The following is a 113215-nucleotide window of genomic DNA, read 5'->3' on the forward strand; positions in this document are numbered from 1 at the left end:
CGGCCAGCCCGTCCAGCAGGCTGGCGGTCTGCTCCTCGTGGACCTGCAGGTCCAGGGCGGGGTAGCGGTCGTGGACCAGGCGCAGCACGGTGGGCAGCAGATAGGGCGCGACGGTGGGGATGACGCCGAGTCGGAGCGCACCGGTGAAGGGCGCGCGGACCGCCTCGGCCTCCTCCATCAGGGCGCCGACCTCCGCCAGCACCGCCCGGGTGCGCACGGCCAGCCGCTCGCCCGCGGGTGAGAGCAGCACCCGACGCGTCGTACGCTCCACCAGGGTGACGCCGAGGCTGTCCTCCAGGGCGGACACGGCTCCGGACAGCGCGGGTTGGCTCATCCCGATGGCGGCGGCCGCGTCCCGGAAGTGCAGGTGCTCGGCGACGGCGGCGAAGGCCCGCAGCTGGGACAGACTGGGCAGGGGCCTGCGCTTGCCGGCGTTACCGACAGTCACTGATAACTACCTCCGATCAACCCGACCGAGTGTAGCTATTTCCCTAATCAATCGAGTCTGTGCCAACATCACGACAGACCAACCCACGGGAAACACGGGCCGAGCCCGTGTTTTCGCGCAGCAAGGAGAGCGTGTGCTCACTGTCGGTGACAAGTTCCCCGAGTTCGAACTGACCGCCTGTGTCTCGCTGGAGAAGGGCAAGGAGTTCGAGAAGATCAACCACAAGACCTACGAGGGCAAGTGGAAGGTGATCTTCGCCTGGCCCAAGGACTTCACCTTCGTGTGCCCGACCGAGATCGCCGCGTTCGGCAAGATGAACGACGAGTTCGCCGACCGCGACGCGCAGATCATCGGCTTCTCCGGTGACTCCGAGTTCGTCCACCACGCCTGGCGCAAGGACCACCCGGACCTGCGGGAGCTGCCGTTCCCGATGATGGCCGACTCCAAGCACGAGCTGATGCGCGCTCTGGGCATCGAGGACGAGGAGGGCTTCGCCAAGCGCGCGGTCTTCATCGTCGACCAGAACAACGAGATCCAGTTCTCCATGGTGACGGCGGGCTCGGTCGGCCGTAACCCGAAGGAGGTCCTGCGGGTTCTGGACGCCCTGCAGACGGACGAGCTGTGCCCGTGCAACTGGAACAAGGGCGACGCCACCCTGGACCCGGTCGCGCTGCTGGCTGGTGAGTGAGGCATGTCCCTCGACTCCCTGAAGTCCGCTCTGCCGGACTACGCCAAGGACCTCAAGCTCAACCTGGGCTCCGTCATCGGCAACAGCGACCTGCCCGCGCAGCAGCTGTGGGGCACGGTGCTGGCGACCGCGATCGCCTCCCGTTCCCCGATCGTGCTGCGTGAGCTGGAGCCGGAGGCGAAGGCGAACCTGTCGCCGGAGGCCTACACCGCGGCCAAGGCCGCGGCCTCCATCATGGCGATGAACAACGTCTTCTACCGCACCCGGCACCTGCTGTCGGACGACGAGTACGGCACGCTGCGCGCCGGTCTGCGGATGAACGTCATCGGCAACCCGGGCGTGGACAAGACCGACTTCGAGCTGTGGTCCTTCGCCGTCTCGGCGATCAACGGCTGCGGCATGTGCCTGGACTCGCACGAGCAGGTGCTGCGCAAGGCCGGTGTCGAGCGCGAGACCATCCAGGAGGCGTTCAAGATCGCCGCGGTGGTGCAGGCCGTCGCGACGACCCTGGACGCGGAGGCCGCGCTGGCCGAGTGATCCGGCCACCGCGCGCCGTAAGGCCGATCCGAGCCCCGTTCACCCCTGCGGTGGGCGGGGCTCGGTGCGTTCGCCGCCGTTCTCCGTCGTGTGAGGTCCGTCGGTGCGGTCCGCCTGCTGCGGTGCGGGCGGCGCGACGTCGGACGAGGCGGTCGCGCCGCGCGGGCGCGGGGAGTGACGCAGCGCCTGTTCCCGGGAGTAGGCCCGCAGATAGCCGGCCACCGTGTTGGTCACGGCGACCAGCGGCACCGCGACCACCGCGCCGCCGATGCCGGCGACCATGCCGCCCGCGGCGACGGACAGCACCACCGCCAGCGGGTGCACCCGTACCGCGCGGCCCAGGATGAACGGCTGCAGCACATGGCCCTCGATCTGCTGCACCGCCAGCACCACCACGAGCGTCATCACGGCCGTGAACACGCCCTGGGTGACCAGCGCCACCACCACCGCCAGCGCGCCGGAGACCACGGCACCCACCAGCGGGATGAAGGCGAACAGGAAGATGAACACGGCCAGCGGCACCGCCATCGGCACGTCGAGGAAGTAGATGCCGAGGCCGATGAAGATGGCGTCGATGAGCGCCACGACCACCGTGCCGCGCACATAGGCCGTCAGGGTGCGCCAGGCGCGCGGGCCGGCGCCGGCGACGCCCGGCCGGGCCGCGGCCGGCACCAGCTTGAGGGTCCACTCCCAGATCCGCCGCCCGTCGTAGAGCAGGAACAGCGTCGAGAAGATCGTCAGCAGGATCCCCGTCAGGGCCTCCACGACCACCGTGACGCCTTCCAGGCCGGCCGAGGTGATCTGGTCGGTGTTGGCGCCGATGGCGTCCCTGAGGCTCTTGGCGATCTGGTTGATCTGCTTGTCGGTGACGTGGAAGGGGCTGTTCAACAGCCATTTGCGCAGCTCGTCGATGCCGTCCTGGATCTGGTCGGAGAGGGTGTCGATGTTCTCCATGACCTGCCAGGTCACGAACCACCCGATCAGGCCCATGACGACGAAGCCCGAGATGGCGGTGAGCGCGGTGGCCGGCCCGCGCGGCACCCCGTGGCGGCGCAGCAGGGCGACCGTCGGCTGCAGCAGCGCGGTGATGAGCAGCGCCGTGACGAAGGCCAGCACGAGGAGCTGGACGGCGCTGATGATGCGCATCAGCACCCACAGGGTTCCGGCGAGCACCAGCACCCGCCAGCCGGCCTCCGCGGCCACGCGGACGCCCCAGGGGACGGCCTGGGCCGGATCGGGCCGGGCCGGGGGCGTCACGGGCACGTCGTCCGGCACCGTGCCGGGCACGGCGTGTTCCGCGTGTTCCTTCTCCACCTCGGCGCGGCGCTCGTCCAGGCGCTCACCCATCTCGGTGAGTCTGGTACCGACGCGGCCGAGCCACCCTGGCACTCGCGACATGATCCGTCCCTTTCCCCCGTCTCTCCCCACCACTCCCCCCAGGAGTCGTCCGTATCAGACGGTACAGGGCGATAGCCCCTCACCTGGAAGACGGTAAGGGGCTGCACGGGGTTGACGGGACCCGAGGAGTCCCGGCCGGCCGCCAGGGCGACCGGGGCACTCCGACGGGCTCCGGACGGATGGTTACCGGTGGACGGCGGATCAGTACCAGTGGTTGGCGGCCCAGAAGTCCCAGGCCGCACACGGGCTGCCGTACCGGCTGTTCATGTAGTTCAGGCCCCACTTGATCTGGGTGGCCGGGTTGGTCTGCCAGTCGGCACCGGCGGAGGCGTACTTGCCGGCCGGCAGCGCCTGGAACAGGCCGTACGCGCCGGAGGAGGCGTTGACGGCACGGTAGTTCCAGCCCGACTCGTGGCTCACGATGTTGCTGAAGCACTGGAACTGGCCGGCGGGCACCATCTGGCGGGCCATCGCCTGGATCTGAGCCACGGTGTACGAGCTCTGCACGGGGAAGCTGGAAGCGTCCCGGGCGCTGCGGCTGGCCGCCTTGGCCAGCTCCTCGCGCTCCTTGGCTTCCTTGGCGGCCTTCTCCGCCTCCGCCTTCTTGGCGAAGGCCGTCTCGGCGGCCGCCTTGCGCGCTGCCTCCTCGGCGTCCTTCTTGGCGCTGGCGTCCGCGGCGATGGCCTGCGCGTCGGCCTGCTGCGTCAGGGAGGCGGTCTGTACCTGGGCCTGCTCACCCGCGGGGATGTCCGCGAGCAGCGTCACGTCTGCCGTCGCTTCGGTGTCGTTGGGCTGCGCGGTGCTGCCCGAGGCAACGCCGACGACGCTTCCGACAGCGGTGACCGCGGTGGCCGAGGCCACCGCGAATCCCCGGACCGAGATCCGGCTCACACGGTTTCCTTCCAGCATCGCCCGCTTCGGTGACCCTCGCGGACGCAATCGTGCCCCTGACACTGGCCTCCCAACTGCGGGTCACGGAGGCACGGGCCCGGTGGGCAACTCCCGCGGTGGGAGCGCCGCGTGGTGCTCGGGCGGCATACGACGTCGCTATGGAGTTGGCATGGTGTCCATGTGGTCCTGTACCGCTGGCGGGACAGGAGTGTCGTATGCGGGGCCTGACAGGAGTGAGACTTTGCCGTAACCAACGCCGCAAGGCAATTCTGCGTTGCGTGTGAAAGCTCACATCCCGTTTGGACCACAGATTCCCGTGAAAGTGGCCCGCACGACAGCGCCGCCCGGCTAAGCTTTGGGGCTTTTGCCGGACGGCGCAACCGTCGTCAGCGGTCCCCCGTCTGAGGGACCGACACCACGTTTTCGCTCAGATGTGCCCTTCCTCCAGCATTTCGGTGACAAGGGCGGCGATCTGCGACCTCTCGGACCGGGTGAGGGTCACATGGGCGAACAGCGGATGGCCCTTCAGCTTCTCCACCACGGCGACCACCCCGTCGTAGCGTCCGACCCGCAGGTTGTCCCGCTGCGCCACGTCGTGGGTGAGCACCACCCGGGAGCCGGAGCCGATCCGGGACAGCACGGTCAGCAGCACGTTGCGCTCCAGCGACTGGGCCTCGTCCACGATGACGAACGCGTCGTGCAGCGAGCGGCCGCGGATGTGGGTCAGCGGCAGCACCTCGAGCATGCCGCGGGCGGTGACCTCCTCGATGACCTCGCGGGAGGTGACGGCCGCAAGCGTGTCGTAGACGGCCTGCGCCCACGGGTTCATCTTCTCCGCCTCGGTGCCGGGCAGATAGCCCAGCTCCTGGCCGCCGACCGCGTACAGCGGGCGGAAGACCATCACCTTCTGGTGCTGACGGCGCTCCAGGACCGCCTCCAGGCCCGCGCACAGCGCCAGCGCCGACTTGCCGGTGCCGGCCCGGCCGCCCATCGAGACGATGCCGACGTCCGGGTCGAGCAGCAGGTCCAGCGCGATGCGCTGCTCGGCGCTGCGGCCCTTGATGCCGAACGCCTCACGGTCGCCGCGCACCAGCCGGACATCACCCTCCGGGGTGACACGCCCGAGGGCCTTGCCGCGCTCGGACTGAATGGTGAGCCCGGTGTGCACCGGCAGCTCGGCCGCCTCGGGCACATGCAGGCGCCCCTGCTCGTACAACAGGTCCACCTGTTCACCCGACAGGGTGAGGTCCGCCATGCCGGTCCAGCCGGAGGCGTCGGTGATGGCGAGTTCCGCCCGGTACTCCTCGGCGAGGAGCCCCACGGACGACGCCTTGATCCTGAGCGGCAGGTCCTTGGACACCACCGTCACGTCGTACCCCTCGGCCTGCAGATTGCGGGCCACGGCGAGGATGCGGGAGTCGTTGTCCCCGAGGTGGTAACCGGTGGGCAGCACGCTGGGGTCGGAGTGGTTCAGCTCGACGCGGACCGTGCCGCCGAGGTCCCCGATGGGGATGGGCACGTCCAGCCGGCCGTGGCGGACCCGGTAGTCGTCGAGCAGGCGCAGCGCCTGGCGGGCGAAGTAGCCGAGTTCGGGATGGTGCCGCTTGGCCTCCAGTTCCGTGACCACGACGACGGGCAGCACGACCTCGTGCTCGTCGAAGCGGGTCAGGGCGTTCGGGTCCGCCAGCAGGACGCTGGTGTCGAGAACGTAGGTGCGCCGGTCGGGCTTGCGACGCTGTGTGCTGGTCACCACGGAAGGACGTACCCCCTCGGATGAGGTCGGGGAGCGACGAAGCGGGACCGGACCGGTCCCTGGCCCTCGCGACGGGCCGAGAACCGGCCCTGAAGCCTCTTCGTCCGTGCTGTGACCGCACGGTCCGGCTCGCGCAAAGGGCCTCCCGGGCGGACGGGCTCCGACCGTCCGCTGCGATCCGACACCCGTGGTTCGGATGTCGACCTGACGGATTTATGCCCTCGATCTCCCGCCCCCATGCCAGCGGCACCTGGCAGGCAAGCACGACACACCGACGGAGCCCGGGAGACACACGGGCGGAGCAGGGTGGGTGCGGCAGGGGTGCGCCCCGGGTGCACTGCCGTGCCCGGGCGCCGGCGCGGCCGCCTCCGCGTGGTGCCGCAGCAGCCGTGCGTGCGCCGGAGCGGCCCTCATCGGCCCCGGCGCACGGCGCTCGTGGTGACCTCGCCCGCCCCCGGCGCGCTCAGCTGCCGAAGCGACGGTGGCGCGCGGCGTAGTCGCGCAGGGCCCGCAGGAAGTCGACCTTGCGGAAGGCCGGCCAGTAGGCCTCGCAGAAGTAGTACTCCGAATGCGCGGTCTGCCAGAGCATGAACCCGGACAGCCGCTGCTCGCCGCTGGTGCGGATGACCAGGTCGGGGTCGGGCTGCGCCTTGGTGTACAGATGGCGGCCGATCATGTCGATGTCGACGGCCTCGGCCAGCTCCTCCATGGACATGCCCTTGTCGTGGGCGTCGTGCAGCATGGAGCGCACCGCGTCGGCGATCTCCTGACGGCCGCCGTAGCCGATGGCGACGTTGACCAGTATGCCGTCGACGTGCGCGGTGGCCTCCTCGGCCTCCTTCAGGGTGGACTGCATGCCCGCGGGCAGCAGGTCCATGGCGCCCACGTGGTGCAGCCGCCAGCGGCCGTCGGCGGCCAGGTCGCGCACGACGTCCTCGATGATGCCGAGGAGCGGGACCAGCTCCTCCTGCGGGCGGTCGAAGTTGTCCGTGGACAGCAGCCAGAGGGTGACGACCTCGACGTCGGTCTCGCTGCACCAGCCGAGGAACTCCCCGATCTTGTCGGCACCGGCCCGGTGCCCCTGCGCGGTGGTGGAACCCGCGGCCTTCGCCCAGCGCCGGTTGCCGTCCATGATGACGCCGATGTGCTTGGGCACCTGAGCGTGGTCCAGGTGGCCTTCCACCCGGCGTGCGTACAGCCTGACCAGCAGGCTGCGCAGCTTGTCGCGCAGGATCACGTGTAAGTCAGCCCCTCCGTCGGATGCGGACAGGCGCGCGGCTGGGGGCATCACCCTGTCCGTGCGGCGGCCTGGTCCGTGTGGCGGTCCCCGGGGGCGAAGCCTACCCCCGGCCCTTTCAGGGTCTCCCAAAGGGCCGTCGAACGCCCCTTGCAGTACGGCCGGATGGCCAACTGTGGCAAAGCTGTGGCACAAGCGGGGACCCTGCCCCGGCCGGACGGCCGGACGGCTGGGCGACTCGGCGACTGGGCGACTGAATGGTCGGCGGGGCGGTCGGACGGCCGCGGGGCGGTCGGACGGCCGGGGTGGCTGGAGGGCCGGGTGGCCGGAGGGCGGAGCGGTCGGGGGGACGGCCGGCGGCCGGCACCACCTGCCCGGCAGAGTCGGGAGCACCTGTCCCGCAGGGCCGGCAGCACCTCCCCGCAGCGGCCGGGGCGCCGCCTCGAAAGGGCCGAAAAGAAACGGGCCGGTCCGTGGGGGGGAGACGGACCGGCCCGAGGGGGGGGCTTCCACCATAACCCTTCGTAAGGGATGGTGCGTGCATCAGCGCCAAACAACTACGCAGCGAAGTCATCCGACAACGTGTGGAGACAAACGGACGCCGTTATTCCGAGGGCGAACGCGGCCGAAACACAGCGCTTTCACAGGTTGACCGGGTGACCCGCCGGGCGGTTCGGAGGACTGCGCCGTTCGGACGGTCCGGCGTGCCGCTCCGGCCGCCCTCCTCCGATACACCCCGGTCGCGAACACACACGTGCTCCGGTCGACCGGCACGCCGCTGCCGCGCGCACCACAGGGACCCGGCGTGAGCTGCGGGCACGGCGACGCGCAGTCCCCTCCCCTGCGCGACGCCACCCGCGCAGCTTTGCTAGCGCGAATTTTCTGTGGTCTGAACGTACAGCGTACGGCCGCCCGGCGGGGAGGGCCGTGCGGTAACGATGTGGCAACTGGCGCCGCCTCCCCGCCCTGCGCCGGCCGTACGAACCCGGACGGGACGACCACCTGCCCCACGCTACGAACGGCTGTTCCGCCCTGCTCCGTTCGTGCGGCCCCTGGCCGTGCCGCATGCGGTCCGTCACTCCGTCCGAGTGACATACGCGACTCGTCCGGCCTCCACCCCCGCACAGCCGCCACCCAGTGGACCCGCCCCTCCCCGCGTCTCAGGCCCTGCGCCTGGGGCCCAGCGTCTGGGGTCTGGGGTCTGGGGGCTGGGGCCCTGCGTCTCAGGGCGCGGCGGACGCCCCCAGCAGCAGTCCGGTGAACGCCCCGCCGAGCATGAACGGCCCCAGCGGCATCACCGCGCCCCGCCCGGCCCGGCGCAGCAGGATCAGCCCGAGCCCGTAGCAACCCCCGTACAGCAGTCCGGCGACGCCCCCGGCCACCACGGCAGGCCAGCCGTACCAGCCGAGTGCCGCGCCCAGACCGAGGGCCAGCTTGACGTCCCCGAAGCCGAGCCCGGTCGGATTGACGACGAAGAGGAGGAAGTAGACCCCGGCGAGGGCGAGCGCCCCGAGCAGTGCCCCCGGCCAGGACCCCGCGGCGGCGGGCAGCAGCGCCGCACCACCGAGCAGCAGCGCGGTCAACGCGGCGAGCGGCAGCGTCAGAACGTCCGGCAGCCGGTGCACCCGCTGGTCCACCAACGCGAGCAGCACCCCGACCGGTGCGGCCAGCAGCCACACGGCGACCTCCGGCCGGGGCCCGGTCACGGCGGCGAGCGCGGCGCACACGACGGCGGTCACGCCGGCGGCGACGGGCGTGCTCGGCCCGTACGCCGCGCATCGCACCCCGCCGGTGCGCGCGGCCGGGCACCGTGCGCGCCCCACCCAGCCGCCGAACGCCCCGGTGATCGGGTGCCCGCCGGGACACTCCGCTCGCCACGGCTGTCCGGCCTCCACCGAGAACCGGTGCGCGGCCCGGGGCACCAGCAGCCCGGCTCCCACGCCCCACACCACGGCGACGGCGATCAGAAGTACGCCCACGGCGGGACCCTAACCGTGTCCGTTCCTTCCCGGCATGGGCCTGTGGACCCATACCGGTCCCAGAGCCGCACGGCTACGGTCGACGGGCGACACATGCGAGGGGAACCACGAAAGCGCAACGGGAAGCGCGAGGAGAGCACGGCGGGGGTTGTAGTGGGTTCCGTAGTGAAACGCCGTCATTGGCGCGACGGCCACGGAAAACTGGTCGTGCACGCGGCAGGCGGCCAGGAGGCACCGTCCCCGGCGACCGCCCCGGTGACAGTGCCGGTGACGGTTCCGCTGGAGCTGGCGACCTCCTACCGCGCCCGCACCAGGGGTCTGCTGGGCCGCGACCGGATCGACGGTGCGATGCTGCTGTCCCCCGCGAACAGCGTGCACACCTTCGGTATGCGCATCCCCATCGACGTGGCCTACCTCGACCGTCACCTGCGTGTCCTGACGGTCCGCACCATGCCCCCGGGACGCCTCGGCCTGCCCCGCCTCCGCTCCCGCCATGTCCTGGAAGCGGAGGCCGGCGCGATGGAGGCGTGGGGACTGCGGGCGGGGGCGCGGGTGGAGGTGGTGACGGGGGTGTGACCGGGAGCCGGGCGGGACCACGATCCCTAGCACAAGCGGCCTGGCGGCAGGGCAAGCTTCCCCGCTGACGTCGCCAGAGGGCAGGTCTCCTTTGGGCACGTCAGGTCAGGTTGCGGTCGTTCGCGCAGCGAGCACGGACACCTATACGGGTCAGTGGTACAGGCGGTTCGACATCAGCGAAGGGACACTTCAGTGACCGTACGCATCCCCCGACACAACCTGTCGACAGGACCTGGCGCGGAACGGTCTGCGGAGCACCTGACCCACCACATGACGCGGGAGTCTGACCTGCTGCTCGTGGGCCCCTCCCCGCCCCGCGTCATCCTCCCCTGCGTCGTCCGGCCTGGTACGCCTGTGCTCCCGCCCTGGGCAGAACCGCCCATGTCCGCGTGCCTCCGCCCGGCTCCCGCGCGGCCCCGAACCCCCAGTCGCCGCCACAGGCCCGCACCACGCAGGCCGCCAGGCGCAGCATCGACCGGCGGCGCGCGTCGCAGGCGTCGGCGATGCGGGTATGGGTGTGACGAGGGTGCGCGTCGTAGAGGACCAGGCGGAGGGCTTCGTCGCGGAAACGAAGACGGAAGTAGATCTCCGGCGCGGTGGTGACCCGGCAGGCACAGGCCGCGAGGTCGCTCGCCACCTGGACCGCCGCAGCGGAGATGTCGTCGAGGCCATGGGCGGGCAGAACTGTGCGAAGTGTCGCCCGCACGATCGCCGGCGTCCGCAGGGCCGCGGGGAGGGTGAGGCTGTAGGCGAGGGTGTCGGGGGTGGGGGGTGACGCAATGGGCTCGACAGGTGTACAGGCCGAGGTGGCGGATGCGGGTACCGGCATGGCAACTCCCGAACGTGTAGGGATGGTTGTCACTCCGCGCGCACGGTGGCCTGTCGCCCGTACCTGGCCTGGCAAGGGAGATGCACTTCCGTAGTGGCGGAGAGGCGTGATCGACCTGTCACGGACAGTAGAGCACTGGAGTGGCAATGTGCCACCACATCATCGAGATTGCCACTAACGTGTGGACCCCGCGAGACCCGGCAGGCAGACTGCCGCTGCGACCACTGGAGGATGTGACACATGCCGCCAAGGGCTACGCCCACAGAACGCCAGAAGCGATTGGGCGCAGAGCTGCGCAAGATGCGCCTCGCAGCGCAGGTATCCACGGAGTACGCCGCCGGACTGCTTGGTCTCGACAGAACGAAGATCTCCAACATCGAGTCAGGCGTTCGCGCCATCACACCCGATCGAGTGCGCACTCTCGCCTGCAACTACGACTGCCGGGATCAGGCTTACGTCGACGCGTTGGCCGAGATGGCGGGAGACCGCAAGCGAGGCTGGTGGGAAACTTACCGAGGCCAACTGCCCGCAGGCCTTCTCGACATCGCCGAGCTGGAGTGGCATGCACGAAAAGTGCGCGCAGGACTGGCCATGCACGTGCCTGGCCTCCTCCAGACCGACGCCTACGCTCGCGTGCTGTTCTCCATGGCACTGCCGGCCTTGTCCCCCATGGAAGTCGAGTTGCGCGTGGCCCTGCGCATGCAGCGCCAACAGGTTCTCCACCGCGAGAACCCGATCACCTACGTCGGATACGTGCACGAAGCAGCGCTGCGCATCGAGTTCGGCGGCCCGAAGGTGATGCGGACACAGCTCGACCACCTCTGCGACATCTCCGAGCGGGAGAACATCGACGTACGCGTCATCCCGTTCAAAGCTGGGGCCTTCCCAGGTGCAGGACAAGCGGTCATGTACGCCGAAGCGTGTGTGCCGCAGCTCGACACCGTGGAACTCGACTCGGCACACGGCCCAGAGTTCCTGCACGGCCAGTCCCAGCTCGACAAATACCGATCACACTTGGACTGGATGGAGTCAGCGTCTCTGTCCCCCTGCGAGTCCCGCGCGTTCATGCACGACATCGCAGCCGACTTCTGAGGAGCACCCATGAGCGACATCACCTGGGAAGAGCCGTTCTGCGCCGAAGGCGCCAACTGCTTCCGTCTGGGCACCGACAGCGAAGGCAACGCCTACATCGCCGTCGCCGGCCAAGAAGACCGCCCGCTGGTGGACACCAAGGAAGCCCTCCGCGCACTGATCCGTGAGATCAAGGCGGGGAGGGCCGACCACCTGCTGTAGGACTCAGTTCCCCGTGCGCGGGAACGTCACCTCCACCCGGCGGTTCTTCCTGCGGCCCTCCTCGGTGGAGTTGTCCGCGATGGGGAAGTCCTCGGCGTACCCACGGACGTCGAACGTGATGTCCGGGTCGTTCAGCTTCTGCGCCAGCACGTTCTGGACGGCGTTGGCGCGCTGCTTGGACAGCACGACACCGTGTTCGTGGGTGCCGAGGTTGTCGGTGAAGCCGAAGACGCGGACCTGCGTCGCGTGCTGCTTCTTGATCTCCTGCGCGACGGCGTCGAGGCGTGCCTTGGCCTGATCACTGAGCTTCGCGCTGTCCTTGGGGAACAGCACCTCCGCCTGCAGGGCGAAGGTCACGTCCGCGTTGGTGTCCTCACGCCGTTCCTCTCCGCCCTTGTCCTCGACCACCGACTTGATGTCCAGCACCTTGGGCGCGGCGAGCGTGGCGCCCTCGGACAGTTTGAGGTCGGGGTCCTTCGGGTCGACCTGCACCGGTGCGGAGGCGGTCGGCTCTGTACCCGGGGGCACGCTGGGGCCGTCGTCCGCGCGGGCCACGGAAGCGCCGTAGAGCGGCCCTGCGGCCAGGAGTACGGCGACGGTCAGGGCGAGGGTCGGGCGCGGGCGGGTTCGTGTGGTGTGGGTGGTCATCAGCAGGCCGCCTCAGCCGGAGATCTTGACGGTGGCGCTGGAGAAGGTGGGCAGTTGGAGGGTGACCTCGGTGGTGCTCTCGGGTGGGGCCGGGAACTGCATGAAGACGGGCAGGGTCTGGCCCGCTTCAAGCGTCGTCAACCCGACCGTCGTCAAGGGGCGCCCGTCCGTGTCGCGTAGCACGTAATAACGCTTGCCGCCCTTGGAATCCACAAGCGTGGCACCACCAAGGGACTGCCCGTGTTTGATGATCTCGGTTTCATCTCCGCTCATCTGCGAGGGAACGACGGCGGACTTGGCTCCATCGTTTTTCAGATTGCCGTTCACAGTGACGAAGCCGCCTGAGTCACGCTGTGCCGAGACAACCTGAAGGAGCAGACCATCCGGCCCCCTGAGCTCGGCCAAGGGCGCTTGCGACTTGCCTTCCTGTGTACTCGGCTCAGATCCACCCCCAGCACTTGAAGCAGATCCCTGCGTCTCCGGCCTCTTGTTCTCTCCCCCGCCTCCGCAACCGGCCGCGCCCAAGGCAAGACCGGCCGCAAGGGCCAAAGCGACCGCTCCTCTGCGAGCCTTCGCGGTCCACATGATCATCGCTACGCTTCCTTCGTCACTCATCTTTCGCTATCAATCGACCAGGCGTACACCGAACAGATCTTTGGGCTCAGGCAGATCGGTGAGGTGCTTGGGATCGAGATCCCATATCTTCTTGCAGAAGAGGCGCGGCAGCCTGTCGTGATCCGACTCGGGCAGGCCCTGGAAAGTACATAGAGGTTCGATCACAGCAGTGGCACGGGCCTTTGACCGTTTCGTGCTCGTGATCGGCACCAAAGACTTGCCCATGCTCTTGTTCGTTTGCACCTCGACCGTGTAGCTCAGCAGGCCATCCGCATCACAAGCCAGCAGGTGAGCGTCGTTCCACTGAGCCAGCTGGGAAGCACGCCAACACGGTGACCGAAGTCCTGGGGCTTTGCCCTCGAAGATGTCCTTCCACTTGGTGGGGTCGAGTACGTCCTTCACCCACTCACCAGCAAGCTGATCCCGGGTCTCCTGAGCTGCTGCCAGTGCGGCCGCATCGGCAGCGGTCTGGGCACTGCTTCGGTTGACTGCGGCCTGGCCAACGGCGAAGTAAGCGACCGCAAGGAAGAGCAGGCCTGCCACCACTGTGATGTAAATGGGGAAGGCCTGCCCGCCGTCGCTGAGACGCCTCCGCCTCAATTGCCGACTTTGGCAATCAGCCCCGTGATCTTGTTGAGGATCGTCTGCCCAATACTCGTCCCCGTAATAGCCAGCACGATCGCCACCACCACGGCGATGATCCCCAGATACTCGACCGCTGTCTGGCCCCTGTCGCCGGCGCGGCGCTTCATCGCGTCGACGGTCGTGTTCTTCCAGCCGTGCAGGCGGGTCTTGGTCGCCACCGCGGTCTTGAGCAGCCGGTCGCTCATGGTGATCCCCTCCGGGTTGCGTGTCGGTGCCGCTTGCGGCACCGGGAAGGTATGCCCGGCACGCGCCCTCGGCCGAGGGTCCCTGGGCCCAATTCCGGGCCCAGAGCGGCAGCACGGTCCGCACGGTCCGGCTCACTCGTCTCCCCTCCCCTGCGACGCACCGTCCGGGGCCGTGCCCAGCCACTTGGCGGCGGCCTCGGCGCGGCTGGTGCTGTGGAGCTTGGCGAAGATGCGGTTGATGTGGTTCTTGACGGTCTTCTCGCTGATGAAGCAGGCGGCGGCGATCTGACGGTTGGTCATGCCGCTGGCGATGAGGTCCATGATCTCGGCCTCTCGCGCGCTGAGCCGGAACTTGTCCCGGTCGACGGCGGCCGGACGGGCCGGGCCCCACTCGGGCGTGGTGGACGTCGTCGTACGCGGGTGCGGGGGCGGAGGACGGAGGGGGCCGTCGCCACAGCCAGGCGTCGCCGTCCTCGGAGTCCGTGCTCGTGGAGCGCCCAGGCCGAGTGCACCGGCTGCCGTGAAGGTGAAGTGGGCGCCGCCCTGGTGCACGCCGCGCACGGCGGCGGCCAGCTGGTCGGCGGTGAACTCGCCGTGGACGAGGTACCCGCTGGCGCCCCGGCGCAGGCACTCCTGGACGATGCGGGACTCGCGGCTGTAGGTGAGCATCAGCACCGGGGCGTGACGGACCAGGTGGGGCAGGGCGGCCAGGCCGTCCAGGCCGGGCATGCGGACGTCGAGCAGGATCACGTCCGGGCGGTGCTGTGCGGCGGCCTGCAGGGCCTCGGTGCCGTCGGCGGCCTGGGCCACGACCTCGATGTCGGGGCGGACGTCGAGCAGGGCGGTCAGTCCGGCGCTGACCACCGGGTTGTCGTCGGCGACGACCACCCGCAGGGCAGCGGGCGGGGGCGGGGGCGGGCCCTGCATCGGTGGCCTCCTCTCGGGCCGCTCGTCTCGGTCGGGGAAACACCCCCGGTGTCGGGGGCGCTGCGCACGTGCCGTGCTGGCGGTGACGTCGCTCAGGGGGCTGTCAGGGGTCCGGTCCGCTCGCCGGGGGTGCGGGCAGGGACGCGAGGGGGAGTTCCAGGCGGACTTCCGTGCCGTTCGGGTGGGTGCCGCGGCCGATGCGGATGCGGGCGCCCACCGCGGCGGCGCGCTCGACCATGCCGACCAGGCCGAATCGTCCTGCCGCGCGGAGCCGTTCCAGCGTGGTGTCCGGAGGCAGACCCTTCCCGTCGTCGTGGACGCTGACGCACAGCAGGCCTTCGTGCACGTCGGCCCGTACGTCGATGCGGGTCGCGTCCGCGTGGCGGTGGGCGTTCTCCATCGCCTCGGTGGCCACGGCCAGCAGGTGGCGCGCGGTGGCGGCGGGCAGGGGCGGGACGGGGGCGCCGGCGGGGTGGCAGACGGCGGGCAGTCCGGTGCGGGCGGTGAAGGCGTGGGTCTCGGCGGTCAGGGACGCCACCAGGTCCGTGGTGGGCGAGGGGCCTCCGTGCGGCTCCTGGCGCAGGTCGGTGAGGAGTTCCCGGGCCTCGGTGGCGGCGCGGCGGGCGGAGCGGGCGACCAGGTCGGCCTGCTGCCGCAGCCGGGCGGTGTCCGGGTGCTCGGCGCCGGCCGTGGCGGCCAGGGCGTCGGCGGCCAGGGCGACGCCCTGCAGGGTCTTGGCCACCGAGTCGTGCATGTCGCGGGCCAGGCGGGCGCGTTCCTCGCTGACCGCCTCCACGGCGGCCAGGCGGGCGTGGGCGGTGGTGAGCGCGCGGGTGGCGGCGCCGAAACGCAGCAGGAGGGTGCGCTGGCTGGCGCCGGCCGCGCCCGCGATCAGGCACAGGCCGGGGACGAGGGCGGCCTGGGCGAGGTGGGCGTGCAGGTTCTGCTCGGCGGCCTGGACGAGCAGCAGGATCAGCGACTGGAGCGAGGCGAGGACGGCGGCGCCGCGCCAGCCGTAGAGGATGCCGGCGAGCAGGGGTGTGCAGACGCTGACGTAGGCGAGCGTGCTGTCCGGGCCGGCCGCGATCAGCGGAAGCGCACCGAGGACGGTGTCCGCGGCGAGGAGGGTGGGGTGGCGCAGCAGGAGGGGGCCGAAGCGTTCCCAGTCCCGGAAGAGGACGTAGGAACCCATGAACGTCACGACGACGGCGGCGCCGACCAGGCGGACGGCCAGTCCGGGGGCGGCGTGGACCAGGGCGGAGGGGGCCGCCAGGGCGATCATCGCGAGACGGAACGCGAAGACGTGACGGCACATCGCCTGCACGGCGCGCACCTGGAGTGCCAGGCTCTGTTCGGTGTCCGTGTCGACAGCTGTGTCCGTGCCGGTGCCGGTCGCGGCGGCGTGCGCGGGCGGTTCCCGGAGGATGTCGCCTGCCGTCGCCGTTCCTGGTCCGTGCGGCTGCCGGGCCGCGCGTTCCCAGCCGGGCGGCAGCGCGGGGGGTCTGGGTGCGGTGGCGGGCATGGCGGGGCGCCTCCTCACTCGCCCGCGATGGACCCGAAGTCCACGCCGGAGCCGAGGAGCAGACCGGCGCCGAGCAGGATCATCGTGGCCGGGACCATGAACGTGGTGATCATCAAGGTGGCCTTGGGGACGGCGCGGGCGGCCTTGCGGCGGGCGTTCTGGGCGTCGGTGCGGCGCATGTCCTTGGCCAGGGACACCAGGGTGTCGACGATCGGCGCGCCCAGTTCCTCGCCCTGCTGCAGGGCGGTGACGAACATGGCGACCTGCTCGGAGTCGTTGCGGCGGCGCAGCTCCGCGAAGGCCTGGCGGCGGCTCATGCCCAGGTCCATCTGGCGCAGGGTGATGCGGATCTCGTCCGCCCAGGGGCCCTCGTAGCGGGACGCCACCCGGTCCAGTGCCTGCCGGAAGCCGAGGCCCGCGCTGACGACGACGGCGAGCACGTCGAGGAAGTCCGGCAGGGTGCGTTCGATGACGTCCCTGCGGTGACGGACGGCGGCCCAGATGCCGACCTCCGTCCAGAACGCGCCGAAGGCCAGCAGCAGCACCGCCACCAGGTACTGGCCGCGCAGCAGGAACACCAGGAAGCCGACGGCGCCGAGGAAGCCGTAGACGGCGCGGCGGGCGGCGTAGCGGTCGATGGTCAGGCCGCCGGGGTTGCCGGCCAGGTCGATGCGGCGGCGGTACGTGGCGACCAGCTTCGGGCCCATCAGCCGCAGCACGAGGGGGGCGTAGCGCATGCCGAGGCGGTCGACGAGCGAGCCGACCGCGCCGGTGCGGGTGGAGCCGACCTCCAGGGCGAGGGCGAGGTCGGACGGCAGGCGGGCGTCCGAGCGGTACATGCGGACGCCGGCGAAGATGCCGCAGACGCTCAGGCCCGCCACGAGTGCCAGCAGTACGGCCATCGGCTTCTCCCCTCCCCTTTCGCGGACCGTGGCTCAGACGTCGATGCGGGACAGGCGGCGGATGAGGACGAAGCCGACCGCGTACAGCGCGAACGCGACGATCACCGCGATCTGGCCGGCCGGGGAGCCGGTCATGCGGTCCAGGGCGCCGGACCTGACGCCGTTCATCAGGAACAGCGCGCCGACGCCGAGCACGGGGACGGCGTAGGAGGTCATGGTCACCTGGGACAGCTGGGTGCGGACCTCGCGCCGGGTCTCCTTGCGTTCCTCCAGCGTCTCGGTGAGATTGCGCAGAGCGCTGACCACCTGTCCGCCGGCCCGGTTGGACAGCACCAGGGTGGTGACGAGGACGACGAGTTCGCGGGAGGGCAGGCGCTCGGCGAGTTCGCCGAGGGCGTCGTCCAGGGAGGCGCCGAGGGCGAGCTGGTCGGCGACCTTGGACAGCTCCTCGCCGGCGGGGGCCTCCAGTTCCTCGGCGGCCATGCCGATGGCGGTGCGCAGGGCGAGACCGGCGTGGGTGGCGTTGGCGAGGATGCGGGACAGTTCGGGCAGCTGGCTGATGAACTTCTCGATGCGGCGCTGCCGTTGCCAGGTGAGGAACTGCCAGGCGGCCCACACGCCGAGCAGGCCGGCGAGCGGACCGAAGAACGGTGCCAGCGCGGCGTGGCCGATCAGCCAGAGCGCGGCGACCACGGCGGTCACGACCGCGGTGAACTCTCCCGGGGTGATGTCCAGACCGGTCGTGGCGAGCCTGTGTTCCAGCCGGCGGCCGAGCCGGGTGCGGCGCAGACGGCGGTCCAGGGCGCGGAACCGGCGCCGGCGGGCGGCGGGTGCGGGCCCGGTGCGGGACAGGCGGTCCACCAGGGCGGCGCGCTGGGCGCGGCCGGCGGCGTAGACGTGGACGCCGGCGACGGCCAGGACGCAGGCCAGCAGGGTGACGCCGGTGGTGAGGGTGATGAGGGTGCTCAGTTCCATGGGGCGACTCCTCCCTGGTCCCCGGGGCTCGTCCAGGTCACCGGGCCTCCCGGGTGGCCAGCTGGTCTGCGGACCGGGCGACGCCGAAGGCCGGCGGGACGGGCTGGCTCGCCAGGTGGAGGCGTTCGGCGGTGCGGCGGGGCAGCGGATGGTGTGCGAAGACGCCGTGGACGCGGCCGTCGGCGGCGACGGGCTGGGCGACGAAACGGGCGACGGTCGCCAGCCGGTACGGCTCGCCGCCGTGGCTGTCCAGGATGGCGATCTCGGTGACGCGGCGGGCGCCGTCGGGGAACCGGGTCAGCTGGACGATGACGTCGACGGCGCTGTTGATCTGGTCGTGCAGCGCGACGAACGGCACCTCGACGTCGGACATGGCGGCGAGAGTCTGCAGCCGGGTCAGCGCGTCCTCGGCGCTGTTGGCGTGGACGGTGGCGAGCGAGCCGTCGTGGCCGGTCGACATCGCCTGCAGCATGTCCAGCGACTCGCCGCCGCGGACCTCACCGACGACGATCCGGTCCGGGCGCATCCGCAGCGAGTTGCGCACCAGGTCGCGGATGGTGATGCGGCCGCGGCCCTCCACGTTGGGCGGGCGGGACTCCAGGCGGACCACATGCCGCTGCTGCAACTGGAGTTCGGCGGAGTCCTCGATGGTGATGATGCGCTCGTTCTCGGGGATCAGCCCGGACAGGGCGTTGAGCAGGGTGGTCTTCCCGGTGCCGGTGGCGCCGGAGACGATGATGTTGAACTTCGCCTGCACCAGCGCGGCCAGCAGGAACACCATGTGCTCGTCCAGCGAGCCGAAGGAGATCAGCTCCTGCAGGGTGAAGGTGCGCGGGAACCGGCGGATGGTGAGGGTGGGGCCGGTCAGCGACAGCGGCGGGATGATCACATTGACGCGTTCGCCGGACGGCAGCCGGGCGTCGACCATCGGATGGGACTCGTCGACGCGGCGGTTGACCGTGGAGACGATCCGTTCGATGGTCTGCATCAGCTGGTCGGCGGAGGCGAACCGGATCGGCAGCTGTTCCAGCCGGCCGCCGCGCTCGACGAAGATCGCGTCGGGACCGTTGACCATGATCTCGGTGATGGAGGCGTCCTCCAGCAGCGGTTCGAGGATGCCGAGACCGAGGGCCTCGTCGACCACCCGGCGGATCAACTGCGCCCGCTCCACCGTCGACAGCACCGGGCCCTCACGGCTGATGATGTGCCCGAGGACGCGTTCCAGGCGGGTGCGGCGCTCGGCCGGAGTGAGCGCGCTCATCTCCGCGAGGTCGATCTCCTCCAGCAGCTTGGCCCGGTAGGAGGCCACCAGGTGGCCGTCCTCGCCGCGGCCGGTGCGCTCCTCGGGGGAGCTGATGCGTGCGCGCAGGCTCATCGGTGGCGTCCCCCTTTCAGTGGTCGAGTGGCATGGTGGCGGTCTTGTGGACCTGGCCGAGGTTCCAGCCGGGCACGATCGAGGGGATGGGGACGGCCGCGGTGACGGTGACCTCGCGGCCGCCGTACGCGGCCGGGCAGCTGGTGCCGCCCGCCAGCCCGCTGCTGACCGCCCGGGCGCAGGCCTGCCCGGAGTCCTGGCCGAGGGACGCCGCACGCGCCCCGGCCCGGGCCGCGGTCCCCGCCTGCTGGGCGGCGTAGGCGACCAGACCGATCTGGACCACGGCGACGGCGACCAGCATCAGCACCGGGATGAACCCCAGGTACTCGATGGCGACCTGGCCGCGGTCGCGGTGACGGCGACGGCCTGGCGTCCGCGTGCGGGTGCGGGTGTGGGCGGAGGCGTGGGGCATGCGCGTGCCCGTACGGCACGTGGCCGTGCGCGTGTGGGGCATGCGCGTGCGGGTGTGGGGCATGTCAGTTGGCCTTCCCCTCCTCCACGGCGCCCGCGTGGGCCTTCACCGGGACCGGGAAGCCGATCAGCCCGGGAAGAAGCACGGGAACCTTCAGCTCGACGCGGGCCGTGACGTAACCGGAACCCCGGCCGCCGCAGCTGATCGTGGCGCCGTCCTGCCATGCGCCCGGCAGGTCTTCGCGTCCGGCCTGCTCGCATGCCCCCTGGCCCCCCTCCGCGGTCGCTGCGGCCCGCACCGCCTCGTCGGCAGCATTCCCCGCGAGGGTGTAGGTGTATCCCAGCAGCACGCACTGCCACAGCAGCACCAGCGTGACGAGGATGACGGGCGCCATGCCCAGGAACTCGACGGCGACCTGACCGCGGTCACCGCGCGGGCCGGGGCCGGGATGCGGACCTCGCCGGCTGCCGGCGCCGGGCCGGCCCGTGATGCAGGAACGGCTGCCGGGGTGCGGGCGGCCGTCGGTCCTCGGCCCGCCCTCGGTGGGTAACCGGCGCCGTGCGGGGATCGCCCGCATCGCCCGCATCCTCATCCCCCCGTCCTGCCCCGCCGGCGGAAGCTCACCGCGCCCCGGTCACCGCGCAGCCGGCCCCCGCTCCCGCGGGCGGGTTCCCCCTCGGGCGTCTTGACCAGGCCCAGTTCGCCGGCCAGGGACCACAGGGCCTGTTTGACGGTGCTGCGGTTGTCCAGGTCGTGGATGCGGCCGGAGTCGACGGCGCCCTGGAGTTCCTTGTAGGCGGCCGGGATCGCGGTGGCCGCCAGCGCCGTACCGGTGATCCTCTGCACCAGGGACGGCTGGATCTCCGCACTGCGGGTGAGCCGGTTGACCACGACCGTGGTCTCCTGCGCCTTGCGGATCCGCAGCCGCTCCCACATCCGCACGGTCCGCTTGGCGGCACGGACCGCGACGACGTCCGGCGTGGTCAACAGCAGCGCCGTGTCCGCCGTCTCCACGGCGGCGGCACTGGCCGCGCCGAGCTGGGCGCCGCAGTCGAGGACGACCACGTCGTAACGGGAACGCAGGGCGCCGACGATGTGGCGGGCGGCCCGGTCGGTGACCTCCTCGCCCCGCTCGCCCTCCCCGGGCGCGAGCAGCAGTGCGACGCCGGTGTCGTGCCGGAAGACGGCGTCGGCCAGAACGCGCGGGGAGATGTCGGTGATGGCGGCCAGATCCGCCACCGAACGGCGGAACTGCACGTCCAGGAAGGAGGCGACGTCACCGGACTGCAGGTCCATGTCGACCAGGGCGGCCGCGTGCCCGGAGGCCTGCGCGGCGAGGGCGAGCTGCACGGCGGCGAGGGTGGCGCCCACACCACCCTTGGCGCCGCTGACCGTGACCACCCGGCCGCCGGCCCCGCCGGACGCGTCGCCGCCGTGCCCGAGGTGACGGCGGACGCCCGTGGACCACTGGGCCACCGCCTGCACCCGGCTGGCCAGTTCCTCGTAGCCGAGCGGCAGCGCGACCAGGCCGCGCGCGCCGGAGTCCATGGCGGCCGAGAACAGTCCGGGACCGGCGTCGGAGGTGACCAGGATGACGCCGACCGCCGGGAAGCGCAGCGCCACCTCCCGGATCAGCTCCAGGGCCGGTACCGGGCCGATCCGTTCGTGCACCACCACGACCTCGGGCAGCTCGTCGACGGACTCGGCGGCCAGGTGGGCGAGGGTGTCGACGAGCTGGGTGGAGTCGGTGACCGGCTGGACCGGTTCGGCGTCGGGGAGCCGGCTGAGCAAGGTGGTGAGGGACCGGGCCGCGTCCGCGTCGCCGACGGCCGGGAGGATCCTGGTGGGCATGCGTGCGGGCCTCTCACTTGTCCTTGGCGAGGGTGTAGGTCCGGTCCTGGGCCGGGACGTCGGTGTCGCTGCCGGGCGCCACCAGGGCGAGCCGGACCCGCTGGGCGAAGGACTCGGCGTAGGTGATGCGCTGGGCGTCGACGGTGGACAGCGCGAACGTGATGGGCACGGCCTCGGAGGGCTGACCGCGGTGGTCGGCGTCGGGATCCAGCGCGGTGATCCTGCCGACGTCGATCACCCGGGCGTTCGTAACGATGATCTTGGACTGGTCGGGGTCGCCCTCGCGCTCCCCGGCGAAGGTGGCGTACACGTTGACCGTGGAGCCGGGCGTGATCTTGCCGGCCACGCCCGTGGCCGCGTCGATCATGATGGCGACCTCCTGCTGTCCCGGCTGCAGGGCGGGCCGCGCCACGATCATGTCGCTCTGCAGGAGCGAACCCCGGCGCAGTGTGGTGACCGCGATCTTGCCCCGGATCCCGGAGAGGTCGGTGACGGCGGTCGGCGACAGCCACCGCTTGGGCATCGAGACCTTCTCGAACTGGCTCGCGTCGAGGGTCGTGTAGGGCGCCACGTCGGACTTGAGCCGGTAGGCGGTGACCTCGGGCCCGACCTCGGACTTGACGTCGCTGATGACGGCGAGCACGCCCGCGAAGGCGCCCAGGGCGCAGACGACGGACAGCAGCAGGAGTATCACGCCGCGGCGCTGACGGGAGTTCATGAACCGTACTACCTCGTTCGGGGAAGCGGTCGGGCGAAGTCTCGTTCGGGGAGCGGTCGGAAGCGGTCGGACACGGTCTGGCGGGCGAAGGCCGACCGGCAAACCGGCCCGGGGGCAGGAGGGGGGCCGGTTATCCGGTCGTCGGGGGACTCTCCAGGGCGGGCGCCGGGCCGCCGCGGACGGCGCGGTCACCGGTGGCGTCGTACCCGGGGCCGTAGCCATACCCTCCGTACCCGGAGCCGTTGCCGGCGTACCCGGGGCCGTTGCCGCCGTTTCCGGAGCCGTTGCCGGCGTACCCGGGGCCGTTGCCGCCGTATCCGGAGCCGTTGCCGGCGTACCCGGATCCGTTGCCGGCGTACCCGTCGTCGGCGGGGGCGGCGGAGGCGGCCGCGCGGGCCTGGGCAGCGGTCGCGGGGGCCGGGGCGTCGCCGACGGGGAGGGTGGCGGAGCAGAAGACGCAGCGGTCACCGATGACATCGATGCCACACCAGTGGCACACGCCCTGCCGTACCGAGGCCACCAGCTGGTAGAGCACCGACAGGTCGGGCAGATAGGCGCAGAACTCGACCAGCTTCCCGGTCCCCCACCAGCGGGCCGACTCGGCCGGCAGCGCGGACTCGTGCAGCCCGAGGACCCGCCAGGCCGGGGCGAGAGTGGCGCCCGCCCAGTCGGACTGGAGCCGTCCCCGCGCCACCACCATCCAGGTGCCGAAGTCCGGTCCGCGCAGCACCGCGTCGGGCCCGACCCGCACGAGCTGCGGCTCGGGGTGGGCGACGACGGCGAACTGGGTGCCCGGCACCCAGGACCGGGCGTGCGCCCGCAGCCCGACGGGGACGTGGTCCAGATGGGCGACGGAGGGCAGGACGGCACCGCAGTGGACGTAGTGGGTGAGCAGCCGGCCCGCCGAGGCGAGCACCCCGGGCCCCAGACCGCAGGACGCGAGCTGCCGCAACTGCCGGGCCAGCACGGCGACGCCGAGCGGCGGCAACCGGGGGCGGAACAGGGCGATGCGGTCGCTCTCCAACAGGGACCGGACGGTGTGCAGCCGGCGTACCACCGCGCCGGCCACGCCCGGAGAGGTCACGACGATCACATGCCCGTACTGGTCGAGCAGGCCCTGCATGCCGTCCAGCACCTGCTCCAGCGGCTGCCGGTCGACATCCTGCAGCACGGCGGCGGGGACGGTCCGCTCGTCCTGCGCGGGCAGCGCCATGTCGGCGCTGGTGACAGCGATGACAGTGGACACGCGCGCTCCCCCCGGTCGGACGCCGTCCCGGCGCGCCGACGGTCCTGCGGCGTACCGAGCCGACTTCACTGCGTGACTCCCTCAGCACTGTATCCACGCCTTTGTCCCCGGAGAACAGTGATTCGGCAGCCGGATGACATCTGATGATGCTCAAGTCACGGCAAATCAGGGCAGGCCGATCAAGCGCGACAGACCCGAAAGCGTGAGTGCCGGAGCGCGCGTTGACCACCCCGACCACGACACAGCACGGCACGGCGCGACACGACAGGGTGCGGCGCGGCACGACGCAAACCGGGCAACCATGCCCCAACCACCGCCGCATTCCGAGCACTTCACCGCCACCCCATTGACATCTCAATTGGTCTGGACCAACTTGGTGGGCAACGCGGTGGCCACCGTGCTCCAACACCCCCCACAACCCCACCTCTCCCTGCCCTTCAGCTCCCCTGCCCTCCCTGTCCCCTCACCCCTCCCCCGCTTACTTCCCTCCTCCCGACCACACCCAACCCCCCACGAACACATCCCCCACTCTTTCCCTCACGGAGGCACCAGTGACCTTGGCACCGAGTACGCTCCGGCGCCGTCGCGCATGGGCCGTGGCCGGCGTGGCCGCCCTCGCCCTCTCCTTCGCCGGCACCGGTCAGGCCTCGGCAGCGGGCACCCCCACGTCCGCCCAGCCGGCCGCGGTGACGGCGAGCAGCGCAGCGGACCTGCCCAAGCACGCGGTGACGGGCTACTGGCAGAACTTCAACAACGGCGCCACGGTGCAGAAACTCTCGGACGTGCCGGCCGACTACGACATCATCGCGGTGGCCTTCGCCGACGCCACGACCACGCCCGGCGCGGTTGCCTTCAACCTGGACTCCGCCGGCCTGGGCGGCTACACCGTCGACCAGTTCAAGGCCGACATCGCGGCCAAGCAGGCGGCCGGCAAGAAGGTCATCATCTCGGTCGGCGGCCAGAACGGCACGATCTCGGTGAACGACGACGCCTCGGCGCAGGCCTTCGCCGACTCGGTGTACGGCCTGATGCAGGAGTACGGCTTCGACGGCGTCGACATCGACCTCGAGAACGGCATCAACGCCACCTACATGACCAAGGCGCTGCGCTCCCTGTCGGACAAGGCCGGCCCCTCCCTGGTCATCACGATGGCTCCGCAGACCATCGACATGCAGACGCCCTCGGCCGGTTATTTCCAGACCGCGCTGAACATCAAGGACATCCTCACGGTCGTCAACACCCAGTACTACAACTCCGGCACGATGCTGGGCTGCGACGGCCAGGTCTACGCCCAGGGGTCGGTCGACTTCCTGACGGCCCTGGCCTGCATCCAGCTGGAGAACGGCCTCGCCCCGTCCCAGGTGGGCCTCGGCGTCCCCGCCTCTCCCAGTGCAGCGGGCAGCGGCTACGTCTCCCCGTCGGTCGTGAACGACGCCCTCGACTGCCTCACCCAGGGCACCAACTGCGGCAGCTTCAAGCCCTCGAAGACCTATCCCGACCTGCGCGGCGCGATGACCTGGTCCGCCAACTGGGACGCCTCCGCAGGCAACACCTGGGTGAACGAGGTCGGCCCCCACGTGCACGCCCTGCCGTGACAGGACGGTCGTGAGCACGTGACCCGAACCGTGGACCACTGACCACGGCAACGGCCCCGGAGCCGGGAGGAACGGCTCCGGGGCCGTTGTTGTGGGTGCGCTGCGGCTGCCTGCGGCCAGGGTGCACGCGTCCGGCACCTTCGCCCCGTCGTGATTGCGCGACACGATGGTGGCTCCGGTTCCAGTCGGCTCTCAGGTGAGCAGAGCCGACGCGCCGTGCCGCTGCGGGCTGTCAGGCCCTCGGGGCTTCCCACGTCCTCCATGCAGACCTCACCAGCGGCCTCACCGCACCCACCGCCGCAACGCTCCGTCGACCGACTGACGCCGGGCTCACAGGCATCCGTCCACCGTCCTTGCTCTGCACCCCGGACCTGGATCAGCAAGGGGCCGTCCTCCATCGGCACGCGGGGTACGCACTCATCGGGGGAACCGCCCTCTTCATGGCCGCAGCGATCAGCGAAGGGGTCGATGCGGCGCGTGCCCGCTTCCGGCGCTACGCGGACGCCCTCTCCGCCCGCCACACCCCTCTGTCGGCCATCGCCTCGGCCTACCCACCCACACATCACGCCTGGTCAGGTCGTGCCGCCGTCGATCCGGCCAGTTCAATGGCTCGGCAGCTGAAACGACTGCCCGCTACCTGAGCCCAGACCCGCTGGGCTTGGCGCCCGCGCCCAACCCGACCACCTACGTCCACAACCCTTATCTCTTCACCGACTCACTCGGCCTCGCACCCGACGGTGCCCCGAGTTGGTGTTGTCCCAAGACGCACAGAGAGCGATCGAGAAGTTCGAGAACATAAGACGCGACCCCGTGGGTATCGTGAACAGAGACCCGCGCCACAATCACACTCGATCGGCCATCGTTAGGAAATGAGGCGTTTCCTATGCTTTCCCAGGGTATCGACAAAACAAAGACGATCGAGGAATTGGAGGGGAACCGCTGGCCAGACCCCCCAAGTGACGCTACATACCTTGTTCAAAGTGTCCATGAACTACGACGACGACCGATCGAGGACTTGGGAGTGGACGGCCTCCGTCGCTTGATCACACAGAACGTCGGTCTCCGTTGGCTCCTGCCTGTCGCCCTGGACCATCTCCGCGAAACAGCCCCCATCGAGGCTGAATCAGGTTTTTACGACGACGACCTGCTGCACGCGGTACTGACACGCACCGAGGAGATATGGCGCAATTCGCCCCACCTCGCCCACCATCTTGATGAGACAATCAATCTCCTTACGGATATTTTGCCGGACATGCAGCGCCTGATAGCAGAGTGGCGAGCACCCTTGTCCGACATGCTGGGACTTCCCTGAGCACCTGGATGCCCCTACCACAAGTGCTTTCAACTCTCCTCATTGAAATACTCGAGGATGACCGACTTTTTCCGACAGTACGGTTCCCACTTGGTACGAAGCAGGCTTCTTCCGCTGAATGGCGGAGAAGGGCACGTGCAAGGCTGCCGACCGTCAGTGGCATGACACCCATGGTGATCACCTCGTGCCCGTCGCGCTCCAGCCGCCTGCTGCGAGGTACCGAAGGCGATGTCCTTTGCACCGCCCCGCCGCAAGAGGGACCGACCGCGTGATGCCCACACGCCTGGCATGCAGAGAGGTTGCATCCGTGGGGGTACAAAGAGCAGGCCCGGTGGCCCTCACCTGGGACCACCAAGGCCTACGCCCCATATCCCAGACCGAACGCCCGCTGCCCGCCGCCGACGCCTCACAAGAGGAGATCGACTCCCGATTCTTCGCCATCGTCACCGACCTGGTCGGCACACCCACCGAGTTGGTGGACGAACACGGCAACCTCGCATGGCGCGCCCGGTCCACCCTGTGGGGCACGACCGCCTGGACAGCGAACAGCAGCGCATACACACCGCTACGCTTCCCGGGCCAGTACTACGACCCGGAGACGGGGCTCCATTACAACTTCTTCCGGCATTATGATCCGGAAACTGCCCGCTACCTGAGCCCAGACCCGCTTGGACTGTCGCCCGCACCCAACCCCGTCACCTACGTCAGCAATCCGCATACTTGGACCGATCCATGGGGTCTTGCTCCAGGCTGCTTGAATAAAATGGGGGAAAAAGGAAAGGACTCTCACGGCAACGTCATGTCCGGATCCGCAGAGGGACAGAAACTTGCGGATCGTCTACGCCAAGAGCCGGCAGAAGCCTTGTTCGACGAGCATGGATGGGTTACACCACAGGCCATAGCAGAAGAAGCTAAGGAAATCATCAACGGGGTGCACATCAAGAATGGAGCTGTGTGCCGTATGATGACTGAGGACGGAAGCAGACTGGCAGATTGGAGCAGGCATGTAACACGTACCCACCAGTCACCCTCCGGCGAATTCCATGTTCACTTCTACTACAACAAAGTAACGGGCAAAATCTTGCCCTTCGACTACAAGATTACTTTCAAGGCAAACTGATATCATGCGCGTTCAATGTAGCCCGCAGGGTCTAGCAGCTTATTCGCACATCCCCGGAAACTCGTTCCTAAAAGAGGGTAAAGAATATGTAGTCCTTGAGGTATTCAGCCCTTACAACCGTCCCGCAGAATTCCGCCTCGAGCCAATCGAAGGCGAAGAGCCGGCCTTGTTCGACTGCAGATTCTTCACTGTGACCTCGTCAAGCATTCCACCCACATGGCGGTACTTCCTGCTAGAAGGCGGCTCCTTCTTCCTCTGCCCAGAACCGTGGAGAAGAATAGGGTTTTGGGAAGATTTCTATGACCACGTCCCCGAGGCCGTCAGGACTTACAACTCGGAGAAAAGGAGCATCTTGGCCTACTCGTGAAATGGCGTAGCCGCTTCAGCTGAGGGCTGTCCCGTAACTGCTGGTCAGGGTGAGATGATCATGTCGTGGCTCGTGTGATCACGGCGTCGGAGCCTTCCTGGACAGCCCCGTTCACCGGGCTGAGCCCGCGGCAGTCCGGCAAGCTGATCGCCGCGCTCGGCGCGAAGGTGCGGACCCGGTGCGCAAGGGCCGGCCCTGGAGCCTGCCGGTGGAGGACCGCGTGCTCCTGGTCGCCGCGTACTGGCGCACGAACCTCACCCTGCGGCACCTGGCCCCGCTGTTCGGGGTGTCCAAGTCGGCCGCGGACCGCATCATCGACGACGTCGCACCCTCACTCGCGCTGCAGCAGCGCAAGAGGTTCCGCAAGAACACCGTGCTGATCGTGGACGGCACCCTGATCCCCACCAACCGTTCGCACCGCAAGGTCCGCACCCGCGTCGAGCACGCCTGCGCCCGCATGAAGAGCTGGAAGATCCTCCGCGACTGCCGCCTCAAAGGCGACGGCGTCCACCATGCGACGCTCGGCGTCGCCCGCCTCCACAACCTCACCCTCGCAGCATGACCGGGAAACAACGCTGGCCAACCAGCCTGCCGTAGATCATTTACGGGACAGCCCTTAGCTCGGGGGACGGCGGGTTCGCCGCGACCCCGGCTCCGTTTGATCAGGTTGTTCGTGATGCGGGTATCTGCGTGGAGGGCTTACTCGGATCGGCACTCGGTGCGGCGGGGCGGGCAGCCCGCCAGCCACTGCACATAGAGGGCGGGCAGTGCGTGGACGCGCGCGCCTGTGGGTGGGTCCGGGCTCGGCATCGGAGCACGACGGCGGCGTGCCGTCACGGCACGGGCAGGAACTGCACGATCTTGCCGACCTCCCTGTGGTCGGATTGCCGATCCGGCTGCGCCGGGCGCCAGGAGCCAGGTGAGGGAGACCACCACCGGACAGGGAAGTTGATTATGGAGCCGTAGGTGATGACCAACATGAAACCTCTGGTGTCACAGGACAGCTTGTGGGAGAGAACCGTCCTGTCAGAGGCTTGACGTCTGCCCACTCAGTGGTATGCAGACCTCGCTGATCACCCTGCGCCATCGCGTGTCGGTCCGCTGCAAGGCAGCGAATCAGATGGTGGCCGGCAACATCTCCCCCGCACGAGGGGCAGGGAGCCTCCCGGGATGTCCTGGTGCCCGCAGAACCGGCTGGCCGCAGGCCTCGAACGGGGTGAGCACAGCCCTTGAGCCAGGAAGGCCGACGCACCCCGTTCGACCGTGCGCGTGTTCCGGCTCCCGTGCCTTCAGGGCGCCGGGCAGCATGTCAGTTCGTCGACGCGGCGGACTGCTTCGAGTCCTGCGACGGTTCGGAGCGGTCCTTGTCCGCGTCGTCGGCCGCGGCCTCGTTCGCGTGCGGGGCAGCCGGGGCCTCCGTCGACTTGCCGTCCCGGTCCTCACCGGTCTTTCGGTCGGCCTCGGCCTTCCCGCTCGCCTCGGCCTTCTTGTCCGCCTCAGCCGACTGCTCCCCCTCGGCCCCCTGCTCCGCCTCGCCCTCGCCGTCGTCGAAGTAGGCGTCCAGGACCGCGTCGAGCTGGGTGTCCCACTCCTTGACGCGGGCCTTGGAGGGGGCGTCGATCTCGATGGGGTACCAGCGGCGTTCGGGGGTGTGGACCGTGACCGTGTAGCGCTTGCCGAAGCGAGGGACGGTCGTCTCCACCGCGCCGATCTCGTCCCAGCGGAAGTCGCACTCCTGGTCGTCCAGAGACAGGCGGATGCCCTGGTGGTCGGCGACGATGCGGGCGCGGCGGTCGGCGGCCTCGAAGAGGGGGCCGTCGGGGGACTGGTCGTCCGACGGGTCCTCGGCCGTCGGCTTCTCGTCCGTCTCGTCCGCCGTCGCCTCACCCGCTGACGCGTCGTCCGCCGTCTGCCCGGCCGTCGTGGCGGCGTCGGTGGTGTCCGTGTCGGCTGCCTCGGGAGCCTTGGCCTGCGGCTGCTCGTCCTGCTCCTGCGGATCCGCGTCCTCGGGGGCCGTGGCTTGTGGTTCCTCCCGGCGCGGAGGCGTGATGCCGGGGATGAACGCCGGGTCGAATCCGGCGCCGGTCACCGGTTCGGTCTTCAGGGGCTGGCTGCTCGTACCTGTGCGCTGCTCCACAGCGGGAAGTATGGTCGACGATCCTGTGGCACACGCGGCCAGCCCCTGGTTCGTTATCAGAATCAGATCACCGCAGTGGAGCAGTGCGTCGGTCGTTGCATCGGATCAAGTGCACCGGATCGGCTGTCAGTGCACGAAGAAGCTCAGGACCAGCGCCACCAGGAAGCCCGCCAAGGACAGCACGCTCTCCAGCACGGTCCAGGTCTTCAGGGTGTCCCGTTCGCTGATGCCGAAGTACTTGGCCACCATCCAGAAGCCGCCGTCGTTGACGTGCGAGGCGAAGATGGAGCCGGCGGAGACGGCCATGATGACGAGGGCGACGAAGGCCTGGGAGTGGTGGCCCTCGGCGAGGAGCGGGGCGACGATGCCGGCGGTGGTCACGATCGCGACCGTCGCGGAGCCCTGGGCGACCCGGAGCACCAGGGAGATCAGGTAGGAGAGGACGATCACCGGCAGGCCCACGCCGTGGAAGGTGTCGGACAGGGCCTGGGCTACTCCGCTGGCCTTGAGCACGGCGCCGAAGATGCCGCCGGCGCCCACCACCAGGAGGATGTTGCCGACCGGTTTCAGGGACGAGGTCGAGACCGCCTCCAGGGACGTGCGGGACCAGCCGCGGCGGATGCCGAGCAGGTAGTACGCCAGGAGCAGGGCGAGGGTCAGCGCTACGAAGGGGTTGCCGAGGAACTCGAGGACCGAGCGGCCGGTGGACGGGTCGAGTGCGATGGAGGAGAAGGTGGCCGCCAGGATCAGCACCAGCGGGGTGCCGATGATGCCGAGGACGACGCCGAGCGAGACCGGCTTCTCCTGGGTCCGCACGCCCGCGGCGCGCTGTTCGGCGAGGACCGCGCGCCGGGACTCCTCCGCCGCCTCGACCATGTCCTGCGGCACCTCGACGAAGACCCGTGCGCCGATCCACGCGGAGTACGCCCAGGCGGCCAGGACCGCCGGGATGCCGCAGGCCAGGCCCATGAGGATGATCCAGCCGAGCTGGACGTGCAGCAGGCCCGCCGCGGCGACGGGGCCGGGGTGCGGGGGCAGGAAGGCGTGCGTCATGGACAGGCCGGCCAGCATCGGCAGGCAGTAGAGGACGACGGACCTGCCGGAGCGTTTGGCGGCGGCGTAGACGAGGGGCGCGAGCACGAAGATGCCCACGTCGAAGAAGACCGGGATGCCGAAGATGAGGCCGGTCAGGCCCATGGCGAGGGGGGCGCGGCGTTCACCGAAGAGGGTGAGCAGGCGGGTGGCCAGGACCTCGGCGCCGCCGCTGATCTCCAGGATGGAGCCGAGCATGGTGCCCAGGCCGATGATGATGGCGATGTGGCCGAGGGTGCCGCCCATGCCGGACTCGATGGTGGAGACGGCGTCGGAGCGCTGGACGGTGCCGAAGAGTTCGGTGACGGACAGTCCGGCGAGCAGGCCGACGGCTATGGAGACGGCGAGCAGCGCGACGAACGGCTGGAGGCGCGCCTTGATGATGAGGAACAGCAGCAGGGCGATGCCGAGGGCGGCGATCAGCAGCAGGCCGGGGGTGCCGTCGACGAGGAGGAGCAGGCCTCCGGTGTGCGGGGGCGCCGGTGCGGCCGCCGTGGTGAGGGCGTGGGACATACGGGGGTCCTCGGGCTGAGTGCATGCGGGGAAAGGGAGGTGGGGGGTGGGCCCCGGGCCGGGCGGGTGTCGGGTGTCCGGACAGGGGGCAGCGCGGCGCGGCGCCCGAGGGGTGGTGAGCGCCGCGCCGTACGGCGGTGCGGTGGTTACAGGTGAAGGGGTGAGGGCGCGTCAGCCGAGGACGGCGAGCGCGTCGATCTCGATGAGCAGGCCCGGGGGCAGACCGACGTAGACGGTGGTGCGCGCGGCGGGCGGCTGGGTGAGGTTCTGCTCCTCGAAGTAGGCGTTGTAGATCTCGTTCATCTCGGCGAAGTGGTCCACGTCGGTGAGGTAGACGCGGATCATCATCACGTCGTCCCAGGTGGCGCCGCCTTCTTCGAGGATGGCCTGGACGTTGGCGAGGGCCTGGAGGGTCTGCTCGCGCAGGGTCGGGCCGGCGGGCGTCGGGGGCTTGCCCTCCTCGTGGGGCAGGAAGCCGACCTGGCCGGCGACCTGGAGGATGGTGCCCTTCTTCACCCCGTGGGAGAACTTCGCCGGTGGGACGGTGTGGGTCTTCGGAGTGAGTGCGATCTTCTCGGTCATGCGGTGTCCTTCGTGGGGTCCGTCACGGGGGTTCTTCCGGAGTACTCGTCGCTGATGGCGTCCGCGGTGCGGCGCACCAGCGGGAGCAGGGTGAGGAGTTCGTCGGCGGTGACGACGACGTTCGGTGCGGAGACCGACATCGCGGCGACCACCCGGCCGTCGGCGCCGCGGATGGGGGCGGCGACGCAGTTGATGGATTCCTCGAAGCCGCCGAGGTCGGTGGCCCAGCCCTGTTCGCGCACGGTGGCCAGTTCCTTGAGGAAGGCGGCGGCGTCGGGGGTGGAGCGGGCCGTGTAGAGGGGGTAGTCGAGGCTTTCGGCGACGGCGCGGCGTTCGGGTTCGGGCAGGTCGGCCAGGAGGAGTTTGGCGACGGCGGCGACGGTGATGGCGACGGGTTTGCCGATCCGTGAGTACATGCGCACCGGGTAGCGGCTGTCGACCTTGTCGATGTAGAGGACCTCGCCTTCCTCGTACACCGCCAGGTGCACGGTGTGTCCGCAGGTTTCGTTGAGGCGGACGAGGTGGGGGTGGGCGATCTCGCGGACGTCGAGGTTCTCCATCGCCTCCTGGGCGAGGGCGAACAGGCGGGCGCCGAGGCGGTAGCGCTGGTCGGACTGGCGGTAGACCAGGCCGTGGTCGTGCAGGGTGCGCAGCAGGCGCAGGGCGGTGGACTTGTGCACGCCGAGCCGGTCGGCGACCTGTCCGAGGTCGGCGGGTCCCTCGGCGAGCAGCGGCAGGATGCTCAGGGCGCGGTCGACGGTCTGGCTCATGGTGTACGTCCCTCCTTCTCGGCCCCGTCCGCGGTGGCGGTGGTCCAGCCGGGGCCGAGTCGCAGTCTCTCCCACGCCTGCTCGTCGAGGGCGCACAGCCGGTCGGCCAGGTCGCGGGCGGGGGGCGGGGCGAGGTCGCCGGGGACGGTGAGCGCGGCGGCGGCCGTGAGGTGGCCGTGGCGCAGCCGGTCGCGCGGAGGCAGGCCGCGCAGGGCGGCGGAGAGGTAGCCGGCGGCGAAGGCGTCGCCGGCGCCGACGTGGGCGACGACGTCGACGGCCGGGGCGGGGACGTGGGTGGCGGCGTGCTCCTGGGGACGGCCGGCGCGCAGCTCGTAGACGGTGGCGCCGGCGGCGCCGTGTTTGACGACGACGGTGTGCGGTCCGGTCAGCTCCCGCAGCAGGGCCCGGTCGTCGTCCAGGCCCCAGGCGGCGCGGGCCTCGTCGTCGCCGACGAACACCAGGTCGGCGCGGCGGGCCAGTTCCAGCAGCACCTCGGGGTTCTTGCCGCGGCGCCACAGGGTGGGACGGAAGTTGACGTCGAAGGAGACGAGCGGCCGGCCGGGGCGGGGGGCGGTCAGGTCGCGCAGCAGGTCCCGGCAGCCGTCGGAGAGGGCGGCGGTGATGCCGGTCAGGTGCAGGACACGGCAGGCGTGCAGGGCCCGGTGGTCGACGGTGCCGGTGTCCATGGCGGAGGCGGCGGAGCCGGCGCGGTAGTAGGCGACCTCGTGGGCGTCGCCGGCGCGGTCGCCGGCGGAGCGGAAGTAGATGCCGGTGGGGCGGTCGGGGTCGCGGCCGACGAAGCGGACGTCGACGCCGTGGCCGGCGATGGTCTCCACGAGGTGGTCGCCGAAGCCGTCCGTGCCGACCCGGCTCACCCAGCGGGTGCTGTGTCCGGCGGCGGCCAGGGTGCACAGGACGTTGCTCTCGGCGCCGCCGATGGCCCGGTCGAAGGACGGCACGTCGGCGAGGCGGCCGGGGCGGGTGGGCAGGAACGTGACCATGGACTCGCCGAGCGCGGCGACGTCGACGGCCTGGACGCCGTCGGGGCCGGTGCCGGGTCCGGTGGTGGTCACGGTCACGTTGCTCGGGGCTCCTCGGTGGTGGGTGCGGGGTGGCCGCGAGGCCGTCGTACAGGGGCGAACGGGTCGTCGTACGGGGAGCCGTACGGGCCGTCGTCCGTGCCCGTCGGCCGGGCGGTGTCCCGGGGTGGCGTCCCGGGCGGTGTCGGGGGCGGTGTCCGTTGACCTCGCGTGGCCGAGATGTTAGACAGCGGGTGTCGAAGCGTGCAATGGCTGTTGCATGATGTGCAACGTGCCTGATCAGGGAGGTTCCATGCGCAGGGAGGCGCTGGCCCGTCTGGCCGAGGAACGGGTCGACCACCGGTTCAAGGGACTTCCCCCGGACGCCGACGGGCTGACGGTCGGTGAGCTGGCCGCCCAGCGGCGCGATCTGTTCACCGGCGGCTTCACCACGCCCGTGCTCACGCTGTCCGCCGAGCACCTGGAGCACAACCTGCGGCTGATGCAGACGTACACCGCCCGGCACCAGCTGGCGTTCGCGCCGCACGGCAAGACCTCCATGGCGCCGCAGCTCTTCCAGCGGCAGCTGGAGCACGGTGCCTGGGGCATCACGCTCGCCGTGCCGCACCAGGTGCGTGTCGCCCGGGCGTTCGGCGTGCAGCGGATCTTCCTGGCCAACGAGCTGGTGGACGCCGCCGCGCTGCGCTGGGTCGCCGCCGAACTGGCCGCCGACCCCTCCTTCCGCCTGGTCTGCTACGTCGACTCGGTGCGCGGGGTGGAGCTGATGGACGCCGCGCTGCGGGGAGGTGCCCAGCGGCCCGTGGACGTGGTCGTGGAGCTGGGCGCGGGCGAGGGCGCACGCACCGGGGCGCGCACTCAGGCGGAGTGCGCCCGGATCGCCGAGGCGGTGGCCGGGGTGCCGACGCTGCGGCTGGTCGGGGTCGCCGGGTACGAGGGCGAGGTGCCGCAGGCGGACGGCGAGCGGGTGCGGGCGTATCTGCGGCGGCTGGTGGCGCTCGCGGCGGAGCTGGACAAGGCCGGGCACTTCGCTCGGACCGACGAGATCGTGGTGAGCGCGGGCGGCAGCGCCTGGTTCGACGCGGTCGCCGAGGTGTTCGCCGCCGCTCCCGCCCTGTCGCGGCCGGTGCTGAAGCTGCTGCGCTCGGGCGCGTACGTCACGCACGACGACGGTCACTACCGGGAGTTGACCCCGTTCAACCGGGTGCCGGAGGAGGGCGCGCTGGAGCCGGCGTTCCGGCTGTGGGCGCAGGTCGTCTCCCGGCCGACCGCCGCGCAGGCCTTCGCCAACGCCGGGAAGCGGGACGCCGCCTACGACCTGCACCTGCCCTTCGCGCAGGTGGTGCACCGGGACGGTGCCGAGCACGTGGCCACCGGCATCACCGTGACCGGGCTGTCCGACCAGCACACCTGGCTGGCCACCACCGAGGAGGCCGATCTCGCGGTCGGGGACTGGATCGGGCTGGGGCTGTCCCATCCGTGCACGTCGTTCGACAAGTGGCAGCTGATCCCGGTGGTGCGCGCGGACGGCACCGTCGTCGACTACGTCCGCACCTTCTTCTGACGGCCCCTGTTCCGTGGTGTCCTGAAGGCCGCTCCTCGCGGCCTCGCCGTCTTCCCCCGACTCCGTTCTCAGCGCAGGAGGCCCTTGATGGATCCGGTCGACCCCGGCGATGTCGCCGACCTCGTCATCCGGGACGCGGACGTCGTGGACGGCACCGGCGGCCCGTCCTACCGCGCGGACGTGGCGGTGGCGGGCGGCAGGATCGTCTCGATCGTCAAGGAGGCCGCGGCGGCCGGCTGCCAGCGACCCCGGGCGTGGCGGGAGCTGGACGCGGAGGGGCTGGTGCTCTCCCCCGGCTTCATCGACATGCACGCGCACAGCGACCTGGCGCTGCTGCGCGACCCCGACCACAGCGCGAAGCTGGCGCAGGGCGTGACCCTGGAGGTGATCGGGCAGGACGGGCTGTCGTACGCGCCGGTCGACGACCGCACCCTGGAGGAGGTGCGCCGGGCGATCGCCGGGTGGAACGGGTACGGCGACGACATCGACGTCACCTGGCGTTCGGTGGGCGAGTACCTGGACCGGCTGGACCACGGCTTCGACGGCCGGGGCATCGCCGTCAACGCGGCGTATCTGATACCGCAGGGGACGGTGCGGGCGCTCGTCATGGGCTGGGAGGACCGTGAGCCCACCGGCGAGGAGCTTCGGCGGATGTGCCGGCTGGTCGCCGAGGGCATGGAGCAGGGCGCGGTCGGGATGTCCTCGGGGCTCACCTACACGCCCGGCATGTACGCCAAGGACGCCGAACTGACCGAGCTGTGCCGGGTGGTGGCGCGCCACGGCGGCTACTACTGCCCGCACCACCGCAGTTACGGCGCCGGGGCGCTCGAGGCGTACCGGGAGATGGTGGCGCTGGCGCGTGAGGCGGGCTGCCCGCTGCATCTGGCGCACGCCACCTTGAACTTCGCTCCGAACAAGGGCCGTGCGCCGCAGCTGCTGGCGCTGCTGGACGAGGCGCTGGCCGCGGGCGCCGACATCAGCCTCGACACCTACCCCTACACCCCCGGCTGCACCACCCTGGCGGCGTTGCTGCCCAGCTGGGCGAGCGAGGGCGGACCGGAGCGGATCCGGCAGCGGCTCACCGACGAGGCGACCGCCGAGCGGATCCGCCGCGATCTGGAGGTCACCGGCTCCGACGGGTGCCACGGGGTGCCCGTGGAGTGGGAGACCGTCGAGATCTCCGGGGTGACCGAGCCGGGGCTGGCCGAGTACGTCGGGCACACGGTGGCCGCGTCGGCGGCGCGGCGCGGCGAGAGCCCGTGGACCGTGGCGCGGCGGCTGCTGCTCGGCGACCGGCTCGGCACGACGATCCTGCAGCACGTCGGCCACGAGGAGAACGTGCGGGCGATCATGCGGCACCGGGTGCACACCGGCGGCTCGGACGGCATCCTTCAGGGCGACAAGCCGCATCCGCGGGCGTACGGCACCTTCCCGCAGTACCTGGGACGGTATGTGCGGGAGCTGGGGGTGCTGTCGCTGGAGGAGTGCGTGGCGCATCTGACCGGTCGCCCGGCGGCCCGGCTGCGGCTGCCGGACCGGGGGCTGGTCCGTGAGGGGTACCGGGCCGACCTGGTGCTCTTCGACCCGCGCACGGTGGCGCCCGGCGCCACCTTCGACGCGCCGCGCACCCTGCCGACCGGGATCCCTCACGTCCTGATCGACGGCCGGTTCGTCATCGAGGACGGCCGGCGCACCGACGTGCTGGCGGGCCGGACGGTGCGCCGCGCCGCGGTGTGACGGGCCGGACGGTGCGCCGCGATGTGAGCGCCGTCCGGCCCGCCGGCGGTCACGGCTTGGGCAGGGTGCAGCCGGCCGCGTCCAGGTCGAGCCGGTTGCCGGTGGTGAAGCAGGCGGGGATCTGGTAGGTCTGCTCGGCGTAGTTGATGCCCCGGCGGACCGTCACGTTGCCGTTCTCGTCGATCTCGCAGGGGTTGTTGACGGTGCAGCGTCCGCCGTTCTCGTTGCCGGTGTTGTTGACGGCGATCACCTTGCCGGTGGCCGTGTCGATCACCGGGGAGCCGGAGGTGCCGCCGATGGTGTCGCAGGCCGAGGTGTAGCGGATGGAGTCCTTCCAGGTCCAGTCGCCCTCCTTGAGCTGGTGGACGAACCCGTCGATGCGGCAGCTGTAGATCCGCTTCCAGTAGCCGGAGACGACCTGGATGTCGGTGCCGGCGACCGGGTGGGTGTCGTTCAGGGTCAGCGCGTCGATGCCGTACGCGTTCTTGATCTGCGCGTAGGTGGAGGTCAGCCGGTACAGGGAGACGTCGGTGTCCGTCATGGTCGCGTAGACCAGCTGGTCGGCGCGGAGCGTGGCGACCGTGCTGCCGGAGGCGTCGAGCAGGCCGACCGTGCGGCTGGAGGACTGGCCGGTGACGACCTCGCCGGGGGCGGGGAAGCCGCTCTGAAGGCAGTGGCCGTTGCTGAGGACGAGCGCGGGGTCGGAGTCGGCCGAGTCCGGCAGGCGGACGAGGGAGCCGGAGCAGTTGCTCAGCGCGACGGTGCCGGCGAAGCTGCCCGCCGCGGCCCGGGCCGCCCGTGTCTCCTTCGCCGTGCGGGCCAGGTCGTCGGTGATCGACGTCAGGGCGCCGACGAGCGAGGTCGTGGGGGTCCGCTCGGGCGTGGGGTGCGCCGCGGGCGCGGCGGCCGCCGGCGTCGCGCCGAGGCCCGCGATCGCCAGGGAGCACAGCGCGGCCAGGAGAGGCTTGTTCATGTGGGGGGTCCCCTCTGCAGACGTGAGCGGCCGGACCGCCGGCCGCATTGTCATGTGCATTGTTCTTGCGGGAGGGGACGAGAACAAGCAGCCACGGCCGGCCGCCGGGGGCGGTCCGCACTCCGGCGCATCGCGTCAACAGGGCGGCAGCATACGGAAGTCGAGGTGAGGCAGCCCCGGAGCAGGGCCATGATCGCCCGATCGGGGGCGTCTCGGGTGGCGGAAGACACGAGCCACGGCACGTCGCCACGCCGTAAGCTCGCACACATGCAGGTGATCCAGTCGACCAAGCTCGCCAACGTCTGTTACGAGATCCGGGGCCCGGTGCTCGAGGAGGCGATGCGGCTGGAGGCTGCCGGTCACCGCATCCTGAAGCTGAACACCGGCAATCCGGCCGCGTTCGGCTTCGAGTGCCCGCCGGAGATCCTGGAGGACATCCTCCGCAACGTCGGCACGGCCCACGGCTACGGCGACGCCAAGGGGCTGCTGGCGGCCCGGCGCGCGGTGGTGATGCACAACCAGACCATCGGCATCGAGACCGACGTCGAGCACGTCTTCATCGGCAACGGCGTCTCCGAGCTGATCGTGATGGCGATGCAGGGGCTGCTCGACGACGGCGACGAGGTGCTGGTCCCGGCGCCGGACTACCCCCTGTGGACGGCGGCCGTCTCCCTGTCCGGCGGCACGGCGGTGCACTACCGCTGCGACGAGCAGTCCGACTGGATGCCGGACCTCGCCGACGTGGAGCGCAAGGTCACCGACCGCACCAAGGCGATCGTCATCATCAACCCCAACAACCCCACCGGCGCGGTCTACGACCGTGCGGTGCTCAAGGGGCTGACCGACATCGCCCGGCGCCACAACCTGCTGGTCTGCTCCGACGAGATCTACGACAAGATCCTCTACGACGGCGCCACGCACACCCCGACCGCGGCGGTCGCCCCGGACCTGCTGACCCTGACCTTCAACGGCATGTCCAAGGCGTACCGGGTGGCGGGCTACCGGGTCGGCTGGATGTCGATCTCCGGTCCCCGGGCGCACGCCGACAGCTACATCGAGGGCCTGACCGTCCTGGCCAACATGCGGCTGTGCGCGAACATGCCCGGTCAGCACGGTGTGGTCGCCGCGCTCAGCGGACGGCAGTCCATCAACGACCTGGTGCTGCCCGGCGGGCGGCTGAAGGAGCAGCTGGACGTCGCCTACGACCTGCTCACCCAGATCCCGGGCGTGACCTGCGTGCGGCCCAAGGGGGCGCTGTACCTCTTCCCGCGCCTCGACCCGAAGGTGTTCAAGATCAAGGACGACCGGCAGATGGTTCTGGACCTGCTGCGCCGCGAGAAGATCATGGTGGTGCAGGGCACCGGCTTCAACTGGCCCGAGCCGGACCACTTCCGGATCGTCACCCTGCCCACGGTCGGCGATCTGCGCGACGCGGTGAGCCGGATCGGCACCTTCCTGGACGGCTACAGTCAGCCCTGACGCTCACCCAGGGTGCCCTTACCGACCCGTCGCGACACGACTCAACTTTAGACGCATTCCAAGCTAGGATGGCTTCTGTCAGAACACAGGAGGCCGTCCCATGTACGAACCGATCCGCTCCGGGTCTTCCCGCCGGTCCGTCCACACGATGGCCGGCACCCCCTCCGGTGTCCCGCACCGCCCCCGCGAGGAGGAGCTGGAGATACAGCTCGCCGGCCATCTCGCGGCCCTGCTGGCCGTCACCGACGAGCTGCGGACGACGGCACCCTCCACGGACCTGGACGCCGCCGCCGAACGCCTGTCCGAGCAGGTGGCCCGGCTGCGGGGCGGGCACGCCCCGGTGCGTGCCCCCGTCCCGGCCTCCCGCACCCCGGGCGACGCGGCCGCACTGCACCGGCGGGCGCACGCGCTGGCCGGACGGGCGCTCGTGGTCGCCGCCTCCCGGGCGGACACGGCCGCGGCCATCCTGGCGGCCGAGCGGATGGACGCGCACGCCGCCGCCCTCGACGAGGCCGGTGGCGGGAAGCGGCCGGAGCAGGAGACGACACCGGCGCAGCACGCGGAACTGAGCGGCGCGGCCCACTGAGGGCCGCGCCGCGCCGTGTGCGGGCGGCGGCACGCCGCACCGGCCGGAGACGGCGACGGCCCGCGAGCGCGGCGCCTCACCGCAGCCGGGCGGCCTCCCGCAGCGGCTGCCACCACCAGCGGTTGTCGCGGTACCAGTCGACGGTGGCGGCCAGACCGTCGGCGAAGGCCACCTCGGGCGCATAGCCCAGCTCCTCGCGGATCTTGCTGTCGTCCAGGGCGTAGCGCAGATCGTGGCCCTTGCGGTCGGCCACGTGCTCGACCCGGTCCCAGCCGGCGCCGAAGGCGTCCAGCAGCAGCGCGGTCAGCTCCCGGTTGCTCAGCTCGGTGCCGCCGCCGATGTGGTACACCTCGCCGGCCCGGCCGCCGTGCAGCACCAGGTCGATGGCCCGGCAGTGGTCGGAGACGTGCAGCCAGTCGCGGCGGTTGCGGCCGTCGCCGTACAGCGGCACCTTCTCCCCCTCCATCAGACGGGTCACGAACAGCGGGATGACCTTCTCGGGGAACTGGTACGGCCCGTAGTTGTTGGTGCACCGGGTGACCACGACGTCGAGGCCGTGGGTGCGGTGGCAGGCGAGGGCCAGCAGGTCGGATCCGGCCTTCGACGCGGAGTAGGGCGAGGTGGGGGCGAGCGGCGCCTGCTCGGTCCACGCGCCCTCGCCGATCGAGCCGTACACCTCGTCGGTGGAGACGTGCACGAAGCGGCCGACGCGGTGCCGCACGGCCGCGTCCAGCAGCACCTGGGTGCCGAGCACATTGGTGCGCACGAACGGATCGGCGCCGGTGATCGAGCGGTCCACGTGCGACTCGGCGGCGAAGTGCACCACCGCGTCCTGGCCCGCCATCACCTGGTCGACCACGTCGGGGTCGCAGATGTCGCCGCGGACGAAGGTGCAGCGGGGATGGCCGGCCACGGGGGCCAGGTTGGCCTCGACACCGGAATAGGTCAGCGCGTCCAGGACGGTGATCCACGGCGCCTGCTGTGCGTCCGGTCCCGCCACCAGCGCCCGGCGGACGTACTCCGAGCCGATGAAACCGGCGCCGCCGGTCACGAGTATGCGCATGTGCTCCGCGTTCTCCCCTCGCCGCTGCCGCCCGCGGGGCGGCAGGTCCAGGATGCCGTCGGGCCGGAGGGGACCGGTGGCGGGGGTGCGGAGGTGGTGCGGCGGGGCGGCGGTACGGACCGAGGGCAGCCACGTCAGCCGTCGGCCGGGGCGGCGCGACGGGGCCGGCGCGCGGTGGGCGGGCCGAACGCCACCGCGACGAGGCAGTGGGTCAGCCGAACACCACCACGAAGATCACGAACAGGACCAGGATGCCCAGGACGATCGCCCACACGGGCCAGTTGCCGCTGCCCTGCGGCTCGTCCGGGCCGCCGCCGCGCGGGCGGTCCTCGGGCAGATCCGGGTCCTCCGGACGGTCGTGCTTGTAGAAATCACCGTCAGCCATGCCCGCATCACCCTCCTTCCCCGAGCCGTCCGAGTACCCGGGGCGTGACGGGCCATACGGCGCCCGGCCCCGCAGCGGGCGCTGCGGGGCCGGGCGGCACGGCACGGGGCCGGATCCGCTCCCCAGGCGTGGACCCGGTCCCGGTGCGGTGCGTGCCGCGGCCGGCCTGAGCGACGACGCAGGTCAGGGCAGGTCGGGCGGCCGGCCGCGGAGTCCGGCGGAGCCGGGTGGGCGGCTCAGCCCAGGCGCTCGACGAGCGCCCGGTACTCGTCCCACAGCTCCTTGGGGGTGTGGTCGCCGAAGGTGTCGAGGTGGGCGGGGATCAGCGCGGCCTCCTCGCGCCAGACGTCCCGGTCCACGGTGAGCAGGTACTCCAGGTCCTCGTCCGACAGGTCCAGGCCGTCGGTGTCCAGGGCGCCCTCGGCCGGCAGGATGCCGATGGGGGTGCGCACGCCCTCGGCCGTGCCCTCCAGGCGCTCCACGATCCACTTCAGCACGCGGCTGTTCTCGCCGAAGCCGGGCCAGACGAACTCGCCCTGGTCGTTCTTCCGGAACCAGTTGACGTAGTAGATCCGCGGCAGCTTGGCCGGGTCCTTGTCCTTGGCGACCTCGATCCAGTGGGCCATGTAGTCGCCCATGTTGTAGCCGCAGAACGGCAGCATGGCGAACGGGTCGCGGCGCAGCTCGCCGACCTTGCCCTCGGCGGCGGCGGTCTTCTCGGAGGCGACGTTCGCACCGAGGAACACACCGTGGTTCCAGTCGAAGGACTCGGTCACCAGCGGCACCGCGGTGGCCCGGCGGCCGCCGAAGAGGATCGCGGAGATCGGCACGCCCTTGGGGTCCTCCCACTCCGGCGCGATGATCGGGCACTGGGAGGCGGGGACGGTGAAGCGGGCGTTGGGGTGCGCGGCGGGCTCGGGCGAGTCCGGGGTCCAGTCGCGGCCCTTCCAGTCGGTCAGGTGGGCCGGGGGCTCCTTGGTCATGCCCTCCCACCACACGTCGCCGTCGTCGGTGAGGGCGACGTTGGTGAAGACGGCGTTGCCCCACAGCGTCTTCATCGCGTTGGCGTTGGTGTGCTCGCCGGTACCGGGCGCGACGCCGAAGAACCCGGCCTCGGGGTTGATCGCGTACAGCCGGCCGTCCTCGCCGAACCGCATCCAGGCGATGTCGTCGCCGATGGTCTCCACCGTCCAGCCGGAGATGGTCGGCTCCAGCATGGCGAGGTTGGTCTTGCCGCAGGCGCTGGGGAAGGCGGCGGCGACGTACTTGGGCTCGCCGTGCGGCGGGGTGAGCTTGAGGATCAGCATGTGCTCGGCCAGCCAGCCCTCGTCGCGGGCCATGACGGAGGCGATGCGCAGGGCGTAGCACTTCTTGCCGAGCAGGGCGTTGCCGCCGTAGCCGGAGCCGTAGGACCAGATCTCGCGGGTCTCGGGGAAGTGCGAGATGTACTTGGTGCTGTTGCACGGCCAGGGCACGTCCTGCTGCCCGGGCTCAAGCGGGGCGCCGAGGCTGTGCACGGCCTTGACGAAGAAGCCGTCGTCGCCGAGCTCGTCGAGGACGGCCTGTCCCATGCGGGTCATGGTGCGCATCGACACGGCCACGTACGCGGAGTCGGTGATCTCCACGCCGATCGCGGACAGCGGGGAGCCCAGCGGCCCCATGCAGAAGGGGACGACGTACATGGTGCGGCCGCGCATGGCGCCGCGGAAGATGCCGCCCTTGCCGTCCTTGCCCTGGAAGATCTCCCGCATCTCGGCGGGTGCCACCCAGTTGTTGGTGGGACCGGCGTCCTCCTCCTTCTCGGAGCAGATGAACGTGCGGTCCTCGACGCGGGCCACGTCGGAGGGGTCGGAGGCCGCGTAGTAGGAGTTGGGGCGCTTGACCGGGTCGAGTTTCCGGAAGGTGCCCTTCTGGACGAGCTCTTCGCACAGTCGCTCGTACTCGGCTTCGGATCCGTCACACCAGACCACGTTGTCCGGCTGCGTGAGGTCCGCGATCTCGTTGACCCACGAGATCAGGCCCTGGTGGTTGGTCGGGACGACGGGGGGAGCCGCGATGTCGCGCGCCACGATTGCTCCTAAATGAGGGGTTTGCTTCTTTCTCGCCCCGTGGGGGCTGCGACCCGGATGCTTCGTAGCCGCTCATCCGGTGCCGACCGCACTCATTTGATCGTCCGACGAGAGCGCCCATCTGTCCAGGGGGCATCACATGTGAGCGGCGTGACGAACGCCATGTTTCTGTTCCGCCTCGGCGGCGCCGCCCTTGTCAGGCCCGCATCTGCGGCCTGAGGGCGGCCGCACGGGCTGACGAAGTTTTTACGTTCCACCCCGCGGCGGTGTGATCGCGTCCGTACACGCTGCGTACTGATCTCCGACTTACGGTGACGTCGCTAGCATGCAGCGCATGACTGCGTCCGCCTCCGACGCGCTCCTGGATCCGTCGGCCGGTGGCCGACGTCCGGCTGCGCCGTCCCTTCCGCACCCGGTCAAACCGAAACTGCGTGGCTGGCTGCACCTGGGGATGTTCCCGGCCGTGCTCGTCGCGGGCCTGGTGCTCACCGCCCTCGCCGGGTCCGCCCGTGCACGGATCGCCTGCGCGGTCTACGTCCTGACCGCCTGCCTGCTCTTCGGCGTCAGCGCGCTCTACCACCGCGGCAGCTGGGGCCCGCGCCTGGGCGGCGTCCTGCGCCGCCTCGACCACGCCAACATCTTCCTGATCATCGCGGGCACCTACACCCCGCTGACGCTGCTGCTCCTGCCCGGCGCCAAGGGCCAGTGGCTGCTGTGGGGCATCTGGGCCGCGGCCGCCGCCGGCATCGTCTTCCGCGTCGTCTGGGTCGGCGCCCCGCGCTGGCTGTACACCCCGTGCTACATCGCCATGGGCTGGGCGGCGGTGTTCTTCCTGCCGGACTTCCTGCGCACCGGCGGCCTGACCGTCCTCGTCCTGGTGATCGCCGGCGGCCTGCTCTACAGCGCGGGCGGCATCGTCTACGGCATCAAGCGCCCCAACCCGTCACCGCGCTGGTTCGGCTTCCACGAGGTCTTCCACTCCTTCACCCTGGCGGCGTTCGTCGTCCACTACGTGGGGATCTCGCTCGTGGCCTACCGGCACGCCTAGGCCCTCCGGCCCGCGCACGGACGGCTCCGGCCGGCGATGCGCCGGGGCCGTCCGCGCATGGCCGCCCGGCGCAGGACCGCCGACAATGAGCCCACGACGGCCGCACGTTCCTCCCTCTCCCCCGCCGACCGGCCCGCGCTCGGCCTGCGGGAACGCAAGAAGATCCAGACCCGGGAGGCGATCCGCTCCGCGGCGTGGACGCTCATCCGGGAGCAGGGCTACCACGCCACGACGATCGAGCAGATAGCCGACCGGGCCGAGGTGTCGCCGTCCACCGTGTGCCGTTACTTCCCCGTCAAGGAGGACATCGTCCTCCCCGACACCGGCAACCCCGCACCGGCTCACCGGCCGCACGACCGGCCCGCCGACGACACCTCCGCCGACCCCCTGCACCGCGTCCTGTGCACGGCGCTCGACCTGGGTGCCGACGACGACCCGGAGACGGCACGGATGCGGACCCGGCTGATGGCCCAGGTGCCCGCGGTCCGCACCCGGATGCTGGAGAGCATGACCGCCGCCGGCCGCACCCTCTGCGGCACGATCGCCGAACGCACCGGCCGCCGCCGGGACGACCTGGAGGTGCGGGTCTGGGCCATGTCCCTGGTCGGCGGCCTGATGGAGACCGCCCTGTACTGGGCCGAGCACGACCACGGCGACGACCTCGCCGACCTGGTCGACCGCGCCCTGACCACCCTGGAACAGGGGCTGCCGCGGGACATCTCCTGAGGCATCGGGACCGGACCGTGCCATGCTGGCCGGGTGAACGGTCCGGAGATCCACGTCGAGTTCGCCCCCGCCCTGCACGTGTTCGTCGACCACACGCGGCGGCGCGGCGCAAGCCCCGTCGTCACCGACGGCGCCTCCTCCCTCGGGCACGTCGTGGAGTCTCTCGGCGTGCCGCTGACCGAGGTCGGCGGCCTGGTCGTGGACGGGCGCGAGGTTCCCGCCTCGCACGTCCCGCGCGCCGAGGAGACCGTGCGGGTGCTCGCCGTCGAACGCCCCCAGCACGTCCCCGGCGCCCCGCTGCGCTTCCTGCTCGACGTGCACCTGGGTACCCTCGCCCGCCGGCTGCGGCTGCTCGGCGTGGACACGGCGTACGAGTCCACGGACATCGGCGACGCGGCCCTCGCGGCCCGCTCGGCCGCCGAGAAACGGGTGCTGCTCAGCCGCGACCGCGGTCTGCTGCGCCGCCGCGAACTGTGGGCGGGCGCCTTCGTCTACAGCACCCGCCCCGACGACCAGCTCCGCGACGTGCTGGACCGCTTCCGCCCCGAGCTGCGGCCCTGGACCCGCTGCAGCGCCTGCAACGGCCTGCTGCGCGAGGCCACCAAGGACGAGGTGGCCGACCAGCTGGAGCACGGCACCCGGCGCACCTACGACGTCTTCGCCCAGTGCCGCGCCTGCGGCCGCGCCTACTGGAAGGGCGCCCACCACGACCAGCTGCAGGCGATCGTGGACGAGGCGATGAGCATACGGGCGCAGCTGGGGTGAGCCGGGGCGCGGCTGCCCGGCCGCGTGCCGTGCGTGCCGTGCGCCGCCGCCGGGCGCCATGCGGGCCGTGGTGCGGCCGCGCGCCGTACGCACCGTGGGACCGCCACGTGCTGTCCGGTGGCGCGGGGCGCGGACCGTGGCTCCGCCGCGCGGGGCGGGTCCGGTCGGCTCAGCCGCTCAGTGCCGCGCGCAGCCGCTCCGGGTCGGTCGGCTCAGCCGCTCAGGGCCGCGCGCAGCCGCTCCGGGTCGGTCGGCTCAGCCGCTCAGGGCCGCGCGCAGCCGCTCCGGGTCGGTCGGCTCAGCCGCTCAGGGCCGTGCGCAGCCGTTCCGGGTCGGTCGTCGGGGCGTCGCAGGTGAAGTTGCGGCACACGTAGGCGGCCGGTGCGCCGTCCACCAGCGGGCGCCCGTCGAGCAGCGGGAACTCGTCGCTGCCCGCGGTGCCGTAGGCGACCACCGCCCCGGGCGCCCCGCCCAGCAGCGCGGCACGGTGCAGGGCACGGGCCGCCTCGTCCTGCGGGGACGGGCCGACGACCGCCACCTCACGCGGCCCGTCCAGCAGGGCCTCGGCCACGGCCAGTCCCCAGCCGATGAAGCGCGGCACACGCGGGCCCAGCGCCCGCACCACGCCCAGCGCCTTCTCCGCCGCGCTGCGGTGGGTGTGCGAACCGGTGTGCGCGGCGTAGGACAGCAGGGCGCCCGCCGCGGCCGTCCAGCCGGACGGGGTGGCGTTGTCGGTGGGGTCCTGCGGGCGGCGGATGAGCCGCTCCGCGTCGGCGGCCGTGTCGTACAGCGCGCCGGAGTCCGGGTTGGTGAACCGGGTGAGGACGTGGTCGAGGAGCAGCCCGGCGAAGTCCAGCCAGACCCCCTCGCCGGTGACCGAGGCGAGGGCGAGGAAGCCCTCGGCGACGTCGCCGTAGTCCTCCAGGACGCCCGCGTTGGTCCCGGCGCGGCCGTCCTTGCTGGTGCGCACCAGTGCGGCGTGCTCGTCCATGTGCAGCCGCACCAGCAGATCGGCGGCGCCGACCGCGGCCTCGACCAGGTCGGGGCGGTCGAAGTAGGCGCCGGTCTCGGCGAGCGCGGCGATCGCCAGACCGTTCCAGGCGGCGACCACCTTGTCGTCGCGGGCGGGCGCGGGCCGCTCGGCGCGCGCGGCCAGCAGCCGACGCCGTACGGACTCGATCCGCTCCGCGTCGAACACCCCGGTGGTCTGCGGCAATCGGAGCACGGAGGCGCCGCGTTCGAAGGTGCCCTCCTCGGTCACCCCGAAGTAGGCGGCGGCCAGTTCCGCGTCCTCGGGGCCGAGGACGTCGCGCAGCTGCTCGGGCGTCCACACGTAGTACGCGCCCTCGACGTGCCGCCCGGTGCCGTCGTCGCTGTCGGCGTCCAGCGCCGAGGCGAACCCGCCCTGCTCGGTGCGCAGTTCACGCACCATGAAGTCGGCCGTCTCCAGCGCGACCCGGCGTGCGAGGCCGGAGCCGGTGGCGCGCCACAGATGGGCGTAGACCCGGCACAGCAGGGCGTTGTCATAGAGCATGCGTTCGAAGTGCGGGACGTTCCAGTCGCGGTCCACGGAGTAACGGGCGAAGCCGCCGCCGAGCTGGTCGTAGAGGCCGCCGCGGGCCATCCGCTCGCAGGTGTCCTGCACCATCTGCAGGGCGCCCTCGCTTTTGGTGCGGGCGTGGTGGCGCAGCAGGAACTCCAGCACCATGGACGGCGGGAACTTCGGCGCGCCGCCGAATCCGCCCCGCTTCGGGTCGTACTCCCGGGTCAGCCCGAGCAGCGCCTGGCCCAGCTCCTCGGGACCGGGGGCCGCCGCGTCACCCACGGCGATCTCCCGCCGCGCCAGGTCCTGCACGATCTTCCCGGCGACCTCGGCGACCTCCTCGCGCCTGCTCTCCCAGGCCTGCCGGACGCCCTGCAGCACCTGGAGGAAGGAGGGCATGCCGTGGCGGGGCTCGGGCGGGAAGTAGGTGCCGAAGTAGAACGGTTCGGCGTCCGGGGTCAGGAACACGGTCATCGGCCACCCGCCCTGCCCGGTGGCCGCCTGCACGGCCTCCATGTAGACGGCGTCGACGTCCGGGCGTTCCTCGCGGTCGACCTTGATGCTGACGAAGTGCTCGTTGAGGTAGGCGGCGGTGGTCTCGTCCTCGAAGGACTCGTGCGCCATCACATGGCACCAGTGGCAGCTGGAGTATCCGACGCTGAGCAGCACGGGCCGGTCCGTCCTGCGGGCCTCGTCGAACGCCTGAGCCGACCAGGGCCACCAGTCCACCGGGTTGTCCGCGTGCTGGAGGAGGTACGGGGACGTCTCGTGCGCCAGTCGGTTCGGCATACCCCCATCCTGCCTCACCCGTCCGGAGCGGGCACGGACGGTGACGGGGCCGGGCGGACACGGCTCGACCCGGTCGGCTCGTCCCGGCTGGGCCCGGTCGGGCCCGGCTGTCGCCGGTGCCTCGCCGTGCCTGGCCGGTTCGCGTGGGCGCCTCGCCGTACCCGCTGCCGTCGGCGTGCGCACCGCCGGTGTGCACCGCCCGTCGCCCTCGTCCGCCGGCCTGTGCGCGGAGCGCGGATGAGCGCGGATGAGCCTGGAGGAAGGCCGACAGGGCCGGGCCGCTGGGCACGGACACCGGTCCCGTGAGGTGTCGGGCGGGTACGCCCAGGAGGCTGCGGCTGCCCACGGGCATGCGGGCGCAGGCCGATGCGGCCCGTGCCCCCGACTCCCGGATGCGTCCGGCGGCGCGGGACGCGGGCACGGGACGGGCGGCCGGAACAAGCCTGGAACGGCGACGGCCACCGCCGCCGGAGGAAGGGCGGCCGGCAGCCCCGGCGTCACCGGCCGGGGCCCGGTGCCGGATGCCTCGGTGGGGACGGCCGCCCCGCAGGGCGGACCGTCCTGCGCGAGCGGAGCCTCAGCCCTGGGACGGCTGCCGGGCGGCGTCCCCGCTCCGCTTCGCGGGATCCGCCTCGGACTCCGATGGCTCCTTGAAGTCGATGCGACCCATGTGCCGGTTCATGGACTTCATCAGGCCCCACACCGCCACGGCCAGCACCGCGAAGACGATGAAGCCGAGGATGCCGGGGGTGACCTTGTTCTCGTCGACGTCGGCCAGAGTCACCAGCTGGGTCATGGCCAGGCTCGCGCTTGCGCTCATGTCAGGCATTGTCCCTCAGCACTAGCGGATGCCCGCAAAGAGGTCGTCCTCCGGCAGCGAGGTGTCGACGAGGGACTTGGCCAGCTCGTACTCCTCGGTCGGCCAGACCTCCTTCTGGATCTCCATCGGCACTCGGAACCAGCCCCCGTCGGGGTCGATCTGCGTGGCGTGGGCGATCAGCGCCTTGTCGCGGATCTCGAAGAAGTCGGCGCAGGGGATGTGCGTGGTCAGGTTGCGCTCGTTGCGGCCGGACTTCTTCCAGCGCTCGAGCCACTCGCCGTAGGGCGACTCCAGACCGCGGTCGATCATCGCCTGGTGCAGCGCCTCGGTGCGGGGGCGGTTGAAGCCCTGGTTGTAGTACAGCTTCAGCGGCTGGTACACCGGCCCGTAGGTCTCCTCCGGGTACTTCTCGGGGTCCGCGGCACCGTCGAACGCCACCATCGTGATCTTGTGGGTCATGATGTGGTCGGGGTGCGGGTACCCGCCGTTCTCGTCGTAGGTGGTGATCACCTGCGGGCGGAAGGAGCGGATCCGGCGGACCAGCTCGCCGGCCGCCTTGTCGACGTCCTCCAGCGCGAAGCAGCCCTCCGGCAGGGGCGGCAGCGGGTCGCCCTCGGGCAGGCCGGAGTCGACGAAGCCGAGCCAGTCCTGCTTCACGCCGAGGATCCGGCGGGCCTCCTCCATCTCCTTGCGGCGCACCTCGTGGATGTTCTCCTCGATGTACGTGTCGCCCTGGAGCTTGGGGTTGAGGATGGAGCCGCGCTCTCCGCCCGTGCAGGTCACGACCAGCACGTCCACCCCCTCGGACACGTACTTCGCCATGGTGGCCGCGCCCTTGCTCGACTCGTCGTCGGGGTGCGCGTGCACGGCCATCAGTCGCAGCTGCTCAGTCAAGGCTCATCCTCATCGGTCAAGTCGGTGCCCGTCGGTCACGCGGGCATCAGCGGTGCCGTCCTGGTGCCTCGTCTCTCCGGGGCGGCGGTGGAGCGGCGGGCCGGGGCTTCTATAGTGACCGAATCGGAGGGCGAATCATTCCGGAGTACCCCTTCCGGGAGCCCCGCGCGGGACACGCGTCCCGCACCGGCCGAGAGGACGATCATGAGTACGGTGAGCACCCGGCTCCCCGAGGGCCGCTACGGCCGCTCCAAGGACGAGCGCGCCGACCACAAACTCAAGATCGGCGCCGTCGTCCTGGGTGCGGTCCTGCTGGCCCTGGTCGGCTACTTCGCCTGGGAGCACGTCGGCCAGAGCAAGATCAGCGCGCAGGTCGTCTCGTTCCAGACCTCCGACGACGCGGTGCGGATCCATCTGGAAGTCCACAAGGACGCCGACGCCCACGGCTACTGCACGCTGCGCTCGCAGGCGGCCGACGGGGCCGAGGTGGGCCGGGCGGACTTCCACTTCGACGAGCACGCCACGCGGATCGACCGGACCGTCACCCTGCGTACGACGTCCCGCGGGACCACCGGGGAGCTGCTCGGCTGCCACGCCGACTGACCGGCCGGCCGGCGCGCCACGCGACAGGACGGTCCCATCGGTCGAATATGGGGCCGCTGACCTGCGTGGACGCCGTTCCGACGGCCTTGTGTCCTCCCTCTTGCCGCAGTCAATTGTTAGGCTCGTGGTTTCGCCCATCCCTGAGGGAACATCCTTCATGGGTAGGGCGATGCTTGGAATTCCCAGAAGCGACGAGGAGCACCTGTGACCCAGACCAGCGAGAACGTCACCTGGCTGACCCAGGAGGCGTACAACAAGCTCAAGGAGGAGCTTGAGTACCTTACTGGTCCTGCGCGCACGGAGATCGCCGCCAAGATCGCGGCCGCGCGCGAGGAGGGCGACCTGCGCGAGAACGGCGGGTACCACGCGGCCAAGGAGGAGCAGGGCAAGCAAGAGCTCCGCGTGCGCCAGCTGACCCAGCTCCTCGAGAACGCGAAGGTCGGCGAGGCCCCGGCCTCCGCGGACGGCACGGTCTCCCCCGGCATGGTCGTCACGGTCGCCTTCGACGGCGACGAGGACGACACGCTGACCTTCCTGCTGGCCTCCCGCGAGTACGCCAGCGGCGACATCGAGACGTACTCGCCGCAGTCGCCACTGGGCTCGGGGGTGATCGGCCACAAGGTGGGCGAGGACGCGGAGTACGAGCTGCCGAACGGCAAGAAGGCCTCGGTGCGCATCCTCAAGGCGGAGCCGTACACGGGCTGAGGCACGCGGGCCGCGTCCCGTCTGCCGCAGCCGGCCCCGCCGGCTTTTCTTCTACGAGGCCTCCGGCCGCCGTCCACGGCACGCCGGGGGCCTCGTCGTCCTGTCCGGCCGGTCGCGGGGGCCGGTCGAGCACCGCGTGTTCCGCGTCCAGGCCGGTCGAGCACCGGGTGTCCCGCGTCCGGGTCAGTCGATGACCGTGTGTCCCGCGTCCGGGTCAGTTGACCGTGTGTCCCGCCGTCCGGGTCAGTCGAGCACCGTGTGTCCCGCCTCCCGGAGCGCCCGGACGACCTCGGCGCAGTGGTCCGGGCCCTTGGTCTCCAGGTGCAGTTCCACCTCCGCCTCGGTGAGGCCGAGGCGCGGGTCGGTGCGGGCGTGGCTGACGTCGAGGACGTTGGCGTCGGCCGCCGAGACCACGCCGAGCAGTGTGGCCAGCGCGCCCGGCCGGTCGGTCAGGCGCAGCCGTACGGCCAGGTAGCGGCCCTGGGCGGCCATGCCGTGCCGCAGCACCCGCTGCAGCAGCACGGGATCGACGTTGCCCCCGGACAGCACGGCCACCGCCGGTCCGCGGACGGTGCACCGCCCGCCCAGCAGCGCGGCGACCGGGGCGACACCGGCCGGTTCCACCACCAGCTTGGCCCGCTCCAGGCACAGCAGCAGCGCCGCGGACAGCTCGTCCTCGCCGACCGTGCACACCTCGTCCACCAGGTCCCGGACGATCCCGAACGGCACGTCGCCGGGCCGGCCGACCCGGATGCCGTCGGCCATGGTCGTCGGACGGTCGATCATCACCGGCCGCCCCGAGGCCAGCGACGGCGGATACGCCGCGGAGCCCTCCGCCTGCACGCCGACGATCCGCACGTCGGGCCGCAGCGACTTCACCGCGACCGCGATGCCGGCCGCCAGCCCGCCGCCGCCCACCCCGACGACGACGGTGCCCACCTCGGGGCACTGCTCCAGGATCTCCAGCCCGACGGTGCCCTGTCCGGCGATGATGTCCGGATGGTCGAAGGGGTGGATGAACACGGCGCCGGTCCGGTCCGCGTACTCCTGGGCGGCGGCCAGTGTTTCGTCGACCACCTGGCCGTGCAGCCGCACCTCGGCGCCGTAGTCCCGGGTCGCACCGATCTTCGGCAGCGGCGCGCCCTTCGGCATGAACACGGTGGCGTGCACCCCGAGCAGCGACGCCGCCAGCGCGACGCCCTGGGCGTGGTTGCCCGCGCTGGCCGCCACGACCCCGGCGGCCCGCTCCTCCGGCAGCAGCCCGGCGATGCGGACGTAGGCGCCGCGCAGCTTGAACGATCCTGTCCGCTGCAGGTTCTCGCACTTGAGGTGCACCGGGACGCCCGCCAGCCGGGACAGGTGCCTGCTGCCCTCCATCGGGGTGATGCGGGCCACGCCCGACAGCATCTTCTGGGCGCCGCGCACATCGTCCAGGGTGACGGGCGACGGGGGACCGGACGTGCCGTGGTTCATGTCTCCAGTCTCGCAGTTCCCTCATCTCACCGGCCGGGTACGACCGTCCGGGAGGACGGGATCGCGAAGCGCCGGTACCGTCGGCTGCCGGGCCGCGTACTCTGTCCCCCAACCCAGCAGCCGCGCAGAAGTGAGCCACCGGCCATGCCCACAACACCAGAAATGTCGATGGACATGACGACCGAAGGTGACCCCGGTCTTCTCGACACCCTGCAGCACGAGGTGGCGGTGTTCGCCCGCCGTGCGGAACAGACCCGGCTCGGCGGCGTCGGCCAGGTGCGCAACTCCATGGACCGCGCCGCCTACCTGCTGCTCAACCGGCTCGACCGGGAAGGCCCGATGGGCGTCAAGGCGCTCGCGGCCGGCATGGGCATCGACTCCTCCACGGTCACCCGGCAGGTGGCTCCACTGGTCGACTCCGGGCTGGTCACGCGCACCTCTCACCCCGAGGACGGGCGGGCCGTGGTGCTGCAACTGTCCCCGCGCGGGCTGTCCCGTCTGGAGGAGGTGCGGTCCTCCCGGCGCGCCCTGATGGCCGAGCTGACCCGGGACTGGTCGCAGGAGGAGCGCGAGACCTTCTGCTCCCTGCTGACCCGCTTCAACCGCGCCCTCTCCGTTCGTCAGAGTGCCCAGAGCGGCACGGTCCCGCAGCCGGGGACCGCGGGCGGCAACGGAGCGAAGAGCCAGGGCGCCCCGTCGGGTCCGGGCGCCGGCCCGGCGTCCTGACGCCCCGTGCCCCTGCCGGGCACGTGCCCGCGCCGTCATCGCACCATCGTGGGCCGCGCGGGGCAGGAGCCGCCTGCGCGGCTCTTGACCGGCGGGGCCCAGCTGACCTGATATGAGAGCCGGACCCGTGGCCGGCGGACCGACGTCCGCCGGCCTGCCAGGTCCGGATTTCTCATGATCGCCTGGGCGGGAGGCGTGGTGCGGGATCGGCGGGCGCCCCACGGCACGCACAGCGACCGGGGGTTCGAGGCGTTCGTCGCGGGCGCGGCCGGACGGCTGCTGCACACCGCGACCCTGCTGACGGCGGAGGATCCGCAGCACAATCCGCGCGCGTGCCACCTGCTGACCCTGGCGCTCGCGGACACGTACGCCGGCTGGGACCGGCTGCGCGGCGACGACCCCTACGACCGGACCCGCCAGTACCTGGCCGGCCGGTTCGCCCGCGAGGCCTGGCACCGGTACGGCCGGCTGAGCCGCACCCGCCGCCGTCCGCCCGGTGTGCTGGGCGCCCTCGCCCCGCACGAACGCCTCGTCCTGGTGCTGCGGCTCCACGAGGGCGTCGCCGAGGAGCAGACGGCGGCCCTGCTGGGGCTGCCGGCCGAACGCGTCCGTGTGCTGTGCGACCGCGCGGTTCCCGGCTCACCCACCCGGCCCGGCGCCCCGCCACGGCCGTGGACGGACCCGGGGCGGGCGCGGGCGGATCCGGGGCGGTCGCGGGCGGATCCGGGGCGGTCGCGTCGTGACCGGCGCGCGGCGGCCGGGAGCGGGCGGCGGGAGGCGAAGGCGGAGGCGGGCGGTGCGGGGGAGGCCGGCATGAACCGGGCGGAGCAGGAGGCGGCCGTGCGGCGGATCCTGGATCAGGACCCGCCGCAGGTACCGGCCGGGCTGTACGCCGACGCGGTGCGCCGCGGCACCCGCCTGCTGCGCCGCCGCACACTGGCCCGGCGCACCCTGTGGCTGCTGCTGCTCACCGCGGCCGTCGCCTTCGCCGTGTGGGCGCTGACCGTACGGCCCTGGGTGCAGCCGCCGTCGCAGACGACTCCGCCGGTGCCGGGGTGGTGAGGGGCGGGCGGCGGTGGTGACGCGCGCGGACGGGGAACGCCCTCAGCGCGGTCCGGGCCCGGTCGTCGACAGCCAGTGCTGCACGCCCTCGATCAGCGTCCGGCTGGCGTCGAGGGCGGCGTAGAGTCCCGTCGCGGCGTTGACGCCCGGGCTCTGGTGGAGCACGACCCCGAGGATCAACCGCTTGTTCCCGCCGCGGTCGACGCCGGTGGCCGCCCACATCAGGGCTCCTCCGGCAGGGGTGCTGGACCCGGTCTTGATGCCGATCACACCGGAGGTGCCCAGCAAGGTATTGGTGTTGGGCAGCGCGCCCGATCCGTCGGGCTTCTCGACGCTGCCTTGGGCGACGATGGACCGGAACACTTCGTTCCGCATGACCTGCCGCGCCAGCTGAAGCTGGTCGGCGGAGGTGCTGGTGGTCGTGGACTCGTAACCGCTGGCCCCGGTGTAGGTGGTGTGGTTCATGCCGAGGGCGCGGGCGGCCCGGTTCATCTTCTCCACGAAGGCCTTCTCGGAGCCGGCGTCCCAGCGGGCCAGCAGCCGGGCGATGTTGTTGCCGGAGGGGATCAGCATCAGTTCCAGCGCCTGCCGTTCGGTCAGCTGCTGTCCCCGGACGACCGGAACGGCCGACTCCGCACCCGACAGTGGCGTGTCGGCCGCCTTCTCGTCGACGCGGATGCCGGGGCCCGCCTCGCCCGCGCGCAGCGGATGGTCCTCCAGGATCACGTATGCGGTCATCACCTTGGCGACGCTGGCGATCGGCACCGGCGTCTGCGCGCCCTTCGTACCGAGGTCGCCGCGCTCGCCGATGCCCTCGACCAGCACGCTCGCCTGTCCTTGCGCGGGCCAGGGCAGTGACGGGACCGCGGGACCGACCGCCGATGGGCCGGACCGGTCGGACGGGTCGGTGGCCGGGCGGCCGCTGCCGGAGGGGAGCCCGCCGAAGACTCCGAGCGCGGCCACCAATGCCAGGGCCAGGCCGCCGGTGACGAGGAGAGCGGTGCGCACCGGACGCGGGCGGCCCGGGTGACGGGACGGGAGCGACGGGGGCCGGGGATGGTTCTGCGACGATGGACGCGGCGTCGGGTCCTGCTGGGCCGCAGCGGGCACACCCCGACGGTCCGCACCAAGTGCTCCAGGTGCTCCGGGTCGGTCCGCGCCGGGTACTCCAGATGCCCCGGGTACTCCGGGACGGTCCGCGCCCGGTGCTCCAGATACCCCGGGTACTCCGGGACGGTCCGCACCAGGTGCTCCGGAAACGCCGACAGGGCTCATGGGCGGGCCACCTTTCGTGACGTGACGACAGGCGCGGGGTTCGCGCACACCGGTCACCCTGGCCGGGGTGGATCTCCGCGAGACCACGGCCGCGGCTCGCGCGTCGCTCGGCTCGTCATCCGTCGTGTGTCAGCCGTGTATCTCCACGAGGGCGCCCGCCACCGCCGTCGTCACGACGGCAACCGGGACGACCGGCCGACCGGCCACCAGGGCGGAGCCCCCGCGGCGTGTGCTGCCCGTGCCCGTGCACAGGCCGTAGGCTGCGCCGCCGCGGCGTCCGCCACGTCACCCGACCTTCTCGTCCTTCTCGTCCTTAACGTCCTTATCGTCCTTCTCGTGCTTCTCGTCCTTCTCGGCCCTCGCTCGGCCCTCGCTCGGCCCTCGGCCTTGTCCTTCTCGGCCCTCGGCCTTGTCCTTCTCGGCCCTCGGCAGCGTGAGGGTGGCGACCGCCCCGCCGTCGGGTGCGTTGGCGAAGGAGAGCGACGCCCCGATCACCCGGGCCTGGCCGAGCGCGATGGTCAGCCCGAGACCGTGGCCCCGGCCGCGCTCCGACGCCCCGGTACGGAACCGTTGGGGCCCCTCGGCGAGCAGTTCGGGCGGAAAACCCTCGCCGTGGTCACGCACGGTCACGGTGGTTCCGGCCACGTGCACCTCGACGGGCGGCCGTCCGTGTCGGTGGGCGTTGACGACCAGGTTGACGACGATCCGGTCGAGCCGGCGCGGATCGGTGCGGGCGGGCAGCACATCGGTGCTGGTGAGGTGCACCCTCAGCCCGGCACGGGCCAACGACTCCTCGACCACCTCGGCCGGCGGAACGGTCATGAGGTCGGCCCGCTCGCTGCCCGCATCCAGCCGGGAGATCTCCAGCAGGTCCTCCACCAGGGTCCGCAGCACCCCCACCCGGTCGCGGACCAGATCGGTGGCCTCCGACTCGGGCAGCAGCCCGGCGGCGGTGACCAGCCCCATCAAGGGTGTCCGCAGCTCGTGGGCGACATCGGCGGTGAAGCGCTGCTCGGTCAGCAGGCGGCCGTGCAGGCTGTCGGCCATCGAGTCGACGGCCGCCGAGATCGCGGTGATCTCGTCGCCGCCGCGGCGGGCCTCGATCCTGGCAGTCAGGTCGCCCGACGCGATCCGGCCCGCCGTCCGCGCGACCCGGCGCAGCCGGCGGTTGGGCAGTTCCGCGACGAGCGCCGACACGGGCACCACGACGGCCAGCGCGATCAGCGAAGCCTTCCACATGTGCCGGTCCAGGGCGCGCCGGGTGAGCAGGTCGGACGTCATGTCCACCTGCACCGCCACCGGACGGCCGCGGTACGTCTGCGCCGCCCACATCGACGGATGGTCTCCGCGGTCGGGTGCCTCGTACCAGGTGACCGCCCCGCCGGCCGTGCCCTGCCGGTCGCGGAGCCGGTGCAGCAGTTCGCCGGGCATGGCCTCGGGCGACGTCTCCAGCCCGTCGGGCGGTACGCCGTTCCGCTCGTAGTCCCGGACGGCCTCGGACAGCTGCGACACGGCCTTGGCCCCGCCGTCGTTGAGCGACCGCGCCAGGGTGCTGCGGTGGACCAGCACCCCGATGGTCAGGGCCACGGCACAGCAGGCCACGGCGACGAGCAGAGCGATCTTCCAGCGCAGCGAACGCCAGTTGAGCAGGTCGCGTACGGCGTTCACGACGTTCTTGCCGTTCATCGCGTTCCTGGGTTTGTGCCGTTCATGGCGTTCCTGGCGCGCATGTCAGCGGCGCAGCTTGTAGCCGAACCCGCGGACGGTCTCGATCCGCTCGGCTCCGATCTTCTTCCGCAGCCGTTGCACGCACAGGTCGACCACGCGGGTGTCGCCGTCCCAGCCGTAGTCCCACACGTTGCGCAGCAGGGTGGGCCGGTCCAGCACGATGCCGGGGTGCGCGGCGAACTCCAGCAGCAGCCTCAGTTCGGTGGGCGCCAGCGCGACCGGCTCGCCCGCCCGGAAGACCTCGAGACCGGCGGTGTCAATGGTGAGGTCACCGAAGGTCAGCGTGGAGGAGGCACCGGAGGTTCGGGGGGTCGCGGAGGGGTCGGGCCGCCCCGTCCGGTCCTCCGGTGCGGCAGGGGGCGGGGCCGCGGCCGGGGAGGTGGTGGTGGGGGTGAAGGTCGCGCGCCGCAGCAGCGAGCGGATACGGGCCACCAGCACCGCGGTGTCGACGGGCTTGGTGACGTAGTCGTCGGCGCCCGCTTCCAGGCCGGAGACGATGTCCAGGGCGTCGCCGCGCGCGGACATCATCAGGATCGGGACCATGCTGGTCTCCCGCACCCGACGGCACAGTCCGATGCCGTCCAGGCCCGGGAGCATGACGTCCAGCAGCAGAAGGTCGTGGTGGCCGTCGCGGAACATCTCCAGTCCGGTCAGGCCGTCCCCGGCGGAGACGACGCGGTAGCCGTAGCGTTCCAGTGCCATCGTGACCGCTCGGCGGATCACCTCGTCGTCCTCGACGAGCAGGATGGTCACGGGCGCCGCAGCACCGCCCTCAGCCACTGGAACCGACTCTCTTCCGCTGGACGCAGGTGGGTCAGGCCCGGCCCGTGGAACGGATGTCCCACCCGGGCGCCTTGTGCACATTCCGCGTGCCCGCACACCGACGGGACGCATCGCCCACATCCTGCCACCGCTGTGCGGCCGCTTTGTATCCGGCGACGCTCGGTTCGTATCCGGCAGGGCTCAGCCGTGTATCGGTCTGTGCGTCGGCCGGTGCATCGGCATCCGGACCCGGCCCAGGTCACGCCCGATGGTGGGGGTGCCGCCGCTGCCCGCCGGGGCGCCCTGCGGGCGGGCGACACAGGGAGCCGCCGCGATGATCCGTACGGGAGGCGTCAGCCGTGCGGCGGCTCCTGGAGCAGAGTCCGCCACAGGTACCGGCCGGGCTGTATGCCGACGCGGTGCGCCGCCACCCACTGCTGCACCACCGCACCCGCTTCGTGAACTGTCCGGCCACCCGGCATTGTTCCTGAGGCGCGCGTCACCTTTGTCCGTACGGACCCGTCTTGCGGGTTCCCCGTCCCCCGTCTCTCAGGCTGAAGCCGTCGACCCGCCGACCGCACCACCGAGATCGGGGGCATATGTCCACCCCCGTACACATCGGCGAGAGACGACGGCGACCCTCCGCCGGGCCCGGCGGGAGCCGGCCGACGGGCCCGGTCGTCGCATGGGTCAGGACGGCGGCGTCCGTCGCTCCCCGAGAGCCTGCTTCAGGTGAGCCTCGTCTCCATGGCCCGCTCCACGTGGGCCCGGAAGGTGCGGGGCGGCCGGCCGGTGAGCCGGTGGACGGTGTCCGTGACGCGGTCCTCCGCCCCTGCGGCGATCCCTCGGTCCAGGCTCGCCAGGATCGCGGCGAACTCCCCCGGCGTCCCGGCGGCTGCCAGGCGGTCGCGCAGTTCCTCGTAGGACAGGCGGTGGTGGACGACCCGGCGGCCGGTGACCTCCGTGATCGTGGCGGCGATGTCGTCGTAGCTCAGCGCCTCGGGACCGGTGAGGATCAGGTCGGTGTCGGGTGACCGGCTGTCCGTCAGGGCGCGGACGGCTACGGCGGCGATGTCGTCGGCGTCGATGAAGGCGACCCGGCCGTCGCCGGTGGCGGACCGGATGACGCCCTCGTCGCGGATGCTGCGGGCGTGGACGTGGTCGCCGGTGAAGTTCTGCATGAACCATGACGGCCGCAGCACCGCCCACTGCCCGAACAGGCCGGGCAGTGCCTCGTGCACCGCTCCCACCGCCGGGCCGCCCGCGGGGACGGCCGAGGAGCTGAGCAGTACGGCACGCTGCACGCCCGCGGCGCGGGCCCGGTGCAGGAAGGGCAGCATGACCGCCGCCGGATCGGGGTCGCCGACGGGCGGGACGAGGTACACGCGGTCGACGCCGTCCAGGACGGCCGCATGGGTCGCGGGGTCGTACCAGTCGAAGGCGACCGGTTCCGCACCGGCGACCGGGGCGGCCCGGCGGCTCGCGGCTCGGACGCGGTGCCCCGCAGCCGTCAGGCCCGCGACCGTGCGGCTGCCCGTGGTGCCGGTGGCGCCGGTGACCAAAGTGGTGCGTTCGGCGGTCATCGGCGGCTCCCTGCGAAGTCGGCGCCGGGCACCTGGACGGCGAGGGGGTTCCAGTAGCCGCGGTAGAAGACGATGCGCCCGTCCCGCTCCGTCATGACGACGATGTAGGTCATGTCGAAGGGGGCGTCCGTCTGCACCAGCCGCCCCACGCCGCGCATCTCGGCCACGACGGTGTGCGGGTCGTCGGTGCGGTGGATGTGCAGGTCGGGGAAGTCGTGCAGGTCGATGTGGTCGGGATAGTGCCGCATGTAGGCGGCGACGGCCTCCTTGCCCTCCAGGCGGCGCGGCCAGCCGTCGGGGGCGAAGGGGAACTCGGCGACGCCGTCCTCGGCCCAGAGGTCCACCCGCGCGGGGATGTCCTTGGCGAGCAGCAGGCGCAGGCTGTGGCGGAAGAGGTCCGCCGGGGAGGCGGGCGGGGACGTCGGCAGCGAAGTCGACGGAGACGTCGGTGCGGGCACAGGCACCCTCCAGTTCATACAATCGGACCGGCGGTCCGCTTCCGACGACGATACGGACCGCCGGTCCGCTTGGCAAACGAAGGAGCAGCATGCCGGAACGCAGGTCCCGCAAGGACGCCGTCCGTAACCGGGAGGCTGTGCTCGCCGCCGCAGACGCCCTCTTCTCCCGGCGGGAGAGCCCGGAGGACGTCACCATGGCGGACGTGGCGGCGGCGGCCGGCGTCGGCAAGGGCACGCTGTTCCGTGCCTTCGGTGACCGGGCCGGTCTGCTGCGTGCGCTGTACGCGGCACGGCTGGCGTCGATGCGGGAGGCCGTCGAGTCGGGCCCGCCGCCTCTGGGACCCGCGACACCGCCGCGGGAGCGAGTGCCCGCCCTGCTCGATGCGGTGCTGTGCTTCAAACTCGACAACCGGCCCCTGGCACTCGCCCTGGAGGGAAGCGGGAACGGCAGCCCCTACCGAGCGGAGCACTACGCGTGGTGGCACGGACTGCTGCGGGGGGTGCTGGAACAGATCCCCGGCCTGGCCGAGCCCGGTTTCACCGCCCACGCCCTGCTCGCCGCGACACGGGCCGATCTCGTCGAGTATCTGGCGGGAGAGGAGGGTCTTCCGAGGGAGCACCTGCGAGCACAGGTGCGGGGGTTCGTCGTGCGGGCGCTGCCCTCCGCTTCGCACTGACCCGCGTCCGGGTCCGGCGGCGGGCCGAGCCGTCCGAGTCGTTCTCGACGTGTGTAAGTCGTGCGAGTCGTGCGAGTCGCACGGTGCCGGGTGACCGGCTGCCCGCGTGTCCCCCTGCGCGTCGCCCGCGTCTCCTGCCGACGCTGGGCGGCCGCCTTGTATCAGGTGATCTCGGCCTATCAGGTGGTGCCCGGCCGGATGACGGTCGGCCGGTGCACCGCCTCCGGGCGGCGCGGGCGACGCCCAGGCGGGGGAGGTGGTCGAGGTGGTGGCAATGCCACCGGGGCCGGCCGGGGCGCCCTGCGGGCGGGCGGTGCAGGGGCCCCGGCTGGTGCCGTGCCCGGCACGCCCGGCGCGCTGCAGAGCGCATCCGGCGCATCGGGCGCGCCCGGTGGCATTCCGGCGCGTCGGGCGCAGCCGTTGGCGTTCCGGCGCGCCGGGCGGCGTTCCGGGTCCGGCGTTCCGGCGTCAGACGCCAGGTGTCAGCCGGCCAGCGCCTGCCGCAGGTCCTCCAGCAGGTCGTCGACGTTCTCGATGCCGACGGACAGGCGCACCAGGTCGGCGGGCACCTCCAGCGGGGAGCCGGCCGCGGAGGCGTGGGTCATGCGGCCGGGGTGCTCGATCAGGGACTCCACACCGCCGAGGGACTCACCGAGGGTGAACACCTGGGCGCGGTTGCAGACCTCGACGGCCGCCTCCTCGCCGCCCTCCACCTGGAAGGACACCATGCCGCCGAACGCCCGCATCTGCTTGGCGGCCACCTCGTGCCCGGGGTGCTCGGGCAGGCCCGGGTAGAGGACGCGCGTGACGCGCGGGTGCCGGGAGAGCATGTCGGCGACCTTGGCGGCGTTCTCGCTGTGCCGCTCCATGCGCACCGCGAGTGTCTTGGTGCCGCGCAGCACCAGCCAGGAGTCGAAGGGGCCGGCGACGGCGCCCATGGCGTTCTGGTGGTAGGCCAGCTCCTCGCCCAGCGCGTCGTCGTTGGTGATCAGCGCGCCGCCGACCACGTCGGAGTGGCCGCCCATGTACTTCGTCAGGGAGTGCACCACCACGTCCGCGCCGAGCGCGAGGGGCTGCTGCAGGTACGGGGTGGCGAAGGTGTTGTCGACGACGAGCCTGGCGCCCGCGTCACGGGCGACCTGAGCGACGGCGGCGATGTCGGTGATGCCGAGCAGCGGGTTGGAGGGGGTCTCCACCCACACGGCCTTGGTGCGCGGGGTGAGGGCGGCCCGGACGGCGGCGGGGTCGCTGGTGTCGGCCACCGACCACTCCACGCCCCACCGGGAGACGACGCGGGAGAACAGCCGGAAGGTGCCGCCGTAGGCGTCGTTCGGGATCACCACGTGGTCGCCCGGCGCGAGCAGCGTACGCAACAGGCAGTCCTCGGCCGCCAGTCCGGACGCGAAGGCGAGGCCCCGGCGACCGCCCTCCAGGGCGGCGAGGTTCTCCTCCAGGGCGGTGCGGGTCGGGTTGGCGCTGCGGCTGTACTCGTAGCCGTTGCGCAGGCCGCCCACGCCGTCCTGCTTGTAGGTCGAGACCTGGTAGATCGGCGGGACGACGGCCCCGGTGAGGGGGTCGGCGGTGTTGCCCGCGTGGATCGCGAGGGTCTCGAAGTGCTGACTGATGTGCCTGTCGCTCATGGGGCCGAGGGTAATGCGCCGAGGAACGTGGTGCGGACGACGGCACGGGCGGCGGCCGCCGGGCACCGCCGGACGGGTCGGTCACGGCGCGGGCCGGGGCGGACCAGGGTGGTCCGAGCGCGCGATGCCTGTGGTTGACGACACGTCGCGCGGGGCGGTGTCCACCGATGCGGCGAGCCGGTGGTCCGCCGATGTGGCGAGCCGGTGGTTCGCCTATGCGGCCGACCGGCGGTCCACAGGCGCGGCGGCGGATTGTCCACAGGTGCGGTCGAGCGGTTTTCCACAGACTTGGCAGCACGTTGGCCAAGTCTTGGCGTGGTCTGGTTCGCTTGAGGCATGGAGATTGTGTGGGCCTTGGCGGCGCTGGCCCTGCTGGGCGTGGTGCTGCTGCCGATCCTCAGGCGCAGGCGGGGCGTCATCGAGCAGGTGCCTCCGGGACATCCGGACGCGGCGGACCCGGCCGCCTACGGGTTTGTGCCGGAGGAGGAGCTGGACGTGCGCATGCCCGGCCCCGACAAGGATCTGCTGGACGTGCTGGACCTGGTGCAGCGCACCCAGGACTACCGGGCGGCGGCCCAGCTCCTGGCGGGCACGGAGAAGGAGGGCGAGCTGCGCTGGCAGCGCGTGCAGGCGTTCGCGGGCGCGGCGGCGCTGGAGCTGCAGCAGCGGCCGGGCGGGGTCCACGAGACCCCGGGCGGCCAGTGGCTGCGGGTCTGGCGTGCCGAGGCGCCGAAGGATCCGGGGGCCGCGGCGGTGCAGGCGGAGTTCCTGGTGCAGCAGGCGTGGCGGACGTCGACCCCGGGGACGGACGAGTTCCGGATCATCATGGAGGAGGCCCGGGAGACGTGCGGCCAGGCGGCACTGCTGGCGCCGGGCGACCCGATTCCGTACATCATCGAGCTGGCGGTGGCACGCGGCCTGGGTTACTCGCGGCCGGAGTTCGAGCAGCTGTGGCTGAAGATCCTCGACCGGGCTCCGCACCACATGGGCGCGCACCTGGCGGCCCTGCACTACTGGTGCGAGAAGTGGCACGGCTCCCGTGAGCTGGCGATGGAGTTCGCGCAGGCGGCGGCCGCGCGCGCCCCGCGGGGGTCCTTGTTGGCGGCGTTGCCGTTGTTCGCGGTGTTCGAGCATCTGCCCGAGGTGAACCTCGTCCGCGGCTTCTACCACAGCGAGGTGGTCACCAAGGCGATCCACGGTGCCCTGCACGCGGTGCACTCGGCCCGTGCCGACGACCCGGTGCTGGCGCACGTCCGTCATCTGCTGGTCTTCTTCCTGGTCCGCGCCGAGCGCTGGGGGGAGGCCATGCAGCAGCTGGTCCACGTCGACGGCCATGTGGGTGCGCTGCCGTGGACGCTCTCCCCGGATCCGGCGGCGGAGTTCGCCGTCTACCGGGCGCTGGCGGTGGCGGGCTACGAGGCCAACGGCGGAAGCCCGGCGACGTTGCAGCGCTGAGGCGTTGCCGGGGGCTGCCCCCAGGCCCCCGGGGTGCCGCCTGAGGCATCCCGGTAGCTGCTCCCCGGGGTTCCGGGGCGCCCGGCCGGGCAAGCCGCCGTGCACGGCCGTGCCGAGCCGGCGCGTACTGCCGTGCCGGGCCGGCGCGCACTGCCGTGCCGGGCCGCCGTGCGCGTGATGCCGGTCCGCCGTGCGCGCGATGCCCGCGGGGCGCGGACCGGGCGAGGCGCGGTGTGCGGCACTGCGGGACGGCTGCTCAGACCGCGAGGCCGTGGCGGTAGGCGTAGATGACCGCCTGGACGCGGTCGCGCAGGTTCAGCTTGGTGAGGATGCGGGAGACGAAGGTCTTCACGGTCTCCTGGCTGATCACCAGGGCGGCGGCGATCTCGCTGTTCGACAGGCCGTCCGCGATCAGGCGCAGGACCTCCAGCTCGCGCGGGGTGAGCGGGATGTCGTCCGGGGCGGGCTCGACGGGGCGGATGCGGGTGGCGAACCTGCCGACGAGGCGCCGGGTCACCTCGGGGTCCAGCAGGGCCGCACCGCTGGCCACGGTCCGGATGCCGTGCAGCAGCTGGGACGGGGGCGCGTCCTTGAGCAGGAAACCGCTGGCCCCGGCGCGCAGCGCCTCGTAGACGTACTCGTCGAGGTTGAACGTCGTCACCACGAGCACCTTGACCGGGTGCTGCACCCCGGCGCCCGCCAGCCGGCGCGTGGCCTCGATGCCGTCGAGGACGGGCATGCGGACGTCCATCACGACGACGTCCGGCCGCAGCGTTCCGGCGAGCTCGACCGCGCTCCCGCCGTCGCCGCACTCGCCGACGACCTCCATGTCGGGCTGGGCGTCGATGATCGTCACCAGTCCGGTGCGGATCAGCATCTGGTCGTCGCACACCAGAACCCGGATCGGGGCGGTCACGACCGGATCCCCCCTCCCTGGCGTCCTCGGGCGTCGCGACGAGCTGCCCGGCGTGGCCGGCCGTCATGACGAACCGCCCGGCCTCCCCGTACGGCACGACAGGCTACCCGCCGCCGCAGCACCTCACGACGACCCCCCGGACTCACCGACCGTGCGCGGGAGGGAGAGTGACGATCTGCCGGACCGCTGCTCGTCGTGCGCCGGTATCCGCGCCCGCACCAGGAAACCGCCTCCCGCCTGCGGTCCGGCGTCGAACTCGCCGCCGAGGACGGCGACCCGCTCCCGCAGTCCGGCCAGTCCCCGCCCGCTGCCGCCCGGGGACCTGTCACGGCCGGAGCCGTCCGTGGCGACCTCCACCTCGATCTCCCGCGCGCCGTGCCGCACCCGCACCGACGTCCTGCTGCCGTGCGCGTACTTCAGGGCGTTGGTCAGGGCCTCCTGCACCACCCGGTACGCCACCAGATCCGCGCTGCCGGCCGTCTCGGGCGCCGTGCCCTCCTGGGTGAACTCCACCGGCTGCCCGGCCCGGCGGGTCTGCTCGACGAGCGCGGCAAGCCCGCCGACGGCCGGTTCCCGGCTTTCGCCGCCCCGATGGTCGGGGTTGAGCAGGTCGAGCAGATGGCGCAGGTCGGTGATGGCCCGCCGTCCGGTGTCGGAGACGGCCGTCAGCGTCTGTTCGAGCCGCTCGGGCGAGCCGGTCATGTAGCGGGCCGCCTCGGCCTGGACGACCATCGCGGTCACATGGTGGGTGACCACGTCGTGCAGTTCCCGGGCGATCCGGGTGCGTTCGGTGGTCCGGGTGTCCTCGGCGACACGGCGGCGCCGTTCGGCTTCGGCGATCCGGCCGGCGCGCAGCCAGCCTCCCGCGACCCAGGCGACGCCGACGGTCAGATAGAAGGTCACGTACTCGCTGAGCGGCTCCCCGGCACCCTTTGCGTCCAGGGCCAGAGCGAGGCCCACGAAGTAGGCGGTGGCCAGCAGCGGCACCGTCGTGCGGTAGCGCTGCAGGTGGCAGCCCGCGCTCAGCAGGGCGACCAGCAGTGCGGGGCCCGCGGCCGTGTGGTAGCCGAGCAGCTGGTCGGCGGCGAAGCCGGCCAGCACCAGGGCGAGGCAGCCGGCCGGCCGACGGCGGCGCAGCGCGAGCGGGAGGCATTCCAGCGCGATGACCGCGACGCCGCCGGCGTCGAGGGAGCGGTCCGGGACGTAGCCGAGCTGGGTGCCGTGCCGCTGGAAGGCCGGCAGCAGCGACAGCACGAGGAAGAGGAGGCCGAGAGGGAGGTCCTGCACCGTGACGTCGAGCCCGCGCCACCGCGCCGCGACGCGCCGGAGGCCGGCCGGCACCGGGATCCGCCGGGGACTGATCACCGGGCGAGTGTAGCGGGCTGGGTCTCCCGGACGGCGCGGCCGCGACGGGGCATCAGACGGCCGCGGCGGCGGGCCAGCAGCAGGAAGGCGATCGTCACCAGGACGCAGAACACGACGGAGTACATGCTGGCCTCGGGACCGAAGTCACCGCCGGTGAGCAGCTCCGGGCCGGAGGTGGAGGACTTCAGCAGACCGTTGTTGCTGCCGTTGCCGGAGACCTCGGTGCTGAAGATGCCGGCCTCGGCGAAGTTCCAGCCGAAGTGCAGTCCGATGGGCACCCACAGGGTGCGGGTGGCGATGTAGGCGGCGCCGAGCATGCCGCCGGCCTCGATGGCGATGGCCAGGCCGCCCCAGACGGTCGCGTGCTCGTTGGTCAGGTGCATCGCGCCGAACAGCAGGCCGGTCAGCACCAGCGAGATCCAGGTGCCCAGGCGGCGTTCGGCGAGCCGGAACAGCACACCGCGGAACATCAGTTCCTCCGTCACGGCGGCGGCCGCCATGAACCCGATCTGGCCCACCGCGCCGCTGACCGAGCCCCACCCCTGAACCGTGTAGTCACCGAGCCAGTAGAGGTTGACGATGACGGAGCCGAACGCGGCGACTCCGATCAGCAGGCCGCGGAGGGCGGCCGGCACCGCGCCCTGCCCCTGCAGTTCGGTGACCGGACGGTTCTCGGTGCGGGCGACGACCCAGCGGTAGGCGAGCACCGAGAGAGCGGCGACCACCAGGCCCAGCACGAGCGTGGCATAGGGATTGTCGTCCAGCAGGTTGACGGCTTGGCCGCCGGCCGCGGCGATGACCACCACGGCCAGGATCTGCCACACCAGTTTCATGACGGCTCCTCGCACTTCGTGTCGGCGGCGTCGCTGCGACGCCCTCACGGCGGACGCCGCGAGCCGACAGGAACGCTACGGAGAAGAGCGCTGAAGATCGTCACCACTGAGTGGACATCTGCGTGTAGCTCTCACGGGGGACGGCCGGTCCTCCCGGGGGACCACCGGTCCGCGGCAACCGGTCCTGTCGGAGGACAACCGGTCCGGACGACCGGTCGTCCCGAAGGCCCCGGCCGCCGCGGCAGGGGCCGGGAAAGACGCCGCAGGCCCCGGCGCGCGGTGCGCCGGGGCCTGCGGGCACAGGGCCTGGTCTCCCGGTCCCGGTCCTGGTCGGTCTCGGCCGGGGCCGGGGACGGGACGACCGGGATCGGACGGGATCAGATCGTCGAGGTGTCGATCACGAACCGGTAGCGGACGTCGCTGGCCAGCACGCGGTCGTAGGCCTCGTTGATCTGGTCGGCGCGGATCAGCTCGATCTCGGCGCCGATGGCGTGCTCGGCGCAGAAGTCCAGCATCTCCTGGGTCTCGGCGATACCGCCGATCATGGAGCCGGCGAGGCTCTTGCGGCCGCCGATGACCGAGAACAGGTTCAGCGAGACGGGCTCCTCGGGGACGCCCACGTTGACCAGCGCGCCGTCGACCTTCAGCAGCGACAGCAGCGCACCGAAGTCCATCGGCGCGGAGACGGTGGAGACGATCAGGTCGAAGGTGCCGGCCAGCTCCTCGAAGGTCTTCGGGTCGCTGGTGGCGTAGTAGTGGTCGGCGCCGAGCCGCAGACCGTCGTCCTTCTTGCGCAGGGACTGCGAGAGAACCGTCACCTCGGCGCCCATGGCGTGCGCCAGCTTCACGGCCATGTGGCCGAGGCCGCCGAGGCCGACGACCGCGACCTTCTTGCCGGGGCCGGCGTTCCAGTGCTTCAGCGGCGAGTACGTGGTGATACCGGCGCACAGCAGCGGCGCGGCCACGTCGAGCGGCAGGCTGTCCGGGATGCGGACGACGAAGGCCTCGTCGACGACGACCTTCTCGGAGTAACCGCCGTAGGTGGCCTGCCCGTCCCTGCCGATGCCGTTGTAGGTGGGGATGTTGCCCTCGACGCAGAACTGCTCCTCACCCCTGAGGCAGTACTCGCACTCGCGGCAGGAGTCCACCATGCAGCCGACGCCCACCCGGTCGCCGACCTTGAACTTGGTCACCTGCGAGCCGACCTCGGAGACGACGCCGGCGATCTCGTGGCCCGGGACCATGGGGAAGATCGACTCGCCCCACCCCTCGTTGACCTGGTGGATGTCGGAGTGGCAGATGCCCGCGTACTTGATGTCGATCAGCACATCGTGCGGCCCCACTGCACGACGCTCGATGGTGGTGCGTTCCAGCGGCGCCTTGGCGGCAGGGGCAGCGTAGGCGGCGACTGTGGTCATGCCGGGGATCTCCCAATCGATAGATGCAGGCCCGGTCACCTTCCGGCCGGGCACCTTCTTCAGCATGCCCGACCACCGGATGCGACCCGCACGCCCCGGCTACGCCCGCTGTGCCTACCACTGGCGAGGTCAGGCTGCGGCAAGCGGACCCCCGGACGGCGGGGCACCGGGCGCCGGATACTGGGAGACATGGACGTACAGCCACGGCACCAGCAGCGCACACCGTCCGAGTCCGCCGAGGCTGCCGGGGCCCGGGCCGCGGCCGGGCTGGACCGGCGCGCGGAGCTGAGCGAGTTCCTGCGCACCCGGCGGGCCCGCCTGCAGCCGGAGGATGTGGGACTGCCGCGTTACGGGCGGCAGCGCCGGGTGCCGGGGCTGCGCCGTGAGGAGCTGGCCCAGCTGGCCGGTGTGTCGGCGGCGTACTACACCCGCCTGGAACAGGGCAACGGACGCAATGTCTCCGCGGAGGTCCTCGACTCCATCGCCCGCACGCTGCGGCTGACCGACGCCGAGCACGCCCATCTGATCCATCTGGCCCGGCCCAAGCACAAGGCGAAGCAGACCGCCCGCACCCAGCAGGTGCGGGCCTCGCTGCGGCAGCTGCTGGACACGCTGGACGACGTCCCGGCGTACGTCGTCGGGCGGCGTGCCGAGGTGCTGGCCTGGAACCGGATGGCCGCCGCCGTCTTCGGCGACTGGGCGAAGCTGCCGGAGGCGGAGCGCAACTGGGCGCGGATGGTCTTCCTCTGGCCGGAGTACCGCGATCTGTTCATCGACTGGGAGCAGAAGGCGATCGACATCGTGTGCTCCCTGCGCATGGAAGCCGGCTGCTACCCGGAGGATCCCCGGCTGTCCGCGCTGGTCGGCGAGCTGTCGGTGAAAAGCGAGGACTTCCGCCGGCTGTGGGCCGCGCACGACGTCAAGGAGAAGAGCCACGGCGTCAAACGGCTGCACCACCCGCTGGTCGGGGAGATGTCGCTGATGTACGAGTCCTTCCGGCTGGCCGGTGACGCCGACCAGTCCATGGTCGTCTACCACGCCGAGCCCGGCTCGCCTTCGGCACAGGCCCTGCGGCTGCTCGCCAGCTGGGGCACGGACGCGACCATGGCGGGCTCGGTGTCCTCCTCCCGAGAGCCCTGAGAGCGCTGAGAGCCCTGAGAGCCCTGAGAGACAGGAACACGCCGGTGCCGTCCCCTTCCGGGGTGGCACCGGCGTGTGTGCCGTGGTGCGGAAACGGTGACGTGGCGCGGGGCCGCGGGCGCCGGGCCGACGGCCCCGGGAGAAGGTCCGCCGCCCCTGCCGGGCCCGGACGGGGGCGGCGGACCGGCTCAGATCGCGGAGCCGGCCTTCCACTCCGCCCAGCTCATGTTCCAGCCGTTGAGGCCGTTGTCCGGCTGGACGGTCTTGTCGCCGGTGTTCTCCACCACCACGACGTCACCGATCATCGAGTGGTTGTAGAACCACGCGGCCGGCGTGCTGGGGTCGCCCGCGCCCTTGACGTCGCGCAGGCCCACGCAGCCGTGGCTGGTGTTGACGTTGCCGAAGACGGACGGCGCGCCCCAGTAGTTGCCGTGGATGAAGGTGCCCGACGTGGTCAGGCGCATGGCGTGCGGCACGTCCTTGATGTCGTACTCGCCCTTGCCGTCGGAGTCGGTGAAGCCGACCGTCGCACCGTTCATCCGGGTCTGCTCGAACTTCTCCGAGATCACCATCTGACCCTCGTAGGTGGTGTGCTCGGGAGAGCCCGCGGAGATCGGGATGGTCTTGATGGTCTTGCCGTCCTGCGTGACCTTCATCTGCTTGGTCTTGGCGTCGACGTACGAGACCTGGTTGCGGCCGATGTGGAAGGTGATCGTCTTCTGCTGGACGCCGTAGATGCCGGGCGCGCCCTGGACGCCGTCGAGCGCCAGCTTCAGCGTGACGGTGGAGCCCTCCTTCCAGTAGTGCTCGGGCCGGAAGTCCAGACGGTTGGACCCGAACCAGTGGCCGACGACCTCCTGCCCGCTGGAGGAGGTGACGGTGATGCCCTTCTGGACGGCCGCCTTGTTGGTGATCGCCTTGTCGAAGTTGATCGACACCGGCATGCCCACCCCGACGGTGGTGTTGTTGTCCGGGGTGAAGGTGCCGATGAAGCTGTGCGCCGGGGCGACCGTGGTGAAGGACGCGTTCTCGTGCGCGGCACGGCCCTTCGCGTCCGTGGCCGTCGCCGAGACCTTGTAGGTGGTGGCCCGCTTCAGCTGGACGCTGGGCTTCCAGCTCGTCTTGTCGGGCGATATCTGCCCGGTGACGGCCTCGCCGTCGGCCGTGGTCATGGTCACGTTCGTCAGGGTGCCCTTGGTCACCGTGACCGCGGCGGAGTTGTTGATGGAGGCGTTGTCGGAGCCGTCCGCCGGCGTGATCTTTATCTGGGCGTCGGACGTCTCCTCGGCGGCGGCCTTGTCGGACTGTGCCTGAGAGCCGGCGTCACCGGCCTTCCCGTCCGTGTCCCCACCGGAACAGGCCGAGAGCACCAGTACACCGCCGAGCAGTGCGGACGCGGCCGCCAGGGCCCTGCGCCGCCTACTGTTCGTCATCACACGCATCTCCATAGTTGCCGAATCCCCGAGACCCGAGCGCCGCCGTGGCGAATCATCAAACGTAACGACCGCTTCGTCCAGTTCCCCAGGCCGTTCGCTGTGGGCCTTGCCACGTCCGGCGCACCGGACGGAGCGGGGCGGACCGGGCGGCGGGCTGCGCTCCGTTCGCCATCATCCCCGCCCGGCGTCCCGGGCCGCGCACCGGGCCGCCCTTTGCTCCGCCCGCCGCCGGGGCCGGCCCGGGCAGGCGCGTTCCGGACGGTGGAGCCACCGTGACTTTCCCGTGACCCGAGGCGTTCACTACCATCGCCCTGCACGGCCAATTCGCCAGCGCCACAAGGGGATCGATCTTCCGTGTCATCCGCTCGCCGTACGTTGCTGACCGCCACCACCGCGGGAATCCTGCTGGGCGCCCTGTGGTTCGTCCCCTCCGCCAACGCGGACACACCGGCCACGACGACGGCCGCGGCGCAGCCGGCGGCGGCACAGGCCGATCCGCAGCCGGCCGGCTCCGGCAGCGGGGTCGCGCAGATGACGACGGCGACCCGGACCGCCGCCTCCGACACCGGATCCCAGTCCGAGCCCGGTGAACTGGCCGACACCGGAAGCATCGACACCACCCCCTATGTCGTCGGCGGAACGCTTCTGCTCACGCTCGGCGCGGGCTTCGTCGTCTACTCGGTGCGCCGGGAGCGGCTGGAGTTCTGACGGGACGTCACCCGCCGACGCGTCCGCCGGTCCGCCCGCGGTGCTCCCGCTGCTCGTGGCCGGCCGCGCTCCGGCTGCTCGTGGCCGGCCGCGCTCCGGCTGCTCGTGGCCGGCCGTGCTCCGGTGGGCTCGGCTCCGGCGGTTCCTCCGCGCGCCCGTGCCGGTCTGCCGTCGGCGGGGTGCGTGCGTCAGGTGACCGGACGTCAGACGACGGGATCCCGCCCGCTCGACGGACGGGATCCGGTGGGTGCCGGTGGGTGCCGGGGCGCGCGGCGGGTGCGAGGCGCGCGGTTCTCCAGCACGACGGGCCGGTTTCTAGCGCAACGGGCCGGTTTCTAGCGCAACGGGCCGGTCACGGTCTCGGCGGCCGCGACGAGCCTGCCGTCCCGCACGAAGGCCTCGGCGGCGGCCAGGTCCGGGGCCAGGAAGCGGTCCGGGCCGGGGCCGCCGATGCCCGCCCGGCGGGCGGCGTCGATGACGGCACGGGTGGCCGGGGCGGGGGTCAGGCCCTCCCGCAGCTCGACGGCGCGCGCGGCCGCGTACAGCTCGACGGCGAGGACACGGGTCAGATCGTCGACGGCCGTGCGCAGCTTGCGCGCCGCCGCCCAGCCCATGGAGACATGGTCCTCCTGCATGGCGGAGGACGGGATGGAGTCCACCGAGGCGGGCACGGCCAGCCGCTTCATCTCGCTGACCAGGGCGGCCTGCGTGTACTGGGCGATCATCAGGCCCGAGTCCACACCGGCGTCGTCGGCGAGGAAGGGCGGCAGGCCGTGACTGCGGTTCTTGTCGAGCAGCCGGTCGGTGCGGCGCTCGGCGATGGAACCGAGGTCGGCGGCGGCGACGGCGAGGAAGTCCAGGACGTAGGCGACCGGTGCGCCGTGGAAATTGCCGTTGGACTCCACGCGCCCGTCGGGCAGCACCACCGGGTTGTCCACGGCGGAGGCCAGTTCCCGCTCGGCGACCAGCCGGGCGTGCGCGACGGTGTCCCGGCCGGCGCCGGCGACCTGCGGGGCGCAGCGCACCGAGTAGGCGTCCTGCACGCGGGGCGCCTCGTCCTGGTGGTGACCGGTGAGGCCGGAACCTTTCAGCATCGCGAGCATGTTGGCGGCGGAGTCCGCCTGGCCGGGGTGCGGGCGGATCGCGTGCAGCTCGGGGGCCAGGACCTTGTCGGTGCCGAGCAGCGCCTCCAGGGACAGGGCGGCGGTGATGTCGGCGGACTTGTAGAGCACCTCGAGGTCGGCCAGCGCCATGATCAGCATGCCGAGCATGCCGTCGGTGCCGTTGAGCAGCGCCAGGCCCTCCTTCTCGCGCAGCTCGACGGGCCGGATGCCGTGCTCGGCCAGCAGCTCGGCGGCGGGCCGCACGGTGCCGTCGGGGCCCTCGGCCTCGCCCTCGCCCATCAGCGTCAGGGCGCAGTGCGACAGCGGGGCGAGGTCGCCGGAGCAGCCCAGGGAGCCGTACTCGTGCACGACCGGGGTGATGCCCGCATTCAGCAGGTCGGCCATGGTCTGCGCGACCTCGGGGCGTACACCGGTGCGGCCGGTGCACACGGTCCGCAGGCGCAGGAACATCAGGGCCCGCACGACCTCCCGTTCCACCCGCGGCCCCATGCCGGCGGCGTGCGAGCGGACGATGTTGCGCTGCAGCCGGGTGCGCAGCTCCGGGCCGATGTGCCGGGTCGCCAGGGCACCGAAGCCGGTGCTGACGCCGTAGACGGGGTCGGGCTTGGCCGCCAGCGCGTCCACGATCTCCCGGGCCGCCGCGAGGGCGGCCACCGCCTCCTCGGAGAGCTCGACCCGCGCGTCGCCGCGCGCCACGGCGAGGACGTCGGACGCGGTGACACCGGACGTCCCCACCACCACAGTGTGCATATCCATATTCAGGAGCGTACGCAGTGAATTCCTGACTGTCACCAGTGAGCCGCGGGAGCGACCCTTACCTCTCCCTGCTCACCCACCTCTCCTTGCTCACCCGGGCTCCCGCGCGCGGCACGCGTCCGGGTCCGAGTACCGGTGCGCAGCACCGGTCCGGCCCGATGCGGGTACCGGCGCACAGCACGGTCCTGCCCGGTCCGGGTACGCGCCCGCGGCGCGGAGACGGGTCCGGGTACCCGCGTCACGCGTCCGGGCCCGGTCCGAGTACCCGCCCGCGGCGCGGAGACGGGTCCGGGTACCCGCGTCACGCGTCCGGGCCCGGTCCGGGTATCCGCGCACGCCACACGTCCAGGCCCGCGGACGGGTACCCCGCGCGCCACCGTCCGGGGACCGGTCCGGGATTCCGCCCGCCGGGCGTCTCGCCGCCCGCCGCGTGACTCGCCGCCCGTCACGGCCGGCGGCCGCGGAAGCGGCGGCGCTCCGCCGGGTCGGGCGGCCGGGACGGCTCGTCGGCCAGGCGCACCACCGGGTCGTCCGGCCCTTCCCGGCCGGCGACCACCGGACGGTCGGCGCGCAGTGCCTTCGCCCGGTACTGGGCGGCGTCGGCGAGCCGGAACAGCCGCCGCGCCGACCGGACCGGCCCGATCGCATGCTCGGTGGAGGCGATGCCGCAAGCCACGCCCTCCCCCAGCTCCAGTTCGGCGGCGCGCCGGCACACCTCCTCGGCCGCCTTGATCACCTTGTCGGCGGGCGGACCCGCCGCGAGCAGGCAGAACTCGTCTCCGCCGAGCCGTGCCACCAGCGCACCCGGCACCATCGCGCCGCACAGCGACAGCACCGAACCGAACCGCTCCAGCAGCCGGTCGCCGACCGCGTGGCCCAGGGTGTCGTTCACCCGCTTGAGCCCGTTGAGGTCGCACACCACGAGGCTGACGACGGAGCCGTCCGCACGGTGCCGCTCGATGGCCTCCTCCAGGCGCATGTCGACGGCACGCCGGTTGGCGAGCCCGGTGAGCGCGTCGGTGAACGCCAGCCTGCGGGCCTCCTCCAGCCGCTCGGTCTGCGCCAGCCCGGCGGCCACGACGGCGGCGAGCACCGTCGCGAAATCCGCGTCGGCCCGGCCGAAGACCGGCGCGCCGGTCCGGCGGGCGACATACAGCTCGCCCCAGGCACGGCCGTGCTGGACGATCGGCGCGATCACGCAGGAGCCGCGGCCGCGACGGCGCAGCGCCGCGACGCGCTGATGGCAGTAGCCGGGCCGCCCGGCAGTCGGCCCCTCGGCCGTCTCCACCCAGGCGTTCGGCTCTCCGCCCGCGACCCAGCGCTCGTGCAGGAACTCGGTGATCTCCGGGAACTGATGCACCGGGTAGGTCTCGTCCTCCGGGAACTCCTCCTCCCCGGGCGCCCGGTCCCCGACGTTCACCAGCACCCGCAGCCGTCCGCGTTCGCGTTCCCACACCGACAGGGCGGCGAAGCTGCCGTCCAGCGCCCGGCACGCCCCGAGCGCCGCCGCCCGCCACGACTCCCGCGGGGTGTGCGCCGCGGCCATCCCCTGCGCCAACGCCACGACGGCGGCCAGCCGCCTGTTCTCGCCCATTCCCCCAGGCTAGGCCGTGTCGTAGGGATCGGGCCGGATCAGGGAGAGGGGGTTTGGCGGCGGAGGCACCCCTCTCCTGTGCCGTCGCGGCAGCGCCTTGCCGCGCTCCGCCGCCGCAGTGCGGGACCGTGCGGCGGCGGGGGTGACCCGGCGGCACCGGGAGCCGGCTGCGGGCGGCGACGCGTACCGCAGCTGCCGCCCGGCTGCGGTAGCCGGTGACGTGTCACTCGCCCGGCCAGCGCGGTGCGCGCTTCTCGTTGAAGGCGGCCACGCCCTCCGCCCGGTCGCCGGAGAACGCGGTGGTGCGCCAGGCCGCGTCCTCGACCTCCAGGCCGGCCCGCAGGTCGAGGCCGTGACCGAGCCGCAGGGCGCGCTTGGCCGCCCGCAGGCCGACCGGCGAGTTCGCGGCGATCCGCCCGGCCAGCGCCAGCGCCTCCTCACGGTCCTTCCCCTCGTCCACCAGATGGTCCACCAGCCCCAGCTCGTGCGCCTCCGCCGCCTCCACCCGCCGGGCCGTGAAGATCAGCTCGGCCGCCCGCGCGGCCCCCACACGACGCGGCAGCAGCTGCGTGCCGCCACCACCGGGGATGACGCCCACGGAGACCTCCGGCAGCCCCACCACGGTCGTACGGTCGGCCACGATCAGGTCGCAGGACAGGGCCAGTTCGAAGCCCCCGCCGAGCGCGAAGCCGTGGACCGCGGCGATGGTCGGCATCGGCAGCTCCAGCACCCCGGTGTAGGCCGCGCGGGCGACCGGCCGCTGCTTCATCAGGTCGGCGTCGCTGAAGCTGTTGCGCTCCTTCAGGTCGGCCCCGACGCAGAACGCCCGTTCGTGCGAGGAGGTCACCACGACCACACGTGCGTCCCGGTCGGCCGCCAGCGCCTGGGTCGCGGCGCCGAGGGAACGGGCCATGGCGGTGGACACGGCGTTCATCGCCTTCGGCCGGTCGAGGACGAGCTCCGCGACGTACTCGTGCCGCCGCACCAGCACGAACTCCCCGAACCGCTCCTCGTTCATGGCACCCTCCGGGTTAACGCGAGTTAACAAGACGACCGATCCCGATCATCGCAGCCGCGACGGCCCCGGAAAAGGGCTGTGGACAACCGGCGGGCGGGGCACGCCGGGCGGCCGTGTCCACGACACGCCGTGCAAGCACTCCGGCGGACGGCGGCAGCATCAGGGCCTGCAGAGCCTTGCGGCGGACGGCGGCATCCGCGCCCGGTGCGGAACGCCCGGCCCGTCCAGGCCCGGCACCCCCATTCGGGTGACATCGCACTCGAGTCCCGCACGGCTTTCGCTCCGATGCGTACCGTGCGTGCGCCGCGGCGTACCGGACGCATCACGGCGTACCGGGGCGCGACCGCATCGGGAGGACGGCGATGACGACGGAGAGAACCACGGTCCGGCAGGCCGAGGACGGCATAGCCGGGCACGGCACGTCCGGGGACAACGGCACGGGCGGCACGGACGCCGGGCGGCCGGACCCCCGACCCGCGCGGACCGTGCTGCCCTCGGCTCGCCCGACCCCTCCGGCTCCCACGCCCACGGATCCGGCGGCCCGGCTCAGCAGCCCACGGCCGACACCGCCGTCCTCGGCTCCACACCCGGCCCCGCCAGGTTCTTCTCACCGCCGGCGGACTCGCCCTGGCCGCCGGGGCGCTGAGCGTCGTCCAGCTGCTGCCCGAGGACAGCGGGGGCGGCCCGGGCATCCCGCACGCCGGCCGGTACCCCGGCGCCCACCGCACGACCGGCCCGGCGGCCGATGATCCGGTCGGCGCGGGGAGCGCTCCGGCCGGTGTGTCCCCGCGGGGCACGGCCGGGGACACGGCGAGCACCCGGCCGGTCACGGGAACGGAAACAGGAACAACAGGAACAGGAACAGGAACAGGGACAGGGACAGGAACAGGAGCGGTGACGGGGACAGCGACGGGTTCCGGGCCGGCAGCATCGCCGTCCACGGCCGGCGGCGTGTCACCCTCCGCCCTGCCCGTCGCCCCGGCCGCCTCTTCGGACGACCACCGGTCCGCCGGCCGGGCCCCCGCACCACCGAACGCCTCGACACCCCGCCCTCGGGCTCCGGCCCCGCACACCTCGCAGGCGCCGCGGCCTGCGCACACCCCGGACAGTCCGAGCGCGCCGGGGCGCCCGCACCCCACCGGCACCCCACCGGCACAGACCAGCACCGTTCGTCCCGCCCAGCCGTCCGCTCCGGCACCGGCCCCGAGCACCCGGGCCCCCACCCCCACGGCACCGCCGTCCGCGGGGCCACGCATCTGCCTGCCGGTCATCGGACTGTGCGTCGTACTGGGCTGACGTGCGGTGAGGCGCCCCGACGCACGCCCGCCCCCGGTCTCACGACGCCGTGGCCCCGTCCCTCCGGCTGAGCAGCCACGGTGCGACCAAGCCGAGTCCGCGGACGGGGCGCTGCCAGGTCGGCTGCAGCGCGAACCGGTACACCGGCGGCGTCCTGCCCTCCTTCTCGGCGGCGGCCGCGGCCTCGGCGGCCTCCGCCTCGGACGCCGGGGCCAGCCCGGTGCGGATCAGCTCCTCGGCGAACGCGCTGTCGACCAGCACGGCGTCGCGCGGCGCTATGGACGTCAGCCGGGAGGCGAGGTTCACGGTGGTCCCGAAGACATCACCCATCCGGGTGGTGACGGTGCCGAACGCCATGCCCACCCGCAGTTCGGGCATCGTCTCGTCGTCCGCGAGGGTCTCGACGAGCCGCAGGGCGATCTCGGCGGCCGTCCCGGCGTCGTCGGCGACGTACAGCACCTCGTCGCCGAGGGTCTTGATCAGGCGTCCGCCGCGTGCGGCGACCAGGTCGGCGGCGGTCGTCTCGAAGGCCTCGACCAGCTCGCCGAGCTGTTCCTCCTCCATCCGGCGGGTCAGCCGGGTGAAACCGACCAGGTCGGCGAAGCCGACGGCCAGGCGCCGGTCGACCATCTCCTCGTCGTCGGCGGCCTGCACCACCCGGCCCGCCGAGGCGGCGAGCTGGCGCCGCCAGACGTAGACGAGGAATTCCTGCAGCTCGGGGAGCAGCAGCTCCACGATCGGGTACGTGACCTCGGTCCGGGTCATGCCCGGCTCGGGCGGCTCGGTCAGCCCCTCCAGGAAGGAGTCGATCTGCCATTCGGCCAGCCGGGCCGTGGTCTGGCCGGTCGACCGGGCCACCTGCACCGCCATGGCCTCGCTGAGCAGCCCCGCCTCGACCAGGCCGGCCAGTCGGCGCAGGGCCAGCACATCGGCCTCGGTCAGCGCCTTGGCCTGTCCTATGTCGGCGAAGCCCATGGCCCGCCAGAAGCGGGAGGCCAGTTCCATCGAGACCCCGGCGCTGCGGGCCGCCTGGAACGGCGTGTACCGCCGCTCCGCTCCCAGGATGAGCTGCTCCAGACGCAGGGCGAGGGGATCCTCGCCGGAGTCGGCGTCGTGGGAGTCCCCCGGCTCACGCGAGGGCGAGGATGGCGGAGGGTCCACCCGGCCGCCCGCGTCCGCGCCGGAGCCCGTGTCGTCGACGGTCACGCCTGCTGCCCTTCCGATCTGTCACGGTCAGGTATCGACCGGCTTCATCGGCCTCAACTCTACGGCAGGTGTGCGCCAGCTCACTCGACCCGGCGGAGCCGCCGGGTGCGGCGGGAGCACGCCCGGCCCCAGGGGGGCGGAACGGGGGCGCCTGCCCGGGGCATGTGCCACCGGTGACGCACCATATGCGCCACAAGGGGCGCACCCCGCGCCGCCGATGCGCCCGCCCACGCCACCGAGGGCGCTCTCTCACCACCGGCCGCAGAGGCCAGGAGAGCCCCCTCCCCGTCGTCCGTGGACGCCGAGGCCGCCCCTCACTCGTCCGCGGACGGCGAGGCCGCCCCTCACGCCGGCCGCAGATGCACGATGTCCCCGGCGCCCACCGGCTCGCGCTCGCCCGTGTCGGTGGCCAGGACGAGCCGGCCGTCGCCGTCCACGGCGACCGCCTCGCCGACGAGCGACCGGTCCCCCGGCAGCTCCGCCCTCACCCGGCGGCCCAGCGTCGCGCAGCCCGCCGCGTACGTCTCCTGCAGTCCGCACGCCGCCGGGTCGCCGCCGGTGGCCCGCCAGCGCCCGTACCAGTCCTCCAGGGCACGCAGCACCGCGCGCAGCAGCGGATCGCGGTCCGTGTTCACCGCGCCGGCCAGCACCAGCGAGCCGGCCTGCGGCACGGGCAGCTCGTCGGCACGGAGCGTGACGTTGATGCCGACGCCGACGACCACGCCGTCCCCGGCCCGCTCCGCCAGGATGCCGCCCGCCTTGCGCTCCTCGCCGCCGACGGTGACCAGCAGGTCGTTGGGCCACTTCAGCGCCGTGTCCACGCCGGCCGCCCGGGACAGGGCGGTCGCCACCGCCACGCCCGTGAGCAGCGGCAGCCAGCCCCACCGGGCGACGGGGACCTCCTGCGGCCGCAGCAGCACGGAGAAGATCAGGCCGCTGCGGGCGGGCGCGGTCCAGCTGCGGTCCAGGCGCCCGCGTCCGGCCGTCTGCTCCTCGGCGACGACAACGGCGCCCTCGGCGGCCGTCCCGGCCTCGGCCCGGGCCACCAGGTCCGCGTTGGTCGAGCCGGTGCGCTGCACCACGTCCAGCTCGGTCCACAGCCCTCCCTCCCGCACCAGCGCGCGGCGGAGCGCGGCGGCGTTCAGGGGCGGGCGGTCCAGGTCGGACCAGCGGCTGCGGCCGCCACCGGTGGTGTGCTCTGCTGTATTTCGGGACGTCATGCAAGCCACCCTAGGTGTGGCAAAGACCGCACCGCCGAACGGTGCGGCGACCACTACGCTGCGGTGCGTAACCGTCCCCCCTTCGAGCAGGCAGGGAGCCGCGATCGCGATGTCCGAGCCGCAGCAGCGCCCAGAGAACGACATCGACGTCCGTACGACCGCGGGCAAGCTCGCGGATCTGGAGCGGCGGATCCAGGAGGCGACCCATGCCGGTTCCGAGCGTGCGGTGGAGAAGCAGCACGCGAAGGGGAAGCTGACCGCGCGGGAGCGGATCGCGCTGCTGCTGGACGAGGGCTCGTTCGTGGAGCTGGACGAGTTCGCCCGGCACCGCTCCACTCATTTCGGGCTGGAGCACAACCGGCCCTACGGCGACGGCGTGGTCACCGGCTACGGCACCGTCGACGGCCGCCCGGTCGCGGTGTTCTCCCAGGACTTCACCGTCTTCGGCGGCGCCCTCGGCGAGGTGTACGGGCAGAAGATCGCCAAGGTGATGGACTTCGCGCTGAAGACCGGCTGCCCGGTCATCGGCATCAACGACTCCGGCGGCGCCCGCATCCAGGAAGGCGTCGCCTCGCTCGGCGCCTACGGCGAGATCTTCCGCCGCAACACCCACGCCTCCGGCGTCATCCCGCAGATCTCCCTGGTGGTCGGCCCGTGCGCGGGCGGCGCGGTGTACTCACCCGCGATCACCGACTTCACGATCATGGTCGACCAGACCAGTCACATGTTCATCACCGGCCCGGACGTGATCAAGACCGTCACCGGGGAGGACGTCGGGTTCGAGGAGCTGGGCGGGGCCCGCACCCACAACACCGCCTCCGGCGTGGCCCACCACATGGCCGCGGACGAGAAGGACGCCGTCGAGTACGTCAAGCAGCTGCTGTCCTACCTGCCGTCGAACAACCTGTCCGAGCCGCCCGCCTACCCCGAGCCGGCCGACCTGACGGTCACCGCGGAGGACCTGGAGCTGGACACGCTGGTCCCGGACAGCGCGAACCAGCCCTACGACATGCACACCGTCGTCGAGCACGTCCTGGACGACGGCGAGTTCTTCGAGACCCAGCCGCTGTTCGCGCCGAACATCCTCACCGGGTTCGGGCGGGTGGAGGGCCACCCGGTGGGGATCGTGGCCAACCAGCCGCTGCAGTTCGCCGGCTGCCTGGACATCGACGCCTCGGAGAAGGCGGCACGGTTCGTGCGGACCTGCGACGCGTTCAACCTGCCGGTGCTCACCTTCGTCGACGTCCCCGGGTTCCTGCCCGGGGTCGGGCAGGAACACGACGGCATCATCCGCCGCGGCGCGAAACTGATCTACGCCTACGCCGAGGCCACCGTGCCGCTGATCACGGTGATCACCCGCAAGGCGTTCGGCGGCGCCTACGACGTGATGGGCTCCAAGCACCTGGGCGCGGATGTGAACCTGGCCTGGCCGACCGCGCAGATCGCGGTCATGGGCGCCCAGGGCGCGGTGAACATCCTGCACCGGCGCACCCTGGCCGAGGCCGAGGCGAACGGCGAGGACGTCGAGGCGGTACGCGCCCGGCTCGTCCGCGAGTACGAGGACACCCTCCTCAACCCCTACATCGCCGCCGAACGCGGTTACATCGACGCCGTCATCGCCCCCTCCGAGACGCGTTCCCACATCGTCCGCGGCCTGCGTCACCTGCGCACCAAACGGGAAACCCTTCCCCCCAAGAAGCACGGCAACATCCCCCTGTGAGGAACGCTGTGATCAAGGTCGTCCGAGGCAACCCGACCCCCGAGGAGCTCGCCGCCGCCCTGGCGGTGGTCAGGGCGCGCGCCGCGGCGGCGGCCTCGCTGCCGTCCGGCGCGCCCGCGGCACGGGACTCCTGGGCCGACCCGGCCCGCATCGCCGCGCACCGGCTGCCGCAGCCCGGTCCGACGGCCTGGGCCCGCACCTACTGGCCCAGCTGAACCGCCCGCCGCACGCGGCCGCCCGGTCGGCGCCGGGACCGCGTGCGGCAACTTGAGTACGCGTACTCAGGCGCCGGTCCGGCCCGCGGCCGGACCATCGAAGGCATGCTGTGGTCCGACCCGGGAGACGAGCCGCCGAAGGAACTGCGCGAGACGCAGACGATGCTCCGGCGGCTGGGCCTTCTCATGGCCGCGGCCATGGTCCTGGCGATGGTCGTGATCGGCGTGCGGTGACCGGTCGGACTGCCGTCCGGCCACGGGAGCGGGGGCGAGTGCGCCGCCCGGCGCGGATACGCTGAGCGCATGACTGACCAGCCGCGACGCCGACTCGTTCTCGCCTCCCAGTCCCCCGCCCGGCTGGGCCTGCTCCGCCAGGCCGGCCTGGACCCCGAGGTGATCGTCAGCAGGGTCGACGAGGACGCCGTCACCGCCCCCACTCCCGCCGAGCTTGCACTCGCGCTCGCCGAGGCCAAGGCGTCCGTGGTGGCGGCCCGCCCGGAGGCGCAGGGCGCCCTGGTGATCGGCTGCGACTCGGTGCTCGACCTGGACGGCCGGGCCCTGGGCAAGCCCGCCGACGCCGAGGAGGCCGTCGCCCGCTGGAAGGCGATGCGCGGGCGGGCCGGCACCCTGCAGACCGGGCACTGCGTGTGGGACACGTCCACCGGCCGCTACACCTCGGCGACCGCCTCCACGGTGGTCCACTTCGGGGAGCCGACGGACGAGGAGATCGCCGCGTACGTGGCCTCCGGCGAACCGCTGAACGTCGCAGGCGCCTTCACCCTGGACGGCCGTTCCGCCCCGTTCATCGACCGCATCGACGGCGACCACGGCAACGTCATCGGCATCAGCCTGCCCCTGGTGCGCCGGCTGCTGGCGGAGCTGGGTGTCGCAATCACCGAGCTGTGGACGCCTGCCACCGACGACTGAGCGGCGCCCGCGGGCGCCCGGCGGCCCGGGGCAGAAGGCACCGGGTCAGGGGGCGCTGGGCTCGGCCGGCGGGGTGACCGGCGGCTGCGCGGCACGGTCGGGACCGGCCTCCTCGGCGTCGTAGGTCATCAGCAGCAGCACGACGAGGCCGAGCACGAGGACCATGAACAGGAACGCCGGCCAGCCCACCAGTCCCCAGGCGAAGGCGCCCAGCAGCCCGTGCACCACGGCCGCACTGATCAGCAGGATCCGTCCCAGGCCCGCCGGGCGGCGGTCCCGCACGGCGACCGCCGCGGCGGCCACCCCGCACAGGGCGAAGTAGAGCCCGAAGACCACCCCGCCGGCCTTCGACGAGGTCGCCATCAGGTCCGCGTCCAGGCCGGCCAGGGACATCCGCTGGCGGTGGACGACCTCGCCGAGGAACCAGTTGACCGCGGCGATGCCGAGCGCCTCGGCGAACAGGACCACCGTCACCAGCCACGCCACCGGTCTGCGCACCACCGGCCCCACCCACTTCCGACGCTGGCTCCGCCCGGAGCCGTGTTACCGCGAGTACAGTCCGACGGCGAGAACGCTACAGCGGCTACCCCCCTTCTCGTCAGGGGTCCGGATGTCGACGATCCGGCGGGCGGTCGCTCCGAACGTTCCGGGGATGGTGGACGCCTCGAACGTTCCAGGGGTCGTGGACGCAGGGAGAGGGTCCCGCGAACGGCGAAGAATCGTTGGGCCATTCGTAGGATCTCCACAAAGAAATGCGGCGGGCCGCAGCATCCCCTCACAGAGACCTTGACCACACCGAAAGGCTAGGGTTCTCCCGAGGAGCCCTGCGTGCCACCGGTGCGACTTGGGCATTTCGCGGGTCGAGCAAGCCTCGCATCACGCTCCGTGTGGGCAAGCTCACCATCGGGGACGGGTCGAAGTGCCGTGTCGGCTGTCCCTAAACTCGGCTTGTTTCAAGGAGGGAGCCTCAATCGTGCGCAAGGTGCTCATCGCCAATCGTGGCGAAATCGCTGTCCGCGTGGCCCGGGCGTGCCGGGACGCCGGGATCGCGAGTGTGGCCGTGTACGCCGATCCGGACCGGGACGCGCTGCACGTCCGTGCCGCGGATGAGGCCTACGCCCTGGGCGGTGACACCCCGGCCACGAGCTACCTCGACGTCGAGAAGGTGCTGAAGGCCGCGAAGGAGTCCGGCGCCGACGCGATCCACCCCGGCTACGGCTTCCTCTCCGAGAACGCCGACTTCGCGCAGGCCGTCCTGGACGCGGGCCTGATCTGGATCGGCCCGCCCCCGCAGGCCATCCGCGACCTGGGCGACAAGGTCGCCGCCCGCCGTATCGCCCAGCGCGCCGGCGCTCCCCTGGCCGCGGGCACCCCGGACCCGGTCTCCGGCGCGGACGAGGTCGTCGCCTTCGCCCGCGAGTACGGCCTGCCGATCGCGATCAAGGCCGCCTTCGGCGGCGGCGGCCGCGGCCTGAAGGTCGCCCGCACCCTGGAGGAGATCCCCGAGCTGTACGACTCCGCCGTCCGCGAGGCCGTGGCCGCCTTCGGCCGCGGGGAATGCTTCGTCGAGCGCTACCTCGACCGCCCCCGCCACGTCGAGACCCAGTGCCTGGCCGACAAGCACGGCAACGTCGTCGTGGTCTCCACCCGCGACTGCTCCCTGCAGCGCCGCCACCAGAAACTCGTCGAAGAAGCCCCCGCCCCCTTCCTGACCGACGAGCAGACCGCCGAGCTGTACCGCGCCTCCAAGGCCATCCTCAAGGAAGCCGGCTACGAAGGCGCCGGCACCTGCGAATTCCTCATCGGCCAGGACGGCACCATCTCCTTCCTCGAGGTCAACACCCGCCTGCAGGTCGAACACCCCGTCACCGAGGAAGTCGCCGGCATCGACCTCGTCCGCGAGATGTTCCGCATCGCCGACGGCGAGGAACTCGGCTACGACGACCCCCCGCTGCGCGGCCACTCGATCGAGTTCCGCATCAACGGCGAGGACCCCGGCCGCAACTTCCTGCCCGCCCCCGGCACCGTCACCCGCTTCGCCCCGCCCACCGGCCCCGGCGTCCGCCTGGACACCGGCGTCGAGACCGGCAGCGTCATCGGCCCCGCCTGGGACTCCCTCCTCGCCAAGCTCATCATCACCGGCCGCACCCGCACCGAAGCCCTCCAGCGCGCCGCCCGCGCCCTGAACGAGTTCCAGATCGAGGGCATGGCCACCGCCCTGCCCTTCCACCGCAAGATCGTCACCGACCCCGCCTTCGCCCCCGAGATCCACGGCCAGGAAGGCCCCTTCACGGTCCACACCCGCTGGATCGAGACCGAGTTCACCAACGACATCCCGGCCTTCACCACCCCCGCCGACACCGACACCGACGACGACACCGGCCGCGAGACCGTCGTCGTCGAGGTCGGCGGCAAGCGCCTGGAGGTCTCCCTGCCCGCCTCCCTGGGCATGTCCCTGGCCCGCACCGGCCTCGCCGCCGGCGCCAAGCCCAAACGCCGCGCCGCCCGCAAGACCGGCCCCGTCGCCACCGGCGACACCCTCGCCTCCCCCATGCAGGGCACCATCGTCAAGGTCGCCGTCGAGGACGGCCAGCAGGTCCAGGCCGGCGACCTCGTCGTCGTCCTCGAGGCCATGAAGATGGAACAACCCATCAACGCCCACAAAGCCGGCACCATCAAGGGCCTGACCGCCCAGGTCGGCGCCTCCATCACCTCCGGCGCCCCCATCTGCGAGATCAAGGACTGACGTCAGGCCCTGCCCCACGCCCGGCGCTCACCCGAACGCCGCCGGGCGCCTCGTGGCCTCGTCGGGCCGGTTCAGCGCCGACGCAGGTCGGCCACCCGGGCGGCCCGCTCGGAGGGCTGCTCGGCGCCCAGCGGGGCCGAGCGCAGCGCGGAGGGACCGGCGACCTGACCGCGGCGCGGTCCGGGCAGTGCGACGTCCCGGCGGCGTTCCGAACGCGCGGGCTGCTGCTCGTGCACGGGCTTGCCCGTCGGGCCGGCCACGGAGATCTGCACGCCCTGGTCGGCCAGGGCCTGCAGCTCGGTGGCCGCGCGCTCGTCGTGGGCCGGGGGCTCGTTGGTCACCAGGCGGGTGATCAGTTCGGTGGGGACGGTCTGGAACATGGTGTCCGCGCCGAGCTTGGTGTGGTCGGCGAGGACCACCACCTCGGCGGCGGCCTGCACCAGTGCCCGGTCGACGGACGCGGAGAGCATGTTGGACGTGGACAGGCCCCGCTCGGCGGTGAGCCCGCTTCCGGACAGGAAGGCCTTGGAGACGCGCAGCCCGTGCAGGGACTGCTCGGCCCCGGAGCCGACGAGCGCGTAGTTGGAGCCGCGCAGTGTCCCGCCGGTCATCACGACCTCCACCCGGTTGGCGTGGGCGAGCGCCTGCGCGACCAGCAGCGAGTTGGTGACGACGGTCAGGCCGGGGACCCGGGCGAGCCGGCGGGCCAGTTCCTGGGTGGTCGTCCCCGCTCCGACGACGATCGCCTCGCCCTCGTCGACGAGGCCCGCGGCGAGGTCGGCGATGACGGTCTTCTCCGCCGTCGCGAGGTGCGACTTCTGCGGGAAGCCGGACTCGCGGGTGAACCCGCCCGGCAGTACGGCACCGCCGTGCCGGCGGTCGAGCAGCCCTTCCGCCTCCAGTGCGCGCACGTCCCGCCGTACGGTCACTTCGGAGGTCTGGACGACGCGGGCGAGTTCACGGAGCGACACCGCGCCGTTGGCTCGCACCATTTCGAGGATCAGTTGGCGACGTTCAGCAGCGAACACGAAACAGACAGTAACGCCAGCGACCGTCTGCTTTCAGCGGTTTGCGCCGAATAACAGAAGTTGTTCGCACGGCGGGGCAGGAAGTGGTATATGCGCCCGCCGTGCCGTCGGGGCCCCGCACGGCCGGTGACCGTCCGTGACCGGCGGTGCCGGGCCCCGGTCCGCGGCCGTGCACGGCGGCTGACCGGGGGCTTCGGGCGGGCCGCGAGCGGACTCGCACGCCCGGCCCTGGTCCCGGCGCCGGGTGTCACGCCTCGGCGGTCACCTTGCGGGTGTGCAGCTGCCGGGCGACCTCGGCGATCGAGCCCGACAGGGAGGGGTACACGGTGAACGCGTTTGCGATCTGTTCCACCGTCAGGTTGTTGTCGACGGCGATCGAGATGGGGTGGATCAGTTCCGAGGCGCGCGGGGCGACGACCACGCCGCCGACCACGATGCCGGTGCCCGGACGGCAGAAGATCTTGACGAAGCCGTCCCGGATGCCGTGCATCTTCGCCCGCGGGTTGCGCAGCAGCGGCAGCTTCACGCAGCGGGCGTCGATCCGGCCGGCGTCCACGTCGGCCTGGGTGTAGCCGACGGTGGCGATCTCGGGGTCGGTGAAGACGTTGGAGCAGACCGTCTTCAGGTCCAGCGGGGCCACCGCGTCGCCGAGGAAGTGGTACATGGCTATCCGGCCCTGCATGGCCGCCACCGACGCCAGGGCGAACACGCCGGTCACGTCGCCGGCCGCGTACACGCCCGGAGCCGTCGTCCGAGAGACCTTGTCGGTCCAGATGTGACCGGACTCGCGCAGCCGGACGCCGGCCTCCTCCAGGCCGAGGTTCTCGGTGTTGGGGACGGCGCCGACGGCCATGAGGCAGTGGGTGCCGGTGATGACCCGGCCGTCCGCGAGCGTGACCTCGACCCGGTCGCCGACCCGCTTGGCCGCGGCGGCACGCGAGCGCGCCATCACGTTCATGCCGCGCCGCCGGAAGACCTCCTCCAGCACGGCCGCCGCGTCCGGGTCCTCGCCCGGCAGCACCCGGTCACGGGAGGAGACCAGCGTGACCTTCGAGCCCAGCGCCTGGTAGGCGCCCGCGAACTCGGCGCCGGTGACGCCGGAGCCGACCACGATCAGTTCCTCGGGCAGCTCGGTGAGGTCGTAGACCTGGGTCCAGTTCAGGATGCGCTCGCCGTCCGGCTTGGCGTCGGGCAGCTCGCGCGGGTGACCGCCGGTGGCGATGAGCACGGCGTCCGCGGTGAGCGTCTCCTCGCTCCCGTCCGCCGCGGTGACGACGACCTTGCGCGACCCGTCGAGGGCCTGCACGCCCTCCAGCCGTCCCCGGCCGCGCACGACCCGCGCGCCGGCCCGGGTCACGGCCGCGGTGATGTCGTGGGACTGGGCGAGCGCCAGCCGCTTCACGCGCCGGTTGACCTTGCCGAGGTCCACGCCCACCACCCGGGCGGGCTGTTCCTTGTGCGGGGTGTCGTCGGCGACGATGATGCCCAGCTCCTCGTGGGAGGAGTCGAAGGTGGTCATCACCTCGGCCGTGGCGATCAACGTCTTCGACGGCACGCAGTCGGTGAGCACCGACGCTCCGCCCAGACCGTCGCAGTCGACGACGGTCACCTCCGCACCGAGCTGCGCGGCCACCAGCGCCGCTTCGTATCCGCCGGGTCCGCCACCGATGATCACGATCCGAGTCACGTACTCCATTGTCCCGCACCCTTCAAGGTCATACGTCCCGGGGGGCGACGGAGCGGCCGGAACGGCCGCTACCACTGCCGTACCCTTCGACGCATGTCGCTCTACGCCGCCTACGCCGGCAACCTCGACGCGCGGCTGATGTCCCGCCGTGCCCCGCACTCGCCGCTGCGCGCCACGGGCTGGCTGAACGGCTGGCGGCTGACCTTCGGCGGTGAGGACCTGGGCTGGGACGGCGCCCTGGCGACGGTGGTGGAGGACCCGCTGAGCCAGGTCTTCGTCGCGCTGTACGACATCGCCCCGATGGACGAGGAGTCCTTGGACCGCTGGGTGGGCGTCGGCCTCGGCTGGTACCGGCGCATGCGGGTGCGCGTCCACACCCTCGACGGCGAGGAGTCCGCCTGGCTGTACGTCCTCGACGCCTACGAGGGCGGTCTGCCCTCCGCCCGCTACCTGGGCGGGATCGCGGACGCGGCGGAGTCGGCGGGCGCACCCCACGACTATGTGATGGAGCTGCGCAAACGCCCGTGCTGACCGGGGACGACGCCCCCGCCGACCGCCGACGTCCCTAGAATCGGGTGACCGACCAGGACGGGAGACGCCATGGCCCCCATCGCCACGTACGACGTCTACTTCACCGAGCAGGCAGCAGCGGCCCGCGACCGGTTGGACGACCAGCAGCGTCCCGCGTTCGACAAGGGCATCGCCCTTCTGGCCCGCGATCCCTTCCTGCCGGTCTCCCGCCCCATCGGCTCCACCGGTGACGACCGCACGATCCGGCTCACCCAGAACATCCTCGTCGAATACACGGTCAGCCGCGGCCGGCTGCTGATCTTCATCGTCGAGGTCTTCAACGACAAGGACGTCCTGGTCACGGACGAGGGCTGAGGCGCCCGTACGGGCTCCGCCGGAAACGACACGGCAACGATCCGTTTCCCGCGCACCCGGCATCTACGCGCGTAGGCGATTTCGAGCTACCCTCGTCCGCGTGAACGCAACTGAACTTCCGGACGACCTCCAGGGCGACCCGTACGCCGCCGCCGACGCCGCCGCGGCCCGCCTGCGCGAGCTGACGGGCGCCGACACCCACGACGTCGCCCTCGTGATGGGCTCCGGCTGGGCGCCGGCCGTCGACGCGCTGGGCACCCCCGACGCGGAGATCCAGGTCACCGAGCTGCCCGGCTTCCCGCCGCCGGCCGTCGCGGGCCACGGCGGCAAGATCCGCTCGTACCGCACGGGGAGCAAGCGCGCCCTGGTCTTCCTCGGCCGCACCCACTACTACGAGGGACGCGGCGTCGCCGCCGTCGCGCACGGTGTGCGCACCGCGGTCGCGGCCGGCTGCAAGACCGTGGTGCTCACCAACGGCTGCGGCGGCCTGCGCGAGGGCATGCGCCCCGGCCAGCCGGTGCTGATCAGCGATCACATCAACCTGACGGCGACCTCCCCGATCGTCGGCGCCAACTTCGTCGACCTCACCGACCTGTACTCGCCGCGCCTGCGCGCCCTGTGCAAGGAGATCGACCCCAGCCTGGAGGAGGGCGTCTACGCCCAGTTCCCCGGCCCGCACTACGAGACCCCGGCCGAGATCCGCATGGCCCGGGTGCTGGGCGCCGACCTGGTCGGCATGTCCACGGTGCTGGAGGCCATCGCCGCCCGTGAGGCGGGCGCCGAGGTGCTCGGCATCTCCCTGGTGACCAACCTGGCCGCCGGCATGACGGGCGAGCCCCTCAACCACGAGGAGGTCCTCCAGGCCGGCCGCGACAGCGCCACCCGCATGGGCGCCCTGCTCGCCCAGGTCCTGGAGCGCCTGTAACCACCACCCGCACCCGCGGGACGTCCCGGGGCGGTCCGTACCCCCGCGCACGCCGCACAGGCCGCGGGGGTTCGTCCGTCCCCCGCCGCGCCCGGCGGACCGCGCACCGGACGGTGACCTCTGCGCCGGTGCCGGCACCGCACTCCGCGGCGGCACCGGCGCGGACGCCCGCGCCCGTCCCGCCCCGCCCGCAGGCACCCCCGCCGTCACGGCCGGAGGCACCCGGCCGAAGCACCCGCACCCACACGAGAGGCTGACGCAACCGTGCACGACGATCTCATCGCACGGGCCAGGGCATGGCTCGCCGAGGACCCCGACGCCGAGACGCGCGCCGAACTCGCCGCCCTGATCGACCAGGGCGACACCGAGGAACTCGCCGCCCGCTTCGCCGGCACCCTCCAGTTCGGCACCGCCGGCCTGCGCGGCGAACTCGGTGCCGGCCCGATGCGGATGAACCGTTCCGTCGTCATCCGCGCCGCCGCCGGCCTCGCCGCGTACCTGAAGAAGAACGGCACCCCGCACGGCGGCGAGAACGCCGGCCTGGTCGTCATCGGCTACGACGCCCGCCACAAGTCCGCGGACTTCGCCCGGGACACCGCCGCCGTGATGACCGGAGCGGGCCTGCGAGCCGCCGTGCTGCCCCGCCCGCTGCCCACCCCGGTCCTCGCCTTCGCCATCCGGCACCTCGGCGCGGTCGCCGGCGTGGAGGTCACCGCCAGCCACAACCCGCCCCGCGACAACGGCTACAAGGTGTACCTCGGCGACGGTTCGCAGATCGTGCCGCCCGCCGACGCGGAGATCGCCGCGGAGATCGACGCGATCACCAGCCTGGACGCGGTCCCCCGACCCGAGTCCGGCTGGGAGGTCCTGGGCGACGAGGTCCTTCAGGCCTACCTCGCGCGCACCGACGCCGTCCTCGCGCCCGGCTCCCCCCGCACGGCGCGCACCGTCTACACGGCGATGCACGGCGTCGGCAAGGACGTGCTGCTCGCCGCGTTCTCCCGGGCCGGCTTCCCGGCGCCCGTCCTCGTCGTCGAGCAGGCGGAGCCCGACCCGGACTTCCCGACCGTGGCCTTCCCCAACCCGGAGGAACCCGGCGCGATGGACCTGGCCTTCGCCACGGCCCGCGCGGCCGAGCCCGACCTGGTGATCGCCAACGACCCGGACGCCGACCGTTGCGCGGTGGCCGTCAAGGACGGCGCCGACTGGCGGATGCTGCGCGGCGACGAGGTGGGCGCGCTGCTCGCCGCCCACCTCGTCAGGCGCGGTGTGCAGGGCACCCTGGCGGAGTCCATCGTCTCCTCCTCGCTGCTCGGCCGGATCGCCGACCAGGCGGGCCTGCCCTACGCCGAGACGCTCACCGGCTTCAAGTGGATCTCCCGCGTGGAGGGCCTGCGCTACGGCTACGAGGAGGCCCTCGGCTACTGCGTGGACCCCGACGGCGTGCGCGACAAGGACGGCATCACGGCGGCGCTGCTGGTCACCGAGCTGGCCTCGCAGCTGAAGGAGGAGGGCCGCACCCTGCTCGACCTCCTGGACGACCTCGCGGTCGAGCACGGCCTGCACGCCACCGACCAGCTCTCGGTGCGGGTGCAGGACCTGTCGCTGATCGCCGACGCCATGCGCCGGCTGCGGGAGCAGCCCCCGGCCGAGCTCGCCGGCCTGCCCGTCACCCGCGCCGAGGACCTGACCCGGGGCACCGACACGCTGCCCCCGACCGACGGCCTGCGCTACACCCTCGACGGCGCCCGTGTGATCGTGCGCCCCTCCGGCACCGAGCCCAAGCTGAAGTGCTACCTGGAGGTGGTGATCCCGGTCGCCGACCGCGCCGGCCTGCCGGCGGCCCGGGCGAAGGCGGCCGAGGTGCTGTCGGCGCTCAAGCGCGACCTGGCGGCGGCAGCGGGCATCTGACGTCCAACGCCCGGACGTCTGTACGTTCATCTGAACGACGCATCTGTACGACGCATCTGTACGACGACGGCGTCCCGGCGGTCCTCGCGGACACCGGGGCGCCGTCGTCGTACGGGGGCGTGCGGGTGCTCTCCCGTGGTGCTCTCCCGCACTCGCACGACGTGATGCGCACGCCCCTCACACGGGTCTCAGCCGATCGCCCACAGGATCAGCAGCAGCACGGCTCCGGCCAGCGCGGGCCCGGCGATCTCCCAGGCCCAGCGCACCGAGACCTCACCCTGGGCGCTCTCGGCGCCGGACCGGGCCTCGTGCAGTTCCCGCAGGTCGGCCATGATCTGGTCGGTCTCGGCGCGCAGCGGCCCGGAGGCGGACCGTCCCGCGGCCACGCCGCGGCCCCCGAGGCCGCCACCGCCGCCGAGCACGCCACGCCGTCCGCCGAGGCCGAACGCGCCGCCGCGGGCGCCGCCGCCGTCCTGCGCCTCGCGTGCTCCCGCCGCGGCGGCCTTCGCCTCCTGCCGGGCCGCGCGCTTGCGCGCCCGCAGGGACACCGGCAGCGCCCACAGCTGGTACTTGGTGCCGGAGGCGGCGACCACCTCGTTCGAGTAGCCGGAGCGCAGCGCGGCCACCTGCCCCCAGGGCAGGACGATGATCCGGAAGGGGTTGCGGATGCGCAGCCGGTCCCGGTCGACGAACACGGCCGGGCGCAGGGTGAAGGCGATCACCAGCGGGACCACGAGCAGCATCGCGGCCAGCGCGCGCCACGGCGTGGGGCCGTGTCCGGTGACCATCGCGTCGAAGCCCAGCCACAGGGCGAGGGCGAGCAGCAGGACTCCGGCGGCGATGCCCGCGGACGACCGGTGCACCCGGTCCTGGGACTCGGGCGCGGGCGGCTGCGGCGCGGGGGACTCGTGCTCGGGCGTCGTCATGGCCCCGATTCTGCCCGACGGTCCCGGGCCCGCCTCAGCCGCGGTGCCCGCCCGCCGGGACCCGGCCCGGCCCACCACCGGGCCCCGTCCCGGCCGCCCGGCGCCGCGCAGGTATCCGGCCCCGGGGGGTGTACAGCCGCTACGCGCGTAGATATGCTCGTCTGGTGACCATGCCCACTACCGCACCCACAGCTCACGCGCTGTCGGACGTCACCACGTCCGACAGCTCGCTGCGCCGCTTCCTGCACGGGCTGCCCGGCGTCGACGCGGTCGGCCTCGAGGCGCGCGCCGCCTCGCTCGGCACCCGTTCCATCAAGACCACCGCGAAGGCGTACGCCATCGACCTGGCCATCTCCATGGTCGATCTGACGACGCTGGAAGGCGCGGACACCCCGGGCAAGGTCCGGGCTCTCGGCGCCAAGGCGGTCCACCCCGATCCCACGGACCGCTCGGCGCCCACCACCGCGGCGGTCTGCGTCTACCCCGACCTGGTGGCCGTCGCCAAGGAGGCGATCGCCGCCGCCGGCGGAGCGGGGAAGGTGAAGGTCGCCTCGGTCGCGACCGCCTTCCCGGCCGGCCGCGCGCCGCTCGAGGTGAAGCTGGCGGACGTGCGCGCCGCCGTCGCCGCGGGCGCCGACGAGGTCGACATGGTCATCGACCGGGGAGCGTTCCTCGCCGGCCGGTACCTGAAGGTGTACGACGAGATCCGGGCCGTGAAGGAGGCCTGCGGCACCTCGGCCCGGCTGAAGGTGATCTTCGAGACCGGCGAGCTGTCCACGTACGACAACATCCGCCGGGCCAGCTGGCTGGGCATGCTGGCGGGCGCCGACTTCATCAAGACCTCCACCGGCAAGGTCGCCGTGAACGCCACCCCGGCCAACACCCTGCTGATGCTCGAAGCCGTGCGCGACTTCCGGGCGGCCACCGGTGTCCAGGTCGGTGTGAAGCCCGCCGGCGGCATCCGGACCAGCAAGGACGCGGTCAAGTTCCTGGTCCTGGTCAACGAGACCGCGGGCGAGGACTGGCTGGACCCCCACTGGTTCCGCTTCGGCGCGTCCTCGCTGCTCAACGATCTGCTGATGCAGCGCCAGAAGCTGGCCACCGGCCGCTACTCCGGCCCTGACTACGTGACGGTGGACTGATCACCATGACCATCGAGAAGCGGTCTTCCGCATTCGAGTACGCGCCCGCGCCCGAGTCCCGTGCGATCGTCGACATCGCGCCGTCCTACGGGCTGTTCATCGACGGTGAGTTCACCGAGGCGGCCGAGGGCAAGGTCTTCAAGACGGTCTCGCCCAGCACGGAGGAGGTGCTGTCGGAGGTCGCCCGGGCCGGCCAGGCCGATGTGGACCGGGCGGTGAAGGCGGCCCGCAAGGCGTTCGGGCCGTGGTCGGCGCTGCCCGGCTCGGAGCGGGCCAAGTACCTGTTCCGTATCGCGCGCATCGTCCAGGAGCGCAGCCGTGAGCTGGCGGTCCTGGAGACGCTGGACAACGGCAAGCCCATCCGGGAGACCCGGGACGCCGACCTGCCCCTGGTCGCGGCGCACTTCTTCTACTACGCCGGCTGGGCGGACAAGCTGGAGTACGCCGGGTTCGGGCCGAACCCGCGGCCGCTGGGGGTCGCCGGTCAGGTCATCCCCTGGAACTTCCCGCTGCTGATGCTGGCCTGGAAGGTCGCGCCCGCGCTGGCGGCCGGCAACACCGTCGTCCTCAAGCCGGCCGAGACCACGCCGCTGTCCGCGCTGTTCTTCGCGGACATCTGCCGTCAGGCCGGTCTGCCGAAGGGTGTCGTCAACATCCTGCCGGGCTACGGGGACGCGGGTGCCGCCCTGGTGGCGCACCCGGACGTGGACAAGGTGGCCTTCACCGGTTCCACGGCCGTCGGCAAGGAGATCGCCCGCACGGTCGCGGGGACGAAGAAGAAGCTCACCCTCGAACTGGGCGGCAAGGGCGCCAACATCGTCTTCGACGACGCCCCGCTCGACCAGGCCGTCGAGGGCATCGTCAACGGCATCTTCTTCAACCAGGGCCAGGTGTGCTGCGCCGGATCCCGGCTGCTGGTGCAGGAGTCGGTCCACGACGAGCTGCTGGACGCCCTCAAGCGCCGTCTGTCGACGCTGCGTCTGGGCGACCCGCTGGACAAGAACACCGACATCGGCGCGATCAACTCCGCGGAGCAGCTGGCCCGGATCACGGCGCTGGCCGAGCAGGGCGAGGCGGAGGGCGCCGAGCGCTGGTCGCCTCCGTGCGAACTGCCGGAGAGCGGCTACTGGTTCGCCCCGACGGTGTTCACCAACGTCACCCAGGCGCACACCATCGCCCGGGAGGAGATCTTCGGCCCGGTGCTGTCGGTGCTCACCTTCCGCACCCCGGACGAGGCGGTCGCCAAGGCGAACAACACGCCGTACGGGCTGAGCGCGGGCATCTGGACCGAGAAGGGGTCGCGGATCCTGGCGGTGGCGAACAAGCTGCGCGCGGGTGTCGTCTGGTCCAACACGTTCAACAAGTTCGACCCGACCTCGCCGTTCGGCGGCTACAAGGAGTCGGGCTTCGGCCGCGAGGGCGGCCGCCACGGCCTGGAGGCGTACCTCGATGTCCGATAAGACCGTGAAGACCGAGCGGCTCTCCGTCTTCAAGACCTACAAGCTGTACATCGGCGGGAAGTTCCCGCGTTCCGAGAGCGGCCGGGTGTACGAGGTGAGCGACTCTTCTGGCAACTGGCTGGCCAACGCGCCCCTGGCCTCCCGCAAGGACGCCCGGGACGCCGTGGTCGCGGCCCGCAAGGCGTTCGGCGGCTGGTCCGGCGCGACCGCCTACAACCGCGGTCAGGTCCTCTACCGCGTCGCGGAGATGCTGGAGGGCCGCCGCGAGCAGTTCGTCACGGAGGTCGCGGCCGCGGAGGGCCTGTCGAGGGCGAAGGCGGCGGCGGTCGTGGACGCGACCGTGGACCGCTGGGTGTGGTACGCGGGCTGGACCGACAAGATCGCCCAGGTGGTGGGCGGCGCCAACCCGGTGGCGGGCCCCTTCTTCAACCTGTCCACCCCCGAACCCACCGGTGTGGTGGCCGTGGTGGCGCCGCAGGAGTCGTCCTTCCTCGGCCTGGTCTCCGTCCTCGCCCCGGTGATCGCCACCGGCAACACCGCCGTGGTGGTGGCGAGCGAGAAGGCCCCGCTGCCGGCGCTGTCCCTGGCCGAGGTGCTGGCCACCTCCGACGTGCCCGGCGGCGTGGTGAACGTGCTGTCCGGCCGTACGGCGGAGATCGCGGCCCCGCTGGCCGCGCACCAGGACGTCAACGCGATCGATCTGGCCGGTGCCGACGAGGCCCTGGCGAAGGAGCTGGAGATCGCGGCGGCCGACAACCTCAAGCGGGTACTCCGTCCACAGCCTGTGGACGACTGGTTCGCCACCCCGGGCATCGACCGCATGACGGCGTTCCTGGAGACCAAGACGGTCTGGCACACCACGGGCTCCCTGGGCGCGGCCGGTTCGTCGTACTGACGCCGGTCGCACCGACGCGACACGCGGGCGCACCGACGCGCGACGCACGAGCGCACCGCCGTGTGCGGCCGCGCGCGAACACACGACGCGACACGCCGCGGCCTCCCCTCGTCCCGGGAGAGGCCGCGGCGTGTCGCGTCGTCGTCCGGGGGCACCCGCACGCGCTTCCGTCATCCGCAGCGCGCCTGGCCCCCGGTGCGTCACCGCAGCACGCCCAGCACCTGCCCGACCACCGGGATGCTGCCGATCGACGGGGCCTCGGCCACCGGGCCCGTGATCATGCGGGAGTCCACCGGCTTGAAGTCGGCGATCCGGGTGCCCACGCCGTTGTCCAGCGGGTCGACCCCGGTGCCCGCGAGCGGATTGGGCTTCAGCCCGGCCACCGTGCCGGTGACATGGCCGACCGTGCCGGTCACCCCCTTCACGGCCGGGGTGACGTCGTCCGCGGCGGCAGAGCGGTCCGCCCCGCCCGTGCGCGGCGCCGAGTCCGCCACGGCCGTCGTCGCGCCCGCGCCCACGACGGCACCGGCGGCCGCGACGGCGATCAGGGCGCGCCGCGCGACGGAACGGGAGGGGGACGCATGTCGAGCCATGACTGGGTCGCCTTCCGATGAGGTCCGGTACGGAACGTAACGAGCTAGGCGCACAGCGTAGTTGACGGGTGGTGTGTGCATCAAAGCCGACCCGCGGGGTCGGCAATCGGGGCCACCATGCGTCAAACTGGTGTTCCGTGAACCTTCATCCCCCGCCGTCCGCCCGTGTCGTGCTGCTGTGCGGCCCCTCGGGCTCGGGCAAGTCCCTGATCGCCTCCCTCTCCGGGCTGCCCGTGCTGCGCCTGGACGACTTCTACAAGGAGGGTGACGACCCGACGCTGCCGCTGGTGGACGGCAGTTCGGACATCGACTGGGACCATCCCGGCTCCTGGGACGCGGACGTCGCGGTGGAGGCGATCGCCGAGCTGTGCGCGACGGGCAGCACCCGCGTGCCCGTGTACGACCTCGCGCGCAGCGCCCGTACCGGCGAGACCACGCTGCACCTGGGCGACACCCCGCTGTTCATCGCGGAGGGCATCTTCGCCGCCGAGATCGTCGAGCGCTGCCGGGAACTGGGCCTGCTGGCCGACGCGTTGTGCCTGACCCGCGGGGCGGTCACCACGTTCCGCCGGCGCTTCGTGCGGGACCTGCGGGAGGGCCGCAAGTCGGTGCCGTTCCTGCTGCGCCGCGGCTGGCGGCTGATGCGCGCCGAACGGTCGATCGTGGCCCGCCAGGTGGCGCTCGGTGCGCATCCCTGCGACAGGGACGAGGCGTTGAGCCGGCTGGCCGCCGCGGCGGGCCGGCAGCCTCAGGAGCGGACGGTCGCCTAGGACGTCGTCCCGGACCGCGCGGACCCGGCCGACGGGCGACGGCCGGCCGCGGTGCGTCGTGCCGGGCCACGTGCGTGCCGGGGGTACGTACGTGCCGGGGGTACGTACGCGCCGGGGCGCCTCGACGACGTCCGAGCGCTGCTGACGGACGACGAAAGCGGGACTGGACGGACCCCCCGGCCCTCCAGCCCCGCTTCGTGTCGCGCCTCACGTCCCCCCACGTCCGTGCGGCGCTCCCCCGTGGATCCCCCCCCACGGATCCCCCGTCGTCCCCCCGTGGATCCCCTGATTCCCCCGTTTTCCCCTGTTCTCCCCCGTTGTTTCCCCCGTGTCCCCCTCGGGCTGTGTTCACCCCCACGTTCCCAAGGGTCCCCCGTGTTCCCTTTTCCCTTTCCTTTCCCCCGTGTCTCCCCCGTGTGTTTCCCCCTGCCTGCGGTGAGCCGGTTCAGGCGACCAGCTCGCCGAAGGACTCCTTGTGGCTGCGGCCGAGGTTGAGCACCTCGTCGTCGCGGAGCCGGCGCAGCGAGCGCCAGATGCTCGACTTCACGGTGCCGACGCTGATGTTGAGGATGTCCGCGATCTCCGGGTCCGTGCGGCCCTCGTAGTAGCGCAGGACCAGCATGGTGCGCTGGAGTTCGGGCAGCCGGGCCAGCGCCTGCCACAGCACGGCGCGCAGCTCGGTGCCGCGCATCGCGTCCGTGTCGCCGGGCGTCTCCGGCAGCTCCTCGGTCGGGTACTCGGTCAGCTTGCGGCGGCGCCAGGCGCTGATGTGCAGGTTGGTCATGGTGCGGCGCAGGTAGCCGCCGACCGCCGCCTTGTCGCTGATCCGGTCCCAGGCCCGATAGGTCGAGAACAGCGCGCTCTGCAGCAGGTCCTCGGCCTCGAACCGGTCACCGGTCAGGTGATAGGCGGTGGCGTACAGAGAGGCGCGACGCTCCTGGACGTAGGCGGTGAACTCCGCCTCACTCAGGGAGCGGCGCTCCGCGGGCGCCTTCGCGGACGTGTCCTGCCCGCGGGTGTCCCCGCGGCCCGCCGGAGGTGTCTGCAGCACCGTCATGTACGGGGTGTGCTGACGGCCGGAGCCGTGAGCGCACGTCCGCACCGCCCCGCGCTCGCACGTGCCCGCACGGGAGACGGCGCCCTCCGTGCCGGCCCTGTCCGCACCCCGGTTCACGTCGTGCAGACGCGTGACCACTGCGCTGGTGCCGTTGCCGTGCAGTGTGTTCATCTCGCGCCCCCGTCGGTGGACTTCGGTGTTCGGACCGCTTGCCTGTGCCGAACAGCTTGCCGTGGCGACTTCATGGCCGTGTCCGCCGACTGTCACAGACGTGTCACAGGACACCGGGACGTGTCGCAGGACACGGTCCCCGCGGGCCGGGCCTGCGACCGTGCGGGGGTCGAAACCCCGAACACCCATGGGCCAGAATGAGACCGTGCCTTCCCTGTTGCTGATCGAGGACGACGACGCCATCCGCACGGCCCTGGAGCTCTCCCTGACGCGCCAGGGACACCGGGTGGCCACCGCTGCCAGTGGAGAGGAAGGTCTGAAGCTGCTGCGCGAGCAGCGGCCGGACCTGATCGTGCTGGACGTCATGCTGCCCGGCATCGACGGGTTCGAGGTGTGCCGGCGCATCCGGCGCACCGACCAGCTGCCGATCATCCTGCTGACCGCGCGCAGCGACGACATCGACGTGGTGGTCGGCCTGGAGTCCGGTGCCGACGACTATGTCGTCAAACCGGTGCAGGGACGGGTGCTGGACGCCCGGATCCGGGCCGTGCTGCGGCGCGGCGAGCGGGAGACGAGCGACTCGGCGGTCTTCGGCAACATCGTCATCGACCGGGCCGCGATGACCGTGACCAAGAACGGGCAGGAGCTGCAGCTGACCCCGACCGAGCTGCGGCTGCTGCTGGAGCTGAGCCGGCGGCCCGGCCAGGCGTTGTCGCGGCAGCAGCTGCTGCGGCTGGTGTGGGAGCACGACTATCTCGGTGACTCGCGGCTGGTGGACGCGTGCGTGCAGCGGCTGCGGGCCAAGGTCGAGGACGTGCCGTCGTCCCCGACGCTGATCCGTACCGTGCGTGGAGTCGGCTACCGGCTGGACGCGCCTCAGTGACCGAAGAGCGGACAGAAGAGCAAGGGCGGCTCGGCGGCTGGGCCGCGGGGCGCAGGAGAGTGTGGTCGCGTCTGCGTTTCACCAGTCTGCGGCTGCGGCTGGTCGTGGTGTTCGCGCTGGTGGCGCTGACGGCGGCGGTGTCGGCGTCCGGGATCGCCTACTGGCTCAACCGGGAGGCCGTGCTCACCCGCGCCCAGGACGCGGTGCTGCGGGACTTCTGGCAGGAGATGCACAACCGGGCGGGCGCGCTGCCGGAGCATCCCTCGCAGGACGTGCTGCAGCACACCGCCGACCAGATGGCGGGCAGCGGCCAGCGGTTCGGTGTGCTGCTCGTCGGACAGGACACCGACGGGCGGACGGTGCACGGCGCCTCCGGCGGACCGGACGGCTTCACGCTGCGGGACGTGCCCGCCTCGCTGCGCGCCGCGGTGGACCGGCGCCAGCCGCTGTCGGAGACGAACAAGGCGCCGTACCACCTGTACTGGCAGCGCATCGACCTCGACGGCACGCCGTATCTGGTGGCGGGCTCGAAGGTGATCGGGGGCGGCCCGACCGGCTACATGCTCAAGTCGCTGGAGCCGGAGGCCAAGGACCTCAACTCGCTGGCCTGGTCGCTGGGGGTCGCCACGGCGCTGGCGCTGATCGGTGCGGCGCTGCTGGCGCAGGCCGCGGCGACGACCGTGCTGCGGCCGGTGCACCGGCTCGGGGTGGCGGCGCGCCGTCTCGGCGAGGGCCGGCTCGACACCCGGTTGCGGGTCTCGGGCACCGACGAACTGGCCGACCTGGCGCGGACGTTCAACAACGCGGCGGCCGCGCTGGAGAAGCGGGTCGCCGACATGGCCGCTCGGGACGAGGCCTCCCGCCGCTTCGTGGCGGACATGAGCCATGAGCTGCGCACCCCGCTGACGGCCATCACCGCGGTCACCGAGGTGCTGGAGGAGGAGCTGGACTCCGAGGGCGGCGGCATCGACCCGATGATCGAGCCGGCGGTCCGGCTGGTGGTCAGCGAGACACGACGGCTGAACGACCTGGTGGAGAACCTGATGGAGGTGACCCGTTTCGACGCGGGCACCGCCCGGCTCGTCCTGGACGACGTGGACATCGCCGACCAGATCACCGCCTGCATCGACGCCCGCGCCTGGCTGGACGCGGTGGAGCTGGACGCCGAGCGCGGCATCCACGCCCGCCTCGACCCGCGCCGCCTGGACGTCATCCTCGCCAACCTGATCGGCAACGCCCTCAAGCACGGCGGCTCCCCGGTGCGGGTGTCGGTGCGCGAGTCGGAGGAGGAGGTCGTCATCCAGGTCCGCGACCACGGCCCCGGCATCCCCGAGGATGTGCTGCCGCATGTCTTCGACCGGTTCTACAAGGCGAGCGCGTCCCGGCCGCGGTCGGAGGGCAGCGGCCTCGGCCTGTCCATCGCCCTGAACAACGCCCACATCCACGGCGGCGACATCACCGCGGCCAACCACCCCGAGGGCGGCGCGGTGTTCACCCTGCGGCTGCCGCGGGACGCCTCCGCGCTCGCCGCCGCGCAGGCGGAGGACAAGGGCGGCGGCTCCGGCCGACGGGACGGTGACGGCACGGCCCGTCAGGCCGGCCGCGAGGGCGACGGCGACGGCGGCTCGGACGGCGGCGTGCAGGAGGAGGTCCGGTGAGGTCACGCGAACGACGCAGGTGCGCGGGGTCGCTGCGCCGCCGGCTGCCGGCCCTAGCGGCCCTGGCACTGGTCCTCACCGGGTGCGGGATCCGGCCCACGCAGGTGCCCACCGACTTCGGTGCCGCGCCCTCGCGGGTGCCCTGCACACCGTCCCAGCCCGACACGGACCAGCAGCGGGCGCACGGGATCCCCGTGCAGGTGTTCCTGCTGTGCGGCGCGTCGCTCGTCGCCGTCGACCGGGTGGTGACCGTGGCGGACGGCACGGACGACGACGCCCGGCGGGTGGCGATCGCCCAGGGTCTGCTGGACCAGCTGGCCGAGGAGCCGTCGGCCGGGGAGAAGGCCGCCGGCTACCGCACGCTCGTGCCGCGCGGTCTGACGGCCTCCGGTCCGCGCGCCGGCGACCCGCAGGACGCCCTGCGGCTGAGCACCGCCCTGTCCGGCCTCGGCAGCACCGCCCTCGCGCAGCTGGTGTGCACCCTGTCGGACTCGGCCGCCGCCGAGGGCGACGGCTCGGTCGTGCTCGGCGGCCCCGACGACGGCGGGCTGCACCGCTACGCGTGCACCGACGCGGTCCGCTCCGGCCCCGGCACCACCAGGCCGCCGTCCACGCCGGTCACCTCCGGCTGACCCGGTCCGATCACGGATGCACGGCGCGGATCGATGAAGGACGAGGGCGTGTACGCGGAGTGCGGCCGCCCCCGCGTACGCGCCCGGGGTACGGACGGCGAGCCGAAGCACGGTCGGGCCCCCGGTCGGGTGACGGCCGGAACCGAACGAACCGGGGGACGCGTCTTGGGGGGCGTGCAGCGTCAAGGCTCTCTCGGCGGCAGGGCCGCCTTCCGCCTCCGTACGACGGGAGGCGTTCTCCTCGTCCTCCATGGGGCGCTCGTCGCCTGGCTGATGCTGCGTCCGCGGGACGTCCCATGGGTGGCCCCGCCCAATCTGCATCCCCTGGCCACCGTCCGCGCCGACCTGCGCCTGGGCTGGCCGGGGGCGCTGCGGCCGCTGGCCGAGGGACTGGGGCTGCTGGCCCCGCTGGGGGTGCTGCTGCCGCTGGCGCACGGCCGGCTGCGGGTCTCGCCGGTCGCCTCCCTGGCCCGTACGGTCGCGGCCGGCGCCCTGGCCTCGGTGGCCGTCGCCCTGCTGCAGACCGGGGTGCCCGGCCGGGTCGTGGACGTCGACACACTGCTGCTGAACACCGCGGGCGTGGCCGTCGCCCATCTCGCGGTGGTGCCGGCGGCCCGCTTCCTGCTCCGCCGCAGGGCCGAGCGGACCGGCTCGCCGGCGGTGTCCGGACAGGACCGGAATCAGGGGCGCACCCCGACGTATCCCAGGGTCGGCATCGCTCCGTGGAGCGATGCCGTGCCTCCTTCCGCTCCGTAACGTGGCAGGCGGACGGGGCCCGACGGGGAGGCTCCGCACGACAGCCCACGGAGGCTTTCATGACCGCCCTTGCCCGCCCCAGCCACGGCCGTGTGATCGCCGGCGTGTGCGCCGCGCTGGCCCGGCGCTTCCACACCTCGGCGACGACGATGCGGGTGATCTTCCTGCTGTCCTGCCTGCTGCCGGGCCCGCAGTTCCTGGTGTACCTGGCGCTGTGGATCCTGCTGCCCTCCGAGGACAAGGCCGCCCGGCGCACCACCTGGTGACCGCTCGGCGCACCGCCTGGCAGTCGTCCGGCGCGTTGCACGGTGACCGCTGGGTGACCGCTCGGCGCCGTACGCCGCCGTGCGCAGACGAACGCCGCCGGGGCGCACCCCCGTGACCGAGGGGTGCGCCCCGGCGGCATACGGGGGCGGTGAAGGAGGAGGTCAGCGCACGGGCAGACCGTTGACGGACAGCCCCTTCGCGGGCAGGGTCCGGACGGGCAGTCCGCCGAGCAGGCCGGTCACCGAATCCACCGGCCGGGTGGCGTCGAGGGTCCGGTCGACCGTCGGCCCCACCGGGGCCAGCGCCTGGTCGGCTCCCGGCAGCGCCTTGGTGACGTTCCCGGCGGGGAGCACCTGGCCGACGGTGTCCGCGACCTGCCCGGTCTGCGGCAGGGCCGGCGCGGCGTTCGCGGCGCCCGCGCCGACGGCGGCGAAGGCGGCACCGAGAGCGGCGACACCGAGGGTCTTGGCGGCAGACTGCTTCATGAAACGCGTCCTTGGAATGGAGAGCGGGGGAATGAGCGGTCCACGACCGTAAACACGCCGCACCGCCGACCGCAAACACCGGAATACCGGGGCGTGAGGAATTCACATCGCGCGCTGATGCGCTCCGTTCGGTCCGCCGATGCGGCGAACACCCTGGTCGCAGGGCAGGCGATAAACAGTTGTACGGATTCTCGAGCCGCACGCCCGGGCTCGACGACGTCATTCTTCACGGCTGCCCATTCATGAGAAGGAATGAAGGCCGACTTCATCGCATTGACGGTGAACCCCTGCGTGTCGTCCCTGTCGTCGAGGGCGCGGCCGGAGGCCCCGGCGCGGTGCCCGACGCGCACGCGCCCTGCCCGCGGCCGTCGATACGCAACGGTGACCGCACGGACGGGTGGCACAGCGCACAGCATCTGTCACTGTGCTGTCATGGTTGTGCTGGCGACGCCCGGGCGCACGGCCCGGCTGGGCAGGACGGCCGGCCCACGGCCGGCGGTGGTGCGCGGAGCGGTGCTGCTGCTCCCCGGCGGCCCGGAGGCCTCCGCGCGCAGACCCTCCCCCCTGCGCGCCGCCGCCCTGCTGGGCACGCTGGGACGGCGGCTGGCCCTGGCCGGCCGCGCCGACGGCCTGGCCGTGCACGTGGTGCACTACCGCTGCCGCGGCTGGAACGGCGACCGGGCGGATCCGGCGCGGGACGCCGCCTGGGCGGTCGAGGAGGCGGTACGGCGCTACGGGGACGTGCCGGTGTGTCTGGCCGGGCACGGCATGGGCGGCCGGGCGGCCCTGCGCGCGGGCGGGCACGAGGCGGTCCGCTCGGTCGTGGCCGTCGCCCCGTGGCTGCCCGAGGAGGGCACCGCGGCCGACCCGGAACCGGTGAAGCAGCTCACCGGACGGTATGTGCTGATCGTGCACGGCACGCGGGACCTGCGCACCGATCCCGAGCTGTCGTTCTCCTTCGCGGCACGGGCGAAGAAGGCCAACCGGAACGTGTGCCGGTTCGAGGTGCACACCGACGGGCACGGGCTGCGCGAGTACCGCGCCGAGGTCACCGCGCTGACCGCGAACTTCGTCAGGGCCACGCTGTTCGGGCACGAGTTCGCCCGCCCGGTGCGGGACGCGCTGGCGGCCCCGCCGCCGATCGGGCTGCGGATGCCGCTCGCCTCGGGGTTCGGCAGGCCGCCCCGGCGGCGGTGATCCGGCGGTGACGGCAGGGCGCGGGCGGGCCGCGACACAGTCGCCGCGGCCCCGCTGCGAAGCCGCCCCGGCCCGCTGCCTCACGGCTGGTGCAGCAGACGACCCCGGCGGGAGAGCAGGAACTTCTTGAACGCCGCCACCGGAGGCGTCTCCGGCCGGCCGTCCAGCCAGGCGACGCCGATCTCGCGCACCGCGCGGGGCGCCGTGACCGTCAGCTCGGCCACCCCCGGACGGGGCACGGGAGGCGGCGGCAGCAGGGCGACGCCCAGCCCGGCGGCGACCAGGCCGCGCAGGGTCTCCGCCTCCTCGCCCTCGAAGGCGATGCGCGGGGTGAAGCCGGCCTCGCGGCACAGGGCGTCGGCGATGCGGCGCATGCCGTAGCCGGGCTCCAGGGTCACGAACGCCTCCTCGGCGGCCTCCGCGAGCCTGATCCTGCGGCGCCCGGCCAGCCGGTGTCCCTCGGGCACCACCAGGCGCAGCTTCTGCTCGTCGAGGCGGCGGGCCACCAGGTCCGGGGCGTCCGGCACGGGCGAGGTCAGGCACAGGTCCAGCTCGCCGGCGCGCAGCCGCTCCAGCATGGCCCCGCCGTGGTCCTGCACCAGGCTGAAGCGGACCCGGGGATGGTCCGCGCGGAAGGCGTGCAGCAGCCCGGGCACGGTCTCGGCGCCCATGGTGTGCAGAAACCCGAAGGCGACCTTGCCGGTGGCCGGGTCGGTGTCGGCGCGGACCTGCTCGGCGGCCCGCTCGATCTCGGCGAGGGCGCGTTCGACGGAGGCGAGGAAGGTGCGGCCGGCGGGGGTGAGCGACACCGTCCGGCCCCGGCGGGCGAACAGGTCGACCCCGAGGTCCTGCTCCAGGCGGACCATCGCCCGCGACAGCGTGGACTGGGGGACGCCCATCTCCTGTGCGGCGCGCGTGACATGCTCGGTGCGGGCGACGCCGGCGAAGTGGGCGAGGCGCGGCGCGAGCAGACGGGCCAGCTCCTCGCCGTTTCCCGGGACGTCTTCTGTGTCACCGCTGCGTGACAGGCGCCCCTGCGACCTCGACTGATGCACCACGGGAACAATTATCGCCGTTCCATGCATTGGACGGAACAGTGACGGCCTCCCTACCGTCGAGGCATGAAGCCCGCCGATACCGGGGCGTCCACCGCCGTGGGCGCCGCCGACACCGACGCCGACCCCGCTTTCGCCACCACACCCGCCACCGACTCCCGGATGGTCCCCGGCGGCCCCGGTTACCGCCGGATGAGCTTCGCCCTGTTCCTGGCCGGAGTCGCCACCTTCGCCCTGCTGTACTCCACGCAGGCGCTGCTGCCGCTGATCTCCGACGGCTTCCGGGTGGCGGCGGGCGACGCGAGCTGGACGGTGGCGGCGGCCACCGGCGGTCTGGCCGTGTTCGTGCTGCCGATGAGCGCCCTGTCGGAACGGTTCGGCCGGCGGACGGTGATGACGGCGTCCCTGGCGGTCGCGGTGACCCTCGGTCTGCTGGTGCCGTTCGCGCCCTCGCTGGGCGTGCTGGTGGTGCTGCGGGCGCTGCAGGGCGCGGCGCTGGCGGGCCTGCCCGCCTCCGCCCAGGCGTACATGGCGGAGGAGGTCAGCCCCTCGGCGCTGGTCTCGGCGATCGGGCTGTTCGTGGCCGGCAACAGCGTGGGCGGGATGAGCGGCCGGATCATCGCCGGCTGGATCGCCCAGGAATGGGGCTGGCGGATCGCCGTCGGCGTGATCGGGGTGATCGCGGTGGTCTGCGCGGTGGCGTTCCGGATGCTGCTGCCCGCGCCGCGGCACTTCACGGCCGGCTCGCTGCGTCCCCGCGTCCTGCTGGGCACGGTCCGCGACCACCTGGCCCATCCGCTGCTGCGCCGCCTGTACGCGATCGGCGCGCTGTTCATGACGGTCTTCGGCGGCGTCTACACGGTGATCGGCTATCGCCTGACCGAAGCGCCGTTCTCGCTGCCGCAGGGCATCATCGGGTCGGTGTTCCTGGTGTACCTGGTGGGCACGGTGTCGGCGTCGGCGGCGGGCCGGCTGGTGCGCCGGCTGGGCCGCAGGGGCGCCCTGTACCTGGCGGGTGCCACGACCGCGGCGGGTCTGCTGGTGTCGCTGGTGGACTCGGTGGTGCTGATCCTCATGGGCCTGGTGCTGATCACGGCGGGCTTCTTCGCCGGGCACGCGGTGGCCTCGTCGGCGGTCAGCCGGACGGCCTCCCACGGGCGGGCGCAGGCCTCGGCCCTGTACCAGTCGATGTACTACATCGGCTCCAGCGTCGGCAGCACGGTCGGTGCGACGGCCTTCCACGCCGAGGGCTGGCCCGGCACGGTCGGGGTGGGCCTGCTGGCCGTGCTGGGCGTCGGGGTGATCACCCTGCTGGGGACGCGGGCGGCCAGGGCCGAGGCCCGCAACGAGGAGCACCCGGCGACCGTCTGACGCCTCCTCTCCCCCGCTCCGGCCCGCGTCGTCGTGCGCTTCCGGGCGCCGTTGTCGGCGGGCTGCGGTGGTTTCGGCGCAGCCCGGTGCGAGGGGGCACCGGACAGGGCCGCAGGGGCGGGGGTGGACGACGACGGCCGACGCGACGGCGGCACAGGACCTCGACGCGCAGCTGGAGCCGTACCGGGTCGAGCTGACCGGCCACTGCTACCGCATGCCGGGCTCGTCCCTCGAGGCGGAGGACGCGGTGCAGGACACGCTGATGCGTGCCTGGCGCAGCCACGGGACGTTCCCGGGCCGCTCCGGTCTCCGCTCGTGGCTGTACCGGATCGCGACCCACGTGTGCCTGGACATGCTGTCGGCCGGCGGCAGGCGGGCCCGGCCGATGGACCTGACCGGTGCCACGCCGCTTGCCCGGGCGGCCCTCACGCCCCGCCCGGACAGCACCTGGCTGGAGCCGGTGCCGGACGGCCGGGTGCTGCCGTCCGCGCAGGACCCGGCGGAGGCGGTGGTCGCCAAGGAGTCGGTGCGGCTGGCGTTCGTGGCGGCGCTGCCGCAGCTGCCGCCGAGGAAGCGGGCGGTGCTGCTCCTGCGGGAGGTGCCGGCCTGGAAGGCGAGCGAGGTCGCCGAGCTGCTGGACACCGCGGTCGCCTCGGTCAACAGCGCGTTGCAGCGGGCCCGCGCGACCCTCGCCGCGTGGGCGGACCGCGGTGCGCGGGCGGCGGTGTCCGACCCGCTGGACGCACGCCAGCGCACGCTGCTGCTGGACCGCTGTGTGCGGGCCTTCGAGGGGGACGACAGGGCGGCGCTGACCGCGCTGCCGCACGGGGACGCGGTGATGACGATGCCGCCGTTCGACCTGTGGCTGTCCGGGGCGGCGGACATCACCGGTTTCATGACCACCGTCGGCGCCTCCTGCGCGGGCTCGCGCCTGATACCGGTGGCGGCCAACGGGCTGCCCGCCTACGCCCCGTACGAACCGGACCCGGAGCAGGGCGGCTGGGCGCCGTGGGCCCTGCAGGTGCTGGAGATCTCGGCGGGCCGGATCACCGGGTTCCGCTGTTTCCTCGACACCGCGCGGCTGTTCCCGCTGTTCGAGGTGCCGCAGCAGCCGGCGGAACGGCACGGTCCGGCCGTCCGGGACCGCTGACACAGATCACATTGACCCCTCGGTCCGCGCACCGGAGGGTTGGCATGTGCAAGGCGTGCTGAGCGGGTTCGCGGTGATCGCGGTCGTCATCGGGGCCGGCTATGCGATGGGCCGGCGCGGCTCGCTCGGCGCGCAGGGCCGGGAGGTGCTCACCAGGCTGGCCTTCCACGCGGCCACTCCGGCACTGCTGTTCACCACGCTGGCCCGTGCGGACCTGTCCGTGATCTTCTCCGGCCGGCTGCTGGTGACGGCCCTGAGCACGGCGGTGGCCGCGGGTGTCTTCGTGGCGGTCGGCGCGGCCCGCGGCTGGGGCCTGGGTCGCACCACGATCGGCGCGCTGTGCTCCAGTTACGTCAACGCCGGGAATCTCGGCATCCCCATCGCGGTGTACGTCCTCGGCGACGCCTCCCTGGTCGCGCCGGTGCTGCTGTTCCAGCAGGTGCTGGTCACCCCGCTCGCCCTGACCGTCCTCGACCTGTCCGGCGCGGGCGCGAAGGGGCCGCTGTGGCGACGGCTGCTGACGCCGTTGCGCAACCCGGTGGCGGTGGGCTCCCTGAGCGGTGTGCTGGTCTCCGCGACCGGCGTGCATCTGCCCGGCCCGGTCATGGAACCCCTCATCCTGATCGGCAACATGTCGGTTCCGGCCGTCCTGCTCGCCTTCGGCATCTCCCTGCGCGGCAGCACGGCACCCGGCCGGGGCCGGGACCGTCACCTGGTGCTGCTGTCGGTGGCGCTGAAGTCGGTGGGCCAGCCGGTGGTGGCCTGGGCACTGGCGGCGGGGGTGTTCTCCCTGCGCGGTGCACCGCTGCTGGACGTGGTGGTGACCGCGGCGCTGCCCGCCGCACAGAACCTGTACACCTACGCCGGCCGCTACCGGGTGGGCGAGTCGCTGGCGCGGGAGTCGATCCTGCTGTCGACGCTTCTGTCGGTGCCGGTACTGGTGGTGGTGGCGGCCCTCCTCGGGTGAGGGGGGCGTCGCTCGACCGGGAACCCGCCGGCGTCCGGCACGAGGCAGAAGGGCTCCGGGATCGTCACGGGCTCGCCGCCCTTGCCGCCCTCGGGCTCCTCCGTCTCCTCCCGGAGCCGGACGAGCTCGTCCCGGCTCTGCTCGGGGTCGTCGCCGACGATGTGCACGCGCACGGCAGCTCTCCCCTCGGTGTGTCACCGATCCCGGCACGCCGAACGGGACCGGCGGCACGTCCACCGGTCCTGTTCACCCCGACGAGGAAGCGTCTGATCAGGCGATGCGCTCCAGCACCACCGGCGACGGCGTGAAGTCCGTGCCCGGGGCCGCGATGTCGTACGAGCCCTGCACCGCCTGCAGCGCGTAGTCGAAGCGCTCGGGGGTGTCGGTGTGCAGGGTCAGCAGGGGCTGACCGGCCGTCACCGTGTCGCCCGGCTTGGCGTGCAGCTCCACACCGGCCGCGGCCTGCACCGGGTCCTCCTTGCGGGCGCGGCCCGCGCCCAGGCGCCAGGCGGCCACACCGATGTCGTAGGCGTCCAGGCGGGTGAGCACACCGGTGGCGGGCGCCGTCACCACATGCTGTTCGCGGGCGGTGGGCAGCGGGGCGTCCGGGTCGCCGCCCTGGGCGGCGATCATCCGCCGCCAGACGTCCATCGCCGAGCCGTCGGCCAGGGCCTTGGCCGGGTCGGCATCCTTCAGGCCGGCCGCGTCCAGCATCTCCCGGGCCAGGGCGAGGGTCAGCTCGACGACGTCCTTCGGGCCGCCGCCCGCCAGGACCTCCACCGACTCGCGGACCTCCAGGGCGTTGCCCGCGGTCAGGCCGAGCGGCGTCGACATGTCGGTGAGCAGCGCGACCGTCCTCACGCCGGAGTCGGTGCCCAGGCCGACCATCGTGCGGGCCAGCTCACGCGCGTCCTGCAGGTTCTTCATGAAGGCGCCGGAGCCGACCTTCACGTCCAGCACCAGGCTGCCCGTGCCCTCCGCGATCTTCTTGGACATGATGGAGGACGCGATCAGCGGGATCGCCTCGACCGTGCCGGTCACGTCGCGCAGCGCGTAGAGCTTCTTGTCGGCGGGTGCGAGGCCGTCGCCGGCCGCGCAGATCACCGCGCCGACGCGGTCCAGCACGGACAGCATCTCCTCGTTGGACAGCAGGGCGCGCCAGCCGGGGATCGACTCCAGCTTGTCCAGGGTGCCGCCGGTGTGGCCGAGGCCGCGGCCGGACAGCTGCGGGACGGCCGCGCCGCACGCGGCGACCAGCGGGGCCAGCGGCAGGGTGATCTTGTCGCCGACGCCGCCCGTGGAGTGCTTGTCGGCGGTCGGCCGGGACAGCGAGGAGAAGTCCATGCGCTCGCCGGAGGCGATCATCGCGGCGGTCCAGCGGGCGATCTCCCGGCGGTTCATGCCGTTGAGCAGGATGGCCATGGCCAGCGCGGACATCTGCTCGTCGGCGACCTCCCCGCGGGTGTACGCGTCGATCACCCAGTCGATCTGCTCGTCGCTGAGTTCGCCGCGGTCCCGCTTGGTGCGGATGACGGAGATGGCGTCCATGGCCATGGGGTTCGGTTCCTTCCGGGTGCGAAGGGTGCGGCCCCGTGCCGGCCGGCCACGGGGGACGGCGCGCACGGGGCCGCTCGGTGGTTCACTTGCTCAGATGCTCCGGCCCGAAGGCCTGCGGCAGCATCTGCGACAGAGGACGGATGCCTGCCGGGGTCTCCAGCAGCAGCTCCGGCCCGCCGAACTCGTACAGCAGCTGCCGGCACCTGCCGCACGGGACGAGGATCTCACCACGGCCGTCCACGCAGGTGAAGTGGGTCAGCCGGCCGCCGCCGCTGTTGAGCAGCTGGGAGACCAGACCGCACTCCGCGCACAGGCCGAGGCCGTAGGAGGCGTTCTCGACGTTGCAGCCGGTGACGATCCGGCCGTCGTCGACCAGGGCGGCGGCGCCGACCGGGTAGCCCGAGTAGGGGGCGTAGGCCCGGCCCATCGCCGCGCGTGCCTCCTCGCGCAGTGCCGCCCAGTCGAACGTCGCCGCCGCGGATGTCACTTGCCCTGTCCCTTCCGGTACGGCAGGCCGTCCGCCTTCGGCATCCGCAGGTGCTGCGCGGACAGCGACAGCACCAGCAGGGTGACGAGGTACGGGGTCGCGGTCACGACCTGCTTGGGTACGTCGTCGGTGCCGGCGTACCACAGGAACATCAGCGCCGAGACCACCGCGGTGATCACCGCCGGGACGATGCGCTTGCGCCACACCAGGTACGCCACCCCGAACACCAGCAGGATCGCCAGCAGCAGGATCAGCGCGTGGACGTTGGTGGTGCCGCCGCGCAGGTTCAGGCTGTCGGTGTAACCGAACAGGCCGGCGCCCAGGGCGAGGCCGCCCGGCATCCAGTTGCCGAAGATCATCGCGGCGAGGCCGATGTAGCCGCGGCCCGCGGTCTGTCCGTCGAGGTAGACGTTGGAGGCCACGATGGACAGGAAGGCGCCGCCGAGGCCGGCGAAACCGCCGGAGATGATCACGGCGAGGTACTTGTACAGGTAGACGTTGACACCGAGGGACTCGGCGGCCACCGGGTTCTCGCCGCAGGAGCGCAGCCGCAGCCCGAAGGCGGTGCGCCACAGCACCCACCAGGACAGCGGCACCAGGGCGACGGCGACCACGGTCAGCGGCGACAGATTGGTGAACACACCACCGATCAGGCCGGCCAGGTCGGAGACCAGGAACCAGTGCTTGCCGTTGAGGGTCTGCAGCGCGTCCGACAGACCGGGCACGGAGAAGGTGCCCAGCGAGTCGATCGGCGGGGACTGCTTGGAGGAGCCCTGCGGGGCGTCCTCGAAGGTGAACTTCGACAGGTAGCGGGTCAGGCCCAGGGCCAGGATGTTGATGGCCACACCGGAGACGATGTGGTTGACGTTGAACGTCACGGTGGCGATGGCGTGCAGCAC

105 protein-coding genes and 4 pseudogenes (2 of these 109 cut by a window edge) are annotated in these 113215 nt (G+C 72.2%); 47 read left to right on the forward strand and 62 right to left on the reverse strand.

The features are described from left to right. Window positions 1-448: the 5' portion of a hydrogen peroxide-inducible genes activator gene (locus tag OG899_RS09025; RefSeq protein WP_125500587.1), read on the reverse strand. The gene continues 536 nt to the left of window position 1, outside the view; only the first 448 of its 984 coding nucleotides appear in the window; its start codon is at window positions 446-448; its stop codon lies beyond the left edge, outside the window. A gap of 133 nt (window positions 449-581) precedes the next feature. Between OG899_RS09025 and OG899_RS09030 the strand changes: the two genes are divergently transcribed. Together OG899_RS09030 and OG899_RS09035 are read left to right on the forward strand one after the other, a co-directional pair. Then, complete coding sequence (locus OG899_RS09030) at window positions 582-1136, forward strand: peroxiredoxin (RefSeq protein WP_168131869.1); 555 nt, start codon at window positions 582-584, stop codon at window positions 1134-1136. A gap of 3 nt (window positions 1137-1139) precedes the next feature. Further along, window positions 1140-1673, forward strand: coding sequence for an alkyl hydroperoxide reductase (locus tag OG899_RS09035; RefSeq protein ID WP_125500585.1), 534 nt, complete (start codon window positions 1140-1142; stop codon window positions 1671-1673). Between the two features lie 39 nt (window positions 1674-1712). Here OG899_RS09035 and OG899_RS09040 read toward each other — a convergent pair whose 3' ends face one another. The 5 genes from OG899_RS09040 to OG899_RS09060 all read right to left on the reverse strand — a co-directional run bounded on the left by OG899_RS09040 (window position 1713) and on the right by OG899_RS09060 (window position 8931). Continuing rightward, entirely contained in the window at window positions 1713-3071 is a 1359-nt protein-coding gene (locus OG899_RS09040) for an AI-2E family transporter (protein ID WP_125500584.1), read from the reverse strand. Window positions 3072-3272: 201 nt separating this feature from the next. Continuing rightward, on the reverse strand, window positions 3273-3962 hold the full coding sequence (locus OG899_RS09045) for a transglycosylase SLT domain-containing protein (protein ID WP_229814245.1): 690 nt from the start codon (window positions 3960-3962) through the stop codon (window positions 3273-3275). A gap of 427 nt (window positions 3963-4389) precedes the next feature. Further along, window positions 4390-5715: a PhoH family protein gene (locus OG899_RS09050; RefSeq protein ID WP_406310980.1), complete on the reverse strand. Its 1326-nt coding sequence runs from the start codon at window positions 5713-5715 to the stop codon at window positions 4390-4392. Window positions 5716-6178: 463 nt separating this feature from the next. Further along, window positions 6179-6952 carry an isoprenyl transferase gene (locus tag OG899_RS09055; RefSeq protein ID WP_125500580.1) on the reverse strand — a complete coding sequence of 258 codons (774 nt, stop codon included), beginning with the start codon at window positions 6950-6952 and terminating at the stop codon, window positions 6179-6181. Between the two features lie 1223 nt (window positions 6953-8175). Next, the gene (locus OG899_RS09060; RefSeq protein ID WP_125500774.1) at window positions 8176-8931 is read right to left on the reverse strand and encodes a prepilin peptidase; all 756 of its coding nucleotides are present in this window, start codon (window positions 8929-8931) and stop codon (window positions 8176-8178) included. A gap of 207 nt (window positions 8932-9138) precedes the next feature. Between OG899_RS09060 and OG899_RS09065 the strand changes: the two genes are divergently transcribed. After that, window positions 9139-9507, forward strand: coding sequence for a DUF192 domain-containing protein (locus tag OG899_RS09065; RefSeq protein ID WP_308427069.1), 369 nt, complete (start codon window positions 9139-9141; stop codon window positions 9505-9507). Window positions 9508-9826: 319 nt separating this feature from the next. Here the strand turns inward: OG899_RS09065 and OG899_RS09070 are convergent, their stop codons facing one another. Next, window positions 9827-10336: an ATP-binding protein gene (locus OG899_RS09070; RefSeq protein ID WP_168131872.1), complete on the reverse strand. Its 510-nt coding sequence runs from the start codon at window positions 10334-10336 to the stop codon at window positions 9827-9829. Between the two features lie 240 nt (window positions 10337-10576). On the opposite strand from OG899_RS09070, the gene OG899_RS09075 reads away from it, so the two are divergent. Then, window positions 10577-11428 carry a helix-turn-helix domain-containing protein gene (locus tag OG899_RS09075; protein ID WP_406310981.1) on the forward strand — a complete coding sequence of 284 codons (852 nt, stop codon included), beginning with the start codon at window positions 10577-10579 and terminating at the stop codon, window positions 11426-11428. A gap of 9 nt (window positions 11429-11437) precedes the next feature. After that, window positions 11438-11629: a hypothetical protein gene (locus tag OG899_RS09080; RefSeq protein ID WP_168131874.1), complete on the forward strand. Its 192-nt coding sequence runs from the start codon at window positions 11438-11440 to the stop codon at window positions 11627-11629. A 3-nt stretch (window positions 11630-11632) separates the two neighbouring features. On the opposite strand, the gene OG899_RS09085 is transcribed toward OG899_RS09080, so the two are convergent. The 14 genes and pseudogenes from OG899_RS09085 to OG899_RS09150 form a co-directional block, all read right to left on the reverse strand. Beyond that, window positions 11633-12277: an OmpA family protein gene (locus OG899_RS09085; protein ID WP_125500777.1), complete on the reverse strand. Its 645-nt coding sequence runs from the start codon at window positions 12275-12277 to the stop codon at window positions 11633-11635. Between the two features lie 12 nt (window positions 12278-12289). Further along, entirely contained in the window at window positions 12290-12868 is a 579-nt protein-coding gene (locus OG899_RS09090) for a hypothetical protein (RefSeq protein WP_168131875.1), read from the reverse strand. A 33-nt stretch (window positions 12869-12901) separates the two neighbouring features. Next, window positions 12902-13492 (reverse strand): pilus assembly protein TadG-related protein, encoded by a 591-nt coding sequence (locus OG899_RS09095; protein WP_189428208.1) that lies wholly within the window; start codon window positions 13490-13492, stop codon window positions 12902-12904. Then, window positions 13489-13722, reverse strand: coding sequence for a Flp family type IVb pilin (locus OG899_RS09100; protein WP_168131877.1), 234 nt, complete (start codon window positions 13720-13722; stop codon window positions 13489-13491). Before OG899_RS09100 ends, OG899_RS09095 begins: the two co-directional genes overlap by 4 nt. 132 nt (window positions 13723-13854) lie before the next feature. Next, the gene (locus OG899_RS09105; RefSeq protein WP_356847554.1) at window positions 13855-14649 is read right to left on the reverse strand and encodes a response regulator transcription factor; all 795 of its coding nucleotides are present in this window, start codon (window positions 14647-14649) and stop codon (window positions 13855-13857) included. A 103-nt stretch (window positions 14650-14752) separates the two neighbouring features. Then, complete coding sequence (locus tag OG899_RS09110) at window positions 14753-16171, reverse strand: sensor histidine kinase (RefSeq protein WP_406310982.1); 1419 nt, start codon at window positions 16169-16171, stop codon at window positions 14753-14755. A gap of 14 nt (window positions 16172-16185) precedes the next feature. Further along, entirely contained in the window at window positions 16186-17073 is an 888-nt protein-coding gene (locus OG899_RS09115) for a DUF5936 domain-containing protein (protein ID WP_125500671.1), read from the reverse strand. Between the two features lie 33 nt (window positions 17074-17106). Continuing rightward, window positions 17107-18048 carry a type II secretion system F family protein gene (locus OG899_RS09120; RefSeq protein ID WP_125500670.1) on the reverse strand — a complete coding sequence of 314 codons (942 nt, stop codon included), beginning with the start codon at window positions 18046-18048 and terminating at the stop codon, window positions 17107-17109. 37 nt (window positions 18049-18085) lie between these two features. Then, the gene (locus OG899_RS09125) at window positions 18086-19423 is read right to left on the reverse strand and encodes a CpaF family protein (protein WP_168131880.1); all 1338 of its coding nucleotides are present in this window, start codon (window positions 19421-19423) and stop codon (window positions 18086-18088) included. A 16-nt stretch (window positions 19424-19439) separates the two neighbouring features. After that, window positions 19440-19835, reverse strand: coding sequence for a TadE/TadG family type IV pilus assembly protein (locus tag OG899_RS09130; protein WP_125500668.1), 396 nt, complete (start codon window positions 19833-19835; stop codon window positions 19440-19442). 64 nt (window positions 19836-19899) lie between these two features. Continuing rightward, the gene (locus OG899_RS09135) at window positions 19900-20229 is read right to left on the reverse strand and encodes a pilus assembly protein (protein WP_229814505.1); all 330 of its coding nucleotides are present in this window, start codon (window positions 20227-20229) and stop codon (window positions 19900-19902) included. Between the two features lie 194 nt (window positions 20230-20423). Continuing rightward, entirely contained in the window at window positions 20424-21686 is a 1263-nt protein-coding gene (locus OG899_RS09140) for an AAA family ATPase (RefSeq protein ID WP_125500666.1), read from the reverse strand. Window positions 21687-21699: 13 nt separating this feature from the next. Beyond that, window positions 21700-22404, reverse strand: a complete 705-nt coding sequence (cpaB, locus tag OG899_RS09145) for a Flp pilus assembly protein CpaB (protein ID WP_168131882.1) — start codon at window positions 22402-22404, stop codon at window positions 21700-21702. A 406-nt stretch (window positions 22405-22810) separates the two neighbouring features. Beyond that, a pseudogene (locus tag OG899_RS09150) lies at window positions 22811-23617 on the reverse strand (hypothetical protein); the annotation flags it as partial. A 638-nt stretch (window positions 23618-24255) separates the two neighbouring features. Between OG899_RS09150 and OG899_RS09155 the strand changes: the two are divergent. The 5 genes and pseudogenes from OG899_RS09155 to OG899_RS09175 form a co-directional block, all read left to right on the forward strand. After that, window positions 24256-25245, forward strand: a pseudogene (locus tag OG899_RS09155) (chitinase); the annotation flags it as partial. A 750-nt stretch (window positions 25246-25995) separates the two neighbouring features. Beyond that, window positions 25996-26118 (forward strand): polymorphic toxin type 28 domain-containing protein, encoded by a 123-nt coding sequence (locus OG899_RS09160; protein ID WP_373296083.1) that lies wholly within the window; start codon window positions 25996-25998, stop codon window positions 26116-26118. A 10-nt stretch (window positions 26119-26128) separates the two neighbouring features. Next, window positions 26129-26557 (forward strand): contact-dependent growth inhibition system immunity protein, encoded by a 429-nt coding sequence (locus OG899_RS09165; protein WP_189428216.1) that lies wholly within the window; start codon window positions 26129-26131, stop codon window positions 26555-26557. Window positions 26558-26885: 328 nt separating this feature from the next. Further along, window positions 26886-27305 (forward strand): annotated as a pseudogene (locus OG899_RS09170) (RHS repeat-associated core domain-containing protein); the annotation flags it as partial. Window positions 27306-28109: 804 nt separating this feature from the next. Next, window positions 28110-28606, forward strand: a pseudogene (locus OG899_RS09175) (transposase family protein). A 747-nt stretch (window positions 28607-29353) separates the two neighbouring features. Here the strand turns inward: OG899_RS09175 and OG899_RS09180 are convergent. From OG899_RS09180 to OG899_RS09200, 5 genes are all read right to left on the reverse strand, one after another. After that, window positions 29354-30181, reverse strand: coding sequence for a hypothetical protein (locus OG899_RS09180; RefSeq protein ID WP_168131885.1), 828 nt, complete (start codon window positions 30179-30181; stop codon window positions 29354-29356). Window positions 30182-30307: 126 nt separating this feature from the next. Further along, window positions 30308-31786, reverse strand: coding sequence for a GntP family permease (locus OG899_RS09185; protein WP_125500770.1), 1479 nt, complete (start codon window positions 31784-31786; stop codon window positions 30308-30310). A gap of 171 nt (window positions 31787-31957) precedes the next feature. Then, window positions 31958-32368: a RidA family protein gene (locus OG899_RS09190; protein ID WP_125500128.1), complete on the reverse strand. Its 411-nt coding sequence runs from the start codon at window positions 32366-32368 to the stop codon at window positions 31958-31960. Then, the gene (locus tag OG899_RS09195) at window positions 32365-33138 is read right to left on the reverse strand and encodes an IclR family transcriptional regulator (RefSeq protein ID WP_125500127.1); all 774 of its coding nucleotides are present in this window, start codon (window positions 33136-33138) and stop codon (window positions 32365-32367) included. Before OG899_RS09195 ends, OG899_RS09190 begins: the two co-directional genes overlap by 4 nt. Continuing rightward, window positions 33135-34211 carry a sugar kinase gene (locus OG899_RS09200; RefSeq protein ID WP_189428224.1) on the reverse strand — a complete coding sequence of 359 codons (1077 nt, stop codon included), beginning with the start codon at window positions 34209-34211 and terminating at the stop codon, window positions 33135-33137. The genes OG899_RS09195 and OG899_RS09200 overlap by 4 nt, the downstream gene beginning before the upstream one ends. A gap of 259 nt (window positions 34212-34470) precedes the next feature. On the opposite strand from OG899_RS09200, the gene OG899_RS09205 reads away from it, so the two are divergent. Both OG899_RS09205 and OG899_RS09210 read left to right on the forward strand, forming a co-directional pair. Beyond that, window positions 34471-35739, forward strand: coding sequence for an amino acid deaminase (locus tag OG899_RS09205; protein ID WP_189428217.1), 1269 nt, complete (start codon window positions 34471-34473; stop codon window positions 35737-35739). 87 nt (window positions 35740-35826) lie between these two features. Beyond that, window positions 35827-37476, forward strand: coding sequence for an amidohydrolase family protein (locus OG899_RS09210; RefSeq protein ID WP_125500125.1), 1650 nt, complete (start codon window positions 35827-35829; stop codon window positions 37474-37476). Window positions 37477-37525: 49 nt separating this feature from the next. Here OG899_RS09210 and OG899_RS09215 read toward each other — a convergent pair whose 3' ends face one another. Then, a complete protein-coding gene (locus tag OG899_RS09215; RefSeq protein ID WP_189428218.1) occupies window positions 37526-38449 on the reverse strand; it encodes a serine protease in 924 nt (307 codons plus the stop codon). A 267-nt stretch (window positions 38450-38716) separates the two neighbouring features. On the opposite strand from OG899_RS09215, the gene OG899_RS09220 reads away from it, so the two are divergent. Both OG899_RS09220 and OG899_RS09225 read left to right on the forward strand, forming a co-directional pair. After that, complete coding sequence (locus OG899_RS09220) at window positions 38717-39928, forward strand: pyridoxal phosphate-dependent aminotransferase (protein ID WP_125500123.1); 1212 nt, start codon at window positions 38717-38719, stop codon at window positions 39926-39928. A 100-nt stretch (window positions 39929-40028) separates the two neighbouring features. After that, a complete protein-coding gene (locus OG899_RS09225; RefSeq protein ID WP_229814250.1) occupies window positions 40029-40514 on the forward strand; it encodes a hypothetical protein in 486 nt (161 codons plus the stop codon). 76 nt (window positions 40515-40590) lie between these two features. Here the strand turns inward: OG899_RS09225 and rfbB are convergent, their stop codons facing one another. From rfbB to OG899_RS09240, 3 genes are all read right to left on the reverse strand, one after another. Continuing rightward, complete coding sequence (gene rfbB, locus OG899_RS09230; protein ID WP_125500122.1) at window positions 40591-41577, reverse strand: dTDP-glucose 4,6-dehydratase; 987 nt, start codon at window positions 41575-41577, stop codon at window positions 40591-40593. Between the two features lie 211 nt (window positions 41578-41788). After that, window positions 41789-41962 carry a hypothetical protein gene (locus OG899_RS09235; RefSeq protein WP_168131887.1) on the reverse strand — a complete coding sequence of 58 codons (174 nt, stop codon included), beginning with the start codon at window positions 41960-41962 and terminating at the stop codon, window positions 41789-41791. Between the two features lie 236 nt (window positions 41963-42198). Then, window positions 42199-44031 carry a phosphoenolpyruvate carboxykinase (GTP) gene (locus tag OG899_RS09240; protein ID WP_125500121.1) on the reverse strand — a complete coding sequence of 611 codons (1833 nt, stop codon included), beginning with the start codon at window positions 44029-44031 and terminating at the stop codon, window positions 42199-42201. A gap of 334 nt (window positions 44032-44365) precedes the next feature. Here OG899_RS09240 and OG899_RS09245 point away from each other — a divergent pair, with 334 nt between their 5' ends. The 3 genes from OG899_RS09245 to OG899_RS09255 are packed head-to-tail and all read left to right on the forward strand — an operon-like array spanning window position 44366 to window position 46570. Further along, window positions 44366-45079, forward strand: coding sequence for a hemolysin III family protein (locus tag OG899_RS09245; RefSeq protein WP_168131888.1), 714 nt, complete (start codon window positions 44366-44368; stop codon window positions 45077-45079). 57 nt (window positions 45080-45136) lie between these two features. Beyond that, entirely contained in the window at window positions 45137-45805 is a 669-nt protein-coding gene (locus tag OG899_RS09250) for a TetR/AcrR family transcriptional regulator (protein WP_125500119.1), read from the forward strand. 33 nt (window positions 45806-45838) lie between these two features. Further along, window positions 45839-46570, forward strand: coding sequence for a Mut7-C RNAse domain-containing protein (locus OG899_RS09255; RefSeq protein WP_125500118.1), 732 nt, complete (start codon window positions 45839-45841; stop codon window positions 46568-46570). 298 nt (window positions 46571-46868) lie between these two features. On the opposite strand, the gene OG899_RS09260 is transcribed toward OG899_RS09255, so the two are convergent. The 3 genes from OG899_RS09260 to mca form a co-directional block, all read right to left on the reverse strand. Then, window positions 46869-48902, reverse strand: coding sequence for a thioredoxin domain-containing protein (locus OG899_RS09260; RefSeq protein ID WP_406310983.1), 2034 nt, complete (start codon window positions 48900-48902; stop codon window positions 46869-46871). A gap of 577 nt (window positions 48903-49479) precedes the next feature. After that, window positions 49480-49731: a hypothetical protein gene (locus tag OG899_RS09265; RefSeq protein WP_168131890.1), complete on the reverse strand. Its 252-nt coding sequence runs from the start codon at window positions 49729-49731 to the stop codon at window positions 49480-49482. Between the two features lie 12 nt (window positions 49732-49743). After that, on the reverse strand, window positions 49744-50616 hold the full coding sequence (mca, locus tag OG899_RS09270) for a mycothiol conjugate amidase Mca (RefSeq protein WP_125500115.1): 873 nt from the start codon (window positions 50614-50616) through the stop codon (window positions 49744-49746). Between the two features lie 204 nt (window positions 50617-50820). On the opposite strand from mca, the gene OG899_RS09275 reads away from it, so the two are divergent. Together OG899_RS09275 and greA are read left to right on the forward strand one after the other, a co-directional pair. After that, window positions 50821-51219: a DUF4307 domain-containing protein gene (locus OG899_RS09275; protein ID WP_168131891.1), complete on the forward strand. Its 399-nt coding sequence runs from the start codon at window positions 50821-50823 to the stop codon at window positions 51217-51219. A gap of 204 nt (window positions 51220-51423) precedes the next feature. After that, window positions 51424-51924, forward strand: coding sequence for a transcription elongation factor GreA (gene greA, locus OG899_RS09280; protein WP_125500113.1), 501 nt, complete (start codon window positions 51424-51426; stop codon window positions 51922-51924). Between the two features lie 243 nt (window positions 51925-52167). Here greA and ilvA read toward each other — a convergent pair whose 3' ends face one another. After that, window positions 52168-53397 carry a threonine ammonia-lyase gene (gene ilvA / locus OG899_RS09285; RefSeq protein WP_168131892.1) on the reverse strand — a complete coding sequence of 410 codons (1230 nt, stop codon included), beginning with the start codon at window positions 53395-53397 and terminating at the stop codon, window positions 52168-52170. 162 nt (window positions 53398-53559) lie between these two features. Here ilvA and OG899_RS09290 point away from each other — a divergent pair, with 162 nt between their 5' ends. Next, a complete protein-coding gene (locus tag OG899_RS09290) occupies window positions 53560-54123 on the forward strand; it encodes a MarR family winged helix-turn-helix transcriptional regulator (protein WP_373296701.1) in 564 nt (187 codons plus the stop codon). A 174-nt stretch (window positions 54124-54297) separates the two neighbouring features. Then, window positions 54298-55185, forward strand: coding sequence for a sigma factor-like helix-turn-helix DNA-binding protein (locus tag OG899_RS09295; RefSeq protein WP_168131893.1), 888 nt, complete (start codon window positions 54298-54300; stop codon window positions 55183-55185). 42 nt (window positions 55186-55227) lie between these two features. Here the strand turns inward: OG899_RS09295 and OG899_RS09300 are convergent, their stop codons facing one another. From OG899_RS09300 to OG899_RS09320, 5 genes are all read right to left on the reverse strand, one after another. After that, a complete protein-coding gene (locus tag OG899_RS09300; RefSeq protein WP_168131894.1) occupies window positions 55228-56193 on the reverse strand; it encodes a D-alanyl-D-alanine carboxypeptidase family protein in 966 nt (321 codons plus the stop codon). Between the two features lie 552 nt (window positions 56194-56745). Further along, window positions 56746-58128, reverse strand: coding sequence for a HAMP domain-containing sensor histidine kinase (locus OG899_RS09305; protein WP_168131906.1), 1383 nt, complete (start codon window positions 58126-58128; stop codon window positions 56746-56748). Window positions 58129-58191: 63 nt separating this feature from the next. Further along, window positions 58192-58941 (reverse strand): response regulator transcription factor, encoded by a 750-nt coding sequence (locus tag OG899_RS09310; protein WP_260604189.1) that lies wholly within the window; start codon window positions 58939-58941, stop codon window positions 58192-58194. Window positions 58942-59678: 737 nt separating this feature from the next. After that, complete coding sequence (locus OG899_RS09315; protein WP_125499993.1) at window positions 59679-60533, reverse strand: NmrA family NAD(P)-binding protein; 855 nt, start codon at window positions 60531-60533, stop codon at window positions 59679-59681. Further along, entirely contained in the window at window positions 60530-60997 is a 468-nt protein-coding gene (locus OG899_RS09320; RefSeq protein WP_229814253.1) for a nuclear transport factor 2 family protein, read from the reverse strand. Before OG899_RS09320 ends, OG899_RS09315 begins: the two co-directional genes overlap by 4 nt. Window positions 60998-61080: 83 nt before the next feature. On the opposite strand from OG899_RS09320, the gene OG899_RS09325 reads away from it, so the two are divergent. Then, window positions 61081-61668: a TetR/AcrR family transcriptional regulator gene (locus OG899_RS09325; protein WP_125499995.1), complete on the forward strand. Its 588-nt coding sequence runs from the start codon at window positions 61081-61083 to the stop codon at window positions 61666-61668. A 482-nt stretch (window positions 61669-62150) separates the two neighbouring features. On the opposite strand, the gene OG899_RS09330 is transcribed toward OG899_RS09325, so the two are convergent. Further along, on the reverse strand, window positions 62151-63308 hold the full coding sequence (locus OG899_RS09330; RefSeq protein ID WP_168131897.1) for a cystathionine gamma-synthase: 1158 nt from the start codon (window positions 63306-63308) through the stop codon (window positions 62151-62153). Between the two features lie 336 nt (window positions 63309-63644). Between OG899_RS09330 and OG899_RS09335 the strand changes: the two genes are divergently transcribed. Further along, window positions 63645-64763 (forward strand): hypothetical protein, encoded by a 1119-nt coding sequence (locus OG899_RS09335; RefSeq protein ID WP_125499997.1) that lies wholly within the window; start codon window positions 63645-63647, stop codon window positions 64761-64763. Between the two features lie 256 nt (window positions 64764-65019). On the opposite strand, the gene OG899_RS09340 is transcribed toward OG899_RS09335, so the two are convergent. The 4 genes from OG899_RS09340 to OG899_RS09355 all read right to left on the reverse strand — a co-directional run bounded on the left by OG899_RS09340 (window position 65020) and on the right by OG899_RS09355 (window position 69295). After that, window positions 65020-65679 (reverse strand): response regulator transcription factor, encoded by a 660-nt coding sequence (locus tag OG899_RS09340; RefSeq protein ID WP_125499998.1) that lies wholly within the window; start codon window positions 65677-65679, stop codon window positions 65020-65022. Between the two features lie 123 nt (window positions 65680-65802). After that, complete coding sequence (locus OG899_RS09345; protein WP_373296082.1) at window positions 65803-67044, reverse strand: sensor histidine kinase; 1242 nt, start codon at window positions 67042-67044, stop codon at window positions 65803-65805. Then, window positions 67041-67877, reverse strand: a complete 837-nt coding sequence (locus OG899_RS09350) for a CPBP family intramembrane glutamic endopeptidase (protein WP_125499999.1) — start codon at window positions 67875-67877, stop codon at window positions 67041-67043. Before OG899_RS09350 ends, OG899_RS09345 begins: the two co-directional genes overlap by 4 nt. 377 nt (window positions 67878-68254) lie before the next feature. Beyond that, window positions 68255-69295 (reverse strand): NAD(P)-dependent alcohol dehydrogenase, encoded by a 1041-nt coding sequence (locus OG899_RS09355; RefSeq protein ID WP_168131899.1) that lies wholly within the window; start codon window positions 69293-69295, stop codon window positions 68255-68257. A gap of 189 nt (window positions 69296-69484) precedes the next feature. Here OG899_RS09355 and OG899_RS09360 point away from each other — a divergent pair, with 189 nt between their 5' ends. Further along, entirely contained in the window at window positions 69485-70435 is a 951-nt protein-coding gene (locus tag OG899_RS09360) for a helix-turn-helix transcriptional regulator (RefSeq protein ID WP_168131900.1), read from the forward strand. A gap of 188 nt (window positions 70436-70623) precedes the next feature. Here the strand turns inward: OG899_RS09360 and OG899_RS09365 are convergent, their stop codons facing one another. Then, entirely contained in the window at window positions 70624-71868 is a 1245-nt protein-coding gene (locus tag OG899_RS09365) for an Ig-like domain-containing protein (protein WP_185867947.1), read from the reverse strand. A 357-nt stretch (window positions 71869-72225) separates the two neighbouring features. Between OG899_RS09365 and OG899_RS09370 the strand changes: the two genes are divergently transcribed. Next, entirely contained in the window at window positions 72226-72579 is a 354-nt protein-coding gene (locus OG899_RS09370) for an LPXTG cell wall anchor domain-containing protein (protein ID WP_125500004.1), read from the forward strand. A gap of 335 nt (window positions 72580-72914) precedes the next feature. On the opposite strand, the gene hutH is transcribed toward OG899_RS09370, so the two are convergent. The 6 genes from hutH to OG899_RS09400 all read right to left on the reverse strand — a co-directional run bounded on the left by hutH (window position 72915) and on the right by OG899_RS09400 (window position 80793). Continuing rightward, window positions 72915-74453: a histidine ammonia-lyase gene (gene hutH, locus OG899_RS09375; protein ID WP_125500012.1), complete on the reverse strand. Its 1539-nt coding sequence runs from the start codon at window positions 74451-74453 to the stop codon at window positions 72915-72917. Window positions 74454-74904: 451 nt separating this feature from the next. Next, entirely contained in the window at window positions 74905-76053 is a 1149-nt protein-coding gene (locus tag OG899_RS09380) for a GGDEF domain-containing protein (protein WP_125500005.1), read from the reverse strand. Window positions 76054-76276: 223 nt separating this feature from the next. After that, window positions 76277-77071 carry an enoyl-CoA hydratase/isomerase family protein gene (locus tag OG899_RS09385; RefSeq protein ID WP_125500006.1) on the reverse strand — a complete coding sequence of 265 codons (795 nt, stop codon included), beginning with the start codon at window positions 77069-77071 and terminating at the stop codon, window positions 76277-76279. A 546-nt stretch (window positions 77072-77617) separates the two neighbouring features. Continuing rightward, on the reverse strand, window positions 77618-77770 hold the full coding sequence (locus OG899_RS09390) for a hypothetical protein (protein WP_189428222.1): 153 nt from the start codon (window positions 77768-77770) through the stop codon (window positions 77618-77620). A 636-nt stretch (window positions 77771-78406) separates the two neighbouring features. Continuing rightward, window positions 78407-79573, reverse strand: coding sequence for an adenylate/guanylate cyclase domain-containing protein (locus OG899_RS09395; protein WP_168131902.1), 1167 nt, complete (start codon window positions 79571-79573; stop codon window positions 78407-78409). Between the two features lie 344 nt (window positions 79574-79917). Further along, window positions 79918-80793: a biotin--[acetyl-CoA-carboxylase] ligase gene (locus tag OG899_RS09400; protein ID WP_168131903.1), complete on the reverse strand. Its 876-nt coding sequence runs from the start codon at window positions 80791-80793 to the stop codon at window positions 79918-79920. A 109-nt stretch (window positions 80794-80902) separates the two neighbouring features. Between OG899_RS09400 and OG899_RS09405 the strand changes: the two genes are divergently transcribed. The 4 genes from OG899_RS09405 (at window position 80903) to OG899_RS09420 (ending at window position 83655) form a co-directional block, all read left to right on the forward strand. After that, window positions 80903-82513: an acyl-CoA carboxylase subunit beta gene (locus OG899_RS09405; RefSeq protein WP_406310984.1), complete on the forward strand. Its 1611-nt coding sequence runs from the start codon at window positions 80903-80905 to the stop codon at window positions 82511-82513. Next, a complete protein-coding gene (locus OG899_RS09410) occupies window positions 82510-82728 on the forward strand; it encodes an acyl-CoA carboxylase epsilon subunit (RefSeq protein ID WP_251506988.1) in 219 nt (72 codons plus the stop codon). Before OG899_RS09405 ends, OG899_RS09410 begins: the two co-directional genes overlap by 4 nt. Window positions 82729-82833: 105 nt before the next feature. Continuing rightward, on the forward strand, window positions 82834-82962 hold the full coding sequence (mmpB, locus tag OG899_RS09415) for a morphogenic membrane protein MmpB (RefSeq protein WP_260604228.1): 129 nt from the start codon (window positions 82834-82836) through the stop codon (window positions 82960-82962). A gap of 69 nt (window positions 82963-83031) precedes the next feature. Next, window positions 83032-83655, forward strand: a complete 624-nt coding sequence (locus OG899_RS09420; protein ID WP_125500840.1) for a nucleoside triphosphate pyrophosphatase — start codon at window positions 83032-83034, stop codon at window positions 83653-83655. A gap of 45 nt (window positions 83656-83700) precedes the next feature. Here OG899_RS09420 and OG899_RS09425 read toward each other — a convergent pair whose 3' ends face one another. After that, window positions 83701-84156, reverse strand: coding sequence for a hypothetical protein (locus OG899_RS09425; protein ID WP_229814419.1), 456 nt, complete (start codon window positions 84154-84156; stop codon window positions 83701-83703). A 472-nt stretch (window positions 84157-84628) separates the two neighbouring features. Here OG899_RS09425 and OG899_RS09430 point away from each other — a divergent pair, with 472 nt between their 5' ends. Next, window positions 84629-86401 carry an acetyl/propionyl/methylcrotonyl-CoA carboxylase subunit alpha gene (locus tag OG899_RS09430; protein WP_406310985.1) on the forward strand — a complete coding sequence of 591 codons (1773 nt, stop codon included), beginning with the start codon at window positions 84629-84631 and terminating at the stop codon, window positions 86399-86401. 71 nt (window positions 86402-86472) lie between these two features. Here the strand turns inward: OG899_RS09430 and OG899_RS09435 are convergent, their stop codons facing one another. Together OG899_RS09435 and OG899_RS09440 are read right to left on the reverse strand one after the other, a co-directional pair. Continuing rightward, window positions 86473-87429: a DeoR/GlpR family DNA-binding transcription regulator gene (locus OG899_RS09435; protein ID WP_168131422.1), complete on the reverse strand. Its 957-nt coding sequence runs from the start codon at window positions 87427-87429 to the stop codon at window positions 86473-86475. 247 nt (window positions 87430-87676) lie between these two features. Beyond that, window positions 87677-89125, reverse strand: coding sequence for an NAD(P)H-quinone dehydrogenase (locus OG899_RS09440; RefSeq protein WP_125500569.1), 1449 nt, complete (start codon window positions 89123-89125; stop codon window positions 87677-87679). Between the two features lie 84 nt (window positions 89126-89209). On the opposite strand from OG899_RS09440, the gene OG899_RS09445 reads away from it, so the two are divergent. From OG899_RS09445 to OG899_RS09460, 4 genes are all read left to right on the forward strand, one after another. Further along, complete coding sequence (locus OG899_RS09445) at window positions 89210-89647, forward strand: gamma-glutamylcyclotransferase (protein ID WP_125500570.1); 438 nt, start codon at window positions 89210-89212, stop codon at window positions 89645-89647. 69 nt (window positions 89648-89716) lie between these two features. Beyond that, a complete protein-coding gene (locus OG899_RS09450) occupies window positions 89717-90001 on the forward strand; it encodes a type II toxin-antitoxin system RelE/ParE family toxin (protein ID WP_125500571.1) in 285 nt (94 codons plus the stop codon). Between the two features lie 100 nt (window positions 90002-90101). Next, window positions 90102-90926: a purine-nucleoside phosphorylase gene (locus OG899_RS09455; RefSeq protein WP_125500572.1), complete on the forward strand. Its 825-nt coding sequence runs from the start codon at window positions 90102-90104 to the stop codon at window positions 90924-90926. Between the two features lie 264 nt (window positions 90927-91190). After that, on the forward strand, window positions 91191-92837 hold the full coding sequence (locus tag OG899_RS09460; protein ID WP_168131421.1) for a phospho-sugar mutase: 1647 nt from the start codon (window positions 91191-91193) through the stop codon (window positions 92835-92837). A 188-nt stretch (window positions 92838-93025) separates the two neighbouring features. On the opposite strand, the gene OG899_RS09465 is transcribed toward OG899_RS09460, so the two are convergent. Further along, a complete protein-coding gene (locus OG899_RS09465; protein WP_168131420.1) occupies window positions 93026-93763 on the reverse strand; it encodes a PH domain-containing protein in 738 nt (245 codons plus the stop codon). 170 nt (window positions 93764-93933) lie between these two features. Between OG899_RS09465 and deoC the strand changes: the two genes are divergently transcribed. Genes deoC through OG899_RS09480 form a run of 3 tightly spaced genes read left to right on the forward strand, consistent with a single transcriptional unit; the run spans window position 93934 to window position 97260 of the window. Further along, entirely contained in the window at window positions 93934-94905 is a 972-nt protein-coding gene (gene deoC / locus OG899_RS09470; RefSeq protein WP_125500578.1) for a deoxyribose-phosphate aldolase, read from the forward strand. Window positions 94906-94910: 5 nt separating this feature from the next. Beyond that, window positions 94911-96365, forward strand: coding sequence for an aldehyde dehydrogenase family protein (locus OG899_RS09475; RefSeq protein ID WP_125500575.1), 1455 nt, complete (start codon window positions 94911-94913; stop codon window positions 96363-96365). Next, window positions 96355-97260, forward strand: a complete 906-nt coding sequence (locus OG899_RS09480; RefSeq protein WP_125500576.1) for an aldehyde dehydrogenase — start codon at window positions 96355-96357, stop codon at window positions 97258-97260. The genes OG899_RS09475 and OG899_RS09480 overlap by 11 nt, the downstream gene beginning before the upstream one ends. Window positions 97261-97460: 200 nt before the next feature. Here OG899_RS09480 and OG899_RS09485 read toward each other — a convergent pair whose 3' ends face one another. Further along, window positions 97461-97853, reverse strand: a complete 393-nt coding sequence (locus OG899_RS09485; RefSeq protein ID WP_125500577.1) for a hypothetical protein — start codon at window positions 97851-97853, stop codon at window positions 97461-97463. 170 nt (window positions 97854-98023) lie between these two features. On the opposite strand from OG899_RS09485, the gene OG899_RS09490 reads away from it, so the two are divergent. Then, window positions 98024-98623, forward strand: coding sequence for a uridine kinase (locus OG899_RS09490; RefSeq protein ID WP_125500579.1), 600 nt, complete (start codon window positions 98024-98026; stop codon window positions 98621-98623). A gap of 445 nt (window positions 98624-99068) precedes the next feature. On the opposite strand, the gene OG899_RS09495 is transcribed toward OG899_RS09490, so the two are convergent. Beyond that, on the reverse strand, window positions 99069-99851 hold the full coding sequence (locus OG899_RS09495) for a SigE family RNA polymerase sigma factor (RefSeq protein ID WP_125496841.1): 783 nt from the start codon (window positions 99849-99851) through the stop codon (window positions 99069-99071). Between the two features lie 205 nt (window positions 99852-100056). On the opposite strand from OG899_RS09495, the gene afsQ1 reads away from it, so the two are divergent. From afsQ1 to OG899_RS09520, 5 genes are all read left to right on the forward strand, one after another. Further along, on the forward strand, window positions 100057-100734 hold the full coding sequence (gene afsQ1, locus OG899_RS09500) for a two-component system response regulator AfsQ1 (RefSeq protein WP_185867801.1): 678 nt from the start codon (window positions 100057-100059) through the stop codon (window positions 100732-100734). A gap of 59 nt (window positions 100735-100793) precedes the next feature. Further along, window positions 100794-102392: a sensor histidine kinase gene (locus OG899_RS09505; RefSeq protein ID WP_406310986.1), complete on the forward strand. Its 1599-nt coding sequence runs from the start codon at window positions 100794-100796 to the stop codon at window positions 102390-102392. Continuing rightward, complete coding sequence (locus tag OG899_RS09510; protein WP_229814081.1) at window positions 102389-103024, forward strand: hypothetical protein; 636 nt, start codon at window positions 102389-102391, stop codon at window positions 103022-103024. Before OG899_RS09505 ends, OG899_RS09510 begins: the two co-directional genes overlap by 4 nt. Window positions 103025-103198: 174 nt before the next feature. Further along, complete coding sequence (locus tag OG899_RS09515) at window positions 103199-103780, forward strand: VanZ family protein (RefSeq protein WP_251504412.1); 582 nt, start codon at window positions 103199-103201, stop codon at window positions 103778-103780. 59 nt (window positions 103781-103839) lie between these two features. Continuing rightward, window positions 103840-104046, forward strand: coding sequence for a PspC domain-containing protein (locus OG899_RS09520; RefSeq protein ID WP_125496837.1), 207 nt, complete (start codon window positions 103840-103842; stop codon window positions 104044-104046). A gap of 162 nt (window positions 104047-104208) precedes the next feature. Here OG899_RS09520 and OG899_RS09525 read toward each other — a convergent pair whose 3' ends face one another. After that, a complete protein-coding gene (locus OG899_RS09525) occupies window positions 104209-104532 on the reverse strand; it encodes an ATP-binding protein (protein ID WP_125496836.1) in 324 nt (107 codons plus the stop codon). Window positions 104533-104964: 432 nt separating this feature from the next. Here OG899_RS09525 and OG899_RS09530 point away from each other — a divergent pair, with 432 nt between their 5' ends. Further along, window positions 104965-105729 (forward strand): alpha/beta hydrolase, encoded by a 765-nt coding sequence (locus OG899_RS09530; RefSeq protein ID WP_125496835.1) that lies wholly within the window; start codon window positions 104965-104967, stop codon window positions 105727-105729. 80 nt (window positions 105730-105809) lie between these two features. On the opposite strand, the gene OG899_RS09535 is transcribed toward OG899_RS09530, so the two are convergent. After that, window positions 105810-106787: a LysR family transcriptional regulator gene (locus OG899_RS09535; protein ID WP_125496834.1), complete on the reverse strand. Its 978-nt coding sequence runs from the start codon at window positions 106785-106787 to the stop codon at window positions 105810-105812. Window positions 106788-106850: 63 nt separating this feature from the next. Here OG899_RS09535 and OG899_RS09540 point away from each other — a divergent pair, with 63 nt between their 5' ends. The 3 genes from OG899_RS09540 to OG899_RS09550 all read left to right on the forward strand — a co-directional run bounded on the left by OG899_RS09540 (window position 106851) and on the right by OG899_RS09550 (window position 110272). After that, entirely contained in the window at window positions 106851-108155 is a 1305-nt protein-coding gene (locus tag OG899_RS09540) for an MFS transporter (RefSeq protein ID WP_406310987.1), read from the forward strand. Between the two features lie 67 nt (window positions 108156-108222). Beyond that, window positions 108223-109305, forward strand: coding sequence for a sigma-70 family RNA polymerase sigma factor (locus tag OG899_RS09545; protein WP_168131416.1), 1083 nt, complete (start codon window positions 108223-108225; stop codon window positions 109303-109305). Window positions 109306-109351: 46 nt separating this feature from the next. Then, on the forward strand, window positions 109352-110272 hold the full coding sequence (locus OG899_RS09550; RefSeq protein ID WP_125496832.1) for an AEC family transporter: 921 nt from the start codon (window positions 109352-109354) through the stop codon (window positions 110270-110272). A 270-nt stretch (window positions 110273-110542) separates the two neighbouring features. Here the strand turns inward: OG899_RS09550 and OG899_RS09555 are convergent, their stop codons facing one another. From OG899_RS09555 to OG899_RS09565, 3 genes are all read right to left on the reverse strand, one after another. Beyond that, window positions 110543-111826, reverse strand: coding sequence for a thymidine phosphorylase (locus OG899_RS09555; RefSeq protein ID WP_125496831.1), 1284 nt, complete (start codon window positions 111824-111826; stop codon window positions 110543-110545). A gap of 85 nt (window positions 111827-111911) precedes the next feature. Then, a complete protein-coding gene (locus tag OG899_RS09560; RefSeq protein WP_125496830.1) occupies window positions 111912-112316 on the reverse strand; it encodes a cytidine deaminase in 405 nt (134 codons plus the stop codon). After that, a protein-coding gene (locus tag OG899_RS09565; protein ID WP_125496829.1) for an ABC transporter permease crosses the window boundary here: on the reverse strand, window positions 112313-113215 show its 3' portion. The gene runs 360 nt beyond the window's last position; 903 of the gene's 1263 nt are visible here — the last part of the coding sequence; its start codon lies off the right edge, out of view — the gene reads right to left on this strand; its stop codon occupies window positions 112313-112315. Before OG899_RS09565 ends, OG899_RS09560 begins: the two co-directional genes overlap by 4 nt.

This window comes from Streptomyces thermoviolaceus, from assembly GCF_045209695.1.
Taxonomy (GTDB): Bacteria; Actinomycetota; Actinomycetes; order Streptomycetales; family Streptomycetaceae; genus Streptomyces; species Streptomyces thermoviolaceus.

What these genes read in the sequence shown, in the direction of transcription:
- OG899_RS09035 (WP_125500585.1), top strand. Translation starts at nt 1,140, where the DNA reads ATGTCCCTCGACTCCCTGAAGTCCGCTCTGCCGGACTACGCCAAGGAC.
- OG899_RS09040 (WP_125500584.1), bottom strand. Translation starts at nt 3,071, where the DNA reads ATGTCGCGAGTGCCAGGGTGGCTCGGCCGCGTCGGTACCAGACTCACC.
- OG899_RS09070 (WP_168131872.1), bottom strand. Translation starts at nt 10,336, where the DNA reads ATGCCGGTACCCGCATCCGCCACCTCGGCCTGTACACCTGTCGAGCCC.
- OG899_RS09075 (WP_406310981.1), top strand. Translation starts at nt 10,577, where the DNA reads ATGCCGCCAAGGGCTACGCCCACAGAACGCCAGAAGCGATTGGGCGCA.
- OG899_RS09080 (WP_168131874.1), top strand. Translation starts at nt 11,438, where the DNA reads ATGAGCGACATCACCTGGGAAGAGCCGTTCTGCGCCGAAGGCGCCAAC.
- OG899_RS09085 (WP_125500777.1), bottom strand. Translation starts at nt 12,277, where the DNA reads ATGACCACCCACACCACACGAACCCGCCCGCGCCCGACCCTCGCCCTG.
- OG899_RS09090 (WP_168131875.1), bottom strand. Translation starts at nt 12,868, where the DNA reads ATGATCATGTGGACCGCGAAGGCTCGCAGAGGAGCGGTCGCTTTGGCC.
- OG899_RS09100 (WP_168131877.1), bottom strand. Translation starts at nt 13,722, where the DNA reads ATGAGCGACCGGCTGCTCAAGACCGCGGTGGCGACCAAGACCCGCCTG.
- OG899_RS09105 (WP_356847554.1), bottom strand. Translation starts at nt 14,649, where the DNA reads ATGCAGGGCCCGCCCCCGCCCCCGCCCGCTGCCCTGCGGGTGGTCGTC.
- OG899_RS09110 (WP_406310982.1), bottom strand. Translation starts at nt 16,171, where the DNA reads ATGCCCGCCACCGCACCCAGACCCCCCGCGCTGCCGCCCGGCTGGGAA.
- OG899_RS09115 (WP_125500671.1), bottom strand. Translation starts at nt 17,073, where the DNA reads ATGGCCGTACTGCTGGCACTCGTGGCGGGCCTGAGCGTCTGCGGCATC.
- OG899_RS09120 (WP_125500670.1), bottom strand. Translation starts at nt 18,048, where the DNA reads ATGGAACTGAGCACCCTCATCACCCTCACCACCGGCGTCACCCTGCTG.
- OG899_RS09125 (WP_168131880.1), bottom strand. Translation starts at nt 19,423, where the DNA reads ATGAGCCTGCGCGCACGCATCAGCTCCCCCGAGGAGCGCACCGGCCGC.
- OG899_RS09130 (WP_125500668.1), bottom strand. Translation starts at nt 19,835, where the DNA reads ATGCCCCACGCCTCCGCCCACACCCGCACCCGCACGCGGACGCCAGGC.
- OG899_RS09135 (WP_229814505.1), bottom strand. Translation starts at nt 20,229, where the DNA reads ATGGCGCCCGTCATCCTCGTCACGCTGGTGCTGCTGTGGCAGTGCGTG.
- OG899_RS09140 (WP_125500666.1), bottom strand. Translation starts at nt 21,686, where the DNA reads ATGCCCACCAGGATCCTCCCGGCCGTCGGCGACGCGGACGCGGCCCGG.
- cpaB (WP_168131882.1), bottom strand. Translation starts at nt 22,404, where the DNA reads ATGAACTCCCGTCAGCGCCGCGGCGTGATACTCCTGCTGCTGTCCGTC.
- OG899_RS09165 (WP_189428216.1), top strand. Translation starts at nt 26,129, where the DNA reads ATGCTTTCCCAGGGTATCGACAAAACAAAGACGATCGAGGAATTGGAG.
- OG899_RS09185 (WP_125500770.1), bottom strand. Translation starts at nt 31,786, where the DNA reads ATGTCCCACGCCCTCACCACGGCGGCCGCACCGGCGCCCCCGCACACC.
- OG899_RS09190 (WP_125500128.1), bottom strand. Translation starts at nt 32,368, where the DNA reads ATGACCGAGAAGATCGCACTCACTCCGAAGACCCACACCGTCCCACCG.
- OG899_RS09195 (WP_125500127.1), bottom strand. Translation starts at nt 33,138, where the DNA reads ATGAGCCAGACCGTCGACCGCGCCCTGAGCATCCTGCCGCTGCTCGCC.
- OG899_RS09205 (WP_189428217.1), top strand. Translation starts at nt 34,471, where the DNA reads ATGCGCAGGGAGGCGCTGGCCCGTCTGGCCGAGGAACGGGTCGACCAC.
- OG899_RS09210 (WP_125500125.1), top strand. Translation starts at nt 35,827, where the DNA reads ATGGATCCGGTCGACCCCGGCGATGTCGCCGACCTCGTCATCCGGGAC.
- OG899_RS09215 (WP_189428218.1), bottom strand. Translation starts at nt 38,449, where the DNA reads ATGAACAAGCCTCTCCTGGCCGCGCTGTGCTCCCTGGCGATCGCGGGC.
- OG899_RS09220 (WP_125500123.1), top strand. Translation starts at nt 38,717, where the DNA reads ATGCAGGTGATCCAGTCGACCAAGCTCGCCAACGTCTGTTACGAGATC.
- OG899_RS09225 (WP_229814250.1), top strand. Translation starts at nt 40,029, where the DNA reads ATGTACGAACCGATCCGCTCCGGGTCTTCCCGCCGGTCCGTCCACACG.
- rfbB (WP_125500122.1), bottom strand. Translation starts at nt 41,577, where the DNA reads ATGCGCATACTCGTGACCGGCGGCGCCGGTTTCATCGGCTCGGAGTAC.
- OG899_RS09235 (WP_168131887.1), bottom strand. Translation starts at nt 41,962, where the DNA reads ATGGCTGACGGTGATTTCTACAAGCACGACCGTCCGGAGGACCCGGAT.
- OG899_RS09245 (WP_168131888.1), top strand. Translation starts at nt 44,366, where the DNA reads ATGACTGCGTCCGCCTCCGACGCGCTCCTGGATCCGTCGGCCGGTGGC.
- OG899_RS09250 (WP_125500119.1), top strand. Translation starts at nt 45,137, where the DNA reads ATGGCCGCCCGGCGCAGGACCGCCGACAATGAGCCCACGACGGCCGCA.
- OG899_RS09260 (WP_406310983.1), bottom strand. Translation starts at nt 48,902, where the DNA reads ATGCCGAACCGACTGGCGCACGAGACGTCCCCGTACCTCCTCCAGCAC.
- OG899_RS09265 (WP_168131890.1), bottom strand. Translation starts at nt 49,731, where the DNA reads ATGCCTGACATGAGCGCAAGCGCGAGCCTGGCCATGACCCAGCTGGTG.
- OG899_RS09275 (WP_168131891.1), top strand. Translation starts at nt 50,821, where the DNA reads ATGAGTACGGTGAGCACCCGGCTCCCCGAGGGCCGCTACGGCCGCTCC.
- ilvA (WP_168131892.1), bottom strand. Translation starts at nt 53,397, where the DNA reads ATGAACCACGGCACGTCCGGTCCCCCGTCGCCCGTCACCCTGGACGAT.
- OG899_RS09290 (WP_373296701.1), top strand. Translation starts at nt 53,560, where the DNA reads ATGTCGATGGACATGACGACCGAAGGTGACCCCGGTCTTCTCGACACC.
- OG899_RS09295 (WP_168131893.1), top strand. Translation starts at nt 54,298, where the DNA reads ATGATCGCCTGGGCGGGAGGCGTGGTGCGGGATCGGCGGGCGCCCCAC.
- OG899_RS09315 (WP_125499993.1), bottom strand. Translation starts at nt 60,533, where the DNA reads ATGACCGCCGAACGCACCACTTTGGTCACCGGCGCCACCGGCACCACG.
- OG899_RS09325 (WP_125499995.1), top strand. Translation starts at nt 61,081, where the DNA reads ATGCCGGAACGCAGGTCCCGCAAGGACGCCGTCCGTAACCGGGAGGCT.
- OG899_RS09330 (WP_168131897.1), bottom strand. Translation starts at nt 63,308, where the DNA reads ATGAGCGACAGGCACATCAGTCAGCACTTCGAGACCCTCGCGATCCAC.
- OG899_RS09335 (WP_125499997.1), top strand. Translation starts at nt 63,645, where the DNA reads ATGGAGATTGTGTGGGCCTTGGCGGCGCTGGCCCTGCTGGGCGTGGTG.
- OG899_RS09350 (WP_125499999.1), bottom strand. Translation starts at nt 67,877, where the DNA reads ATGAAACTGGTGTGGCAGATCCTGGCCGTGGTGGTCATCGCCGCGGCC.
- OG899_RS09355 (WP_168131899.1), bottom strand. Translation starts at nt 69,295, where the DNA reads ATGACCACAGTCGCCGCCTACGCTGCCCCTGCCGCCAAGGCGCCGCTG.
- OG899_RS09360 (WP_168131900.1), top strand. Translation starts at nt 69,485, where the DNA reads ATGGACGTACAGCCACGGCACCAGCAGCGCACACCGTCCGAGTCCGCC.
- OG899_RS09365 (WP_185867947.1), bottom strand. Translation starts at nt 71,868, where the DNA reads ATGACGAACAGTAGGCGGCGCAGGGCCCTGGCGGCCGCGTCCGCACTG.
- hutH (WP_125500012.1), bottom strand. Translation starts at nt 74,453, where the DNA reads ATGCACACTGTGGTGGTGGGGACGTCCGGTGTCACCGCGTCCGACGTC.
- OG899_RS09380 (WP_125500005.1), bottom strand. Translation starts at nt 76,053, where the DNA reads ATGGGCGAGAACAGGCGGCTGGCCGCCGTCGTGGCGTTGGCGCAGGGG.
- OG899_RS09385 (WP_125500006.1), bottom strand. Translation starts at nt 77,071, where the DNA reads ATGAACGAGGAGCGGTTCGGGGAGTTCGTGCTGGTGCGGCGGCACGAG.
- OG899_RS09400 (WP_168131903.1), bottom strand. Translation starts at nt 80,793, where the DNA reads ATGACGTCCCGAAATACAGCAGAGCACACCACCGGTGGCGGCCGCAGC.
- OG899_RS09405 (WP_406310984.1), top strand. Translation starts at nt 80,903, where the DNA reads ATGTCCGAGCCGCAGCAGCGCCCAGAGAACGACATCGACGTCCGTACG.
- mmpB (WP_260604228.1), top strand. Translation starts at nt 82,834, where the DNA reads ATGCTGTGGTCCGACCCGGGAGACGAGCCGCCGAAGGAACTGCGCGAG.
- OG899_RS09420 (WP_125500840.1), top strand. Translation starts at nt 83,032, where the DNA reads ATGACTGACCAGCCGCGACGCCGACTCGTTCTCGCCTCCCAGTCCCCC.
- OG899_RS09440 (WP_125500569.1), bottom strand. Translation starts at nt 89,125, where the DNA reads ATGGAGTACGTGACTCGGATCGTGATCATCGGTGGCGGACCCGGCGGA.
- OG899_RS09445 (WP_125500570.1), top strand. Translation starts at nt 89,210, where the DNA reads ATGTCGCTCTACGCCGCCTACGCCGGCAACCTCGACGCGCGGCTGATG.
- OG899_RS09450 (WP_125500571.1), top strand. Translation starts at nt 89,717, where the DNA reads ATGGCCCCCATCGCCACGTACGACGTCTACTTCACCGAGCAGGCAGCA.
- OG899_RS09465 (WP_168131420.1), bottom strand. Translation starts at nt 93,763, where the DNA reads ATGACGACGCCCGAGCACGAGTCCCCCGCGCCGCAGCCGCCCGCGCCC.
- deoC (WP_125500578.1), top strand. Translation starts at nt 93,934, where the DNA reads ATGCCCACTACCGCACCCACAGCTCACGCGCTGTCGGACGTCACCACG.
- OG899_RS09475 (WP_125500575.1), top strand. Translation starts at nt 94,911, where the DNA reads ATGACCATCGAGAAGCGGTCTTCCGCATTCGAGTACGCGCCCGCGCCC.
- OG899_RS09480 (WP_125500576.1), top strand. Translation starts at nt 96,355, where the DNA reads ATGTCCGATAAGACCGTGAAGACCGAGCGGCTCTCCGTCTTCAAGACC.
- OG899_RS09485 (WP_125500577.1), bottom strand. Translation starts at nt 97,853, where the DNA reads ATGGCTCGACATGCGTCCCCCTCCCGTTCCGTCGCGCGGCGCGCCCTG.
- OG899_RS09495 (WP_125496841.1), bottom strand. Translation starts at nt 99,851, where the DNA reads ATGAACACACTGCACGGCAACGGCACCAGCGCAGTGGTCACGCGTCTG.
- OG899_RS09520 (WP_125496837.1), top strand. Translation starts at nt 103,840, where the DNA reads ATGACCGCCCTTGCCCGCCCCAGCCACGGCCGTGTGATCGCCGGCGTG.
- OG899_RS09525 (WP_125496836.1), bottom strand. Translation starts at nt 104,532, where the DNA reads ATGAAGCAGTCTGCCGCCAAGACCCTCGGTGTCGCCGCTCTCGGTGCC.
- OG899_RS09530 (WP_125496835.1), top strand. Translation starts at nt 104,965, where the DNA reads ATGGTTGTGCTGGCGACGCCCGGGCGCACGGCCCGGCTGGGCAGGACG.
- OG899_RS09540 (WP_406310987.1), top strand. Translation starts at nt 106,851, where the DNA reads ATGAAGCCCGCCGATACCGGGGCGTCCACCGCCGTGGGCGCCGCCGAC.
- OG899_RS09555 (WP_125496831.1), bottom strand. Translation starts at nt 111,826, where the DNA reads ATGGCCATGGACGCCATCTCCGTCATCCGCACCAAGCGGGACCGCGGC.